The following is a 96,531-nucleotide window of genomic DNA, read 5'->3' on the forward strand; positions in this document are numbered from 1 at the left end:
GATCCGCAAGAATTGGACAATCCGGTCGGTGATCGCCAGCACACTGGTGCACGAGAGACGAAAGAGTTTCTTTCATCGACATGAGTTTAGAGATCTTTTCATCAATCTGGCGCAGGTGCTCCTCTGCGACGGCCTTTACCTGCGCACTTTCTCGATTGTCATCGTTATAGAGCGCCAAAAGCGTACGGCAGTCTTCGATTGTAAATCCCAAGGCTCGCGCTCGTCCGATGAATGCCAGCTTATGAAAATCGATCTCTCTGAAGCTTCGATACCCGTTTGCAGCGCGCAAAGGTGTTACTAGACCGATATCCTCATAGTAGCGAATGGTCTTGGCCGGCACTCCTGACCGCTCGGCAACATCACCAATGTTCATTTCTGCCTCCTCTCACTCGGCCGGGACGGGGGCGAAGTCCTCCACCCGCCCAGACTCTTGGCGCTCGTCCATCGCCGGTCTTACGCGCCGCAGCCGCAAGGCGTTCGTCAAGACAAAGACCGAGCTAAGTGCCATCGCACCGGCAGCGACGACCGGTGACAGCAGCACGGCGAAACTCGGATAAAGCGCTCCGGCGGCCAAGGGTATCAAAGCCACATTGTAACCAAAGGCCCAACCAAGGTTCTGTTTGATGTTTCGCATGGTGTGTCGCGAGATCTCGAAAGCGTTCACAACGCCGCGAAGATCACCGGACATCAATACGACATCTGCGCTTTCGATCGCCACATCCGTGCCAGTGCCGATGGCGATGCCAACATCCGCGTGGGCGAGCGCGGGTGCATCGTTGATGCCATCGCCAACAAAGGCCAATGTGCCCTGCTGGCGCAGATTTTCCAGTGCCGCCACCTTGCCGTCGGGCAAGACCCCCGCGATCACGTGGTCGATACCAGTCTCTTCGGCAATTGCTTCTGCCGTTTCGCGTTTGTCGCCGGTAATCATTGCCACCTTCAAACCCAGACTGTGCAGTGCGGCAATCGCGGCTCGGCTCGAGGGTTTGACCGGATCGGCGACGCCAATCGCAGCCACCGCCTTGCCATTGATTGCGGCGAAGAGTGCGGTGCGACCTTGCCGTGCGAGCATAGTTTCAGCCTCTGCGAGTTCACCAAGATCGATCCCTTCGCGCTGCATCATTCGGTCAGCTCCGACAACAACCTCGGCCCCGTCAACGATGGCGCGCACGCCATACCCTGTAATCGAAGTAAACGCGCTCGGTTCCGACAGTCTGATGTTTTCCGCCTGCGCGCCGCGCACGATAGCTTCGGCGATCGGGTGTTCTGATCTGGCTTCGACCGATGCGACTGCCGCAAGAACGGTGCAGCGCTCGGCTCCTTCCGCCAGCACAAGGTCGGTCAGCGCGGGACGTCCGGCGGTGACGGTGCCGGTCTTGTCCAGAGCGACAACCTTGACGTCCCCCAATGCTTGCAGAGCATCCCCCTTGCGGAACAACACGCCCATTTCAGCAGCGCGACCGGTCCCGACCATGATCGACGTCGGCGTCGCCAGTCCCATCGCGCAGGGACAAGCAATGATGAGAACTGAGACACCCGCGACCAGCGCATAGGTGAGGGCGGGATCAGGGCCGAATATTAGCCAGACAAGGATCGTCAAGGCGGCGAGGGTCATCACAGCGGGGACGAACCAAAGCGTGATCCGATCCACCAACCCTTGAATGGGGAGCTTGGCGCCCTGCGCATCTTCGACCATGCGGATGATTTGGGACAACGTGGTATCCGCACCAACACGCGTTGCTTTATAGGTCAGACTGCCCGCGCCATTGACCGTACCGCCCGTGACAGGATCACCAGCCGACTTGCCGACCGGCACGGGTTCCCCGGTGATCATGCTTTCATCGACATGGCTTTCGCCGTCCACAACCTCACCGTCCACGGCGAGTCGTTCTCCGGGGCGCACAACAATCAGATCTCCGGTGCGCAAGGCATCGATCTCGACCTCGACCGCATCGCCGTCACGCAAAATACGCGCCGTACGAGCCTGTAGGCCGAGCAGCTTCTCGATTGCAGCCCCTGTTCGCCCTTTCGCTCGCGCTTCGAGCCAGCGCCCGATCAGGATCAGGACCACGATGACCGCGGCGGCCTCGAAGTAGACAGCGCGGACGGCCTCGGGCATCAGCGACGGGAAGAACGTTGCGACAACTGAATAAAGATAAGCTGCGCCTGTGCCGACGGCGACCAGACTGTTCATGTCTGGAGCACCTTTCAGCAAGGCCGGAAACCCTTTCAGATAGAACTGTCGGCCGGGCCCAATGAGCACAGCCGTTGTGAGGATGAACTGGATCAACCAGCTGGCCTGCTGTCCTATGGTATTGTTGATCGCCATATGCACGGCCGGGATCAGGTGCCCGCCCATTTCCATCAGGAAAACCGGCAAAGCGAGTGCTGCGGCCAGTGCCACCCGGCGTGCCAACCCGCGCGCTTCCTCTTCTTTTCGCGAAGTGCGATCCTGTGTTGCCGTGGCCTCGGCCACGCTGGCTGGATATCCGGCTTGCTCGGATGCACGGATGAGGGCCACAGGGTCGGTCATGCCCTCAAGATATGTGATGCGCGCATTTTCCGCCGCAAGATTAACGTTGACCTCCAACACGCCGGGAACCAAGGCAAGTGCCTTGTCGACGCGCCCGACACAAGAAGCACATGACATGGACGCGATGTTCAGCGTCACGGATGCCGTTCGCGCTGGATACCCGAGATCTTTCAGGGCTTGGACCGCATCTTGCAGGTGGGGCGAACCATCCACGCTGAAACGCGCCGTCTCGTTCGCGAGGTTCACCGAGACATCGGATATTCCCCTCAACGCGGCTAGGCCCCGATCCACGCGCCCTACGCATGAGGCGCAAGACATTCCTTCAATCGAGAGTGTCACTTTGGATTGATCTGTCATTTCAGTCTCCTGGAATCCCATTTGACACCCCAAATAGGAGTTCCAGTGACTGGAAGGTCAATACCCAATTTGAACTTTCCTGGCTTCGCTTTAAAAATCTACGGAGACCCTTGACCTTCCCCCCACTGGAAGCCCCATCTGCACTGAACAAGCTGTCACAGAGGAGACATCGACATGAAATTCAACGTTCCCGACATGAGTTGTGGTCATTGCACCAGTACGATCGAAAAGGCGATCAAGGCAGCTGACGCAAATGCGAGCGTATCTTGCGACATTCCGGCCCGCACGGTTTCTGTTGAAGGTGCACTGTCAACAGAACGGCTGACGGCCCTGCTTCGTGAAGCTGGGTACGAAAATACCGTGACTGCCTAATCTATGGGTCATCGCACCCGTCGTGACGGGTGCGATGACCTAGCGATTTCTAGCGACGGATTTGCCTGGTTTTCTGAGGTTCCGCAGATCATGAGCGCGAAGGCAACAGGATGAGAGCACTGCCTAGGAGGCAAAGAAGAATGCCTGCAATGTCCCAGCGGTCCGGTCGGCTCCCCTCCACTAGCCACATCCAGATCATGGACGCCGCTATGTAGACGCCCCCGTAAGCTGCATATGCCCGACCGGCCATTTCGCTTTCTGCGCGCGTCAAAAGCCATGCGAAGAGTGCCAAACTTACCAGACCTGGCCCGACCAAAAGCGGCGAACGATCGAGCCGCAACCATGCCCAGAAAGCAAAACATCCAGCGATCTCGGCAAAGGCAGCAATAAGATACCAAAGGTAAGTCATCTTCTCGCCGCCTCTTTCAGTGGTAGGCCGTGCCTAGGTCTTTTGGTCTGTAGGGGCTCCGACTCATTCGCCTGCATCATTGCTCATCGGGCGTGATGTCAGAACCCACCGCAGAGTGCTAGTTTGCCGACGCCCGCACGTTGTCGACCAGTTCCGTGAGCTTATCGCTTTCCACGAAGCCTGGAACCAGATTGTCGCCGATCACAAATGAAGGCGTGCCACTGAAGCCGAGCGACTGCGTCAACCGCATCGAGGTCGCGATATGCTCTTCAATTTCGGGGCGCTCCATGTCAGTTTGAAGGCGTTCGATGTCGAGACCGACCTCTTGTGCTATCCTGAGAACGCTTGCTTCTTCCGCCCGGCCGTTCATACCCATTAGGGCCCAGTGGAATGCCTCATACTTGCCTTGCAGCCGCGATGCGAGTGCAGCTTTGGTTGCAAACACGGATCCGTCCCCGAGAATTGGCCATTCGCGATAGACCAGACGCACATTGGGGTCAGCCTCCAGCAGTGCCAGAACTTCCGGCATAGCGCGGCGACAATATGGGCAGTTGTAATCGAAAAATTCGATAACGGTCACATCCCCATCGGGATTGCCGAGAACCGGTGCATTCGGGTCTTGCTCGAGCAATTGTCGCTGATCGCGCAAGACGGTTGCCTGCGCTTGTGCCTGGGCTTCGGCGTCCTGACGTTGAAGTATTTCGACTGCTTCCATGATGATTTGCGGATTCTCGCGGATAGCCTCATATACAAGTTCCTTGACCCGCGCTTCGTCCAGGTCTGCGGCCTGCACTGCCATTGGAAGTAAGGCAAATGACGATACGAGCATCAAATTTCTGAAAATCATGTCCATTATCCCTCTTGTTCTGCTGCTGTGCGTGCGGCCTGAGCATTGCGCTCTCGCTCTGGCCAGGTCGACTTAATGAAGCCGAGAATGTTCCAAATTTCCTGATCTGTGAGTTTGCCGGCGAAGCCCGGCATGCCACTATCGAAATCTGAGCCCTGTTGTCGCATCAGTTCCGCCCCCCCGAGCTTGGTGTAGGAGAACAAAATCTGGTCACTATGGTGCCAGGTATGACCGTTGCGATCATGCGGCGGCGCGGGCAGGCGGCCATCTGAACCAGGGCTTCGCCAGTCTGGTTGCCCTTCGAGATTGGCGCCATGGCAGGACGCACAGTTTTCAGAATAGAGAGCTTGCCCCAGTTCGATATTGACGTCGTCAAACGGGGAAGAACCCTGGGAGGCATTGCCGCTGAACCACCAGGTTGCACCTAGCCCAATCAGGCCAATGGATGAAATTACCGCCAGGTAAGCTGATCTCATGCGACCTCCAGCCACGTCATCATGCCGGATGCCGCGTGCGAGAGCATGTGACAGTGAAACAGCCACTTTCCCGGATTGTCGGCAACGAAGGCGATCTCGCGAGTCTCGCCACCGAACATCAGCAAGGTATCCCGCAGGGGACCAACTTCACCGCCCTCCAGCACCTCCCGGAAATGCATCCCGTGCAAATGCATGGCGTGGGGGAAGGATGTATCGTTGTAGATCTCCACTCGCGCTGTTTCACCGCGTGACAGGCTAGCCAGTGGCTTCTCGGTCATGCCCACGGTACCATTGAAAGCCCAGAACTGGTTCGCGTCGACCAGTTGGCGGAACGTTTTTCGCTCACCCTCAAGTATGGCTGCGTCAAGGTTGCCCATTGCCCCGCCTTCCATGTTGAGCCTGATGCGTCTCGCCTGCTCCAGTCCCGGCACATCCATATTAGGGTTCGGTGGCAGAACTTGGGGGACATCCCGCACAGCGGAGGCCAAAGTGCCGGTCACGCGAAACTCGGTTTGGGCAAATCCCTGGCCGTCTTCAAGCCGCACCAGATGAGCACTTTCCCCTTCATCCGCAATGACGTCGACAAACAAATCCGCTCGTTGGCCCGGCCCAAGGATGATCGGTTCGCTGATCTCACTCGGCGTCACCAGTGGCATTCCGTCGAACGCCATCACCCACCCCTTTAGACCTGACAGGCCCAAAACAAAGATCCTGGCATTTGCCGCGTTGATCAACCGAAGCCGCATCCGCTCACCCTGGCTCACGTTGAGCGTAGAATTGAAGCTTCCGTTGGTGGCGACAAAGTTGCCACGTCGGCCTGCATGGCTACGATCATGAACGGCTTCAAAATCTGGGTCGAGTTGTGCGGTCTCCGGGTTGAGGAGCCAATCGTCAAGAATAAGGACTTCATCGCGATCAACATCCGGGGCTATCGGTTCTTCGACGATCAACGCTCCGTAGAGCCCACGAGCGACCTGTTCGACGGAGCGATTATGCGCGTGAAACCAAAAAGTTCCTGCATCTGGAACGGCAAAATCGTAGTCGAAGGTTTCGCCTGTGGGGATGGCATCTTGGGTGAGCCCGGCCACGCCGTCCATCGCATTTGATATCCGCACGCCATGCCAGTGCAGGGACGTCGCCTGCGGCAACTTGTTGACGAGCCGACGTTGAAGACGCGCGCCCTGCCGAACACGGATCACGGGGCCAGGAAACTTTCCGTCATAGCCCCAAATCTCCGTCTTGGGGTAGTCCGGAGGGGCGAGTTGTACGGCGCCACTTTGCGCTGTCATCACCTGAAATTCAGGGGTGGCTGCAGATCCGGCCTTGGGGAAGAAGCTCAACGCACTCATTGCCAACCCCGATTGAATGAATGCTCTTCTGGTGTGTGTCATTTCGTTCTCGTTTGTTGTGCGAGCCAGTTTTGGCTCACACATTGTCTCTATTGCAGTCACATGTCTTTATTAGCAGCGGCGCCCTCGCCCTGAGCGACCCGGTCGGCTCGAGGTTCGTCACCATCAAGCAAGTACACGGCCATCGCTTCCAGATCATCGGGGGACAAAAAGCGCGTATTGCCCTGCACGACCTCCACCATGCTGCCGCCGAAAGCGTCGCCTGACGGCGTCACGCCAGTACGCAACGCATAGGCGAGGTTGGAAACGGTCCAGCCGCGTTCCGCCAGAGAGTTCGGCGTGATCGAAGGCGCCTTGCTCCCCCCTGGCAATGCCTCATTTCCAGCAAAAACCGCGTCAAGCAGGCGCCCGCCTCCGATATTGCGTGGCGTGTGGCAAGCACCGCAATGTGCTGCACCTCGAACCAGCTCGCGACCGCGGTTCCATTGTGCGTTTTTCTCGTCAATGGGTTCCGTGGGTGGATCGTAGAGATAGGCCGCCCGCCATAGCTTCAGGCCCCATCTCTGATCGAAAGGAAACTTGACATCATGCTCAAGCGCTGCCTCGGCGACTGGTGGCACGGTCTGGAAAGCTGCCCAAAGGTCGGCAATGTCCTGATCCGTGAAATCCGCATAGAACGGATAGGAAAAAGCGGGATAATACGGCTCTCCGCTAGGACTAATGCCCTGGCGAACCGCCTTGGCGAACTGCTCAACCGTCCACCCCCCGATGCCGTTCTCTTTGTCTGTCGTCAGATTGGGCGGAAAAAACGTGCCAAAATCTGTCGCCAGCCCCGCGCCGCCTGCGAGTGCGGCGCCGCCAGCCTCTGAATTGGTGTGGCATGAAATGCACCCGGATACGCGAGCCAAATAGGCGCCGCGCTGGACATCACCCGTTTGCGTGATCGACGCGGGCACCTTGCCAATCGGCCAGATCACAAGGCCGCCGACCACAAGGGCGCAAAGCGCCCCTGCAGCAAAGACCAGTTTTTTCATCCGGCACATCTTTACTTCGCCTCGTAGCGGAATTTCGCGTGACATGCCGAACATGTCTGGGTCACCATGTTGAATGCCCCATCTGCGGGCATCGAGGCATAGTCCATCATCGGGCTTCCTGACGAAGTTCCCATCATGGACGAAGCTCCCATCATGCTTCCGGGGGATTGCGTGCCCATCATGGAGCCTGCATCCATTCCCGCACCTGACGCCATAAGCCCGTTGTCGGCGGCCTCGGCAAGACCTTCGCTAACCACCTTGAGCTGCTCTGCGAGCGCACTGAATTCTTCCCAATCCGACCAGATCTCGGGCTTTGCTTCCGACGGTTTCCCAGCAGACCCTTCGGGAAACAATTCGGTCATGCCTTCGCTATGTTCGACAAAGACGCGTGCTCCCGCACGAACAGCTTCAGCATCATAGGTGATTTCACCACGCATCATCGGAGCCAGTTCTTTGACCGATTGCCCCATGGCCATCATGCCGTCCATGCGTTCCTTGACGACGCCTTCCGCGCCACCATGTGCAAATGCAGCTGCGGCCATTGTCGTTCCTGCCAAGAGGCCGATCATCAGTTTGCTTTTCATCGTTCCGTATCCTGTATTTCCATGCTTGATAGATTTAATTTGATGAGGCGTGGTTGCCCCTAGGTCAGGATAGGTGTTTGGGAGGCGGGGTGTCCCTTAGGACATTCCGGTTAGAAAAGCTCTGATCTGGATGTTCGCGAGGCAATTGCGACAAGTTGGTCGAAGCTCTCGGAGCTGATAAAATGACAATTACCATATTTTTCGAGCAGTCCGGCCCCGGATCGCAATGCCCGGGGAGAAGATTATCTGCATCTTCCTCATGAGAGGTCTGATGTTTTTGCGCACTTCGTTCGGAAACTTTGGCAGCGACCGTTTCATGGCCAATTGCATCGAGAGATCCCGCCGGGAGAACGACAAATAACGCAATCGAGACCAGCAGGAGAATCTGGATCGCGCTACGGAAGATGTTCAGCCTGACGACCAAAGTCAGTTGATCCCGTTCGCGCGCTGCAGTTCGCGCACGTATCCAGCAATCATCTTCACATCACCTTGGGTGAGGCCTTCAACGGGAGGCATATTGCCAAAATTCCAATGATGAGATTGGACGCCGTTTTGCGCCGCATTCAGGAACGCGGCATCGGAATGGTGGTTCGGCTCGTAGATTTTGTGAACAAGCGGAGGAGCGACCCCATTCTGGCCTGCGGCATTTTCACCATGACAGCTGGCGCATTTTGCCTCGAACGCGCGTTGCCCCATTTGGGCTTGCGGCGAAAACTCAGCGGGAATTATTACATTGGCAATGGGCGCGCCCTGAGGAATGCCGCTCGTGTCCGGCGGAACCATTGAGTGTCCTTGAGCGGTCTGCGCCGGGGCCGGCTGCAACGCTTGCCAACCGACCGCTCCAAGGCCGAGCACGAAGAACCCGCTAACGAACCATCCCCAGAAATTCATAGTGTTTTACTCTCCTGCATGTGATCCGTTCAGATCAACTTAACCTGCGTCCCGACCGGCGTGCGATCGAAGACCTCTTCTATATGTTCGTTGTAAAGGCCGATGCAGCCGTTTGATGATCGACGCCCGATTTTCCGCGTGTCTTGGGTTCCGTGGATCCGGTAGTATTGCCACGACAGATAGAGCGCACGCGTTCCCAGAGGATTGGAGGGATCTCCTCCAGGCACATAGGCTGGCCATTCCGGATTGCGTTCCCGCATTGAAGGGGTCGGCGCCCAACTTGGATTTTCCCGTTTCTCGACAACTTCTGTATACCCGCGCTTCGTCAATTCATCAGTCAAGGGAACAGAGGTCGGGTAAATCCGCATCTCTTCATCCTCTGTCCAGTGTTGGAGCACCTTTGTGACAGTATCCGAAATGATGATGCCCTTCCCGAGACGGTCAAAGTGATCACGCCAATTGTGGAGAACGAACGACGAGATATTGCGTCTTACCACACCAGCCTCTTCCGCCCGAAGAGTGTGGGGGGTCATCAAGAATGCGCCTGAAATTGCAATCAGGCTCCGCCTGTTCAAACTCGGTCTCTCTGCCATTTGTTCGTCCTTGGTTACTCAATTGGACGAGACAGGCATTGCTCAGATGGGGCTGAATCTCAACCGCAACAGGCCGCAAGATTTGTATCGAAGTGTATCCTTGACCTTCCAGCGGGAGATCAAGCTAAACAGGATGCGTTGACCAAAATCAGAGGTGGATTCCATGCAAGAGGATAGCGAGTCAGGTGGCAATCGCCACGGAAAGTTGATGCACTGGGGCATGATGGCTTGCTGTGCTGTCATGCTTCTACCCATCGCAGCTTTCCTGATTGGCGGAGGCACCGTCGCAGGCCTTTGGGCAAACGCTACCGTCTTTGCGCCTCTGGTGCTCTGCGTTGGCGCCCATTTTGTGATGCACAAGATGATGGGGCGTTCATGCCATGGAAGCAAAGAGCACAAGCAGACCGCCCCCCAGCCAGTGCCGATTGAAGATATGACCGACAGCGCCGTCCGGCGGTAAGTCGAAATGAGAACAAGAGCGCGGCTGGCGACTGTCTTCTTGGGAGCGATTTTCGTGAGCGCTTGTTCCGGCGGACCAGTCCTGTGCCCGACAAACCCGCCGCCAACTTTGTCGACAAAGTCACCAGAGCTGGAGCTGCCCAATGGATGTCGTCTGGCAGGGCCTATCTCCAACGGTGTGGGCCAGTTGGATTGTGTAAACGGCCGATCAGGCTTTGTTGCCACTCAAGTTCAAAGCCTGGAGATAGTGCGATGACCATCTGGCGCTCGCCAATCCGTCTTGCTTTCTGCGGTACCCTCGCTGCCGCAATGTTCTGGCTCTTGATCCCCTTTGCTGCAACGGCCGAGGTATCAGTCGCCCACAAGGTCACTGCGGTGGAAGCGCGGCTGATCTCCGCCGAGGATGCCGTTTCCGCCGAAGCTCAAACGCTCTCCGCCGGTCTGGATCTGAACCTTGCTGACGGATGGAAAACCTATTGGCGTTCGCCTGGCGAGGTTGGCATTCCGCCACAGATCGACTGGAGCGGGTCGACGAATGTCGCGGGCGTTGATTTCCTATGGCCTGCGCCCGAGCGGTTCACTGCCTTTGGCATCGAAAACTTCGGCTATCATGATGAGGTTGTCTTTCCACTTCAGATCACCCTGAAGGATCCTGGGGAACCTGTCGAACTCAGAGCAAACGTCAAGCTCTTGACCTGCTCAGCAGTTTGTGTCCCCCAGGATTTTGACTTGGCACTTTCGTTGCCTCAGGGGAACTCAATCGATCAAGTCTCGGCTAATCGTATCGGGGCATTTCTCGCACGCGTTCCGGCGGAAGGAGGAGCGGCAGGCGTGACCGCCGCCACATCCCATATAAACGATGATTTCACCCGCCTAACGATAGAAATAGCTGCCACGACTGCCTTCAAAACCCCGGACGTCTTTCCTGAAATTGGTGATGGCAACACGTTGGGGAAGCCCGACATTCGCCTTGGGGCAAGCGGGCGAACGCTTTGGGCTGAATTCCCAATTCTTGCCTACATGGCAGATACAGACGCGCCGCCACGGGTAACCGTGACGGACGGGCCGGATCACGCCCTCACCGTCACGCCAGATCGGGCAACAACCGCCCCAACTCCCCCTTTCAGTATTGATCGGGTGGTCCCCGGCATTGATCAAGTGATCTGGATCGCCATCATCGCTTTTCTTGGGGGCTTGATCCTGAACGCCATGCCTTGCGTGCTTCCTGTTCTGTCGATCAAGTTATCTTCTGCCCTGAAATCCGAAGGACGCGGCAATGCCCAAGTCAGGGCAGGCTTCTTGGCCGCCGCCGCCGGAGTCATGGTCTTTATGTGGGCACTCGCGGCTGTTCTCTTCGCATTGCAAAAGATTGGCGTTGCCGTCGGTTGGGGGCTCCAGTTCCAGAGCCCAACGTTCCTGGTTCTGATGCTCCTGATCCTTGGTCTGTTCACCGCAAACCTGTTTGGACTGTTCGAATTCTCTTTGCCTGCCGCCCTGACAACGCGGTTGATGAAAGCAGGAGGTACGGCCGGGTATGGAGCGGATTTTGCCACCGGATTTTTCGGGGCGGTCATGGCTACTCCCTGCTCCGCGCCGTTTCTTGGAACAGCTATCGCATTCGCACTTGCGGGGCGGGTGATAGACATCGCTGTCGTTTTCACCTTTCTCGGGTTAGGTCTGGCCAGCCCATATCTGTTGGTGGCCATCGTGCCGAACGTTGTTCGGTTCGTGCCCAAGCCCGGCCGCTGGATGATCGCCTTGAAAGCCGGCCTTGGCATTCTCCTGATGGGTACCGCGGCATGGCTGTTCTATGTCCTGCTCGGCGTTGCTGGATCGCGCGCGGCCCTAACAGTTGCATCTCTCGGTGCGGTTATGCTCTTCATAGCGGCATCGCCCTGGGTGCCAAGATCTCTTCGCTGGCCCTTTGGGCTGGCGCTGGCGGCACTCGCGGTCGCGGCCGCGCCATTCTTGGCAACACCCGCCGCACCCGATGCCCAAGCAGGAAAAATTGCCTGGGTCACATTTGACCGCGGCGATATTGCCCGTCGAGTATCACGCGGAGAGGTCGTTTTTGTCGATGTAACCGCCGATTGGTGTTTGACCTGCAAAGCCAACAAGGCGCTCGTTCTTGAACGCGACCCGGTTCTTTCGGCATTGAACAGCTCTGGTGTCACGCCGATGCTGGCCGACTGGACCCGCCCAGATGACGCGATCACCCGTTTTTTGGAGACCAACAACCGTTACGGCATTCCATTCAACGCGGTTTATGGGCCGTCTGCTCCCGAAGGAATTATCCTATCTGAAATATTGTCGACTCAGGATGTTCTTGCTGCTCTGCACGCGGCGCGTCCGGGGGCCGCTCAAGCAACGCTCATCGAGGACGATGTGAAGGTTTCCAGATTTGGAAACACTTTGGAGCAAAGTGCCGACTGAGTAATTTCGCCTAAGCTGCGCATCAAGGACGCCGAGTCAGGCAGCATTTAACGCCCTGATTTAGATCAACCACACCATCTGGATAGCGTGTTATAATCACCTAGGAAGGACTCAAATCATGCGATCAAGGCCACATATCGATGTCAGAAGAGTGTCGCGTATTCGCGTCAGCTTCGTCCTGATATTGATCGGAGCCTTGTTTTTCGGTCTCATTGCCGATGGTTTGCATGCGCATGAGGGCGAGCCTGCCGGGTTAGAGACGCAGATTGTTCAGGTCACCGACGCAAATTCCTCCGTCCACGTTATTCTGGACGCGGATTGCGGAATTCATCCCGGTTGCGCCGCTGCTCTGATCCCTAACGGGCTTGTCAGCGCAGTAGTTTCGAACCGTAGCACGCGAATGGTAATGTCGTGGCGGCAATCGGCGTCTTTCGCCGATGACGAATTCATACACGTCCCCATTCTCTTCTGAGCATTCCAGTCAGCGAGGTAGCGAAGCGCCTCCCTTTCGGCTTTTACGCCAATCGTGACGCTTAGGTTTTTCGACAGGCTCGTAGTCTGGATGTCCGGATTCTACCTGACCGCGCTCCTCACTTCATTCGCTCCTATCAACCGTGGATCCGCCGGTTTTCTGCCCTCGCCACGGCCACCGCATGATCTCGACCAGATAAAGGTTCCAAAAATGAACATGTCGTCCCGCATCGCCTATACGCTCGCCACTTTGTTCGTGTCAGCACCAGCTTTGGCCGCTCCGCCTACGGTCTTCATTCCAGAGGGCAGCGCCAATTCAGTCCTGATGGTTCAGGCGGAGACTGGAAAAGTCCTGCGTCGGATCAATGATGTCGAGGCGGTCCACGGTCTCGCAGGCGCACCCGGCGTGCCGTATCTGGTCGCCGGCAGCTATTCGGAGATCCCGCGCGAGGATGTCGCGTCGCTAGAAAAGCCCTCCACCGTGTCTGCAGACGATCACGCCGCGCACCACGCACCAAAGGCCGCGCCAATGGGGCCACCGGATGCCGGGATCAGTCTTCTCTCGATTCTGGACGCAAAAAGTGGCGATATCCTCCGCCGGATAGAGGTGCCGGGTGCCGTACATCATACGGCAGTTTCCCCTGATGGACGCTTTGCCGTTGCGACCCATCCGGCAGGTGACGGAATATCGGTGATTGACTTGGCGACTTTCGGCATGACGGCATTTGTCCCGACTGGATCGATGCCGAACTATGCAGCGTTCGGAACTGATCCAAATCTCGTCTACGTCTCCAACACCGGTAACGGAACGATCAGCGAAGTAGATCTGTCGCGGGGTATCGTTCGTCGCAACTTCATTGCAGGTGACACCCCGGAACATATGGCGGTTTCGCCCGAAACTGATCGACTCTTTGTCGCAGACGCGGACGCAGGTCAGGTTCTGGAACTGTCTTTGAGTACCGGTGAAAAGCTGCGGACCTTCGAAATTGGCGGCGAGATTCATGGACTGGGGCTGTCAAATGATGGGGCAACTTTGTTCGTCGCGGGTAGGGGAGAGGACAAACTCGCCTCAGTTGCACTCGCTACCGGGGAAGTGCGCACAGCCACGCTTGCACCAGAACCCTACCACCTGACGGTAATTCCAGGCTCCGACATCCTTTATGTCTCAAGCCGTGCAGAGCCCGTGGTTTGGCTCATCGATACCAGCTCACTGCAAACGCGTGAAACAGTTTCTGTCGAAGGAGAAGGACATCAGATGGTGGCGCTTCCCTGAAGGGCTGCCGATGGGAATGAAAGGCACAGGATCATGGCACAGGACACTCGCCCAACACTTCGTTTTCTGGGAGCCGCCGGAACAGTAACCGGATCGCGCTATCTGATTGAAACCGGGGATCGCCGCATTCTAGTTGATTGTGGCTTGTTTCAAGGCTTCAAATCGCTGCGGGACCGCAACCGCAAGGCGTTTCCGGTACGCCCCACCACCATTGACACCGTACTTCTGACGCACGCGCATCTCGATCATTCAGGCTATCTGCCTGCGCTGATCCGCGGCGGGTATCGAGGGAAGGTGATGTGTACCGAAGCGACGGAGGAACTCTGCGGCCTGATCCTGCCGGACAGCGGCCATATCCAGGAAGAGGAGGCACGTTTTGCCAAAAGGCACCGATACTCCAAGCACAAGAACCCCAAGCCGCTCTACACGTTGAAAGATGCTCAGGCGGCGCTTGAGCATTTGCACAGAGTTCCCTTCAACAGCACAGTCGATGTTGGTGACGGAATATCCGCAGAGTTCATCCCGGCGGGCCATTTGCTCGGTGCGGCGCAGATCCGTATCAGACTGCCAGGAAGGACAATCCACTTCAGTGGCGACCTCGGCCGACAGAACGACGCACTGATGCGACCGCCACAACCGTTCTCAGGTGCGGACGTGTTGGTTTGTGAATCCACCTATGGCAATCGCCATCACGCAGCCATCGACGCGGAGGAAGAGCTTCTGCCAATCCTGAAACGTGTTTTCGGGCGGGGCGGTACGGTTCTCATCCCCTCATTCGCGGTTGGGCGCGCGCAGGGGCTTATGTATCACATTGCACGCCTGCAAAACCGCGGCGAGATCCCATATGTGCCGGTTTATCTCAACTCGCCAATGGCGATCGACGCGACCGAAATCTACCACGGCCATCACGAAGAACATCACGTTGCCTGGGAGGATTGCCTTGCGATGTTCCAGATCGCCAAGCGGGTCACTTCGGTCGAGGAGTCGAAGAAGCTGAACACGCAGCATGGCCCGATGATCATCATTTCGGCGAGCGGCATGTTGACCGGCGGGCGGATCCTGCATCACCTCGCCAGCTTCGGCGGCGACCCGCGCAACGCAATCCTGCTGTCGGGCTTTCAGGCTGGCGGTACCCGCGGGGCGGCACTGGCCGCTGGCGCGGACAGTCTGCGCATGTTCGGTCGAGATTTCCCGATCAGGGCAGAGGTGATCCAGCTCGAAGCCTTTTCCGGACATGCCGATGCCGAAGAGTTGCTGGCCTGGATGCGCGCGTCGGATCGCGCGCCGCGCATGACCTATGTGACTCACGGCGAACCTTCTGCCTCGGACCGGCTGCGCTGGCGGATCGAACATGAACTCGGCTGGCCTGCCCGCGCCCCCGAACACCTCGAAACGATCCGGCTGGACAATCCAAAATGACAGAAATCGACAATACGCTCGCCCTGTCCCGCGCGGGGATCGACACTTACCGGCAACCCGTTGTCTTCATGCGCGAAGACTGCCACGTCTGCCGCGCCGAAGGCTTCGCAGCCCTGACCCGGATCGAGGTCACGCTCGGCGACAGGTCGGTGATTGCCACGCTGAACGTGTTGACCAATGGCGACTGGCTGCCCGACGACACTGCCGCCTTGTCGGAAGAAGCCTGGGCCGCCCTGAAGCCCCAACCGGGGGACCGGGCAAGTTTTACGCACCCGGAGCCACCGGACTCCGTCTCAGCGATCCGCGCCAAGGTCTATGGAGAAACCCTTGAGCAGCAAAGGTTCGACGCAATCATTCGTGACGTCCTCGATCATCGTCTCTCCGATCTCGATCTGGCAGCCTTCATCACCGCCTGCGCGGGCGACCGGCTTTCGATTGCGGAAACCATCGCACTGACCCGATCCATGCAGGCGGCGGGCGAAACGCTGGATTGGGGCGGCGCCGAGATCTACGACAAGCATTGCGTCGGGGGGCTTCCAGGAAACCGCACCACGCCGATCATCGTTTCGATCATCGCGGCGGCGGGGCTGATGATCCCCAAGACCTCTTCTCGCGCGATCACTTCCCCCGCAGGCACGGCCGACACGATGGAGGTCATGGCTCCCGTCTCGCTCGACATCCCCGCGTTGAGACGCGTCGTCGAGGCTGAGGGCGGGTGCATCGTTTGGGGGGGCAACCTCGCTCTCAGCCCTGCGGACGATGTTCTGATCCGGATTGAACGGCCACTCGATTTCGACAGCGACGGACAGCTGGTGGCGAGCGTCTTGTCGAAGAAGGCTGCGGTCGGTGCGAAGCGCGTGCTGATCGATGTGCCCGTCGGACCAACGGCCAAGGTCCGCTCGGCGGAAACCGCCGCTGCGCTGGCAGAGCGGCTCCGCGCCGTTGGCAAGGCCATCGGCCTGACGCTCTCGATCCATCAAAGCGACGGGACTGCACCTGTCGGACGCGGAATTGGACCCGCACTTGAAGCCCAAGATGTCCTTGCCGTGCTACGCCGCAACGAGAACTTCCCTGTCGACCTGCGCGACCGTGCACTCGACATCGCTGGAGCGCTGCTGGACCTTGTCCCCGAGACGGGCGGCGCGGGCGGGCGAAAGGTGGCCGCACAGCTGCTCGACAGCGGCGCTGCCGAGGCGAAGTTCATTGCGATTTGCGATGCACAAGGCGGTTTCACTGAGCCCGGTGAGGCGCGTTATCATGCGGTGATCACCTCCCGCACGGCGGGGCGCCTCATTGCGATTGACAATCGCCGCATCGCGCGCACAGCGAAACTCGCCGGCGCACCGCGGCAGCAGCTCGCAGGGCTGCGCCTTCTGGTCCAGATCGGTGACCATATCGAATTTGGCAAGCCGCTGTTCGAGATCCACGCCGAAACGCTGGGAGAACTGGAATACGCCCGCTCCTATGCCGAGGCGCAATTGGGACTTTGCACAATTGAGGAGGCAAACTGATGACCATTATCGCCCCCTTTCCCGGCATGGAGCCATTGGCGCGCAGAATGGCGGCGACATCCGGTGCCGAAATCCAGCCGGTGGACTTGCACCATTTTCCCGATGGTGAAACCCTCGTGAAGCTCGGCGGCGATCCTGCAGGACGCGAAATCGCCTTCCTCGCCACGTTGCGCGATCCTGATCGGCTGGCGTTGCCTCTGCGTTTCGCAGCTCTGACGGCGCGCGAACTTGGGGCCGCGCGTGTGGGGCTGGTCGCGCCCTATCTTGGCTACATGCGCCAGGACAAGCGGTTTCATCCACGCGAAGCTGTGAGCGCCCCGATCTTCGCGGGATTTCTTGATGAATGTTTCGACTGGGTGATGACCGCTGACCCCCATCTGCATCGCAACCCGAGCCTTTCAGCGCTGTTCCGCATTCCCGCATATCGTGTCGCCACAGCCCCTCTGCTGGCCGACTGGATTGCGGCGAACGTTCCAGAGGCCGTGCTCCTTGGGCCTGACAGCGAAAGCCAGCAATGGGTGGCTGAAGTCGCCAGGCTCGCCGGACGCCCCTACGAAGTGCTGACAAAACATCGCTCCGGGGATCGGCAGGTCGAGATCAGCCTGCCGGGCAGCGCCGTTTTCCGACAGGGGACACCCGTGATCCTCGATGATATCGCCTCGTCCGGACACACGCTGATCCGAACGCTCGAACAACTCGAGCAGGCCGGTGCCCGACCTGCGACTTGCGTAATTATCCACGCGGTTTTCGCACACGGCGCAGAGGAAGCAATCCGCCATGCCGGTGCCGCGCGGATCGTCAGTACCGATACGATTCCACACTCAACGAACGCAGTCTGCGTCGGCGAGCTGTTAGCGACAGAAATGAAAGTTGCTCAATGCGCCACTTGACCTTCCAGTTACTGGAAGAATTAGGTTTGAGGCAATGAGCTAGAAATACGGGAAAGGATCCCCGAATGAACAACCATCACGAACATGCCAACGGATCTGACGATCAAGTTCCTTCTGGCTACGCGGGCACGGTCTTCACTTGCCCGATGCACCCCGAGGTACGCCGCGCCGAACCGGGAGATTGCCCGAAATGCCAGATGCATCTGGTGCCGGAGGGCGAGCCCTCGCAACACCACGCCCATCATCAGCACACGGGCGACGCGGTGGAGCCAAACCACTTGGACTCGGTTCCCAACGACTACACTGGCCCGGTTTATACCTGTCCGATGCACCCTCAGGTGCGCCAGACGCATCCCGGGTCTTGTCCGATCTGCGGTATGGGGCTGGAACTGGAATCGGCCGCCATGGAAGCGGAAGGCCCGAACCCGGAGCTTGTGGATTTCAGCCGTCGTTTCTGGGTGGGGGCCATTTTGACCGTACCGCTCCTTGTGCTGACCATGGGCCCCTATCTTGGCCTGAGCGGGGTGCGCGAGATATTCGGAGAACGCGTCACCCTCTGGGTCGAACTCGCGCTCGGGACACCCGTTGTCTTTTGGTCCGGCTGGCCTTTCCTTGTTCGTGGCTGGAACTCGTTCCGGACAAGGAACCTCAATATGTTCAGTCTCATTGCCATGGGTGTAAGCGCCGCATGGCTGTTCAGCATCATCGCCGTCCTGGCACCGGGCATATTCCCCGATGGGTTCCGGGATGCCGAAGGGCATGTCGGCGTCTATTTCGAGGCGGCGGCTGTGATCGTCACGCTGGTCCTTGTGGGACAGGTGATGGAGCTGCGCGCTCGCGAAGGCACTGGCAAGGCGATCCGTGCTCTTCTGGATATGGCCGCCAAGACGGCACGTATTATCCGCGACGACGGAAGCGAGGAAGAGGTTCCATTGGAACAGGTCCAGGTCGGCGACCGACTACGTGTGCGACCCGGTGACAAGGTGCCGGTCGATGGTATGGTCGTCGAAGGCAGGTCCTCAGTTGACGAAAGCATGATCACGGGCGAGCCGGTACCTGTAGAAAAGGTCGGAGGAGACCCTGTAACGGGCGCCACGATCAACGGAACCGGCAGCCTGATCATGGAGGCGACGCGCGTCGGCGCCGACACGATGCTGAGCCAAATCGTCGAGATGGTGGCCAATGCGCAGCGGTCTCGCGCGCCGATCCAGAAATACGCCGACAAGGTCTCCGGATATTTCGTGCCTGCAGTTATTGGCATCGCCGTGCTGGCCTTCATTGGCTGGGCCATTTGGGGCCCGGTCCCGGCCCTTTCCTATGCTCTTATTGCGGCCGTTGCCGTTCTCATCATCGCTTGTCCCTGTGCCCTCGGCCTTGCGACACCGATGTCTATCATGACGGCGACGGGGCGCGGCGCGCAGGCGGGTGTCCTGATCAGGAATGCAGAGGCACTGGAACGGTTCGAGAAGGTCGATACCCTGATCGTCGACAAGACCGGCACGCTGACGGAAGGCAAGCCGAAACTTGTCGGCGTCTACCCTGAACCGGGTCACGATGAGGTAGAAGTGCTTCGGCTTGCCGCATCGCTGGAACGCGGCTCCGAGCATCCTCTCGCGGAAGCCATCGTACGCGGTGCTGAAGAGCGTGGCGTCGACCTGGCAAAAGCCGACGCCTTCGAGGCGGTCACCGGCAAGGGCGTCAAAGGCACGGTGGACGGGCGGGTAGTGGCGCTCGGCAACGTGAAACTCCTGACTGACCTCGGACTTGATGCAGCAGAGCTTCGGGACAAGGCGGATGCCCGTCGGGATAATGGCGAAACGGTTATGTTTGTCGTCGTCGAGAATGACGTTGCCGGTCTTGTCAGCGTCGCAGACCCGGTAAAGGCGACCACACCGGCCGCCCTGAAGGAACTGCACGCACTTGGGTTCCGTATTATCATGGCGACGGGAGACAATGAGCGTACCGCTAGGGCCGTCGCGTCCAGTCTAGGCATCGACGAGATCCGCGCCGATGTGATGCCGGAAGACAAAGCGAAGATCATCAAGGAACTTCAGGCCAAGGGGCACAAGGTTGCCATGGCCGGCGACGGTGTCAACGATGCACCTGCCCTGGCTCAGGCCGATGTCGGGATTGCCATGGGCACCGGCGCCGATGTGGCCATTGAGAGCGCAGGGTTCACGCTCGTCAAAGGGAACCTCGACGGTATCGTGCGTGCGCGCAAACTCGCCCGCGCGACCATGCGGAACATACGCCAGAACCTGTTCTTTGCTCTGATCTACAACACTGCGGGCGTGCCCGTCGCTGCGGGGATCTTGTTCCCATTCCTCGGGATCTTGATCAGTCCGATGTTTGCGGCCTTTGCCATGAGCGCTTCCTCAATCTCGGTCGTCCTAAACTCCCTTCGGCTACGGCGCGCGCAGATTTGAGGGGAAACAAGAACGATCGCGAGGTCCATCAGACCGTTCAATAAACAGTATTGGGTACAATCCATCGCCGGAGAAGGGGCAACAGCGTTCAGACAATCACCTGCAAACCAAGGAGACCAAAATGACCTACATTTCCAGACAGATGATCTTAGCCATTGCTGTGGTGTGGGCGCTGCCAGTCGGCGCCCAAGACAGCGGGCATATGACAGATAATGGGGCGATGAGTCAGATGATGAGCTCCGGACTGTTCCTGCCAAACATGGATGCAGCCAAGGGGCGTGCGCTGTTCGCCTCGAAAGGCTGTGTCGTTTGTCATTCTATCAACGGGGTCGGAGGCGAGGATGCCCCCGCCCTTGATGCAGCGTATATGGACCTGCCAATGAACCCGTTTGAATTTGCCGCCCGAATGTGGCGCGGCGCGCCGGCGATGGTCGCTGCCCAAGAGGATGAGCTCGGCGGGCAAATTGAATTCACAGGTCAGGAGCTTGCCGATATCATCGCGTTCGTTCACGATTCCGAAGAACAGAAGGCATTCTCTGCCGGCGACATCCCCGAAAAGATTGAAGAAATGATGCACCAAATGGGTGAGGAGGATCACGACTGAAGCGTCAGGGGATATCGCAGTAGAATAAGGCAATGCGTCGAAAGTTTCATTTGCGCCCTAAGATGCCGATCCTATGGCGGACCGCTTCTGCGCCAGCCAAAGTAATCCAAATCCCGCGGCTAACATCGGCAAGGAAAGGACTTGCCCCATCGTAAGCCCCCAGTCACCAAACTGCACAACATACCCAATCGGATTGTTCACGTCTGCGAATTGAGCGTCGGGCTGGCGAAACAACTCTACAAAACTTCTCGCAAAACCATATCCGGCCAGGAAGAGCCCGCAAATTGCCCCTGGTGTCCTAAGCCATCCGCGCCGCCACGCAAGGAATAGGAGAGCGAAGCCAAGCAACAGGCCTTCCAAAAGGGCTTCGTACAGTTGCGAAGGATGCCGTGCGCAAATGTCGGTTATTCCCGGGCATGATTGCGCTGCGTCACCGGGAAATATGACGGCCCAGGGCATGTCCGATGGGCGGCCCCATAGTTCATTGTTTATGAAATTTGCGATCCGGCCCAAGAACAAGCCCGGAGGCGTTGCCAGAGCGAGAAGGTCAGCCATGCTCAGGAGCGGCATACGCTGACGGATGCCATAAACAAGCGCGGCAATGGTTACTCCAGCAAACCCACCATGAAATGACATTCCCCCTTGCCAGACCTTCAGAATTTCTAACGGATTGGCAAGATAGAACCCGCGCTGATAGAACATCACGAACCCTAACCGCCCGCCAACGATCACCCCGATGATAATCCAGGTCAAAAGATCCTCAATTTGGCGCGGTGTTAGCGGGGCGCCCGATGCAGGCCACAGAGCGGCGCGTTTGACCGTGGCAACACAAATTCTCCAGCCGACGAGAAGGCCGATGATATAGGCCAACGCATACCAGCGGAGAGTCAACGTAAACGTGCCGATCTCAACCGAAAATATATCCGGCCCGATATTTGGGAACGGAAGTGCGGACAAAGGCATGGACATTCTTTCTAGTCATTCGGGTGAGGTCGGATCGTGCACATACGCCGTTCGTGCTCTCTCATGGTTTGTTCATCGCGAGTGAAGCTTCCGCGGGCTATTGGCCCGACTGGAGTTCTTCCAAGGACTGCAAAATGACACTTTGGCGCGGGTCTTCGGAGGAAACGGGCACCAATAGCTCTTTGGCTCGACTGTACGCGTTCAAGGCGAGGTCAGTTTCGCCGAGCACCCTGTAGGCCCTGCCAAGACGCATCCATCCATCGATATCGTCTGGTTCAGCCTCAAGGCGTGTTGCCAAACGTTCCACCATGGATCGGATAAATGCATCTCGATCGACATCATCCATCTGGCTGGCCGCTTCGACATCTGCAGCAGTGGGGCCGGGCGAATTGCCTGACATTACTGGAGCATAATCCGACAAACTGATAGGCGCTCGGCCTAGTGCCGCACCTATCCGGTTTGCTTCCGCGACAAATGTTTCCATCCAGGGTGCGAACCCATCCACTTCGTCCAATCGCGTGAGAAGACGATTGTAGGCCTGCTCATTCGCACCCGCTTGCGCAAGCCCGACAGCATCGTAAAAAGTTCCAGCAGGATTGGTCGGATCGAGCTCAAGTGCTCTTGCAATGGCCCGCTTCGCTTGGGGTGTCACGATCCCCTGTTCGGAAACGATGAGAGCTTCCGCATAGATCGAAAACACAGCAGAATCGGCATTCATGGATTGTGTTGCACGCTCGTAGGCCGATGCGGCATCCGAAGCGCGGCCCAATTTCATGAAGGTCTGTCCAAGGAGCATCCAGCCCTCCAAGGCTCCGCCTTCTGAATCCGCCTGCAACCGCTGCAATAGCTTCTGCGCCAACGCTTCGATTTCACGATTTTGCGCGACCTCTGCCTGGCGATCCTCGAAAGCGATGCTGGATAGGTTTGGCGCTCCAGCAAAACTGTAATACCCCGCCGCGAACAGCGGCACAAAGACCGCAGCAGCCATGAGTATGACCCTGCCGCCGCCGCTGGATTCCCCGGTGTTTTTTACTCTCCCCACGGAGAGAACCCGCCGCTTGATTTCCTGTCGCGCCGCATGCGCCTCTGCGACTGAAAGCAGGCCGCGTTCAGCATCCCGATCGACTTCAGACAACTGGTCCTTCAAAACTGCGAGAGTCCTGTCTTCGGCCGGACCTTGCACCAAGGCAGGCTTCCACGCCGAAGCCGCAACAATCCCTGAGGCAGTCAAGGCGAGGACTGCCATTGCAATCCATATCATCGGTGGTCCCCTTCGCTGGATGAAGTGAAAATGCGTGCGACCTCGGCCTCCTCGTCATCGCTCAGGTCTGCGATTTTTTTTCTTTTTCGAGAGCCCATCAGGATGCCGCCACCGATCCCCAGAGCCAAGAGCCCAAGGAGTGGGGGGGTAAACCAGAGAGCGTAGGTCTCGGGTTTAAACGGAGGCTTCAGTAGAACGTAGTCGCCGTATCTCGCTTGGATGAAAGCAATTGCATCTTCGTTCGTGTCACCCGCAACCAACCGTTCCCGGACCAAAAGTCGTAGGTCGCGCGCAACGCCGGCGTTCGAGCTGTCAATATCCTGATTTTGGCAAACTACGCAGCGAAGCTGCCTGGAAACCTCCCGTGCCCGAGCCTCGAGGATTGGATCGGAGAGGATTTCGTCGGGCTCAACAGCCTGCGCAGACATTGGCATGATGAGTGCCAACACAAGGAAGAAACTACGCATGTCAGCTCCTCTCCTCTAACACACCCGCTTGTCGGAGAGCTTGGCGAAAGGCTGATACAGCCTCTTCACCGACGATCGGGCCGACGTATCGGTAGAGCACCGTTCCATCGCCTCCGACAATGAATGTCTCGGGCACACCCGAAATCCCCCACTCGATCCCGGCACGACCTGACAGATCCGAGCCAATACGTTCGTACGGGTTCCCGAGATTTCGAAGCCAATTGACCGCGTCTGCGGGTTGATCCTTGTAGTTGATCCCGAACAAACGCACGCCATCGCGCTCAACCAAAGCGCTCAGAACCGCGTGTTCGGCACGACAGGGAACGCACCAGGAAGCGAAGACATTGACGACGACTGGCGTTGGGTTTCCGAGCAGGTTTTCCCGAGACAGTCCCTGTACATCAAGACCCGGCACCGGCCCGAGATTGAACGAGGGAGCTGGCTGAGAAATGAGAACCGAAGGAATCTCGCTTGGGTCACGATTGGGATTCAGGCCCCACAAGAAAAATCCGCCGACAATCACTGCCAGTACCAAGGGAATAATCGCTACAGCTCGTTTCATTGCTCACTCCGCTACGACCGGTTTCGTGGATCGTGCCTTGGAGCTTTGGGGTGCCCCGACACGGAAGCGGCGATCGGACAAGGACAGACTGCCGCCTATGACAAGCATGGCCGCACCCAACCAAAGCAAGCCGACGAATGGCTCATAGAGAATACGCAGAGTCCAGGCACCGCTCTCTTCGGCTTTGTCCAGAGAGGGTTCCGTGATCGAAGCGTATAGGTCTCCCGCCAGGGTTGACCGTATCGCCGATTCTGTTGTCGTACTTTGTGCGACCGGATAGCTGCGCCGCTCAGGTTTGAGAGCCGTCACGAAAGAGCCGCCCCTTTCGACGCGCAGGGTTCCCTGATCCGCAATATAGTTCGGGCCACGAACGCGCTGCACACCTTCAAATGTGACATCAAATCCCGCAATGTTGACACTCGTGCCGGGCTCTACAAATGCGATCTCTTCAGATTTCCAAACCGAAGAGCCAATCATGCCGATCATCAAGACCGCAACTCCCGCATGAGCGAGCGTCATTCCATGCGCCGCGCGGGGCAAATTGCGGGCACGCCGGATGCTTTCCTGGAGCGGAACCTCGAACAAACGAACCCGCAGCGCCCATTCACGTAAGGAAGCAAAAAACAACCAAAGCGCGATGAGGATCGAAAGATATGCCAACACGGGCCCGCCTTTGGCGAAATACCAAATTGCGAGCGTTGCCAGCACCGCCAGCACCACCACGAAGCGGACACGTTGAAGCACTCCGACCAGATCGGCTCGTTTCCAGGACAAAAACGGCCCGAGACCCATGACAAAAACCAAGGGGAGCATCATTGGTACGAACGCGCCATTGAAGAACGGCGGACCGACGGAAATCTTGTCACCAGAAACGGCTTCGAGAAACAGCGGATAAAGCGTACCGAACAGAACCGTGCCAGTCGCTGTAGCCAGGATCAGGTTGTTTAGCAACAACCCTGCCTCTCGACTAATCGGCTTAAACAACCCGCCACCTTCCATCATTGGCGCCCGCCACGCATAGAGTGCAAGTGAGCCACCAATTGAAATCGCAAGCAGGCCAAGAATGTATAGGCCTCGCTCCGGATCCACGGCAAAAGCATGCACAGAGGTCAGCAAGCCAGACCGAACCACAAATGTGCCGAGGAGTGACAGCGAAAACGTCAAGATCGCGAGCAGGATTGTCCAGCTTTTGAACGCGTCACGCTTTTCAGTGACAATCGCCGAATGGAGAAGTGCTGTCCCGAGAAGCCAGGGCATAAAACTGACATTTTCAACCGGGTCCCAGAACCACCATCCACCCCAACCCAGTTCGTAATATGCCCACCACGATCCGAGAGCTATCCCCGCAGTCAGGCTGATCCACGCGGCCAGTGTCCAGGGTCGAACCCATCTTGCCCAGGCTGTGTCGATCCGTCCCTCGATCAAGGCTGCGGCTGCAAACGAAAAGACGATCGAGAAGCCGACATATCCAAAATACAGCAGCGGCGGGTGCATCGCGAGGCCGATATCCTGGAGCAGAGGATTGAGGTCAGCGCCATCAAGCGGCGGAGGAAAGACGCGCTCGAACGGATTGGATGTAAAGAGAAGGAAGGACAGAAACCCGACGCTGATCCATGCCTGCATTGCCAAAGTTCGCGCTCGAAGTGTTTCCGGTAGGTTTGAGCCGAAAGCAGCAACCGCAGCACCGAAGATGGTCAGAATGAAGACCCAGAGCAGCAACGATCCTTCATGACTTCCCCAAGTCGCCGCGACTTTGAAGATCATTGGTTTCAGCGAATGCGAATTGTTCGCGACGTTCAAAACAGTGAAATCAGAGACAACAAAAGCGCGCATCAAGGCGGCAAAGGCAAGTCCGACGAAGACGACCTGCCCAAAAGCAGTTGACCGGGCTGAACGCATCCAGAGAAGATTGCCCCGGGCCGCGCCGAAAAGAGGAATAGTCGATTGGACGATGGCCAACGCCAATGCGAGGGCCAGCACAAAATGGCCGAGTTCCGGGGTCATAGGAGCCTCATGATCTTTGGCAGTGGGATCGACTGGTGATCAGTTTCTCAGTCGTCTAAAGCGGCCTTGCGCTTGCGATACTCGTCTTCATCAATCTCACCGCGCGCGAAGCGATCCCTGAGAATGTCCTGAGCACTAGACCCGGAAACACGGTCCTTTTCGCTGAACCAGCGAACGGCGAAGAATATCAGCGCAATAATCACGCCCCAGAACACGATCATCATCAGCCCTCCCAGCATTCCAAATCCACCGCCCCACATGTGGCCGTAATAATCTCCGCCTGGGTCCGCCATGGCGGCCGTCGCGAACAGCGTGAATGCTGCGGTTGTGTTGGTAAGTCTAAGCATGTCGGTTTCCTTTTCTGTCATTTCATGTTTCAGCAACTGGCAATCGAATTGTCGCGATAAGCCCGCCGTCCGGGTGGTTCGCCAGACTGATCTCCCCACCCTGCGCGCGAAGAATGGACCTTGCGATCGACAGGCCCAGCCCATGCCCGCCGGTTTCCAGAGATCGGCTTTCTTCAAGCCTGAAGAATGGGTCAAATACGCGTTCCAATTCTGCGGTTGGAATCCCCGGCCCTCTGTCAGTGACGGAAATTTCTATTTCCCCATCGGCTGATATCCAGCCCAGCGTTGCGGACCCGCCGTAGCGCACCGCGTTCTCGATCACGTTTCGCAATGCCCGTCGAATGGCATTGGGGCGCAATCGAACCGTGACTTCGGGGCCGTCAGAGAGCACAAACGGTACGACCATATCCCCCCGCAGAGCTTCTAGGAACGATTGCAGGTCAACATCCTGCATTGGTTCGTTCCCTGAGAGACCTTTCGCGAAGGTAAGGGTTGCTTCCACCATCGACTGCATTTCTTCGACGGTTGCGACGAGACTCTCTCGGGTTTCGTCTTCCTCTACCATTTCTGAATGTACTCTCATTGCGGTAAGCGGAGATCGAAGATCATGTCCAAGGGCCGCCAGAACCCTCGTTCGGTCGGCAACGAACCGTGTCAGCCTGTCCTGCATGCGGTTGAAACCAGCGGTCAGCTCCCGAACCTCCTGGGGTCCCCGTTCTGGCAACGCGTCTATGTCTTCTCCACGCCCCAATCGTTCCGACGCCCCGGCCAATCGCCGCAGAGGGCCCAGCAGTCCGGTCATGACAAACCAGCTCACTGCGACCAACAGGGCCATTGCCGTCAGACCAAATGTCAGCATGGAATAAAGCGGCCACTGGATCGGCGGACGCTCAAAGCGCGTACTTACGTTCAACCACTGGCCACCGGCGATCGAAATTGAAAGGTTCATCTCGATAGCGGACAGTTCACCTCGCATCATGGCCAAGTGCATCTCGGTCATTTCGTGCGACAGGTTCGGTAGCGGCAGGATCGCGCCTTGGATCTGGTGAAGCTCTACACGAATGTCGCGACTGTAGCTGTCGTTCAGGAGTGCGCGGACGCGGGTTTCAACCAACCCGCCATCCGAATGGTCGCTATGTTGCACAAGCGGCTTCGTCCCGAGGTCAAAGCGAACAAGGGGCGAGTTCGCCGCGCGGATAATTGATGGGCGCAGGTCAGCGGGTGCCTCTTCAATCAAGCGCGCAACATTTGCCGCTCGTCCAGCTGCCTCAAACCCAAGAGCAGCCCGTATGGCGAGGCTTCGTTCATCGGCGAAGAGCCACAGGCTGACAAACTGTGCGATCCCCAACGCGATAATGATGAGAAGAACGAGTTGGATCCGGAGAGATCGTAGGAGCCGCCAGATCATTCGGACACCTCGACGTCGACCGACAGGCAGTAGCCGCCGCTTCTGATCGTCTTGATAATACGTGGACGGAGAATGTCGGGCTCGAGCTTTCGCCGAAGGCGCGAAATCTGGTTGTCAATTTTCCTGTCCAACGGACCAGCGGAAATGCCCTGAGAAAGATCTAGCAACTGATCGCGGCTCAACACCATCCGAGGGCGCTCCAGAAGGACCGTCAGCAGTTTGAATTCTGCGACCGTAAGAGCGGTCTCTTGTCCCGCGTCGTCGAGAAGCACCTGCCGGTCTACATCCAAGGTAAGGTGTGCAAAGCGGACTTTGCGGCCGCTCAGAGATCCGGTGAAGGCTTCTTTGTGCTCGCTTCTTCGCAGGACGGCTTTGATCCTCGCAAGGAGTTCGCGTGGATTAAACGGCTTGGGAAGATAATCGTCCGCACCGATCTCCAAACCGACAATACGGTCCGCATCTTCACCGAGCGCGGTCAACATGATGATCGGCAGTCGCCCTTCGCTTGACAGACGTTGGCAAACGGAAAGGCCATCCTCGCCAGGCATCATGATATCCAGGACCAGTAGGTCGAAGCTTCCGACAGCCAGCTTCGCGTCCATCTCCGCCGCATCCTTGGCAGCGGTTGCTCGCATGCCATTCTTTTCCAGATAGCGGGTTACACTTTTCCGGATCTGTTCATGGTCATCCACGACGAGAATATGTGGCGCGTGTTGCATGGGGCCCTTCTAAAGCATTGGAAATCAGACGGTCAGGTTCCTTTTTGTCGCCAATTGTATCAGCCCCTGTCCATTGCGACAGACGGATACAAATCCACGGGTGTACGTCCTTACATTCAAATGTTTGATGCCAAGTTGTATGAGGTCAAAAGAAGGAAAGGCTTCAAAATGTCCTACTCAACAAAAATTTCTACCGGTCTTCTGGTTGCCGTTCTCACAGCAGGTGCTGCGCTCGCCGATGACAGCCATCACCAAGCTGCGGGCGCTGAAAGCGTCTCTCCCAATGTACTTGCTCAACCGATGGCAGGGACGGGCGGGCCCGGAATGCTGATGGGTGGCGGCATGATGGATCCCAGTCAGATGGCCGAGCATCTTCAGATGATGCACGGCATGATGCGCATGATGATGCAAATGCATTCGGGCATGATGAGCGGAAACGGCAGCATCATGGGACCAAGCACAACCGGTCAAGGTATGTTCCCGATGATGGGGGGCAACATGATGTCAATGTTCGATATGGATGGAAACGGCGCAGTGTCTCCCGAAGAGGCGCATGAGGGCCTTCAGTCGATGCTGTCGGACTATGACGCCGACGGTAACGGCACGCTCTCGATTGACGAATTCGCGTCGCTTCACGCCAAGGCGATGCGCGAGACCATGGTCGATCGTTTCCAGATGCTCGATGCTGATGGCGACGGCCAGATTTCTCAAGGCGAAATAGTCGCCCCTGCCGACAACATGGCACAGGGTATGACAGCAAATCCCGGAATGATGACGGACCAAGACAACTGAACCCCGTCGTTCAGAATTTCCCCATTCAGGCAAGCCCGTCAACGGTTCGGCGCTTTGGGTTTGCCTGAACAAGATCGAGAGGGCTCAAAATGAGTTATACCTACAACAGACATCTGCCCAATACGGCGATTGATGATGCGGAGATGCGCCTGCGCGAAGCCCTGAAAGAAAAGGGATTTGGTGTACTGACCGAAATCGACGTCCAGGCAACAATGAAGAAAAAGATTGACCGCGACATGGATGGATACCGCATTCTGGGTGCGTGCAACCCTCATATGGCATGGGAGGCCATTGGGCTGGAGCCCCGTATAGGATCGATGCTGCCTTGCAACGTGATCTTGCGGACGGTCGAAAACGGCACTGAAATCAGCGCTGTTGATCCTGTGGCTTCGATGGCCGCTGTCGAGAATGAGAAGCTGCACGAAGTCGCCGCGCAGGTGCGCGATATGCTGCGATCTGCGGTTGACAACGCATAAACTAAACTGAGGAGGCAGACCATGCTGAGCCGCCGTCAAACTTTTGGCCTGTTCGCATCGAGCACCTTGCTTGCCTATTCGCCAGCTTGGGCTGACAACCATGACGTATGGGCGCTCGATACTCTCCATGATGCGCTGAAAAGCGATTTGGCAAGGCTTGTGGACATTCGCAGACCCGAGGAATGGCAAGATACCGGCGTCGCGGAGGGGGCGTGGCCAATCGACATGACCCATCCGCGGTTCGGGGAGCGCCTCTTCGCCGCCCGCGATCTTGCTGCGGGACGCCCGGTCGCCCTGATTTGTCGGACCGGCCATCGCTCAGGTCTCGTAATGAGCAAGTTGCGTGAAGCGAAAGCTGCCGGCTTTGTTGACGCCGTAGGCGGGATGCTTGGCGCCCCGGGGAGATCCGGCTGGATCGAGCAAGGTCTGCCGACAGTAACAAGAGAAGCCGCACTGGCCGCCCTCCCAAGTGAGCTAGCGTGAGACACAAGCTATACCATGACCAATCGTAGAGCCTTCATCGCCGGCTTGGCTGGCCTGCCGTTTGCCACAGGTCCGCTGGCGGCCATCGCACAGGAGAGTGTCAGGGCGTTGGCTATGCCACCATTGCTCGACGCAACCCGCGATCGGCATTTCCGTCTGACTGCCCAAAAGGGCAAGACCGATTTTACAGGACTGGGCGGCGGCGAAACCTGGGGGTTCAACCAATCCTTTTTGGGGCCTACACTACGTCTTCCCGCAGGAGCTTCGACGCAAGCACAGATCGACAATACGCTGTCAGAGAAAATCTCGGTGCACTGGCACGGTATGCTGATACCCGGCGAAGTTGACGGCGGCCCACACCAGACGATTGAACCGGGCACGACTTGGTCTCCCGAACTGGATCTGACACAACCACCCGCTACTCTTTGGTACCACTCGCACGTTCATGGCGACACCGGACGACAAGTTCAAAGGGGATTGGCCGGTGTGATCCACGTTGATGACGGTCGGGACGATGCTCGGGGTCTCCCGATCTCATACGGCGTCGATGATTTGACATTGGTTCTGCAAGACCGCCGGTTCGACCGGCAGGGCCGCATCGATTATGGCCTGTCTATGCCAGATCAGATGATGGGTTTCATGGGAAATGTCATTCTTGTTAACGGTCAGCTAGGCACCCAGGCTGTCGTCCCTCGCGGTATTGTCCGTTTGCGCTTGCTCAACGGCTCGAACGCGAGGATTTATCCCCTATCGTTTTCTGACCGTCGCGAGATGCACCTCATCGCGACGGACAGTGGCTATCTTAATCAACCTGTCGCAATTGAGTCCCTCGTGATCGCTCCCGGCGAACGATACGAAGTCCTCGTCGATTTTTCGGGAGGAGAGGCTGGCACGCTGGTATCCTCTGCAAATCCCAATCAGATGATGGGTGGGATGATGGGCGGCGCGAGCACTGCTGGGGGGAGCTTCGTAGTTCTACCCTTTGGTGTGGATGTGAGACTTCCTGCCCGCATTCTGGAAATACCCGCCGACTTGGGCGGCGTCCTGCCTGACAGTGAGGCCCGATCAGTCAATACACGTCAGATCACACTCGATATGCCAATGGGGATGGGCATGATGATGCGTAGGTCGAATGATCGGTTTGCGATCAATGGGCAGTCCTTCGACATGGGGAGGATAGACTTGTCTCTTTCGAAGGGGGCGACCGAGATTTGGCAAGTCTCCTCAAACATGATGATGCACCCGTTTCATGTTCATGGCGTGAGGTTTCAGGTGCTCGCCGAAAACGGAAAGAAACCAAGCATACAAAATTCTGGCTGGAAGGATACCGTGCTCGTAAATGGCCGTGTCGATATCCTGGTCAGCTTTGAGCAGACGGCAGATCGCGCCAATCCCTTCATGTATCACTGTCACATCCTTGAACACGAAGATGGAGGAATGATGGCGCAGTTCACGGTCACATGATCGTGCAAGCATGGGGATATGGTCGCCTGATTGGTTGTTTGGCGATAGCAACTGTTCTGTCTCTTGCAGTTTTCGGCCTTTTTTCGGGCACGGTTTCTCTGAGCAATCTTGGGGTCGCCTTTTCACAGGCTGAAGTGCAGCGCCATATTGAAAATGCCGGAGCCGTTGGCCCCCTCGCGGTTATTGCACTCATGGCCCTCGCGATTGTCGCAAGCCCCATACCGAGCGCACCAATCGCACTAGCCGCCGGGGCTGCATTTGGCCACTATCTCGGAGCCGCCTACGTAGCCATAGGCTCGGAGCTCGGTGCTACAATCGCATTTGTCATCGCGCGAAAACTCGGTCGAAGCACAGTTCGGCGTTTTTTGGGTAAATATTCAGAGTTCGGGCTGTTGGGGTCGCAAAAGGCTCTGATGTTATCAGTGTTTGCGTCCCGCCTGCTTCCATTCGTTTCTTTCGATGCAATCAGCTATGTTGCGGGCTTGAGCCAACTTCATCTATGGCGCTTCATGCTGGCAACTTTTGCCGGGATTTTGCCGGCGAGTTTTGTTCTTGCCCATTTTGGAGCTGTGGCCATGTCAGGGGATTGGGGAACGGCTGAATGGATCACGATAGGACTTGGGGTTGTGACAGCACTGCCTTTTGTCTTTTTGACCCTCAAAAATAGAAAGCAGATCGACGATGAATAGCGACTATAAAGCGGGCAGCATTTCTCTTTGGGATGCCGTCGCCATGGGGACTGGTGTCATGATTGGCGCCGGAATTCTGGCACTCACAGGCCAAATTGCGGAACTGGCCGGCCCTACCTTTCCACTTGTGTTCATCGTTGGAGCCATCGTTACAGCCTTCAGCGCTTACACTTACATAAGAATGTCCAATGCCTACCCGTCAGCTGGCGGAATTGGAATGATCCTGCAAAAGGCCTATGGACCAACCGCCGTAGCCGCTGCAGCGGCTTTGCTTATGGCTCTGTCAATGGTCATTAACGAAAGCCTAGTCGCACGGACCTTCGCAAACTATTTGCTCCGTGGACTGGGCATTGCACCAGATGGCTTACTGGTTCCGGCAATAGGCGTTGCTCTCATTATCGCAGCCTATGTCGTCAACATCTCGGGCAACCGCTCTGTAGGCTGGATTTCCCAATTGCTCGCCGTACTGAAAGTTGGCGGTATCACTCTGTTTGGGATCTCTGCGCTTTGGGCCGGCGGGTTTACTTTTGGCACAACAGGAGATGGAACAGCTTCACAGGGTCTCAGTGGATTTGTTGGTGCCACAGCGTTGGCAATTCTGGCATTCAAAGGGTTCACGACAATCACCAACAGCGGCGCCGAGATAGTGGACCCACACCGCAACATCGGACGCGCGATCATCATTTCATTGGCGGTCTGCGTAGTGGTGTATCTCTTGGTAGCATTTGCGGTGGGAAGCAGCTTGCCGCTTGGCAAGATCGTCGAAGCAAAAGACTATGCGCTCGCGGAAGCGGCAGCACCGTCCCTTGGGGAAACGGGCTTCTATCTGACCGTCGCGCTCGCTTTGATCGCAACTGCATCAGGCGTGATTGCCAGCATCTTTGCGGTATCTCGTATGTTGGCAATGCTGACAGAGATGAAATTGATCCCGCACAGTCATTTTGGGATGTCAGGCGGAGTCCGCGACCATACACTGATCTACACAGTAGTGATTGCGAGCCTGCTGACCATTCTCTTCGACGTTAGCCGAATAGCTTCTATGGGGGCCTTCTTTTACCTTGTAATGGATATGGTTATTCACTGGGGAGTGTACCGAAACCTTAGGGCCGAGCTTTCTGCGCATGGATGGATCATGTTGACTGCAATCGGTCTCGACGCGATCGTGCTTGTCGTATTCGCTTCACTAAAGTGGCAGAGCGATCCAATGATTGTAGTGGTCGCATTCGCGATCATGGCTTGTGTATTGATCTTTGAGCATTGGTTTCTTCAGCGCACAAAAACCGAGCCACATCAACATGATCACAATGGGAATTGAGTGCTCGCGTGATGACCAGGTATCGAAGCAGTAATTCTTAGCGCTTCCAACATTCAAATTGGTCGGGTTTGAGCGATTTTGAGATCCACTTTGCCGATGTGTAGGACTACTTCCGTTGCCTCAATGCCGGGCGCCAACGCGCGTTTCACGAGGTCAGTGAAGACTATGGAAGACTGGTCGAGCCATTGAAATGAGGAAACGCAAGAGCTTAACCGCCGTCGAGACCCTCGTAGTAGACGAGCGCGGGCATGTTGCGGCGCTGGTGCACGATGCGCAGGATGACTGCCGCCCCATCCGCGGCATCTAGCCGCTTGTAGAAGATCACGTGACGTTGGCAGTTGACGGACCGCATCCCCGGAACGAAGAGACTCCTGTCCCGACCCCGGTCGGGATCCCCGGTGATCTGCTCGAAGGCGTTAACCAACTGGCGGTAATAGACGAGCCATTGATCCCTACCCCAAGTTTCGACGGTGTAGGCACGGATCTCTTCAAGGTCGGCCCTGGCCCGACCGGAAAGCCGAATAGTCATGTGGGTCAGCGATCAAACGCATCCGGTTCGAAGGCATGAGCATCGAACTCGGCGAAATCCCCATTTTCGGCCAGGGAGGCTGCTTCCTCTAGGTCGGCCTTGAGGGAATAGAACTGCCGGGCGCCATCCTTCTCCATCAGCATCCTTACGCCGGCGCGCACGACTTCGCTCAGATTGGCGTAGGCGCCGGACTCGATCTGCGCCTGCACATATTTCTGCATCGGTTCGGTCAGGTGGACGTTTGGCATCAGACTCTCCTATCCATGCTCAATCGTATCAGATACTGACATAGATATTCAAGCTCATGCTCGATCCCAACTTGGGCCCCAAATCGGCTCGCTGGCTGCTCCCGCCCTTCTGATCCCGGATTCCATGCGGAGAGCCGGGCCCGGCAGTTTCCCGATACAGCCCTTCCCGAGGCCACGAGCGCTGCGCCACGCGGTTTGGAGGGCTCATTCGATCTGTCCTTCCGTGACCACTTTCGCGGCCACATTGGAACACCCAATTTCCCCTTTGTAACAGACGTTTGTTTAGCAGCTAACGTGAAAGGGGTCCGCAATTTTGGCCACTTTCAAGACGCAGAAGCAGCCAGAACCGGCGTCAGATCTTGGAAGCGGTCAAGCGACACAAGCGAACAGTCGCAAGCAACCATCAATCAAATCTTCTTGCTATCATTAATGTTGTTTCGTATCGCTGCACCATTATAGATGGAGTCGGCATCATGAAGCACGTGATCCACAGCGTGGCAACAGCCACGGCACTAACCATATCCGGACTAATGGCCTCGTCAGGTCCGGCTCAAGCCTATCAGGTCGACTGTGCAATCCTCCTCTGCCTTGCGGGCGGCTGGCCTGCCTCCGCGCCCTGCGCGCATGCCAGAGCGGTCTTCATTCGGCGGATCACACCATGGCCGATCGAGCCGCCCTTACAAATCTGGCGGTGTCCGATGGGTGTGTCGTTCAACGATCCCAGCCCGATGTCGCCTATGGAACGCCTTAATGACACCACGTTCCGCGATCCGCCCGAACCGCAGGAATCGACTCCGATACCCCTTGTTCACGTCCAAGCAGATGAGCAAGCTGACATCGACATCTCAGGCGACGCCTTTGATTTCGTGCGCAGCATACGGGTCTATCACATCCAGTACCGCCAGCACGAAAACCGAGATGGCGACTGCAATCGCAGCGACTCCACGCGGTTGGGGTCCTACGGCGTGCAAGGCGGTTACCGATGGACAAGATCCAACGTGGGCCAGGTGCCGGCCGCATCCGGCCTGAGGATCCCGAATGGATGTGGCAGCTACTTCTACCGCTCCGTCTTCGTCGACTGGCGTGATCACGCCGGGAACTATGGTTCTGAAGAAGTTCGCTACTGACAAAATCTGCGCGCGGTCTTGCCGCGCGCGTCCTCACAACCCCGCACGGGAGGCTGTGCAAAACCCCCGAAAAGGAGACGACGCCAGACCGTGAAGCCTGACGCCGTGCAAGAAAACTCCGTGAACAAGAGTTTCCTAGCGCACGGCTAAGACACCTGCAACCAGCAAAGTTGTTTTGCTGGCAAGAATGTTGTTGTCTCACGACATGGCGTCGGATCTCCAAGGAGACCTCGACCATGGAACCTACGACCGGCCTGATCCTACGACGGATCACGCAGACAAATCTCTCTGTTGCAGCGCACAAGCTTGCCACCCTTATCCTCGATGCCATCGCCTGGAAGGATGGCTACAACGGTTTGTCGCGCGGAACGGCAGCCTTCACCCTCTCTGCCCTAGCGGAGAAGATGGGTGTCTCAAGACAATATCTTTCGGTTCTTTTGAACGAACTTGAGACGTCGGAGTTGCAGCTCGAGCGGGCGAAGCCGAATGGCAAGTTCGCGCCCTGGATCTTTCGGTTTTCCGCCTTCGACGAAGAGAGTGAAACCCATGATCTCGTGTCAGGTGAAGGCGACACATCACTATCTAGAGATAATAATAACAAAACTATCTTCTCAGGACTGATCGACATCACAGCGAGTTCGAATGTTTTTCAGACCAGTTGGGCAGAGCTCATCAAAGCAGCGAAGGCCACGTTGCCCTGCTGGAACGTCGACACCCAGGTCATTTGGGACCGCTTCCTCGCCTTCAATCGGTCCCGAGGCAACGGCAGGGTGCCGGCCGGCTTCCTGCTTGGCTTCATGCGCCGATGGCGGAATTCGCCGGGGACTCGGCCTCGTCCCGAGGTGAAACCATCGCAGAAGCGGGTAGCAGACCCCAAAGAGCGCGAATTGCTGAGACAGATGCAAGCCGCCCCGACTGCGAACCGCCAGTTCCACGCGTCCGACCTGTGTCGTTTGATCGGTCACGCTGCCTACGAAGCGCGCGTACTGGATGTAATCCGCAAGTTTGGGTGCCAGAGGTTTTCAGCAACCTTGGCGGTGCACGGACGAGCGGTGTTAGCAGGGGAAATTTCCAGGTAGGTTCGCTTGCCAAGCTTTGGAGCCGAGAAACACGGCGCGATTCAATATCCGATAGTGAAGTTTATGTTAACCAACTGGCGCCCTGAGCCGCTAAAACATTACGATTTGATAATGCCCCGGCAAGGGCAGTGCCACCGTACCAAAGTTACTCCTTTGCGAAAGGAGCGACCATGTTCAGAACTTTCGGATTGCTCTTGGGTCTCGCAACTGCTGTAGTTCTTTTGTTTATGGTTTCGAACAGATGCTGTCTTCTGCGAAGGCATCTGATTGAAAGCTACTCTACCTTTCACTTGCCCAGGCGATTGCCGCCTTCATTTCCGCCGGGTCGAACTAACGGAGTTCTGCCGTGGTCAGCACGTCGGCGAACCTGGTTCCCCACTCCAACAAAGCCCCTTCGCCCACCACAGCGACGCGGCGGAAGTCATTCCTATGGGCTGTGTCGATTTTCAGATCTTCGAGCAGAGCGGACGGCCCATCGTAGCCTTCGAACCTCGTGAGATCGAGAACCAGGCCGGGCTTACTTGTCTCTTGCAGGCGCTCATGAAGCAGGGCGTGCATCCGTTTCAGGTCGCTTTCGCTGAGCTTGCCCTCGCAGGCGAGGCCAATCGTGTCGTCATGAGCTGTCAGTGTCTCGGTGAACATGGTTTTCCTCCTCTTTTTCCGGTTTGCCGTGACCGTAAAGGTCAGCGTTTTCGTGTGCGCGGTCTTCGTGCTCAAATTCCAGACTCGAATGACCGATGCTGAAATCGTCCTTCAGCCGGTCCTTGATCGCGGCCTTGATCTTTTCGATTTGACCCCAGCCGTCCGCTGTCAGCACGACGTGGCAGTCCAGAGCCGCCTCGTGCTCCTGCATCTGCCACAGATGCACGTGATGAACGTCCGCGACACCATCCACACCCCGCATCGCCTGAACGACGGTTTCATTATCGATGTCCGGTGGACTGCCGAGCATCAGCGTCCGAATCGGACCGCCGATCTCGGTAAATGCGAGGTAGAGGATGTAGAGAGCGATGCCGATGGTGATCGCCGGGTCGACCCACCGCATGTTGTAGAGGAGGATGAGCGAGCCGCCGATGATGACCGCCACGGAGGCCAAAGCGTCCGATAGGTTGTGCAGGAAGAGCGCACGGATGTTCACGCTGCCTTTCTGCATCGAATAGGTGAGCAGCGCCGTCAACGTGTCGACGACCAGTGCCACACCGCCCAGGATCACCACCGTCCAGCCCTGTACCTCTGGTGGGTCGATCATGCGCATGCCACCCTCGTAGATCAGGTAGAAGCCGATCAGGATAAGTGTCGTGTAGTTGATGAGCGCTGCGACGATTTCTACCCGCCCATAGCCGAAGGTCATGCGCTTGTCCGCCGGGCGGCGAGCGATCTTACGCGCGAAGAAGGCGATCACCAGCGACGCCATGTCCGAGAAATTGTGGAGGGCATCCGCGATCAGCGCGAGGCTGCCGGAAAGGATCCCGCCGACGATCTGCGCGACCGTCAGGAGGCCGTTGGCCCAGATGGCGATGGAGACGCGACGATCACCGGATTGAGGATCGATGTGGGCGTGGCCGTGATCATGCGGCACGGTTCGTCTCCTCATGGCGGCGGTTCGGCCGATCGAATCCGGGGACCGGCGGCAAGATTCCGCGGCGGATGCGGCGAACCCTGGCATTCATCCAGTGACGGATGACGTGGCGATAGAGCAAGTCGCGCACAAATCCGAAGTTCTGGCGGTGATTGACCCATCCGTCGCCCAAGTCCACCTCTACCCAGGAGTGGAGGATTTCGGACGGCGCGAGGGGATAGACGAGTTCCGGAACGACGCCTCTCTGAAGCGCCTTGTGGATTGTGAACCCGTGCAGTCGGCAGCGAACTCCCACGCCACGCAGCAGGGCCATGAGGAGCGTGCCCTTGGTGTTGCACTGCCCGTGGCCATCTGCGAGGACCTCGGACGCCGGAATGTCGTCGGCGCGGTTGTAGCCGAAGGTAATCTCGTTCCTGACGAAATCGTAGATGGCCCCAATTCGGTCGTCGCTGGGAAGGTCTGCCCAGCCGCGCTCCTCGATCAGTTTTGCAATTGAGGTCGCGTCAAAATCCAGCAGCCGGGTTTTGGCCAAATGAGGGTCGGCGGGGTTCACGGGATACCTCCTCGAATCGTTCACGAGAATATGTAGTTGCTACAGTCACTGTAGCTTCAAGCCCCGATTTCAGGCCGAGTCCTTGGTTACCTGATCGTCATTGTGCACCGCCTTGTGGTGTTCACCATGCGCGTCTCTCAGGATTCCGACGCCACCCCAGGCCGCGATGCCGGCGACAATCACGCCCACGACAAGGTCCGGCCAATTCGTTCCGAGCCAGGCTACGAGCCCGCCTGCGACGACGATTCCGAGATTGGCCGCGAAGTCGTTCCAGCTGAACGTATTCGCCGCTCGGATGTTTACGTCTGGATCGCGAAGCCGTGCCAGCAGCCAGACGCAAAGTGCGTTGATGGCCGCCGCTACCAGCGCCATGACAATCATGATCGTGCCAAGAGGATCCGATCCGCCGACGTAGCGGCGCCACGCGTCATACAGGATTCCAAGGGCGAAGAGGATCAGCAGGCCGCCCGAAACGTTCGCCGCTCCGCGCTTCCACTTGGCGGAGCGGGACAGCGCGAAGAGGCTGATCGCGTAGACGAAACTGTCCGACAGATTGTCGAGGCCATTGGCGATAAGCGCGCTTGACTCGCCGAATGCGCCCGAGGCGAAGAAAGCGACTGCCAGCCCGATGTTGAGACCCAGCACGATCCAGAGTGTGCGTCTTTCCGTTGCGTTTCTCTGCTCCGCCATGCCGGGTATCCAAATTAGTGAATTGCCAATGAGTAACTAACACCGGGCTTTTTGCGTTCCGATCAAAGGTCGTCGAAATTGCTCAGGCGCCGATCTCTTCATGGTCGGTCAGGCATTCGGAATGGTCGCGCAGTACCTCGAGCACACGGCAATCAGAAGTCTGTCCGCCGCTGCACTCATGCACCATCCGCTTCAATTCCGTCCGCAGCGCCTCGAGCCGCGCCAATCGTTGCTCGACCTGTTTGAGTTGCCGACGGGCTATTGCATCCGCCTCAGCGCAGGACTTTCCCGGATGATCGCTGAGATCGAGGAGCTCACGGATCGCGTCCAACGAGAACCCCAGTTGCCGTGCGTGCCGGACGAATGACAAGCGGTCGAGTTCGGCGTCGCCATAGCGTCGTTGGCCCCCCTCGGTCCTGCCGGGCTCAGGCATAAGTCCGATCTGCTCGTAATACCGGATGGTCTGCACCTTTGTTCCGGTCTTCTTCGCCAGCGTCCCAATCGTCAGCATTTCCGCTCCCCACATTACCTACAGTGGGTGTAGCTTTATGCGGTGCGCATCACAAGCTTCACCCGAGTTTCACAGATCGGTGATTGTTGGCCGATCGATGACAATCACGCTTGAACCTACAGTAGCTAGAGGATGTAAACGCACACAAAATATAGAATCAGGTTCGGGCGGAGCGGCGTGAGGCTTTCAGGTCTTCAGAAGGTATTGTGGGTGTTGGCGGGCGCGGCGGCGTTCGTTTTCATCTGGCTGTTGCTATGGTCCGACTACCGTGCCGATCTTGCCCGCACCGAGAGTGAACCACCGTTTCTTGCTGATTTCGAACTGACCGATCATCGCGGCATGGTCCAAACGGACGAAGATTTCGCAGGGCGCTGGATGCTGGTCTTCTTTGGCTTCACCAATTGCCCCGACGTCTGTCCGACAACACTGTCCGAAGTCGCGGCCGTGATGGAGGGCCTGGGCGATGAGGCAGCAATGGTTCAGCCGATTTTCATAACGATTGATCCGGAGCGGGATACGCCGACTGCACTTGCCGAGTATGTGCCCCTGTTCGACGCAGGGATCATCGGGCTGACCGGTACACCGGAGCAGATCGCCGCGACATCCGAAACCTTTCCGATATTCTTTGAGCGGATCGAGCAGGCGACTGCGCCGGGCGGATACACGATGGGTCACACGTCGCATCTTTTCCTTTTCGACACGCAAGCAGGCTTCGCGGACTCCTGGCCCTACGGCACGCCCGCCGAAGAGATCCTCGCCGATCTGAGACAGAGGATCTGATCGTCATGACCCGACTTTCCGGAGAGACGGCCCTTGGCCTGGCCTGGATCATCGCGCTCACCGCGTCGCTTGCCGTGCTCTTCATCGGCGAGGTTCTGGGGCAGACACCTTGCGTGCTCTGCTGGTTCCAGCGTGCCTTCATGTTCCCCTTGGCCATCATCCTCGGGCTTGGGCTGTGGTGGCAGGATCGGCGCGTGGGTCGCTACGGGATCGCGCTGGCTTTGGGCGGTGCCGCCGTCGCGCTTTGGCACTTGGGCCTCTATGTCGGCGTTATCCCCGAGCGTATCCAGCCCTGCACGGCGACCGGCCCATCCTGTACCGACGACAATCAACTGGTCTTCGGCATTCCGATTCCTTTGATGGCGCTCGTCGCCTTCGCGATGATCGGTCTGCTGTCGGCTCTCTCACTGAAGGAAACACAAAAATGAAACGACGCGGCCTCATCCTGTCCGTTCTCGCGCTCGGGGTCGCCGGTTTCGGCGGTGCCGCCTGGTATGCCACCCGCCCCGACCCGATTGCCGCGTCCGATCCCATCGACCCTGAAATGGCCGACGCGCTGATCCGACCCTATTCCCCGATCCTCGGGCCCGAGGATGCGCCCGTAACCATCGTTGAATTCTTCGACCCGGCCTGCGAGGCATGCCGCGCTTTCTATCCGGTCGTCGAGGATATCATGGCGGAGCACGGAGACGCGGTGCGCGTTGTAATCCGCTATACGCCTTTTCACGGCGAGGCGTCGGTAGAAGCGATCCGTGTGCTCGAGGCGGCGCGCATGCAGGACGTGTTTGAACCTGTGCTCGAGGCAGTCTTGCGAGAGCAGCCCAGATGGGCGTCTCACGGGACCCCGGCACCCGGATTGATCCTTGAGATTGCAGCAAGCGGAGGTCTGGATGTCGAAGCTGCCCGGACACAGATGCTGGCCCCCGGTGTTGTGGCGGTGCTCAACCAGGACCGCGCCGATGTCGAGACAGTCGGGGTCCGCCAAACGCCCACGTTCTTCGTGAACGGCAAGCCTCTCGATCCGTTCGGTGAGGCCGAATTGCAGAGGCTGGTGGCAGTGGAAGTTGCGGCAAGCCAAAGCTGATTTGCGGAGGCAGGAGAAACGAGTGGTGAAGAAGTTGAGATATACCAATGCATTGGCCGTGCTTTTGACGGTTGCAGGGCTGTCGGCCCCCGCACTGGCCGGTTCGGAGGATGTCGTGGTCGAGAATGCGTGGTCCCGCGCCTCGATCAGCGTCAACAGGCCAGGTGCCGCCTATATGACCGTGCGCAACACGGGTGAAGACGCCGTTACGCTGACCGGACTTGCGACACCGCTGGCAATGATGCCCGAGATCCATGAGTCGAAAACCAACTCCGATGGCGTCAGTTCCATGGCGCCTGCAGGCGAGATCACGATTGAGCCCGGCCAAAGCGTGGCATTGGAGCCGGGCGGGTTGCACGCCATGCTCATGAAGCTGCAAGAGCCGATGACCGAAGGCGAGAATTTCCCGCTGACACTGACCTTCTCGGATGGCGGCAAGGTGACGGTCGAGGTCCCAATCCTCGGAATCGCCGCGCGTGGACCGGAGGGCTGATGCAACGTCGGCAGCTCCTTCTATACGGCGCAGCCGGTGCCGGCGTTCTTGGCCTGACGCTCTTCGTGGGCTGGTGGCGGGTGGACGGGCCCGGTGCGCCTGAACCAAAAGGGCAGCGGCCCCTGCCCCTATCGGCGATGGAGTTCCGGCTGACCGACCACGAGGAAAATGAGGTAGGGCCTGGCAACCTGATCGGTCGTCCCACAATGGTGTTTTTCGGGTTCACCTACTGCCCGGACGTCTGCCCGACGACCCTATCGGATATTTCCGGCTGGCTTGAGGAACTGGGCGACGAAGCATCAGAGATGAACGTGGTCTTCATCACGGTCGACCCGGAGCGGGACACGGTCGAGGCCATGGCCGAATATGTCGGCTATTTTCATCCGGTCATTCGTGGCTGGACGGGGCCGGAAGACCAAATTGCCCGCGCTGCAGAAGGGTTTCGTGCCTCATTTGAGCGCGTCCCGACTGAGGGCGGCGGCTATACGATGAACCATACGGCAAGCGTATTCCTGTTCGATGCCGAGGGTGAGCTCGTCACCATGATCGACTATCACGAGCAAAGAGAATTCGCGGTGCCGAAGATCCAGCGCGCACTGACAGAAGACGTAGAGGGGGCAACATGAAGATAAGAACTGTCTTGGCGGCCGTTGCGGTCGCAGGCGCATTTTCGGTGACCGCCATCGCCATCTCTGGCGTTCTGTCCAAAGAACCGGTGCCCCCTGCGATTGCTGAAGCGACCCTCTGGACTCCCAATCCGCTTGCGCCGCCTCGGATTACCGAAACCAATTCGGTCCGCCCTACACTCGCCCAGGCGGATATCGCATTCGAGTTCAGACCCCGGCCGCTCCTGACCGTTTCCCCCGCTGATACCTCCTTGCCATCTATCGAGCCCCCGCTGGTCACCTGGTCGCGGGAGATTGCGTCCGGCGAGACGCTTGATGCGGTCCTTTCCGATGCGGGGCTGGATGCTTCGGATCGCGCCGAAATCGCCTTGGCGATTGGCACGGAATACGATCTGCGCCGTCTGCGTCCGGGTCACATCATTACGGTGGTTTCCACAACGGACGACAACCCGCGTCGTGTAGAGCTCGCCGTCGAAGACGGTGTCCGGATAGAGGCGGTCTTCGGCGAACAGCTTGCCGCCCGCGTGTTGGACCCGGATCCCGAATTGGTGACTTTCGCCGGCGAGGCGGTGATCGAGAGCTCGATTTTCGCCGCCCTGAACACGGCAGACATCCCCGCCCGTTTTGCGGTGGACCTGGCGCAGATGCTGGGCGGCACCGTGGATTTCCGTCGTGATCTTGCGGGTGGCGAGACGATGCGCCTCCTTTGGCGCGAGGCCCGAGACGGGAACAAGAGGATTGGTCAGCCCGAGCTTGCCTTTGCCGCACTGGATATCGATGGCTCGGTCTATGAAATCGTCTGGCCGAACGACGGCAGCGGCCAAGCGACGATCTATGTCGACGGAGAAGTCCTGCGCGTGTTTGCGCAACCGGTCGAAGGTGCACGGCTGAGTTCTGTGTTCGGGCGCCGCACCCATCCGGTCTACGGCAATGTACGGATGCACACAGGAGTCGACTTCGCGGCGGCGCGCGGCACGCCGGTACAGGCGACGGCGCCGGGCCGCGTTAGCTTCATCGGCCGACGCGGTGGGTATGGCCGGGTCGTCGAGATCGCTCATGGCTCCGACACCCTGACGCGCTATGCGCATCTGAGCGCCGTACCGGACGGGCTCACACAAGGGCAACGCGTGATGGCCGGAGATATGATCGGGCGGGTCGGTGCGACGGGTACCGCGACAGGCCCCAACCTACATTACGAAGTGCTGGTGGACGGTCGCCCAACCGACCCTCTCTCTGACGACCGATTGGCAGAGGCGGCCGAGCGTGAAGCGGACGACACGGCCGCGCTTGAGCGACTGCGTGAGGCGCGTTCACTTCTTGCTGAGAGGCTCGCCAGCGAATTTGCACAGACGACAACCGAAAGGCTTTGATCCATGAAACGATTTACTCCCGCTCTTGCCATCGCATTTGCCTTGCTTCCTGCGGCGCAGGCCGTCGCAGAGGCGATTCAGATCGACGTCCGGAAGACAAACGGCTGCGGCTGTTGCCTGTCCTGGATGAAGCACCTCGAGGAGAATGGCTTCGCGCCGATGGGCGAGGACATGTTCGGAGGATCTCTTGTGCGCTTCAAACTCGACAATGGCGTGCCGCAGCGCATGGTCTCCTGCCATACGGCTTTGGTCGACGGCTATGTGATCGAGGGCCACGTGCCGGCGGCTGACATCCAACGCCTGCTGGAGGACCGGCCAGACGCGGTAGGCCTGGCGGTGCCGGGAATGCCCTACGGGTCGCCCGGCATGGGACCGGAGGACGACCGGGAGGCTTACGATGTCTTCCTGATCCACGAAGACGGATCGACCGAGGTCTACACCAGCTACTCGGCTCCTGACTGAACTCGCGGCAGAACCTTAACAATTGGAACCCCTCTCCCCCATAGCGCTTGGCTTTCTTGGAAGCCTGGCCGCCGGATCGCTGACCGCGGTCGGGGCGGTCCCCGTTCTTTTTGGGCGCATCCCGTCCCGGGCCACGCGCGATCTGCTGCTTGGCTTCGCGGCGGGTGTCATGCTCGCGGCTTCGTTCTTCTCGCTGATCATCCCGGCTCTCGACGCAGCTGAAGGACAGTTCGACAACGGTGCTCTCCCGGCGGCCATCGTATGTGTTGCGATCCTGCTTGGCATGGGCGCGATCGCTCTGATGAACGAACGGCTACCGCATGAACATTTCAAGACGGGGCGGGAAGGTCCCGACGCCGCATCGCTGCGGCGCGTCTGGCTTTTCATCATCGCGATCACTATCCACAATTTTCCCGAAGGGCTTGCCGTCGGCGTCGGGTTCGGGGCTGACGGTTTGTCGGGCGGGTTGCCACTTGCGATCGGTATTGGATTACAGAATGCCCCCGAAGGTCTGGCGGTGGCGGTTTCGTTGCTCGGCGAGGGCTATTCCAGGCTTCGCGCCTGGGGCATCGCCGCTCTGACCGGTCTCGTCGAGCCCGTCGGTGGACTTCTCGGCGCAGGGATTATCAGTCTTTCGCAACCGCTGCTGCCCTGGGGTCTCGCCTTCGCAGCAGGTGCGATGCTCTACGTCATCAGCCACGAGATCATTCCGGAAACCCACCGATCCGGCCATCAGAACAGGGCGACGCTCGGCCTCGCCGTTGGTCTTGTGATCATGTTGTTCCTCGACGTCTGGCTGGGATAAGCTGATGAGAACTTGCCTCTTCGTCGGTCTGCTTGCTGCGCTGATCGCCTTTCTTGTCGATCAGGCAACGAAGGCAATCGTTGTGTCCAATGCGACTGTTCTTAGTTCCGGCGTATCGGTCTTTCCCGGCTTCAATCTCATCTACCTGCGCAATGACGGAGTGACCTTCGGGCTTCTCGGCGGCGCGCCGTGGTGGAGCCTTGTCTTACTGGCGCTTGGCATCTGCGTCTGGCTGGCGTTCATGCTGGTCCGTACCAGCAGCCGGGTCGAGGCCATTGCCTATGGTGCGATCATCGGCGGTGCACTCGGCAATATTCTGGACCGCCTGCGCTATCGTGCGGTGACGGATTTCCTCGATTTCTACATCGGGACGGCGCACTGGCCTGCCTTCAACATGGCCGATGTTTTTGTGGTTGGCGGCGTGATGCTGCTGCTCATTGCGCCGTGGGTTGGCGCTCGACTTCAGACCGATTCATGAAGCCGGGATTGCCGCAGTTCGTTAGTGAGGACCTGAACCTGTTCCAGCGCATGGGTCTTGCCCTTGCTGCCGGCGGATTGACGGTTTTGACTCTTCCGCCGTTTTCTTGGCTCATCGCGGTCCCTGTCGCCTTCTCCGTGCTCTTTATCGTTCTCCGGAACATCTCAACCTCGCGCGCTTTCCTTGTCGGTTGGGCTTTCGGACTGGGCCAATTCGGGATTGGAATTTCCTGGATCGCCGAGAGCTTTTACGTCGATGCCGAACGTTTCGGCGCACTGGCGATTCCGGCGGTCGCGGGTCTGTCCGCCGGACTTGCCATCTTCCCGGGCATGACGGCGATGCTTTTTGCCGCCATCATGCAGCGCCGAGCTGTCGGCGGCATTGCGGCGGGCCTGCTGTTTGCAACCTGCTGGGTGGCCACGGAATGGCTGCGGGGTCATGTCCTGACAGGGTTTCCCTGGAACCTTGCCGCTTATGCCCTTGTCGACTATGCCGCCCTGCGCCAACCCGCCGCCTGGGTCGGAAGCTACGGTTTGGGCTTTCTCACGGTCTTCATCGGCATATTGCCAGGTGTGTTGACTGTGGCGGCGCCAAAGAGACGCGCGCCTGTTCTCGTGCTCTTCGCCGTTGCTGTGGCGGGTTTCTGGGTTGGCGGTGCGCTTCGGTCAGGGCAGGACGTGCCGCCGACAGACGTTGCTTTGCGCATCGTCCAAGGCAATGTGCCACAAGTCGAGAAGTGGGTACCGGGCAGCCGCCAGCGAACCTTGGAAAAATACCTGGGCTTGTCCGCGCAACCCGGACGTTTCGATTTGCTGCTTTGGCCGGAAACGGCCTTCCCCGGCTTTCTGGACGAAGATGCTGCGGCACGCGCGCGGATATCTGCAGCTTTGCCAGACGGCAGGATCCTACTGACAGGTGCGCCTGACCGAGTGGAGGGCGATGGGGGAACCAGATATTTCAACACGGTTCAGGCCTATGACGGCAGCGGCGAGGTTCTGACGGGGTATGCAAAACATCATCTTGTTCCGTTCGGGGAATATGTGCCCCTGAAAGGCTGGCTGCCCATCGAGCGGCTGACCGAAGGGTTGGGCGATTTCACGCCGGGACCAGGGCCGCGCACGCTGGCGATCCCTGGCGCGCCTCTGGTCGCGGTGGCGATCTGTTACGAGATCATCTTTCCGGGCCACGTGGTCGATGACCTTTTCCGCCCCGACTGGATATTCAACGCCACAAATGATGCCTGGTTCGGAACCAGCATCGGACCCGAGCAGCACCTCGCCTCCGCGCGGATGCGCGCGGTCGAGGAGGGACTTCCCGTGGTCCGGGCGGCCAACACTGGGATATCCGCGATCATCGACGCCAATGGAAATGTCGTCGCGCGTCTTGATACCGGGGAAACAGGCACCATTGATGCCGGCCTGCCGGGCGCGCGTACTCCAACGCCCTATGCGCGGTTCGGCGACTGGACCTTGTTGGTTCTTGTTTTTGGGTGCTGGGTCTTCGGCTGGCTGGCCAGTTTGCTCGGACGAGATCCCGATGCGCGGCATTTTGGAACGGAGGTATCCTGATGCTTGTGATCGTGAGCGCTATCGGAGGCGCGATCTGGGGTGGCTATCTGGCACGACGGAGGAGGGGGAATCACCTGGATATCCTCCAATATGCGGTAGCGTCTGCGATCGCCTTCGGACTTGTCGCCCTGTTTGCAACCATCGTGCTGTCGCGGGTTCTCGGCTAGCGAGCTTCGAAATTGCGCAAACGTGTCAGCGGCTTGAAGACCTGATAGCTCGAGGTCCCGATAGAGAATCGCGCGAATGTGCATCTAGGCGAGCTCATTTCTGATTGAGCCGTCGCTCGAACGCCTCCAATGTCGTCCCGCTGACGTGATGCTCGATCCCTTCCGCATCGCGTTCCGCGGTCTCTTCGTCGATTCCCAGGCTCAGAAGAAAGGCGACGACGACCCTGTGGCGGCGTCGACAGATCTCCGCGAGGTCCTGCCCGGCATCGGTGAGGAATATCGCGCGGTATGGCTCCCGCCGGACCAGACCAGCAGCCTTGAGCCGCGAGATGTTCTTGGTCACGGTCGGCGGCTTCACGCCAAGCCGCTCGGCGATCTCGACCGGTCTGGCCTCCCCGCGCGTCTCGATCAGTTCCGCGATCAGTTCGACGTAATCCTCCGCCATCTCGCTTTCATGTGCCTGACGCACGGTCGCAAAGCCATCGGCCTGCGCCTCGGGAGCCCGGTCGACCGCTTCGAATGGCTCACGCCCTTGTGATTGTAGCTTTGTCATACTCGGGACTTTGCAGCGAAACAGCGGGATTGACAACTTGTTTGCTTCGGGTAGATAAGTTAGCCATGTCTAACTTTTTACTTTGGAGGCCGTGGTGATGCGAAATATTATGAGAGTGCTGCTCGCCACACTCGCAAGTGCGCTCCTCCTGTCCGGACCTGTCGCCGCGACGCCGGCCAAGGAGGCGCCTTGGCTTCCCGAGGCAGCGGCCTACCGTCTGACGCTCTTTCTTGGAAATCTCGAGCCTCTGCCCTGGGACGACATCGAGACCGCCTGGACGGAACCCTACCGGGGTTCGGAATTCTCTGTCGGGGCGCTGGCGTGGCTGGACCGCAAAAGCGATATCGAGCTACCGAAACCGCCGGATCAATGACCGTGCGCCAGTGCTCCTTTCGCCATCTGCTCGCCCACCGGTTCTCCGCCTGAAGGCCCGGCCTCAACCTGATGGCCGTTCAGGAGCCGAAGTGCGTTGGCGACCACCAGCAGAGACACGCCTACATCCGCAGCAATGGCGCCCCACATTGAGGCCATACCGAACGCGGTCAGCCCGACGAACAGCGCCTTGGTCGCCAGCGATATGCCGATATTCTGGTGGATGATCGTCATGGCACGGCGCGAATGGCCGATAAGCCAGGGTACCTTGCCGATGTCGTCGGTCATCAGCGCGATGTCGGCCGTCTCGATCGCGGCATCCGATCCGACAGCGCCCATGGCGATGGCATAATGCGCCCGCGCCATGGCCGGTGCGTCATTCACACCGTCGCCGATCATCGCCACCATGTCGTGGCTTTCGACGAGTTCCTCAATGGCCGTCACCTTGTCTTCTGGCAAAAGTTCGGCGCGCACCTCGTCGATGCCGACTTCGGCTGCCACCGCGCGCGCGGTGCGTTCGTTGTCGCCCGTCAACATCACGATGGTCTTCACACCCTGCGCATGCAGACGCGCAACGATCCCCTTTGCATCTGGGCGGATGCGGTCGCGAAGCTCCAGTACGCCGGTCACGCCGGTCTCGTCACCCACGGCAACGAGGGTGCTCCCTGCCCCTTCGATCCGATCCCGCAGATCCGCCGGAATGGCATTGCCGAACCCCTTCTCTTCGGCGAAGCGATCCGAGCCGAGCCAGATAGCGCGCCCGTCGGCGCGTCCTTCCAGACCGCGCCCGGGCACGGTACGGGTGTCCTCTGCGGCAGACACGGAAACACCATCGGCTTCGGCGCGCGAGAGGATGGCGCGTGCCAGCGGGTGTGAAGACCGCGCCTCCAGGCTTGCTGCCAGCGCCATGAGATCGCGTGCGGAAACGCCGACCAGTGGGTGAACCGCCGCCACCTCAGGCTCGCCCATGGTGATCGTCCCGGTCTTGTCCATCGCCAGTGCCGTGGTCCGCCCCGGCGCCTCGACATAGGCGCCGCCCTTGATGAGCACCCCCGCCCGTGCCGACGCGGTCAGCGCTGCCACGATGGAGACCGGCGTAGAAATGACCAGCGCGCAAGGACATGCGATGACCAGAAGGACCAGAGCATTGTAGAACCAGTAGTCCCAGGCGCCGCCGAGCAGCAGTGGCGGCACCAGCGCGATGGCGATCGCCAAAGCCATCACGATGGGTGTGTAGATGCGCGCGAACTTGGCCACCCACTGTTCGACCGGCGCGCGGCGGGCATGGGCATCGCCCACCATGCGAATGATTTTCGCGAGCACCGTGTCCGAGGCGGCCTTCGTCGCCCGCACCGTCAGTGTGCCCTCGCCGTTGATCGTGCCGGCATAGACCTCGTCGCCTGGTTCCTTGGGCACTAGCGCGCTTTCCCCAGTAATTGGGGCCTGATCGACGGCCCCTGCCCCGTCCACGACCTCACCGTCGAGGGGGATCCGGTCGCCGCCGCGCACGATAAACCTTGCATTGACTGCCACGGCCGCGGCCGGAACGTCGGATTCAGATCCGTCGTCGTAAAGAACCCGCGCCGTTGGCGGCGCCAGATCGAGGAGCGCGGAAACCGCATTACGCGCCCGCCCCACGCTCCAGCTCTCAAGATAAAGCGAAAGCGAGAAGAAGAAGGCGACCGTCGCGGCCTCAAAAAACTCGCCGAGGCCGATGGCGCCCGCGACGGCCACCACCATGAGCAGGTTCATGTCGGGGCTAAGCCTCCGCGCCGAAGACCAGGCCTTGGGCGCGACAAGCCAGACGCCAAAAAGAATCGCGACGGCGAAGATCCCTGCTTCCACCATAGGCATAGGCACCTCGCCATGGCCCGCAAAGAGCCCGAGCGCGCCGCCCATGCCGGTCTCGACAATGTGAAAAAGGAATCCCGCCGCCCAGAAGCCGCCGCTCAACGAGGTAAAGCGCTTCTGACGTGCCAGATGCGCCGCCTGGTCCTCTGCTGCGTTGTCGGCATCCCATGGCTTGGCGCTCATGCCGGTCGTTGCGACCAACTGCGTGACTTCGTCGTCTGGTATCCTCTCGGCGCTATCGAGGATGGTCATTCGCCCGTTGATCACGTCGAATGCCAGGTGTTCGGTTCCGCCCACTTTCGGCCCGACAACCCGGTTCAGGATCGCCACCTCTTCGGCGCAATCGAGCCCGGAGACCTGAAAGCTCCTTCCGCCAGACGGCGCTGGCGCCGTGGACGCGACGTCCTTGCTGGCGTCGCAACAGGAGTTGCCTCTTGGGTCAGAATGCTCTTGATCACCCGGATGGCCGTGATCGTTGCGGTTGCCGTCGGAAGACATGGATTGACCTCAGGATTCATTGATTCCACATTGACATAGCCCCTACAGTAACTAGAGCTTCAAGGGCAACAAGTGGATATTCGTCCAGCAAGAAAGGCGCCCTGCGGAGGCTTGAAGCTAGCCGCCCCCTTGAAACGACGCGGTTGGAGCAACGCTTGCCGGTACGAAGCGATCAGAATGAGTGAGGTAGACATGCAGAAACGAAACGCGCCGATTATCGCAGCGACATTGGTGCTTGCTGGCTGCGCGGTGCCAACGCTGGACGACGGCGGCGCTCGCAACGAAGTGGGAAGTGTTCCCGAGGCCGTCATTGCCCTTGCTGCGCCTGGTCAGGATCTCACCACGGCGCGGCTTCGTCCCGAGGATGGCTGTTATTGGTATGAACACAGCGGTCCGGTGGAAAACACCTTGGTTCCGCTACGCTCGGCAGGTGGCAACCCCATCTGCACTTCGCGCCAGTCCTGATCAGCCCATAGATGCGTCAAGCCCACGCGTAACACATGATGCGCCAGTCAACTTCTCGGGGTGACGCTGTCTTCCGCCGAGTACAGGAATGCCGTCGAGCCAATCTCGACGTTGGGATAGAGATCATTGATGTGTGCCATGACCATTCGGACGCAGCCGGAACTCGCACGGCCGCCAATGCTTCTTGGATACGGTGTCCCGTGAATCCTTAGATAGGTGTCTCGGTCGCCGACGAAGAGATAGAGGGCTCGCGATCCGAGCGCGTTTTCAGGTCCGGGTTCCATACCGTCAGCGATATCGGCGTAGAGCTCTGGGTCGCGGTCGATCATGTTTTGTGTCGGCTGCCAATGCGGCCACCTGACCTTGCGCTTGATCGTATAGGTGCCCGGTTCGTAAAGTTTACCGCGCGCGATCGCCACGCCATAGCGCATCGCCGTGCCGCCTTCTTCGATGTGGTAGAGATAGCGCGCAACAGCATCGACATGGATATCACCGGGTACAAGTCCGTCCTTCGCGAGGACCCGCTGTGGCAGGAAGCGAGGGTGAAGGCCCCAAGGGTTGGACGTGGCCGGGTCGTAGCCGGGAGGTGTAACCTGTGCGTCCCAAGCTGCCTTCTGCGCATCGGTAGGCCACGTGTCTGCAAGGAGCGGGCTGGATATCGATGCCGAAAACAGCGCGGTGGTCGTCTGGATGAAATGTCGTCTTGTCAGCATATAGATTGCTCCGTTCACGCATTGGACGGCAAACCGAACCTTACCCCGAACGCAGTGTTGTTCGCCCGGGAAGGAGTGAGGCGTTATTGGCAACTTGCTCCATGGTGCCGTTCTTTGTCGGTGGCTTAACTCCTAAAGCTACTAGAGGTTCAAGAAAATTTTCTGTTATCAATAGACGCTGCTACTAATGGAGCTATCCGATCCGTCCCAGAACCGGAAATACGTCGAGCATCCAGTATGACAGCGCGCTCAACTGCCCTGTCATCATCGCCAGCCCCATCAAGATCATCACTATGCCCGCAAGCTGGTGGAGGCGGCGGCCAACCCGGCCGATGGCCCGCAACCGTCCCGCGATCTGGTCGGTGAATCCGGCCACGATCAGAAACGGTATTCCAAGGCCGGCGGAATAGACGGCAAGCAGCATGATACCTTCGCCCATCGTGGCACTCGCCGCACTGGCTGTCAGGATCGCGCCGAGGATCGGGCCGATGCACGGAGTCCAGCCGAAACCGAAGGCAAGACCGAGGACATAGGACGCAGCGGGTTGGCCCCCGGGGATGTTGAGATTGAATCGGAAGTCGCGTTCCATGACCGAAACACGCGCGGCTCCTATCATGAAGAGCCCGAAGAAAATGATGATGCCGCCCCCAACGAGGTTGAGTTCATACCGCCACCGAAGCAGGGCCTGACCCATTGCAGTCGCGGATGCGCCAAGTCCCATGAAGATGGTGGAGAAGCCGAGGACAAAACACAGGCTCAGCCAGACCGCGCGCGACGGCGAAGCGCCGACCACCCCGCCCTCAGCGGCTGTGCGCCCGGTTACGTAGGAGACATAACCTGGCACAAGAGGTAGCACGCAGGGGGACAGAAATGATATCGTGCCGGCTAGGAGGGCGGCGGTGAGGGCGCGCGCCAAGTGATGTCTTCGTCGACCCAGATCAGCAGGGACCCCCGCTTGCGCAGCGATGCGTTGTAGCTGGACCAGTTGGTCGTACGATAGCGGGCGGGAGATGGGTTGCTCATGGAATGCGGCTAACAGCATGGGTTCGCGAAGGGAATCCTGAGGCGTCAGACTTGTGCAACAACGCCCCGTATCATCGACCTAGTGGTGCCCACATGGCAGGCTATTTCAATGGATAGATTTTTCTCTATCAGTATGCCCGCGGCTCAGTTTGTTAGAAATGTCCTGCTGTTCAGCTTCGCTGCATTACTGCCGGTCCTGTTGTTCTACGTCTTACTGGCTCCGGGCTTTGCTCCGGCTCTTGCTGCCGGCGGACCGGCACTCATGCGCTTACTAAGGCAGGTTGCGACCAACGGTTTGCCCGTGGTTTTTGCCGTCAACTATGTCAGTTTTTTCCTTTTCGCTATGACAAAGCAACCAAAGGCGGGCTCAAGAGACACGGCGTTTTTCGTGCTGGTCGATGTCTTGCTCAGAGCCCTTCTCTTTCCAGGTCTCCACGTGCTGATATACGTTCTATCTGCCGACTGGTTCGGGTCATTCGGCGGCAATCGTTCAACCGCTTTGGCGGTTGTATCCCCGACTCTTGCGCGTTCGGCGTTTTTCGAGAACATCTCCGGCGTTTACCTCTATGCGACTATGATAAGCGCGTTGCCGCTCTACGTCTCGGCTTTCGGGCGGTCGGAATTTCTTGGACCGGTTGTACGTCGCTTGCCCATGAACACGGGCGCGATGCTGCTTGCCCTGGCTGCGTTTGCCTTGTCGGTCGGGCTGATCACGATCGGCGCACAAGGCATCGCATCTCTTCAGGCCAGGTGATGGTAGGCTAATCACCGTGGGCGTGGGCGGGGGCGGGGGCGACTTGCGGTGCCACCCATTGCGACAAGTAAACGCGCTCGAAGGCGAACACAGCGATCATCCCGACAGCGGCGTAGAGAACGATCATCGGGTCGCTTTGAAGCTTCATCACGGTGAAAGCTGCCAGTACTATCGCATCGAGCGCCAGGGCAGTCAAAAGCACGATACCGAAGGCGCCGACGTCTGCTCGACGATAGCGGAACACGCCCCAATGTATGATCATGTCCATGACGAGGTAAAAGAAAGCACCGAGGGATGCGATCCGGCCTAAATCAAAGAGCACGGCCAACGTCGCGGCGATGACGACAGTATAGACCAGGGTGTGGCGTTGGATGGGACCTGGCATACCGAAGTGGCTGTGCGGGATCATTTCCATGTCGGTCAGCATCGCCAGCATACGCGACACCGCGAAGACGCTGGCCAGAACGCCGGACGCCGTTGCGACAGCGGCCAGGATCACCGTGAGTATGAAGCCGGTTTGTCCAAGGGCGGGCTGCGCCGCTTGTGCCAGCGAATAGTCACGCGCTGAGATGATCTCCTCGATCGTGAGACTCGAACCGACCCCGTAGGCGACCAACAGGTAGACGACGACGCAGATTCCGATAGAGAACATGATCGCTCGGCCAACATTGCGATTTGGTTCAGTGATCTCGGCTCCGCTGTTGGTGATCGTGGTGAATCCCTTGAACGCAAGGATGGCCAGCGCCGTAGAGGCGATGAACCCCGTGAGCCCGTAGGATTGTGAGGTCTCGGACGCCGCGGCGAACGCAAAACCACTGGACCACAGGGCCGCGATGCCAAACAGAGCTATGCCTCCGATCTTGATCGCGGCCATGATCAACGAGAACAGCCCGACCGAGCGGTTTCCGGCCATGTTCACCAAAAAGGCGAAAACGATCACGGCCACAGCCAGAGCGGGGACCAATGGGCCACCTTCGATATCGAAAGGGCGCAGGACATAGGTGGCGAAGGTTCGCGCGACGAGGCTTTCCGCGATCACCATGCTGAGCGCCATCAGCAGTGCGGCCCCGCCCGCGATGGCTCCGGGGCCATAGCATTTCTGCAGGATCATGGCGATGCCACCCGAGGACGGCCATTTGTTCGACATCCTGATGTAGCTGTAGGCGCTGAAGCTTGTGACGACCGCGCCGGCGATGAATGCAAGCGGGAAAAGCGGGCCGGCGAGCTGCGCGATTTGCCCCGTCAACGCAAAGATTCCAGCGCCGATCATCACGCCTGTCCCCATCGCAACGGCTCCGCCCAGACTGATGGAATTTTCGCGGTACGTTTCTTTTTCGCTCTGCATAAATGGCCCCCTTTTAATTTTGGTTCATCCGAACGCTGTTGCGCGCTTCTAGATACGAACGCCGCGAAGGCGCAGCGAATTGAGCACCACCGAGATTGACGACGCGCTCATGGCGAAGGCAGCAAACATCGGACTGATGAGGATGCCAAAGAAGGGAAACAGAACTCCCGCCGCGACCGGCACGCCGGAGGCGTTGTAGATCAGCGCGAAGAACAGGTTCTGGCGGATGTTGCGCATCGTGGCCCGGGCGAGCCGCCGCGCACGCACGATACCATCAAGGTTGCCCTTGACCAGCGTGACGCCCGCGCTTTCGATGGCCACATCGGCGCCGGTGCCCATGGCGATGCCGACATCGGCCTGCGCGAGCGCGGGGGCGTCGTTGACGCCATCCCCGGCCATGGCGACCTTGTGGCCCGCCTCTTGCAACTCAAGGATGATCCGCGCCTTGTCCTCCGGCAGCACGTCGGCCCGGATCTCATCGATTCCGAGCCGCGTGCCGATGGCCTTGGCCGTGCGTTCGTTGTCGCCGGTCGCCATGATGACGCGGAACCCCAGTTCATGCAGATCCTCGATGGCTTCTGGCGTGGTCTCCTTCACTGGGTCGGCGACAGCAACTAGACCGGCGATCTCGCCATCCAGCACAACGAACATGACCGTCTCGCCTTCGTCGCGGCGGGCATTGGCCTTGGCGGTCAACGCGCCCGCCTCGAGCCCCAATTCGCGGATCATCGCCAAATTGCCGAGCGCGACCGCTTTGCCGTCAACGACCCCCTTGACGCCCTTGCCAGTGACCGCCTCGAAGTCCCGTGCCTCGTCCATTTTGACATCTCGCTCCTCCGCACCCCTGACGATCGCTTCGGCCAAGGGGTGCTCCGATCCGCGCTCAAGCGATGCGGCGAGACGCAAGACCTCGGCTTCGTCGTGGCCGGGTTGCGGGAGTACGTCGACAAGCCGCGGCTTGCCTTCGGTCAACGTGCCGGTCTTGTCGACGATCAGGGTATCGACTTTCTCGAACCGCTCCAGCGCCTCGGCGTTCTTGATCAGCACCCCTGCCTGAGCGCCCCGTCCTGTCGCTGTCATGATCGACATCGGTGTCGCCAGGCCAAGCGCACAAGGACAGGCGATGATCAGAACCGCCACCGCCGAAATCAATGCGTAGGAAAGCGCAGGCGCGGGCCCCCAGATCGCCCAGGCGATGAAGGACAGGACCGCGATACCGATGACGGCCGGAACGAAATATCCCGCCACCTTGTCGGCGTATTTCTGGATCGGGGCGCGCGAGCGCTGCGCGTTCGACACCATCTCGACAATTTGAGCCAGCATCGTGTCGGACCCGACACGCGTCGCCTCCATCACCAGACTGCCGGTGCCATTGATCGTCGCGCCGGTCAGCGGGTCGCCCTCGGTCTTCTCGACCGGCACGGGTTCACCGGAGATCATGCTTTCGTCGACCGAGGACCGGCCGTCCAGAACCACGCCATCGACCGGCACCTTGTCACCGGGCCGCACGCGCAGCCGGTCCCCGACTTGCACGTCCTCCAGCGGGATTTCCTCCTCGGATCCGTCGTCCCGGATGACCCGCGCGGTCTTTGCCGCCATGTCGAGAAGCGCGCGGATCGCCTTGCCGGTCCCCTCGCGGGCGCGTAGTTCCATCACCTGGCCGAGCAGCACCAGCGTCACGATCACCGCCGCCGCCTCGAAATAGACGCCGACATGGCCTTCGGAGTCTCGGAACCCATCAGGGAATATGTCCGGTGCGAGAACGGCAACGACGCTGAAGAGCCAGGCGGCAAGAACGCCCATGCCGATCAGGGAGAACATGTTGAGGTTCAATGTGCGGAACGAAATCCATCCGCGTTCCAGAAACGGCCAGCCGCACCACAAGACCACTGGCGTTGCCAGGATCAATTCGATCCATTGTGTGGTGCTTTCGCCAAAAAAAGTCCGGACTGCGGGGAAACCGACGAATGGCCCCATCGTGAGGGCAAGGAGCGGGATCGTCAGGACTGTGCCGACCCAGAACCGCCGTGTGAAATCCACCAGTTCGGGATTTGGACCTTCATCGCCCGGCACACCGGATTCCAGTTCCAATCCCATACCACAGATCGGACACGCGCCCGGATCAGGCTGCCGCACCTGAGGGTGCATCGGGCAGGTGAAAATGGGACCATCATGTCCTGTAGGAACCAGATCATATCGGCCATCGGCCGGCGTGGCACCCGCGTGGTGTTCGTGATGATCATGTGCTGAATGGACCTCGAGCTCCGATTCCGGCACGAGGTGCATCCCGCATTTCGGACAATTGCCGGGCTCGTCCTGCCGCACCTCAGGGTGCATGGGGCAAACGAATACCGAAGAAGCTGCTGTGGTTTCAGAACTGTCGGGAGTGCTCATTTTGCGGTCCTTTCCGAGAATGCTTCTCTTGCCTAGGGCTTCCATCCGCGGGAGGGTCAAGAGAGATCAGTACGGCGATTACATTGCGGCTCTGCGGGGTGGCGCTGTCCGGCCCCGTTCCCGCCGGGCGAACACGATCAACGCCAGCCCGACCAGCGCCATTGGCATGGAGAGCAACTGGCCCATGGTCAAACCCCACTCACCAAAATGAAGCGCATGGCCGATCGGGTTGTCCGCCGTCACAAATTGTTGGTCCGGTTGCCGGAACATCTCGACGAAACTTCGGGCAAGACCATAGCCGGTCAGAAACACGCCAGCCAAGGCACCGGGCATTTTCAGCCAGCCCCGGCCCCAAGCGAGATAAATGAGCAGTATTCCAAGAATGAGCCCCTCCAATACCGCCTCGTACAGCTGGGACGGGTGTCGGGCGCAGAGGCCGCTAACCCCTGGGCAGGCCTGCGCGACTTCGCCGGGAAAGATCACCGCCCAGGGAACGTCCGTTGGACGCCCCCACAACTCATTGTTGGTGAAGTTCGCCAGCCTTCCAAGAAACAAGCCTGGTGGTGTTGCCAAAGCCAGCAAGTCGCCAGTGCTGAGCAATGACGCGTTCTGTCTAAGGCAGAACAGCAAGGCCGCGATGACAACTCCCGCGAACCCCCCGTGGAAAGACATGCCGCCTTGCCAGACCATCAGAATTTCCAAGGGATTGGCGAGATAATATGCGGGCTGGTAGAACAGTACAAAGCCCAGGCGACCACCAGCAATCACGCCGATGATGATCCACGTCAGAAGATCTTCGATCTGCGTTCGGTCAAGCGGCGGTCCAGCTGACGTCCAGAGCGCGGGACGGCTTATGGCACTCGAACAAATGCGCCAGCCAATCAGGATACCGAAGATATAGGCTAGCGCGTACCAGCGGAGTGCGAATGTGACCCCCCCGATGTCGAAGGAGAAGAGGTCGGTTCCAATATCCGGAAATGGCAATCCCGCTGGCAGCACTGGGTGAGTTCCTCATCAGGAATTTACGTGGGGATTAGATGGCATTGATCGAGCACCGCTAAAGGCGCTCGATCTGCGACAGGGCATCCAACGCCCATCCCGCCATCACGCGGTGTCGAGGGCGTCCCGAAGGAGATCGCGGACTTCGCCGGCGACCGCGTCCAGGTCTTGGTTCTGCACCGCCTGCATCGAAGCGACAGGATCGACCGCGCTGACCTCGGTGTCGCCGTCCAGTTGCCGCAGGATAACATTGCAGGGAAGCATCGCACCGATGCGAGGCTCGATCTCGATGGCTTTGTGCGCCATGCCCGGATTACAGGCCCCCAAGATGCGGTAAGGCGGCATGTCCGCATCAAGTTTCTTTTTCATCGTCGCTTTGACGTCAATCTCAGTCAGAACGCCGAAGCCCTTGTCTGCCAAAGCATCCCGAACACGCATCTCTGCGTCATCGATTTTGGTGTCTTTCAGGACGCGATCATAGGTATAGGCCATGGGAATTTTCCTTTCCGTGTCTCTATTTGTTGGCATACCGAGGCTAAACGGTTCAGGTCGCGGTTCGGTTCAATGTCCCGACCGCGAATGGTTTTGGGGTTGTGAGGACGGGTGCCGGAAAAAAACCGGCACCCATTGGCTCAGTTGTCCTGCATCATGGAGCCGTTGCCCATGCCCTGACCGTTGCCAGGCCGCGCAGGCGCATCTGCCATATTCGACCGCATCATCTGCATCCGCTCCATCCTATCGGCAGGAGCGGCCATCTCTTCCGGCGTCACCGCGCCGTCGCCATCGGCATCGAGGTGTTGGAAGCGATCCACCATCATTTCGCGGATCATCGCGCTGTGGAGAGCTTCAAACTCGGTAATCGAGAGGCTTCCATCCCCGTCGCTGTCAAACTCGGAAAGCTTGGCCTGCAGCTGCGTGCGCATTTCTTCCGGCGTCGTTGTGCCGTCTCCATCAGTGTCGAACATTTGCATCATGCCGCCAGCCATGCCTGGGCTCATCATACCACTGCCCATGCCTGCGCCCATCATGTTTCCGTGCATGCGCTTCATCATGTCCATCATTCCGCCCATGTTCCCCATCATACCGGGACCACCGTTCTGCATCATGCCTGGTCCGCTCTGGGCGCCAAATTGTCCCCCACGCCCGTGGTTGGCGTCCGCGAATGCGGCACCGCCAAGGGCGGTTGCAGCCAGGGTCATTGCAGCGAGTAAAGTGTTGCGTTTCATTTCGATCACCTCGTGTCAGTGTTGCGATACCCAGCATATGGGGGGCACCTGCAGATGCGGAATGCCACGCGAGCCGGTGTTTTGTATCGCGAGGTCACAAAGGCGGGGTCTGTTACAAATTGCGACAAATCAATTCGGGGCGAACGCTCCTCTTCATCTGAAACATGCGATATCCAGAAAAAAAGGTGTCGAGGATCCGTATACCAACCGAAACCGAACCCATGTTTCGGTAGAGGTGAAATCCGGAAGAGTTGATGTCGAGATTGCTAGAGGCCCTGAATATCCCGAAAATTCAATCATTCAACCCATGGCAGGAGGCTGCAGGGTGCTCTTTTTGAACCGCATTTTCTCAGTTCTAACCTTGGTAATTTTGGCGGGGTGCGGTGCAGGAAACGACATGCGCCCGGATGCTTCAGCCGAAGTCATCAGTAGCGCATCCTACCGTCACGATGGACCGGCCGCGCTGACGTTGTACACCATGATCAACAACAGGTCCGGGGCGGGTGCGCATAGCAGCGTCATGATTAATGGGTCGCAGCGTGTTATCTTCGATCCGGCAGGAACGGTCCGGCTGAGCGCTGTACCGGAACGGGGAGATGTGCTTTATGGCATTACTCCACAAGTGGCCGATTTTTATGCGCGGGCTCATGCTCGCGAGACCTACCATGTCGTCATACAAGAGATCGATGTGTCTCCCGAAGTCGCGGAGCAGGCTTTGCGCCTTGCAATTGCCAGCGGCCCAGCCGCTTCCGGTTTTTGTAGTGCCAGTACCTCCGCGGTACTCAGACAATTACCAGGATTTGAATCCATCGGACGCACATTTTTTCCAAAGCGCCTGATGGCGGATTTTGGCAAGTTGCCGGGCGTGCGAACCACAAAGCTGTTCGAGAACGATGAGGACGACAAATCCGTAGCGATCGCACAGTTCGAAAGTTCACTTGCGACACAGCCGTGAGTGTTCGTCCAACAATTCATTGGAAGATGTCCCTGCACGACGCAGTCCTCGGCGTGTGAGCCAAAGATGCAATAGGTTAGCTTCGAGCGGTAACGCTGTCTTCGGCCGAGTAAAGGAACGCCGTCGATCCGACAGCGACATTCGGATAGAGATCATTGATGTGGGCCATCACCATGCGCACGCATCCCGAACTGGCCCGGCCGCCAATGCTGCGAGGGCTCGGCGTTCCGTGAATTCGAAGGTACGTATCCCGATCTCCGACGAATAGATACAAAGCCCTGCTGCCCAAGGCATTGTTGGGGCCGGGCTCCATACCGTCGGCAAACCGCTCGTAAGCCTCCGGATCGCGTTCGATCATTGACTGCGTTGGCGTCCAGTGCGGCCATTCGACCTTTCGGCGGATCGTATAGGTGCCGGGTTCATAGAGATCGCCCTTGGCAATCGCCACCCCGTATCGCATCGCGGTGCCACCTTCCTCGATATGGTACAGATAGCGCGCGATCGCATCGACGTGAATGTCACCCGGGCGCAAACCGTCATTCGCCAAAACGCGTTGCGGCAGCAGCCTGGGATGCAGCCCCCATGGGTTGGTTGTTGCCGGGTCATAGTTGGCGGGCGTGATCTGCGCATCCCAAGCTGCTTTTTCGGCTGTTGACGGCCAGGTCTTAGCGAATGCTGGCGAACTCAGAGACGCTGAAAACAGCGAGCCGGAAAGTGCAAGGAAGTGTCGTCTTGTAACCATGAAGCGAAGCCCTTTGTTTGTTTTCGATGAATGCGGGACGATTCAAGAAACGTCCGCGACCCCATGCCACCGAACCTTTTGATGTCTTGCGATCGCGACCAACCAGAGGCAAGCAAGGACACCGCTTAGGATCGCGTTCCAACTGGCCATGGACAACGTCAGAAATTCCCAGACAACCTCACTGCACAGAACAAGATTGGACGTATTTGAACTGGCAGAGGGCAGCAATTCCGATACCGACATTTGGGAAACATCGAGGCCGGATCCCGTGCAAGAAGTCGGTCCCTCCCACCAGCCGCGCTCGACACCGGTATGAAACACTCCCAACGCGGATGTGCTGAGTACCGACAGGGCACCGATTATCAGGATTGGCAAAATCGGCAGAGCAAAGAGCAACAGAGCGCCCATTCCAATGGCGATTGCGTGTGGGTAGCGTTGCCAGATGCACATTGCGCACGGCGCGTACCCAAGAGCCTGGAAAACGAAGGCCCCCAACAGCAAGGCGGCTGATCCTGCCGCCGCAGTCATGCCGAGAGATTTTGGTGTCAGGGTCAATGAACGCTCCCATTGGCAGTCGATGGACCTGTTTCTCGCTTGTCAGGTTACGTAGACGGCGAAAGGCCTGTTATCATTCAGAGATTTGTAACGGTATGTATCCGTCTCGACCCTCAGCCGACTCTGATCCACGTTGCCATACCGTCGGCTTGGTGGCTCAACATGTGGCAATGCAGCATCCACGATCCCGGATTGTCCAGGACGACGAGAATATCCCGCGTCTCGCCGGTATCCAGATAGGTCGAGTCCCGGTATGGACCGGCTTCACCCGCCGCATCGAGTTCCCAGAAATGGTGGCCATGCAGATGCATGACGTGTGGGAACCCGGTTTCGTTGCGGATCGAAATGCGCGCGGTCGTCCCCTGCGCGGCGGATAGGAAAGGCCTTCGAGGCAGGCCGGATACGTCATTGAGCGCCCATGTCCCTGTGCCGTTGTGGGACGCGCTTCCCGCACCTCCCTGGAGCACCAGCTCCGCGGTTTGGCCGGGGTCTTTCGGGGCGGGCATTCGGTTGGCGGGCAATGCGGTGATGGGCGCTTTCGCGGGCTCACGGGAACCGGAAACAGCGATTTCGCCAAGGCTCAACGTCTGTTCTCCAAAGCTGTCGTCGAATCTAATAGGCCCGGTCGCATCACCAATCACATCGCATCTTTGCCCCGGAGCGAGAAGGATCGGTTCGAGCGTCCGAGGATGCGCCAGAGGCATGCCATCCAGTGCAACGATCTTGCCTATCAAACCATCCAGGCCGACACGGTACACCCTGTCGATAGAGGGATTTATGAGACGCAGTCGCAGACGGTCGCCTCGTTTCACAGTCTTGCCGGTTCCATTGAAAACAAGTGCCGTGACCGTATTGCCGATACGGCCCTCGGTTGCGAAGTGGGCCGGGTTGAACGCTTCGTCGTACTGCCCGGACTGATCTAGCAAGACATCGAAGAACTGAACAACGATGTCATGGTCGACAGCCGGCGCATTTTGCTCCTCGACGATGAAGGCGCCGAAAAGACCGCGGCTGACCTGATCGTAAGACAGGTAATGCGAGTGATACCAATACGTGCCGGCATCCGGGACGCCGAATTGATAACGATACGAGTCGCCCGGAATGACCACATCCTGAGTGAGGACGTTGACACCATCCATCCGATTTGGAACCCGCAACCCATGCCAGTGAACGAGAGCGCCCTCCTCCAATCGGTTATCGAGGGTAATGCGGGCGGTTTGTCCTTGTCGCATTCTGACTTCTGGGCCCGGCAGACCACCGTTGAAGCCCAACATCGACACGTCGTACCCAGCAAGGTGCGCCTTGATCGATTGGGGCGCGAGGATCAACTCGTGTGTCGCTGCTGGCAAGCGGGTACCAGCCAGCGCAACGGTCATCCCGCCAAGGAAAGACCTCCGGCTCAAAGACAATTCCGTCACCTCATGAATGATAGACTGGCTTTCGCCAACTGCCGCACTTGTGCCATTTCCGGAAGAGGAACTTCAAGGCGACAGAACACTCCTCACGCCGTTGTCACTTTGGGATACAGGAAGACGCGGGCGCCGATTTCAACGCGTTCGTACAGATCCTTCACATGTTCATTCGTCAACCGCGCGCATCCATTCGACACGGCAGACCCAATTGTCTCCGGGGCGTTCGTTCCATGAATGCGAAGATAGGTATCGCGTCCCTCGGCATCGTAGAGATAGAGCGCGCGGGCCCCGAGCGGGTTGTTTGGCCCGCCTTTCAGTCCATCCTTGTACTTTGCGTATTTGCGTGGCTCGCGCCGGATCATGGCGTTCGTTGGCCGCCACCATGGCCATTTGGCCTTGCGCGCTACCGTGAACTCTCCGGGTTCGTACAAACCTTTGCGCCCTACCCCGACCCCGTAGCGGATCGCCATCCCGTCCTCGAGCATGAAATAAAGGAAAAAATCGTCGGGAACGACGTGGACATCGCCTTTAACCCAGTCACCACGACGGGTGTTTACCAATTGTGGTTCGAACCGTTCGGGCAATTTGACTTTGTGGGCCCAGGCAGTTGTGGGCAGAAAGCAACCCATCGCTCCGGCACAAATCAATTCTCGTCTCGTGAAATTCTGCATGGCGCGATCTCCTCGGACCCATGAAAATTCAGTGCGCGTCAGGGGCAAAGAAAAGAAGCCGTGAACCGGGGCAAACGACGCGCCTTTGTTGCCTTGAAACTACGAAAATTCGTGCTTTTGGAACTCTCCAGCGCTGGAATGTTGTTGTTTTACAGAGAACTGCAAGGAGGTGACTGGAAATGCACTACTCACGATTCTTTATGATGATCGGAACATCGACCGTGGTCATGTTCGTTCTGATGTACCTGAACACCTATCTTTGGGGCCATATCTTCTTTTCGGAGACACGCCTTTACATGGCCATCCTGATGGGGGCGACCATGGCCGTGATCATGTTGGCGTACATGTTGTCCATGTATCAGAACACCAAAGCCAACATCGCGATTTTCGTTGGCGCAATAGTCCTTTTCGCGGCGAGCCTCTGGCTGGTTCGCGGGCAATTCACGGTACAGGACAGGTCCTACATGCGCGCCATGATCCCGCACCACTCGATCGCCATCATGACGTCGACTCGTGCCGAGATCACCGACCCGCGCGTCCGGGGGCTCGCAGACGACATTATCTATGCGCAGGACAAGGAAATCGCCGAAATGCGCTACCTTATTGCTGACATTGGAGCAAACGGCGAAGCATCGGCCACGCGAAGCGAAACGCCGGCGCAGGTTGTGGATGCGCAACAGGCGCTTCAAACGGAGGTCGTGTCGAAGGTCGATCCTGAGTTTCTGACGGAAGACGAAATCGCTGCGGTGTTCCCGAATGGCGGAAATTGCCGCTTTGCTTACACCTCGGACAGTCCGGCTGTACTGGTGACTGGTGAAACCGGCGAAGGGTCTGCCGCCGCAATGAAGATCAGCGGTGATCTGGTGCGCCTGAATGCGCAGGGCGAAAATGCATTTTCTGAAGGCCCGCTGTCGGCCGAGATCGCAGAGACGAACGGTGACCTGACCGATCTGATCGTCAGCGCGGGAACCGACTACGAAGCCGGGTTCCGTGGTCAACTTACGTGCAGCGGATAAGGAGGAAAGGACATGCCCCGCGACACAGACAGTAAATCCGCGCAGCTTTATCGCATGGTCATGCCGGGCCATGTCTGCCCCTACGGTCTGAAATCGAAAGACCTGCTGGAGCGGCAAGGCTTCGAGGTGGAAGACCATCCGCTTGACACCCGTGAAGACACCGATGCTTTCATGGAGAAGCACGGGGTCGAGACGACGCCGCAGACTTTCATCGGGGACGAACGGATCGGCGGTTACGATGATCTCAGGGTGTTTTTCGACATTGACCCACCCGAGGAAGAGCAAAGCGACACGACCTACCAGCCGGTCATCGCGATCTTTTCCGTTGCCGCGCTGTTGGCATTGGGCCTGTCTTGGCACCAGTACGGGTCGGTCCTTACCTTGCGGGGGTTCGAATGGTTCATTTCGCTGTCCATGACCATTCTCGCGATCCAGAAATTGCAGGATGTCGAAGGGTTTTCGACGATGTTCCTCAACTACGATCTGCTGGCGCGCAAATGGGTGCGATACGGCAAGGTCTACCCGTTCGGCGAAGCGTTGGCAGGTGTCCTGATGACTGCCGGCGCGCTGCTGTGGCTCTCGGCGCCTGTCGCCCTGTTTATCGGCACGGTCGGCGCTGTCAGCGTGTTCAAGGCTGTTTATATCGACAAGAGAGAGCTGAAATGCGCCTGCGTCGGCGGTGACAGTTCCGTCCCGCTGGGGTTCATTTCGCTGACGGAAAACCTGATGATGATCTTCATGGGTATCTGGATGCCGGTCCGCGCGATCTGGTTCTGAGGTACAGCCCCTTCTTGCCTGTCACTTGGCCAACCGCTCCGGCGACAGATCCTCGATGATGGGGCAGTCGGGCCGGTGATCCCCGGCACATTTTTCCACCAGTTCGGCGAGCGTCGCGCGCATGGATTGCAGTTTCGCGATCTTTTCCTCGATCTGGCGCAGATGGTCTTCCGCAACCGCCTTCACTTGCATGCTTTCGCGGTTTTCATCCTCGTAGAGCGACAGGAGCGTCCTGCAATCTTCGATGGTGAACCCCAAGGCCCGTGCGCGACCCAGAAACGCCAGCTTGTGAATGTGGCTCTCGGTGAACGCGCGGTAGCCGTTCTCGCTACGGTTCGGGCGGATCAGCCCGATGTCCTCGTAGTAGCGGATTGTTTTTGGGGGCACACCCGATTGTCGGGCAACGTCTCCGATGTTCATGTCGAACCTCCGTTATTCTGCTGGAGCAGGAGTGGCGGCTGCCAGCTCTGCCGGGATTGCGCGCTGCTCGTCCATCGCAGGCGCGATGCGCCGCAGCCGCAGGGCATTGGTCAGGACAAACACCGAGGACAACGCCATCGCACCCGCCGCAAGGATTGGTGACAGGAGCAACCCAAAGGCGGGATAAAGCACCCCGGCAGCGACCGGAATAAGTGCCACGTTGTAGGCAAAGGCCCAGAACAGGTTCTGCCGGATGTTGCGCATGGTCCGCCGCGATACTTCGAAGGCGTTCACCACGCCGCGCAAATCGCCCGACATCAGGACGACATCCGCAGATTCGATGGCCACATCGGTGCCGGTTCCAATGGCGATGCCCACATCGGCATGCGCCAGCGCCGGGGCGTCGTTGATCCCGTCGCCGACAAAGGCGATGCGCTTGTTCCCTTGGCGCAAACTGTCGAGCGCCGCAACCTTGCCGTCCGGCAGGACGCCGGCGATGACGTGGTCGATACCGGTTTCGCGGGCGATGGCTTCGGCGGTTTCGCGTTTGTCGCCGGTGATCATCGCAACCGCAAGACCCTTTTCGTGCAGCGCTGCGATGGCTGCGCGGCTTGCCGGTTTGACCGGATCGGCCACGCCGATCACGGCGGCGACACGCCCATCTATGGCAGCGTAAAGCGCCGTGCGACCCTTGCTTGCGATCTTCGTTTCCTCTGGAGCCAATGCCGAGACGTCAATGCCTTCGCGCGCCATGTAGCGGTCGGCCCCAACCAACACCTCCACGTCTTCGACCACGGCGCGCACGCCGTAACCTGTGACCGATTGAAAGCCTTCGGCCGCCACAAGAGGTGCGCCCTCGGCCCGCGCGGCCCGCACGATGGCGTCCGCGATAGGATGCTCGGAGAGCGACTCCACGGCAGCGATCTTCGAGAGCGTTGTTGGGCGATCGAACCCTTCCGCCAGCACAAGGTCAGTCAGTGCGGGTCGCCCCTCGGTCACCGTGCCTGTTTTGTCGAGGGCGACCACATCAACGGAATCAAGTTGCTGCAAGGCGTCACCTTTACGGAACAGGACACCCATTTCCGCAGCACGTCCCGTCCCGACCATGATCGAGGTCGGCGTCGCAAGCCCCATCGCGCAGGGGCACGCGATGATGAGCACCGACACACCGGCGACCAGCGCCATCGTCAGGGCCGGATCAGGCCCGAAAAACAGCCAGACCAGCACGGTCGCCGCCGCGATCGCCATCACGGCAGGCACGAACCACAAGGTGATCCGGTCGACCAATCCCTGGATCGGCAGTTTGGCGCCCTGGGCCTCTTCGACCATGCGAATAATCTGCGCCAGGGTCGTGTCGGCGCCGACCCGCGTGGCGAGGAACTGCAGGCTTCCGGCGCCGTTGACCGTCCCGCCGGTCACCGTATCTCCGGCACCTTTTTCAGCGGGGATCGGCTCGCCTGTCAGCATGCTTTCGTCGACGCGGCTGGTCCCCTCGATGACCTCGCCATCGACCGCGATGCGTTCACCAGGGCGCACGATGACGATGTCACCCTGAACCAGCGCATCGATCTCGATCTCGACGCTTTCTCCGTCCCGCATCACGCGTGCAGTCCGCGCCTGAAGCCCTAATAGCTTCTGGATGGCCGCGCCCGTTCTCCCCTTGGCGCGCGCTTCAAGAAACCGCCCCAGAAGGATCAGAACGACGATGACCGCTGCCGCCTCGAAATAGACGGTGCGCAGCGTGTCAGGCAGGACCGACGGTACGAATGTCGCAACCACGGAATAAAGGTAAGCCGCCCCGGTGCCGACCGCGACGAGGCTGTTCATGTCGGGGGCACCCCGGAACAAGGCCGGGAAACCCTTGGTGTAAAACGTCCGGCCCGGGCCGAAGAGAACGATTGTCGTCAGCACGAACTGAAGAAGCCAACTCGTCTGCTGGCCAATCGTGGTCTCGATCAGCATATGAACGGCCGGAATGACGTGGCCACCCATTTCGATCAGGAAGACCGGCAAGGCGAGGATGGCCGCAAAGGTGACCCGTTTGGCAAGCGCCTGAGCCTCTTCCTCCTTGCGCGCAACTCTGTCGTCACCGGCCTGGGCCGTTGCCACGGTTGCTGGATACCCTGCCGCGCCGCTTGATTCGATCAGATCGGATGTCGTGACAAGACCTTCGACGTAAACGACCGTCGCCGTCTCTGAGGCGAGGTTGACGTTCACCTCGACCACCCCGGGCACCGCGGCAAGCGCCTTATCGACCCGCCCGACGCAAGAGGCACAGGACATCGCTGCAATCGTGAGTTCGGCCCTGGCCTTCCGCGCGGGGTAGCCCAGCTCGCGAAGGGATTCGATGATGTCGGGAATGCGCTTGAGCGCGTCCACGCTCATGCGAGCAGTTTCCGAGGCAAGGTTCACCGACACATCCTCTACGCCGTCGATTGCATTCAATGCGCGATCGACCCTGCCAACGCAGGACGCGCATGACATGCCTTCGATCGGCAGGCTGATCTGTTTGGGTTCGGGCATATGTGTCACCTGTTTTTCCATTCGAAGTGGAATATGAGGCTTCCAGTTACTGGAGGGTCAATGGGAGGGCGCCAAATAAATTTCTTCACTTGACCTTCCAGCGGGGGGAAGCCCCATGTCACCGATAGAAATCAGATCAAGGAGTGGTTCCGATGAAGTTCAGCGTTCCGGACATGAGCTGTGGGCATTGCACCGCAGCAATCGAAAGCGCGGTGAAGAGCGCAGATCCGAATGCAGGCGTAGAATGTGACCTTTCTGCCCGACAGGTGCATGTCGACAGCGTGTTACCAGCCGATCAGGTCCAAGCGATCATTCGGGATGCGGGCTACAACGTGGAACCTGCGGCCGCTTGATGCAGTGCCTGGACCACCCAAGGGTGGTCCGGGCACAGAATTTCAGTCTTCGACTTTGCGGGCTTCCTCGACCAAGTCGGCAAGCTGCGCCTTTTCGACGAAGCCCGGGACCAGCGCATCCCCGATCACGAAAGACGGCGTGCCGTTAAAGCCCAGAGCTTGGGTCAGTTGCATGGAGGTCGCAATGTGCTCTTCGACCTCGGGGGCCTCCATGTCCTTGCGCAACTGCGCGATATCCAGGCCGATCTCCTCGGCCACGCGCAGCACGGAGGCCTCTTCCGCGCGGCCTTCCAGCCCCATCATTGCCCAGTGAAACTCTTCGTATTTGTCCTGCTTGCGCGCTGCCAAGGCCGCTTTCGCGGCAAACACCGATCCGTCTCCGAGAATGGGCCATTCACGATAGACGAGGCGAATGTTGGGATCGTCTTCGATCAAAGCCCGCACCTCGGGTTTGACCCGCCGACAATAGGGACAGTTGTAGTCGAAAAATTCCACAACAGTGACGTCCCCTTCCAGGTTGCCGAGAACCGGCGCATTCGGATCGTTCTCGATCAGATCGCGCTGGTCATTCAGAACTTGGGCCTGACTGAGCTCCTGCGCTTGCGCCTGCCTTTGTTCGAGGATCGCCACGGCCTCCATGACAATCTCCGGGTTCTCGCGGATTGCCTCGAGCACAAGTTCCTTGACCCGGGACTCTGACAGTTCGTCCGCGAGTGCCGGTATCGGAAGCAAGGCAGCTATCGCGACCGTCGTGAAGGCTTGTCTGAAACGCATTTTAGTTCTCTCCCCGTTGTTCGTCGGCTTCTGTCCGCGCGGCCTGGACTTCGCGGATGCGGTCTGGCCAGGTGGACCGGATGAAGGCCAGGATGTTGTGAATTTGCTGGTCGGTCAGCACGTCTGCGAAACCGGGCATGCCACTGTCGAATTCGACGCCCTGACGCGCCAGAAGCGCCGCACCCCCCAGTTTTGTGTAATCGAAGAGCAGGCTGTCAGGATGATGCCAGGTGTGACCCGTCTCATCATGTGGTGGTGCTGGCAGGCGCCCATCCGCGCCGGGCGTTCGCCATTCCGGCTGGCCTTCCAGACCCGCGCCATGACAAGACGCACAGTTTTCTGCGTAGAGCAACGCGCCTTCTTCGATGTCGTAGCTCTCCGCCCTGGACGCGCTGCCGACATCCGAGGATGCACTGGTCGAGAGCCAATACGTGAAGGCGGCTGCTGCGACAGTGATCGGAAGGGACCAAACGAGATATCTCATGTGACCCGTATCCAGGTTGTCATGCCAGATGCGGCGTGGCTGAGCATGTGGCAATGGAACAGCCACTTGCCGGGATTGTCTGCCGTAAAGGCGATCTCCCGGGACTCGTTGCCGGCCAACAGGATCGTGTCCCGCATCGGCCCGAACGCGCCGTCGGGGCGCAGCTCGCGGAAATGCATCCCGTGCAGGTGCATCGCATGTGGGAAAACGGTCTGGTTCTCGATCTTCAGGCGCACCGGCTCGTTCAGGGATAGATCGGCCAGTGGCGTGTAGGTCATTTCGGCGACATCATTCAGGGCCCAGAATTTGCCCGCTTGGGCAAGCTGACGGAATCCAAGACGTTCCCCGCCAAGCAATGCGGACTGCATTCGCCCCATTGCCCCGCCGGACATGACCAGTCGCAAATCACGCGCATCGGCAAGGTCCGGGGCGTGTGCCGCGGGGTTCGGCGGCAACGGCAGTGGCTTGCCTCTTGGTACTGAACTGGCTGTGCCGTTGACCAGAAAACTCACCAACGGGGTCAATTGATCATCATCGCCGATGCGAAGCAATTGGGCGGTGCCGCCTTCGTCTTCGGTCACATCCACAATTAAGTCGACGCGCTGTGCCGGGCCGAGGATCAACTCGCCGTCAACCGACTGGGGTTGGCCGGTTGGCATTCCATCCACGGCCACCGTCCAGCCACTGAATCCAGAGAGCCTCAGCGGGAAAATTCGAGCGCTTGCTGCGTTGATGATCCGCAAGCGAATGCGCTCGTTGCGCTGCGCGGGCAAGGTCAGGTCATAGCGCCCGTTGGTCGTGATAAAGTTGCCGGTACGTCCACCGTGGCTCATCATCATGGGCTGTTCGAAATTGTCGAACAGCTGCCCGCTCTCAGGGTCGAGCAACCAGTCCTCCAGAACGATGACTTCCTCGCGGTCGATGTCCGGTCCATCGACCTCTTCGACGATCAAGGCACCGCGCAGACCACGCGCGACTTGCTCGTATGAGCGATTATGCGCGTGATACCAATAGGTGCCCGCGTCCGGTACGACGAAGTCGTAGTCAAAGGTTCCACCCGGCGCTACGGCCTCTTGGGTCAGCCCTGAAACGCCATCCATCGCGTTGTCGATCCGGATTCCGTGCCAGTGAACCGAACTGGGATCGGGTACCTCGTTGCGAAACCTGCGACGCACCCGATCGCCTTGTGTGACCCTGATTTCCGGGGCCGGAACGAGGCCGTCATAGCCCCAGATCTCTGTTTCCGGGTAGGTGTCCGGAAGAAGCTGTCGACGTGCAACCTTGGCAATCAGGTCCTCGAACGGGGTCGCGGCAAAAGCCGACTGCGGGATGGCCGCCGCGCAGGCCGCCAGTGTTGCATGGCGCAAGAAATCCCGACGTGTTTGTCTCATTTCGATCCTCGAGAAAGCGGGGGCGTGTTGCCCCCGCGTGGTGTTAGTTCGACGCGGGGTTCTCCGCCTCGACCGTGTCCTTGTTCAGCAGGAAAAGCGCCATCGCTTCGCGATCGGCAGGTGTCAGAAACCGAGTTCCCTCGCGAACCACTTCCGCCATGCTGCCGCCGAAAGCATCGCCCGAAGGGGTGATGCCGGTCTGGAGCGCATAAGCGAGGTTTGAAACCGTCCAGTCATTTTTGACCAGGTCTTTTGGCCGTATCGCGGGGGCCTTGCTGCCACCGGGAAGCTGGGCGTTGCCTGCAAAGGAAGCACCGATATCGCGGCCTCCCGCAAGATTGCGCGGCGTATGGCAGGCTCCGCAATGTGCCGCACCGCGCACCAATTCCCGTCCTCGATTCCATGCGTCGCTTCGCCCTTCAATCGGTTCGGTATCCGGATCGTAGAAGAACGCCGCTCGCCAGAGCTTCAGCCCCCATCGTTGGTCGAATGGGAAGCTGACATCATTTTCTGGTGCAGGCTCGTCCACGGGCGGCACGGTTTGAAACGCCGCCCAGAGGTCAGCGATATCCTGATCAGAAAAATCCGCATAGAAGGTGTACGGGAAAGACGGATAGTACGGCGTTCCATCGGGGCCGATGCCTTGCCGCACGGCTTTTGCGAACTGTTCTGCCGTCCATTCGCCCATGCCATGTTCCGGGTCTGTCGTCAGGTTGGGCGGGTAGAACGTTCCGAACGGGGTTTCGAGCGGCGCCCCTCCGGCAAGTGGTGCGCCGCCCGCTTCAAAATTGGTATGACAGGCAATGCACCCACTGGCGCGCGCCAGATATGCGCCCCGGTCGACATTGCCCTCTATTGCAATCGGAGTCACTGCACTGCCGACAGGCCATGCAATCACGACGCCGAGGCTGGCCGCGCCCAGCACGGCGGCCCCGCTGACGAGTGTCAAGAACCGGCGCATGGTCAGTCTTCTTCCGCCCGGAAGCGTTCATGGCATGCGGAACAGACCTGGGTCGTCATCGCGAATGCTGCGTCGGCGGGCATTTCGGCAATGGCGGCCGCATCCATCATGTCGCCTCGGCCCATCATCGTGCTCCCGCCCATCATGGTTGTATCGCCTCCCATCATTGACCCGCCGCCCATCATCGAGGCGCCATCCATGGAGGTATTGCCGCTCATGCCGCCCAATCCATTGTCGGCTGCGCGTTCCAGGCCCTCAGAGTATTCTTCCAGCTGACTTGCCAATGCCGCGAAGCGCTCCCAGTCGGTCCACACCTCGTCCTTGGCTTCCGAGGGCATGCCCCCTGTGCCCTCTGGGAACAGCTTTGTCATGCTCTCACCGGCGTGCTGCTGGAACAGGCGCGCGGCATCGCGCACTGTTTCTGCGTCATAGGCCGTTTCGCCCCGCATCATCGGGGCCACGGTCTTGACCGCCTTCCCCATTGCAAGCATGGCATCCATGCGCTCTTTCACGATGCCGGTGGCACCGCTATGCGCGAATGCCGTGACCGCAGTACCTGCAATCAACACTGCCGCTACGATAGTCGTCTTTTTCATGTCTTCGATCCTTCTTTGGGTCTGCTTTTCGAGCGATGTGAAATCAGACCCACCGTCGGGGCGGTGGAGGATCGCTGATCGGGCGCAATTCGGTTCGTTGGATCGCGCCGTCTTGCATGACGGCTTTCAGAAAAGAAGGCTCGTACGCCATGTTCGGCTGAAGCAATAACGCTGCCGGGACAGAACAATCGAGGCCTGGATGGCAGTGGCCAGAGGCCTCGGTCGATGGCCCTGCGTCTTCGTGACCATGGTATTCCTGCCCCAACGACGTTTCACCATGATATACCGGCGCCTCTGGCACCCCGAGTACTACAAGGAAAAGGCCGAAAACGGCCGACAGAATCCATCGGTTCGTCTTCGACCAACGCATCAGTTGATCCCGTTGGCCCGCTGCAATTCGCGGACATAGGCGGCCACCATCTTGACGTCTCCTTGGGTCAATCCCTCGATCTTAGGCATATTACCGAAATTCCAGTGATGTGCACGGACGCCGTTTTGAGCTGCCAGAACAAAAGCCATGTCCGAATGGTGGCTCGGTTCGTAGATCTTGTGCACGAGAGGCGGCGCAACACCGTTGCGACCGGCGGCATTTTCGCCGTGACACTCGGAACATTTTGCCTCGAATATGTTCTTCCCAAGCGCCGCCTGCTGCGAGAGTGCGTCAGGCAGCTGGACCTGGACGATCGGATCGCCTTCGGCAATCTCGCTTGTGTCAGGTGGCGTCATGGAGTGGCCAACCGCTAAATCTTCGGCTCCAACGAACTGCCAAACGGCAAAACCCCCGCCGATAACAAAAACGGCACCAATCAGCGCAGTTAATTTGTCCATGCCTGTATCTTCCGCCTTGCCCGTTGGGTCAGATGAGTTTGACTTGAGTGCCGACAGGCGCTCGCTCGTAGACTTCCTCGATCTGTTCGTTGAACAAACCGATGCAGCCGTTTGACGACCGGCGGCCGATCTTGCGCGTGTCCTGTGTCCCGTGAATACGGTAGTACTGCCACGACAGGTACAGTGCGCGAGTACCCAAGGGGTTGTCCGGATCACCCCCCCTCGATACGTGCCGGCCATTCCGGATTGCGTTCCCGCATGGAGGGCGTCGGCGCCCAACTGGGGTTTTTGCGTTTTTCCACCACTTCAGTGTAACCGCGTTTGGTGAGTTCGTCGGTCAGCGGAACGGATGTCGGGTAAATCCGCATCTCGCCGTCCGCTGTCCAGTGCTGTAGCGCCATCGTCACGGTGTCTGAGATGATGATCCCTTTGCCGAGCGTGTCGAAATGGTCTTGCCAGTCATGAACTCGGAAAGAAGAAATGTTGCGGCGAATGGTTTCGGCTCGAACCACGCTTGGTGCAACCAAAGCGACAGCCGCATACCCCAACAGGCTTCGTCGATTGATCTTGTTGTTTCGCGATGTCGTCATGACACACTCCTAGCCTACGGTTTGTACATGTCTTTTACGGGAGACCCGGCATCAGGCAACCTGACAAGGCCGCGAGAAGTGTATCCATTTGTATCCTTGACCTTACCCTGCTGGAGGGTCGCAAATGACGCCAGGAACGAGACAAAGAGGGTGTCATGGACGACGAAAATCCCAAGAATAAGCCGATTACAGACAAGCTCATGCATTACGGAATGATGGCGTGTTGCATTGTGATGCTGTTGCCCGTGATCGGTTTTTTTCTCGCTGGCGGAACGCTTGCGGGTATGTGGGGCAATGCATCGGCTTTCGCCCCGCTCCTGTTGTGCGTTGGAGCGCATCTTGTGATGCATAGATTCATGGGGAAATCGTGCCATTCCGACAAGGCAAACGATACTATCGAGGAAGCGCCCGAGCCCATAAGTTCCGTGATTCCTAGCGTCGCCCGCAACAGGCAGTGATGTGCGAGGGAAAGCAAAGGTATTCGTATTGCTGTTGATGGTTACATTACTTGGAGGTTGCGCGGGAAGCCTTGCAGACTGCCTAGATCTGAAGGCTATCGTGTCCACGAAGCAAGCGTCAGACCTTCTGCCGGATGGGTGTCGAACCCTTTCATCTTCTGCGACTGGCGTTGCGCGAATTGTCTGTGCGGACGGTCGTCAGGGTTTTGCCACAGGTGGACTTTGACGCAATTTCCGCCGTCCTGGCGAAATCTGCGGAAAATATGGGAAGGAAGCAGGTATCTTGATCGATTGCCTTTTGATCCTGCGACGGGTTTTGCTTATTCCCTTCGTGCTCCTGGCCGTTGTCTCTGGAAGTGTCGCGGCAGCAACCTCTGCTGAATACCAGAGCGCGCCACTCACCGCGCATCTCATTAGTGTACAGGACGGCGTTCCCGAGAACACACAGACTCTGTCAGCCGGGCTTCACCTTCAACTGAACGAAAACTGGAAGACCTATTGGCGGTCGGCGGGCGAGGTGGGAATACCGCCTTCGGTCGAATGGAGCGGTTCCGAAAACGTCGCAGATGTCGAATTCATGTGGCCCGCCCCGACGCGCTTCACCGCCTTCGGCATCGAAAATTTTGGTTATGCGGGTGAAGTCGTCTTTCCGCTGCGCATAACGCTCAAAGATCCCGGCGCACCTGTGACTCTTTCCGCGCAGGTCAAACTGCTGGTGTGCTCCAATGTCTGTGTCCCGGAAGAGTTTGACCTGTCACTTCGCCTCGGACGGGGCAACGTCATCGACAGCACTTCGGCTGGGCTGATCGGTACGTTTTCCGAGCGCGTCCCCGAAGGGGCCAAGACGAGCGGCGTCAGCGAGGCAAATGCCTTCATCGACGAAGACCTCACGGAGTTGATCGTCAGCCTTCGCGTCGATGAACCACTCCAGTCGCCGGATGTGTTTCCCGAACTGGGTATGGGTGTTGCGCTTGGCAAACCCGATATCCGTTTGGGAGAAGAGGATCGTTTGCTTTGGGCGCGCTTGCCGATCCTCTCGTCGAATACGGATGTGACAGTGGCTCCGTCGATTACCGTCACCGACGGCGAGAACCGGGCCTTCACGATCATCGCGGATCGCGTGGCGCAAGGAATAGCACCACCCTTTGAACTGGCCGCCACGACACCGGACATGATGGAACTGATCTGGATTGCCGCGATCGCGCTGCTGGGCGGATTGATCCTGAATGTGATGCCCTGCGTGCTGCCGGTGCTGTCCATCAAGGTGTCGTCTGTGCTCAAACACACCGATCACGACACAACCCGTGTCCGGTTCGGTTTCGTCGCTGCCAGCGCCGGCATCATGACGTTCATGTGGGGTCTGGCGCTCGTCCTCTGGGCGCTCCAGACGGCAGGCCTCAGCGTCGGGTGGGGTTTGCAGTTTCAAAGCCCGCTGTTTCTTGCGGCGATGATCGCTGTCCTGCTCGTCTTTTCGGCAAATCTGTTCGGAGCGTTCGAGTTCGCCCTTCCACACGGCATGCAGACGCGGCTTGCAGGGGCCGGAGGACGCAACGGGTATTCCGCCGACTTTTTCACTGGCATGTTCGGTGCCGTCATGGCGACGCCTTGTTCGGCACCGTTCCTCGGCACCGCGGTGGCCTTTGCTTTGGCCGGGCGTGGCGTGGACATCCTCATCGTCTTTACGAGCCTCGGGCTCGGCCTCGCCCTGCCCTATCTCGTCATCGCCGCGTTCCCGCGTCTGGTCGCATTCATGCCCAAGCCTGGTCGATGGATGCTGATCATCAAAAGCGTCATGGGGGTTTTGTTGCTTGCAACCGCCGTGTGGCTGTTCTGGGTGCTCGACGGTGTCGCCGGGCTTGCGTCTGTCATCGCGGTCGCGGCGTTGTCCGGTCTCGCCGTTCTGATACTATCTCTCCCGAATGTGCAGTCCCAATTCAGGTGGTCTATTGCCATAGCCAGCCTTGTCCTGGCCATTGCCGCAGGTCCTCTCTTGCAGCAATCAGCACCTGCGCGTTCGACGCCGCAGTTGGCAATGGCTTGGATCGCATTTGATCGTTCGGAAATAGCGAAACGCGTGTCCGCAGGAGAGGTCGTTTTTGTCGATGTGACCGCTGACTGGTGTCTGACTTGCAAAGCGAACAAGACACTTATCATCGATCGGGAGCCAGTCCGGAGCGCGCTTGAAGCGCCTGGAGTCACGGCGATGCAGGCAGATTGGACACGCCCGGACACGCGCATTTCCCGCTACCTTGAGAGTTTCGGCAGATACGGCATCCCCTTCAATGCCGTCTACGGACCATCGGCACCGAACGGCATTGTGCTGTCCGAATTGCTAAAAACCGAGGACGTGATGAACGCCTTGGCGCAAGCCAGTGGTCGGGATGTTTCCGCAAAGGTTGCCGGACAGGAGTGACCTGCTCGACCGGGACACCGAGCAGTAGTCAGCCGCCGAGCCGCTCAAGCGCGGCACGGACCGCCGCACGCCGAGGATCACTGGCGGGCTGCTGCTCCAACAGCGCTTCAGCCTTGCGGTAGGCCTCAACGGCGCGATCGGGCTCCTGAAGGACGGTATAGGCATTTGCCAGCCGCATCCAACCATCCAGATCGTCCGGTTCATCCTCAAGACGCTCGGCCAGCCGCGAGACCATCGATCGGATGAACTCCGCGCGATCCGCGTCATTCATCTCCGACGCCGCCGCGACATCTGCGGCACTCGGGCCTGGTTGCGACGTCGGCCCGCTGGGTAGATTGACGACCGGAAGGTCAGCTGCCGCTGCAATCCGGTTGATCTGCGCTGCATAGGTCTCCATCCAGGGAACGTAAGCCTCTTCCTGATTCAGTCGTGAAACAAGCAGATCGTAGGCCTTACGCGTCTCTTCTTGCTGAAAGTAATACAGAGACTCGAAGTAGGTTGCCGCAGGATTGGATGGGTCAAGGTCCAAAGCGCGATCAATGGCCAATTTCGCCCGTGGAATAACAACGCCGTCATTGGCAACCGCGACAGCCTCTGCCAGCATGGAGAATGTCGCGGAGGTGGCATCCTCCCGTTCGGCAACGACTTCGAAGGCTTCGACGGCATCGGCTGCTCTGCCCATGCGCTGATAGGTCTGGCCCAACAGCATCCACCCTTCGCTAGGGCCGCCGGTCGGATCGGATACAAGCCTTTCGCGAAGTTGTATTGCCAGCGCCGTCACTTCATCAGTCTGTGCCCGCTCCTCTGCACGGGCAGCGAAGGCCATTGAAGGAACCTCCGGCGATCCCATCGTCAGATAGTAGCCCGCGGCAATAACCGGCGCGAGGACCGCCGCGACAACGAGAGTGACTCTGCCACCATTACGGGATGATCCGGCTTTTTCTTCCGAATTGCGGGTCGTCGCGAGGATCCGTTTCTTGATCTCGAGTCTGGCCGCTTGAGCTTCCTGTTCAGAAATCAAACCGCGGTCCATGTCTCGTTGGATTTCCCGCATCTGATCGGCGAGGATCGCCGGTACCGCATCCCCTCTGGTGAGAGTGTTCGATTTGGACAGCAGCAGCGGGTAGAGGACAATTCCGATTGCGACCAGCGTCAAAAGAACGAAAATACCCCAGATCATGACGCATCCCTCGCTTCGTTTTGCCTGAGAATTTCGGACACGGTGTTCTCATCCTCCGAGCCCAAGTCTTCAAATGCCTCTTGCTTTCGCCGACTCATCAGTAGCCCGCCACCAACGAAAACCCCGATCAGAACGAAAGCGATCGGAGCGAACCAAAGCGCGTAGGTCGCAGGCTCCAGAGGCGGTTTCAGCAGCACGTAATCCCCGTACCGCGCCCGTATGTATTCGATCACCTCCGCGTCGCTGTCTCCAACGACCAGGCGCTCGCGTACGAGCAGACGCAAGTCCCGCGCCACACCCGCGTTCGAACTGTCGATGTCCTGGTTCTGACAGACGACGCATCGTAGATCCTTGGAAATCTCCCGCGCACGCTGTTCCAATACCGGGTCGGTCAGCATTTCGTCTGGTTCGACCGCATTGGCGGCAAAGGGAAAGAGCCCGATGCAAAACGCGAAAATCAACTGTCTCATGATGCTGCTCCCTTTGGCAGTGCGCCTGCCTGCTTCAGGGCTTGCGTGAACCGTTCGACGGCGTCCGGACCCACGACCGGCCCGACATAGCGAAACAGAACAGTACCATCGCCATCGACGATGAAGGTTTCCGGCACGCCTGAAAGGCCCCATTCGATCCCTGTCCGGCCTGAAAGGTCGGACCCGATCCGTTCGTAGGGATTGCCGAGGTCATTGAGCCACTTCACGGCATCTTCTGGTTTGTCTTTGTAGTTGATGCCGAACAACCGCATGCCCTCGCGTTCGACAAAGCGTGTCAACACGGCATGTTCCGCGCGGCAGGGCACGCACCAGGACGCAAAGACATTGACCACGACCGGTCGTTCGTTGCCTACAAGATCGCTTCGGGCCAGGCCGGGTGTCTCCAACCCCGGCACGGGATCGAGGTCGAACGCCGGGGCCGGTTGCGAGATCAGGACGGAAGGGATCTCGTTGGGATCCCGGTCGGGATTGAGCCCCCAGAGAAAAAAACCCCCGAATATGACCGCCGCAATAAACGGCAGCCCGGCAATGAGACGTTTCATCTTCTCTCCTACTCGGCAGGAACAGCATCGCTGGCTGGCTGTTTGGCGCGGCGCGGCGCCCCGACCCTCAAACGGCGATCCGACAAGGACAAACAGCCACCGATCACCAGCAGGATCGAGCCGATCCAGATCAGGTTGACGAGCGGTTCATAGAGGATCCGAAGGGTCCATGCTCCGGCGTTGTTCACTTGATCGGAGGCTGGCGTTGCAATCGACGTATAGAGATCACCCGCCAATGTAGAGCGGATGGCCGACTCCGTCGTCTGGCTTTCCGCGACCGGGTAATACCGGCGTTCTGGGAAAAGCGTCGTGACCAGCTCGCCATCCCGACGGACCACAAGGGTGCCGCGATCCGCGATGTAGTTCGGCCCTTGAACCTGTGTGGCCCCTTCGAAGGTGATGTCGAACCCCGCGATCGTGACTTCGGTCCCGGGGGCGGCAAAGACGATCTCCTCACTCTTCCATCCGGTCGAGCCGATCATCCCCATCATCAACACAGCGACGCCGGCATGGGCGAGTGTCATACCGTGAGAGGCGCGTGGCAGATTGCGCGCGCGTCTCGCGCTCTCTGCAAGGGGAACCTCGAACAGGCGGATGCGTAGCGCCCATTCCCGTAGGGTTGCAAAAAGCAGCCACGCTGCGCCAAGGATGGCAAGATAGGCCATGATCGGCCCACCGTTCAGAAGATACCATGCGGCCAAAGCTGCGATGAACGCCAGAACGACCACGAACCGAATGCGATCGAGCAACCCGGCGATATCAGCCCGCTTCCACGACAGGAATGGACCAAGACCCATGAACACGACCAGCGCCAGCATCATCGGAATGAAAGCCGCATTGAAGAAAGGTGGACCCACCGAGATCTTGTCCCCCGTGATAGCCTCGAGGATCAGCGGATAAAGCGTCCCGAACAGGACCGTTCCCGTAGCGGCGGCCAGAATGAGGTTGTTCACGAGCAGCCCGGCCTCGCGGCTGATCGGGCGAAACAGACCACCCGGCTCCATTTCGGGCGCCCGCCAGGCGTAGAGCGCCAGCGACCCACCGATGGACACGGCCAGCAGACCCAGAATGTAAAGCCCGCGCTCTGGATCGACGGCGAAGGCATGCACGGATGTAAGCAGGCCTGACCGGACGATGAACGTCCCGAGCAGCGAAAGCGAGAAAGTCAGGATGGCAAGTAGGATGGTCCAGCTTTTGAACGCGTCGCGCTTTTCGGTGACGATGGCGGAATGCAGCAGCGCCGTGCCCAGAAGCCAGGGCATGAAGCTCACGTTCTCGACCGGGTCCCAGAACCACCAGCCGCCCCAGCCCAGTTCATAATAGGCCCACCACGATCCAAGAGCGATACCTGCCGTAAGGCTGACCCACGCGGCCAATGTCCACGGGCGGACCCATCTGGCCCAGGCCGGATCGACGCGCCCTTCCAGAAGAGCCGCAACGGCAAAGGAAAACACGATGGAGAAGCCGACATACCCGAAATACAAGAGCGGCGGGTGCATGGCGAGACCCATGTCCTGAAGCAACGGGTTGAGGTCATTGCCGTCGAGCGGCGGCGGAAACACCCGCTCGAAGGGGTTCGACGTCAGCAGCAGGAAGGACAGGAAGCCGACGCTGATCCACGCCTGCACCGACAAGGTGCGCGCCTTGGTCTCGGCGGGGATGTTCGATCCGAACCAGGCGACGCCCGCGCCGAACACCGCGAGTATCAGGATCCAGAGCAGCAGCGAACCCTCATGGCTGCCCCAGGTCCCGGCCACCTTGTAGAGCATTGGCTTGAGCGAATGGGAGTTCTCGACGACGTTCCTGACGGTAAAATCGCTGACGATGAAAGCCTGCATCAGCGCTGCGAAGGCGATGGCCACAAACAGCACTTGTCCTATTGCCGTCGCCTGGGCGGATTTCATCCAGACGGCATTTCTACGCGACGCACCTGCAATCGGTAGAACACTCTGAACAAGCGCAAGCGCCAGTGCGAGGGCCAGTGCGAAGTGACCAATTTCCGGGACCATGGCGTTCTTTCCTATTCAGCGTCGGTGGGCGTCGCGTCGGACGGCTTTGGCGTCCGCGGCGGGGTCTATTCGTCGAGCGTTGCTTTGCGGCGACGGAACTCTTCTTCGTCGATTTCCCCATTTGCAAAGCGGCGCCTGAGCGCTTCCTGCGCGTCCGAGTCCGGGGGACGGGTGCCATTGTCCCGCAGCCTGAACACCAGAAACACCACCAATGCGATCAGCGCACCCCAGAAGGCGAGCATCATGAAGCCGCCCATAAAGCCATAGCCACTGCCCCACATGTGCCCCGTCCAGGAGCCTGGTCCATCAGCCTGCGCCATGCTGGCGGGCAAGCTGGCCAGCAACGGCAGGATCAACGCGTTCAGTTTCATCTGTTTCTCCTTCGATCAGTTCGGTTTCATCCAACGGGATGGTGACAACAGCGCGCAAACCCGCGCTGTTCTGATTGACCAGCTGGATATCGCCGCCATGGGATTGGACGATTGTCCTCGCGATTGAGAGCCCAAGCCCATAACCGCCCGTTTCCAGAGACCTCGATTGCTCGAGGCGATAGAACGGATCGAAGACCTTTTCCAACTGGTCGACGGGAATGCCGGGCCCATTGTCATCGATGTTGAGTACGAGGTTCGAACCGTGGGTCGCCCAGCTGACTTTTGCGGCACCACCGTAGCGAACGGCGTTCTCAAGCAAGTTCCTCAGTGCCCTTCGGAACGCGTTGGGTCGAAGCCGCACGGCAACATCATCACTCGGGGCAAAGGTGCAGTGTGCCGCCATATCGCTGCACAAGCTGTCCAGAAAATTGCGCAGATCGACCACTTCGGCACCTTCGGATCCGGTAAGGCCGCGTGCAAAGGTGAGCGTCGCTTCGACCATACTCTGCATCTCTTCGACCGATGCGATGAGGCTGTCCCGCGTCTCTTCTTCGTCAACCAGCTCCGCGCGGACACGCATGGCAGTCAACGGCGAGCGTAAATCGTGGCCAAGGGCTGCGAGCATACGTGTACGATCACTGACAAACCGGGTCAGCCGTCGTTGCATGCGGTTGAATGCGACGGTCAGATCTCTGACCTCGGTCGGCCCTGTGACCGCCAATTCGCCCACATCTTCGCCCCGGCCAAGATGGTCCGCGGCCTTCGACAGGTGCCGCAAAGGACGCGTCAGGCGCGTCATTACAAACCAGAAGATCGCCACCAGAAGCAGTCCGGCGGAAATCCCGAAGGTCAGCATCGAATAGAAAGGCCATTGGATCGGCGGTCGCTCGAACCGCGTTCCGACATTCAGCCAACGCGCTCCCTTGATGGCGATGGACAGGTTCATTTCAACCGCTGTCAACTCTCCGCGCATCATCGCGAGATGCATTTCTGTCATCTCGTCCGAGAGATTGGGAAGAGGCCGCAACTCGCCCTCGACCTCGTGCAATTCAACGCGAATATCCCGGCTGTAGCTGTCATCCATCAGGGCGCGTATGCGCGCTTCCACGATGCCGCCGTCCGAATGACCGGTGTGATCCACGATCGGAGCGTCCGACAGATCGAACCGGATCAGAGGCGAATTTGCCGCGCGAAGGATCGAGTCCTGCAGATCCAGCGGGGCCTCTTCGATCAACCGCGCGACATTCGCTGCGCGACCCGCGGCCTCGAATCCTAAAGCTGCACGGATCGCAAGGCTGCGCTCGTCGGCGAACAGGAACAGGCTGATCACCTGGGCCACGACAAGTGCCGCGACCACAAGCAGGATCAATTGGCCGCTCAGAGATCTCATCGCACGGCGCATCACGGCGCATCCTCGACATCGGCAGCCAGACAGTATCCGCCGTTCCGCACCGTTTTGATGACACTGGGCCTAAGTACATCCGGCTCGATTTTGCGGCGGAGACGGCTGATCTGATTGTCGATGGTGCGATCCATCGGGCCTGCCGTCCGACCAGCGGTCAGGTCAAGCAACTGGTCACGGCTGAGCACCATCCTCGCGCGTTCCAGCAGGACCGCCAGCAATTTGAACTCGGAGGTCGTCAATGGGGTCTCGGTGGTGGACTCGTCAATCAGCACCTGCCGGTCGGTATCCAGTATCCAGTGCGCAAAAGAGACTTTCCTCCCAGCGAGGCTTCCGGCCACAGGTTCGTCGCGGTTGCTTCTCCGAAGAACCGACTTGATGCGGGCGAGCAGTTCTCGTGGATTGAACGGCTTGGGGAGATAATCGTCCGCACCGATTTCCAGACCCACGATCCGATCCGTTTCCTCACCAAGCGCCGTCAGCATGATGATCGGAAGATCACCCTCTGGCGCAAGTCTGCGGCAAACCGACAAACCGTCCTCGCCCGGCATCATGACATCGAGCACGAGGAGGTCGAAGTGACCAGTGGCCAGCTTGGCATCCATCTCCACGGCATCCCTGGCGACGGTCGTGCGCATTCCGTTCTTCTCCAGGAAGCGCGCGACGCTTTCGCGTATCTGAGCGTGGTCGTCCACGATAAGGATATGAGGTGGCGGTCCCATGGCGTCCTTCCTAGATCATCGTTGCATTCTGTTTCATGGGCAGAATTGTAGCCGTTTGTATCAGGTCAGTCCCTTGCTACAGATGGATACAAATCTGTGCCTGCACCGTGTCGTGCTCCCGGGTAGCGTCGCGCGTATGTTATGTGACCTTTGGGATCGCAACCGATCAAAGGATGAGGTTTTCGAATATGGCTCTTGATTTGAACCGGCGCCGTTTCGTTCTGGGTGCTCATATGACGGTGCTGACCGTCGCGGCGTCACCGCTGTTGGCGCAGAGCCGATCTGTCTGGTCGGCAGAGAATGCCTTTGACGCGCTTCTATCGGATACGGCGCGGATCATCGATGTCAGAACGCACAAAGAGTGGCAAGAAACCGGCGTAGGTGCTGGTGTATGGCCGATAAGCATGCACGCGTCCGGTTTTCCGGACCGATTGTTCAGGGCCAAGGAACTGAGCGGTGATCGCACTGTTGGACTGATCTGCGCCACTGGCGGACGCTCCGCATCGCTGCTTCGAGCGTTGAGACAAGCTGGTTATTCGGGCTACGCCGATATCTCGGAAGGGATGTTGGGATCAGGCGAAGGGCCTGGCTGGATCGCATCGAACTTGCCGACCGTTCCGGTGGATGTCGCCCTGAACGGGTTGCCCCCCGCGTTGGCCTGACCAGTGAAGAATCAATTGGTCCCGTTGTGCTAAAAGCCTGATGTATGGTCAAATTGACCTGTTTGAACAGGAAGACGGGTTTGGGTGTATGACCGAGTTGATGGCTATGTTTGTCGGAATATGCGCGGCGATCGTGATGGGAATTGTCCATCATTATGCGTTGTCGGGCATTCTGAAGTTTTCCCCGCAGCGGTCGGATGGCTCCGGCTTTCGGATCATCCTGACGTTTTCCACGTTGCTGTTGCTGCATGTCTTGGAACTTGTGACGCTCGCCGTGTTCAACACGATGGTGGTGGCAAGCGTTCTGCCGCAATCGTTCAGCAACAGCCCTCCGATGTTTCAGGATGTTCTCTATGTTACGGGCATCTCGTTCTCGACCCTTGGCTATTCGTCCATAGAGGTGGTCGGACCCTTTCGACTATTGCTGATGCTGCAATCGCTTTTGGGCTTCATGTTGCTGACCTGGTCAGCGACGTTTCTTTACTCAGCCTGCCAGCAAGTCTGGCAGAAGGCGAAAGATGACTGAAAATCGCCACGCGCGTCGGACATGAGCTTGGCGTCAGCGTCAAATACGTCCTGATATCGGTCCTTTGACCTCACCGTGGAACGGTTGAGTGAGCGCTGCGTTGCGCGCGTGGATGAATAGCCCTTGACCTTCCAGTTGCTGGAATCCCTAGGTACAAAGCCATGGCACAGATTTTCGAAAAGACAGGCGATCACGTATCGCACCATCGACACGGGGATATCTTGAAATCTCCCGTATGGGTTGGCGTGTTGCTTGTCGTTCTCACATTGCCGGCTCACCTTTTTTTGGATGAGCAAAGCTCGATAGCTCTTGCTTCGATCACGCTTGCTTTGATTGGCGGTGCCTATATCGGCTTTGGCGCTGCGGACGGCAGAGCGCGCGTGTTCTGGGCAGAGCTCGCGGTCGCCCTTTTGTTCGGCTTAGCAGCGTTCCTGGGGCTGATATGGCAGTGGGCCTTCCTCCCCTTGGGCTTGGCCCTTCACGCCCTTTGGGACATGTCACACCACAATTCTTATCGTCTCGCCCGGATTCCGAACTGGTATATTCCATTCTGCGTGGCCTTTGACCTTTTGGCAGCGACGTTCTTCGTTCTGCTCTATGCCGTGTTTTGATCCATGATGATGCGCATCCTTCTTATGGCGGTGTTCCTGATGGGAGTCGTCGCATTGGCCTTCCCGGACGTCCTTGGCGTTGACATTCGCCTGCCGGATCGCGCGGAAATTGACCGCTGGATCGAGGCGGCAGGTCTTGCCGGACCAATTGTCATCGTGGCGCTCATGACAATCGCTATTGTCGCAAGCCCCCTGCCCTCGGCGCCAATCGCACTCGCCGCCGGAGCGGCTTATGGACACACGTACGGGACGCTCTTCGTCGTTCTAGGTGCGGAACTCGGTGCGCTTGCCGCCTTTGGTCTGGCCCGCGGCTTGGGTCGTCCCTTCGTTGAGCGTCATCTCGGTCAGAAGATTAACGCAGGCCTGTTCGGGTCCCAGAACACTCTGACCTTCCTGGTCTTCGGCAGTCGCCTGCTGCCGTTTCTGTCCTTCGATATGATCAGTTACGCCGCAGGTCTGAGCAAGCTGCATCTTTGGAGGTTCGCGCTGGCCACGATGGCCGGGATTATTCCAGCGAGTTTCTTGCTCGCTCACATGGGCAGCCAGGCGATGAACGGCGATGCCCGCACTGCCACATGGACCGCACTTGCGCTGGGTGGCTTTACCGGCCTGTCGGTTCTCTTCGCCGCGACGCGAAAGACCGGTACGAAACGGAAGGAGAGCTGATATGGCCAGTCATTCCCACGCCGGGCATATGCCGAGTTCCGGCAAGGCCCTTGTGATTTCGGCCTGGCTCACCGGCGTCTACTTCGTGATTGAACTGGCCGTCGGGCTCTGGACTGGCTCGATTGCCGTCCTGTCGGATGCGTTTCACACCCTGTCGGCGGTTGGCGGCGTTCTGGTGGCCATCATCGCGCAGCGCATTGCGCGCCGCCCGGCGGATTCGGCGCGGAGTTTCGGCTGGTACCGCGCCGAGATCATCGGGGCACTGGTGAATGGCGGCTTTCTTCTCGGTATGGCGCTTCTGGTGATCTGGATGGGCGCGATGCGGCTCGGGAATCCGATTCACCTGGTGTCGCGTTGCCCTTTAATCGGCTCTGCCTCAATCTGTGTGGTGGAACGGTAGCATTCTCGCCCGCAACAATTCTGGACCGGCTCGGCCGTACATGGCGCGTTTGAGGGTCTTCAGGCGATTGATCTGACCTTCTGCTTGGCCGTTGCTCCAGGGCATCTCGATGGCGTTTTTGACGGCTTCGTAGTCCCGGTTCACTGTGCGGGCAAAGCGCACGATGGGCGCCAGGTCGGTTTCGATCGCGTCGTCGATCCATGCAGGGAGCGGGTCTGCCACGCGGCCGCGCAGGATACCATTGAACCGCATGGCGAGGCTGCGCATCGATACGAAGGCGGGAGAGCGGGTCTTGAGCGCATCGACTTTACGCGCCTGATCCGAGGTGAGCTTGCCGCGCGGTTTGATGCACAGCGCGGCCGCGATGACCGGGGAGATCGCGTGCCCCGTTTCCGGGTCCCGAACCGGCTCCAGGATCTTGTGTTCTACCTTGGGATCGCTCGCTTGCTGTTCGGCTCTGCGCCAACCCGCCAGCAGCCGCTGCAAATGCGACTGGCTCCCCTCGTAACCACGCTCTTGGATCAGACTGAAAAGGGCGCTGCCAGTTCGAATGCCCTCCTTCCAGCTTTGGCTCAGGAACTCTTCAAAATACCATGGCGAACTCGGCTTCAAAGCGGCCCGCCTGCGGTCCGGTGGTGTTTCGAACTGCAGCCATTTCGCGATGCTGCGACGCGGAAACCCTGTTCGCCGCCCGATCTCGCTGCAGGAAAGTCCCTGATTTCGGAGCGCATGGATGGTGGTGAAAATCTCTTCCCGGGACGTCCTGTGCGCAAGGCGGGACTTCAGAAGGCTTCCGGCTGCGGTGATGTTGTCGGCGTCGGACAGCAGCGCCCTGCCGGTGGCACGGCCGTGAAGGTTCATCTGTTCCTCAATGGCCTGCCGCAGGTTTTGCACGATATGGAACCGGTCGGCGACCTGCTTTGCCTGCGGTGCCCCTTGCCGGGCAGCCTTGGCGTAGAGACCGCACCGATCTCTGCTGATCACTTCCACCTCGGGGTGTCGCTTTAGTCAGTTGGTGCAGGTGACGACATCTCGATCCTCGAGGATGTCGATGACCACGCGACGCTCCAGATCCACGATGATCGTGCCGTAGGTTTGCGATTTCCGCCAGCTCCAATCGTCGATCCCGATGATTGTCGGCGCCTCGGTGGTGCCTTGAGCACACCTTTTCAGCTGCCTGAGCACCGTGTCATCGCTGACCCCAAGGCCCAAACGATGCAACAACCGCTCCGCAGGCCGTCCGCCTGTCGCATGCCCAAGATGGCCGACAATCTCCCCTACACGCGAAGTACGACGTGCAAATGGACGCGCAATCGAGCTGATCTGGTCCGAGAAAGTCCGGCGCGGGCAAGCAGGCGCCAAACATCGCCAACGGCAAACTGCGAGATCAACCGTTACCGCGTCTCCATGCGCGGGATAATCCTGCAGCCACCGACGCCGCCAGCCATGACGTCGGCGTGAATGCAATCCACAGTCTGGGCAAATGCCGTTGGGTGCCAAGACGCCAGATACAATCCACCCGCCGGATTCACTTCGTTCAACGCTTTGAACTGCAACATCGCTGCCCGGCGACCAGTGCTTCTTCGAACTCACAACTATCCCTCCTGAATTTTCCAGTTTCAGGATAGTTGCGCCACACAAAGTGAGGCAGAGCCCAATTAAGGGCTACGCGACGCGATCAACGCACCGGGAAGTGTCGACAGAAGATCGGTCCTTTCCTTCAGCACCATGGCATTACCCCGCGCAGCAGCTGAGTTTGGCCACATCCTTGTCGAAAGTCTGGGCCGCAAGTTTCAGCCCTTCAACCGTGGTCAGATATGGGAAAATCGTTTCGCCGAGGGCCTTGGAGGTCATGCCGAACTTGAGCGCCATTGCCAGCGTCTGGATCGTGTCCGAGCCTTCGGGCGCCACGATCTGGCCGCCCAGCAGGCGGTCGGTCTTGGCGTCGGCCACCAGCTTGATCACGCCGCGGGTGTTGCGGGCCGCGGCGGCGCGCGGGACGTTGTCGAGCGTGATCACGCTGATCTTGACCTCGTGCCCCGCCGCCTTGGCCCCAGCCTCTGAAACGCCGACACCGGCCACTTGCGGGTCGGTGAACACGACCCATGGCATCGCCGCATTCTCATAGCGCATTGGCTCCAGTCCAAGGGCATTGTTGATTGCCACCTTGGCACCGTAGGCGGCCATGTAGACGAACTGGTCACGGTCGGTGACATCGCCCGCCGCCCAGACGCCGGCCCGCGTCGTGGCCATGTCAGGACCGACCTTGATCGAGCCGCGCGCGTCGGTCTCTATCCCGAGGTCTTCCAACCCGAGGTTCTCGGAATTGGCCACCCGTCCGGTGGTCACAACCAGCCGTTCGGCGGACAAAACCTCGGTCTTTCCATCGCGTTCGACAGTCAGAATGACGCCGCCCGCAGCTTTCGCGGCCGAGACGTAAGCAAGACCGGTCTCGACCGCGATGCCTTCGGTCTTCAGCGCTTGCGTCAGCGCCTGGGCCACCTCCGGCTCGGCGCCGGGCAGAAGGCGCGAGCGGGTCACAAGCGTGACTTTCACCCCCAGCCTTGAGGCCATCTGCGCCAACTCGCAGCCGATATAGCCGCCGCCCAGCACAATGATGCTTTCGGGTCGGTCGGGCAGGGTCAGCAGACCGGTGGAATCGAGGGTCTCCACGGTGTCGATGCCTTTGATGGCAGGTTGATGGGGGCGCGAGCCGGTGGCGATCAGGATGCGCGGGGCGGATATCACCCGCCCGCCGACAGCGACGCCACCCTCGACCAATCGCGCCGGGCCGTCCTCGATATAGGTGACGTTCTCATAGGCGGGCAGCAGGTCGATATATTTCTTGTGCCGCATCTCCGCGACCAGATCGGTCGTGCCTTTCACAACGGCTGGCCAATCCACCGCATGTTCGCAGGACGCAATGCCCGGGAACCGGGCAGCGGACGCGCCACCATGGGCCGCCTCTGCGGCGCGGATCATCGCCTTGGACGGAACGCAGCCGACGTTCACGCAGGTGCCGCCGATGGTGCCGTGCCCGACAAGCGCCACCCGCTTTCCGGCTTCAGCTGCAGTGATCGAAGCCGAGAACCCGGCAGAGCCCGCACCGACGACGATCAGGTCATAACTGTCGGCGCCGACATCCTTCGAAGAGCAGCAATCATGTTCCTTGACGGTTTGATCCATTTTCATTTCCTTTACTTGAACCGGGCGCCACCATCTTGGCGGCGGTCAAATTTCAATTCACACCATCGACCCGATGTCGGAGGCGTAACTGGGATAAGCGAAAATCATCGCCTTGATCTGATTTGCGGTCTGCCCGGCACCCATGGCCATGGCGAAAAGATTGATCTGCTCCTCGGCTCCTGGTCCGATCAGGTGCGCGCCGAGTATTTGCCCGCTGCCCCGTTCGACAAGAACCTTGAATCCGGTGTGTTTCGCGCCGACGCGCAGCGACGAATACCAGCCCTCCGTCTTCTCGAAATGCACATCGAACTTCAGCCCCTGCTCCCTGGCCGCCGCTTCCGACAAGCCCACGGTAGCAACCATGGGCAGGGTGAAGACCACTGACGGGATCGGCGGATACTTGATCTCCCGCGCGTCCTTGCCGCCCAGAATGTTCTTCCCCGCGATGCGTCCCTCTGCCGCCGAGACCGGGGTCAGATTCAACCCGCTATCAGCGCAGTCGCCGGCCGCGAAAATGGCCGGGTTGGTGGCGCGCATCGCGTCGCTCACCTTGATGCCACGGCGTGAGTATTCGACTCCAGCGGCCTCGAGGTTCAGCCCGTCTATGTTGGGCACGCGGCCGGTGCCATGCACCACCAGATCGCAAGTGATCGTTTCGGTGCCGTCGTGACGTTCCACGGTGACCACGACTTCGTCGCCCTGTTTCTCGATCTTCGCCACCTTCGCTTTGGTGCGCAGATCGACGCCCAGCTCTGCGGTCGCCTCGACCAGCATCGCGACCAGATCGGGATCAAAGTTGCCCAGGGGGCGGTCCATCATCTCCAGCACGGTCACCTCGCGCGCGCCCGCGCGCTTGGCCACATGGGCGAATTCCATCGCGATGAACCCGCCGCCGACAAAGGCGATGCGGTCGGGACGCTCGGGCAGTTCCAGGAAATCGGTCGAGGTGGCGAGATACTCCTCGCCCGGGATGTTCAGCGTCATCGGTCGGGCACCGGTGGCGATGTGGAAATGCTTCGCCCTCAGGGTCTCGCCGTTCAACTCGATCGCATCGGGGCCGGTAAACCGTACCTCTCCGTGCAAGACGTCGATCCCGGCCTTTTCCAGCCCGGCCTCGATGCGCGGTGGCATCGCGTCGGTGAAGCTGCGCTTGAAGGCGATCATGTCGGACCAGTTGACCGAAGGCTGCGCCTCCAGCCCCTTGCCCTTCATGTTTTCCGCCCACTCGACGCCCTCGGTGACGGCGATCAGCATCTTCTTGGGATCGCAACCGCGCAGGGCGCAGGTGCCGCCATGGGGCTCGCTGTCGATGCTGGCGACGCTCCAGCCGGCATTCGCCGCCATCCGGGCGACGCCATTGCCACCGGTTCCACCGCCGATCACGATAAGGTCGTAGCTCTTCGTCATAAGGTTTTTCTCTTCAATGCTTTGTCTGAGGCGCTATTTGGATGGATGTCAGCCCAGTTTCCCTCAGGACGCCGAGCCGCGCGCGTTCTTGCGCCAGAGCGCGTAAATGGTCAGCAGGATAAAGATGCCCAGTGCCGGAAACAGCACGAGGTCGAGATATCCGACGACGGCGGCCAGGCCGACCGCGCCGAAGAGGATCACCAAAATGGGCGTAAAGCAGCAGAGCGCCACAATGATGGTGCCGATGATGCCCACTTTCAAAAGGCCGTTCGAAGATGTGTCGTCTGAAGGCATCGTAATTTGTTTCCTCATGTCTGGTGCATCAATTGCGTGGTGCCACCGGATCCGGGATCGACCCGAACAGCCCAAAGACCTGTGCCGGTGCGTTGCTCTACTCGGCCGCGAAATCGGCCGGGCGGTGGATACTCTCACCGGCGGCCCGGGTTTTGGTGCAAGTCTCATCCGGTGCGCCATCGACACCTGCTGATCCCCTGCGCCTGATCTCGCGAACAACCAGCGCCGCGCCAATTGCCGCGACGACAGCGGCTATTCCGCCGAGCCCCATCAACCACCCGCCAATCCCGCCGAGAATGGTGGCTAGGATGACGCCACCGCCGCCGCAGCAGATCACCATGATCGGCGCGGCAATGATGAAGGCCAGAAGCCCGCCCAAATGTTTGTCATCCATGGCCATACCCGTCCTTCCGTGCTCAGGACTCCCCCGCCTGGAGCACCTCGGCCGGATAGCCATTGGCCAGAACCGCCTCGATGATCATGTCTGGGTTGGCCGCCTGATCGTCGAAGGCCACGACGTAAGTGCCCGTGCCAAACTCCTCGCCTTCCTGGAAGTCGACGATTTCGACCGTGGGCACGCCGCGCATCGCCGCCGCGACGGTGAACGAGCAGGTCGGGCATGTCAGTTCGGCGACACCGACATTGATGCGCTGTTCTTCGGCACTGGCGGGCATTGCGGCCAGAATGCCGAGAGTTGCGAGTGCGAGAGAGAGATGTTTCATCGGTTACGCCTTTCAGTAGGACAGGATGTAGGGGGTCAGGTAGGGGAAGATCATCGCCACGGCGACGATCCCGCTGGCAATCCAGAGAATGGACCGCATGAGTGTTCGGTTCATCGGTCGCGCGCAGGTGCCATCAACGCAGGCTTCGGCCGGGATCGGGCTATACGCCTTGTAAAAGCCGTATCCGATGAAAGCGGCACTCAGTGCGAAGGTGATCCACTTATATTGATAGAACGCGCCCAACTGGGCGATGAACACGCCGGTGACGCCGAAGCTCACCAGCACCAGCGGCAGGATGCAACAGGAGGTCATGGCCAGCGCGCCGAGTACGCCGAGCCCGGTTGTCGCCCATGCCTTTTTGTCAGCTGCCGGGGTTTCGCCCATTGCCGACTGGCGGCCGGCGGATGTGGTTTCAGTCATGGTTCGAATCATCCTTGCCTCAGTGATGATCTCAATCTAGGGTCTGTAGCTGGTACAGGCTCAAGGGGGTTTGGTGTGAATAATCATCACAGATCGGTGAAGGTCCTCAGGCGCGGAGATCTGGCCAAGCTGACCGGCTGCAATCTCGAAACTATTCGCTACTACGAGAACATCGGCGTCATGCCCGAGCCGCCGCGCTCCAGCAAAAATTATCGCGTCTACGATGACAGACATGTCGCGCGTCTGCGCTTCATCATGCGCGCGCGCGAGTTGGGGTTCACGCTCGACGAGGTTCGCGATCTGCTCGCATTGGTCGATGGCGGGGCCCAGACCTGCGGCGAGGTGCAGGGTCTGGCAAATGCGCATCTCGCTTCAGTCCGCGCCAAGATCGCGGATCTCAAGCGCATTGAGCACGTCCTGTCGTCCACCGTGGCGCAATGTAGCGGAGACGATGTGCCCGAATGCCCCGTCATAGATGCGCTGAGGGAGGAGGCCTAAAAGGTTTCTTGAGGAAATCCGCGGCAATCAAACCGGACAGTCCTTGGCTTCCGCGCTAGGAACACCGTGACCAATATCGCGGGCAGCGAAGAAACCGCGCTCTGAGGTGCCCCTAGTTTCCTAGACATCCGCTTCCACGAATCAGGCCGTAGCCGGCCAAGCTGATCAACTCGGACAGGTGCAGGCACAGAGTTACCGCAAGATTTATCGCTCGATCCGGCACCGCGGCTTCGAGGTGCTCGCGCCTCTCCTGAAGGTCGCGTATTTTACTGGAAACTGAATGGCTGAAATCCCGCTTGGGCATGTTCTTGTTCTCATTTAGGCAAATTCTAATTTGCTGTCCGCCACATTCGAAACTTTCCCTGCCCTGTTACCTCACGGACCAATCCCCTTTCTTCCATCCAGGTCAGGTTCCGCTGGACCGCCGCTCGGCTAGTGCCGGTCAGGGCCTCGGCCATCGGTGCGGAGAGGAGCGGCCATTCGGTCAGCACGGCACGCAAAGCCGGTGGAGTTTTGCCTGAGAGCGAGCTCATCTCTGCTTCTGTCCTCGCTGACCATGTCTCGATATAGTCCAAGTGCCGCATCGCGGTCAGGCAGGCAGTCTCCATCCCATCCAGCCAGCGAGCAAGACGCTCCGGTGGTAAGCCCGACGCGCGCAACCCCCCTGCCCCACCCATAGCTAGTGGTGCAAAGTTCGCTCCCTTTCCGTCGCTGGCCGTGATCCTTGCCGCGGTAACGGCTGCTTCGATCTGGTCGCCTTGTTGCCCGAGACCCGCCAAGCTCCAGAGGTGAAACCCCATGCAAGCCCGCGTGATCGGGTGTAGATGAACAGCTGATTTCATCACCTCCAGCCATCCGCCCGCGCGCTCCTCTAGCCGCTCGGTGGCATCCTCGATGTTCTCGGGATCGCGGCGGTCCAGAAAGGCCGCCAGATCGACCATTGGACCCGGACCACCCATCAGGCGGCGAACAGCCCAGCCAACTCTTGCCAAGGCATTCGGGTCATCCTGTGCGCCAGACAATCGCATTGATATCCAAAGAGCGAGGCGGTCAGAACTCACCCGATCCCCTGCAAGCCAGCTGAGGTCTGCCGCCTCGATCAGTGCCAGTCTGTGTCGCCAGCCATCCGGGCCACGCAGCAAGCGGTCATCCAGCGCACCCAGGCGTCCAGCCACCTTTGCCAGCCGCGCAGCCTGAGCCGCTTCCGCCTTTGCCCAGTCGTCGATGACAGCAATGTCGGACGGTTCTGCCCGTGGCCCGGGCGGCAAATCATCCGGTTCTTCTTCGAGCGGCCCCGGCAGGAACCAGAGGTCGTCCTCGTGAGCCCCCACATCCCCCTCGGTGGTGATGAGGGGGTCGTCAAAATCATCAGGAAAAGTAGATGCTTGCGGCTTCATATGTGCAAAATATCTATATTATGCACATTACCCAAGCGATTTTGTGGCAGTTGCCCGCGCTCTTTATATAGTACGGACGCGCGACTGTCGGCGGAACCTCTCAGATCGCGCTCAGTGCAAGAAAACCAAGGGATTGTGCACCAGCACGACAAGAGATCACTTGCTTGCATTCGTTTTCAAACGGTCGTTTATTGGCCATATATAAAATTGCAAACGGCTCTTTTCCATGCCCCTGATAGGCTATGCGCGCGTCTCCACCGAGGATCAGACCCCCCTGCCCCAGTCTGAGGCACTGCAGTCTGCGGGATGCGCCGAGATCTTTGAAGAGCACGCCTCGGGCGGCAATCGCGCGCGGCCCGTGCTTGCACGTGTGCTGGAGCGGATTGGCAAGGGCGACACGCTGGTCGTCGTGCGGATCGACCGGCTTGCGCGGTCTTTGTCGCACCTACTTGAGGTGATCGAAAGACTGGAGGGCAAGGGGGCGTTCTTCCGCTCGCTCCAGGACCCGATCGACACTGCCTCGCCCCAGGGCAAGTTCACGTTGCAGGTTCTGGGCGCTGCGGCTGAGTTCGAACGCGCTCTGATCCGCGAGCGTACCAAAGCCGGACTTGCCTCGGCACGCTCAAAGGGCCGCGTCGGCGGCAACCCAGGTCTTCGCGCCAAGGACCCTGAAGCGCTGCGCAAGGTACGGCTGGCGCGGCAGGATGGCTACATGGAGCGCCTCAACGAGACCGCGCAGGATTGGGTGCCCCATGTGCGCCGCCTGCGCCCCGATATGGCTTGGGAAGACGTGCTGCGGATCATCAATGGCCCCCTGCCCCATGATCGGCGCTGGACGCAAAGCCGCCTGCTCCGCGCCGTGAAGGCATACGTGGCGGACGGA

At 59.1% G+C, this 96,531-nt stretch carries 106 protein-coding genes and 3 pseudogenes; 44 read left to right on the plus strand and 65 right to left on the minus strand.

Annotation, left to right across the window (positions count from 1 at the left end):
• Together cueR (M4578_RS11720) and M4578_RS11725 are read right to left on the minus strand one after the other, a co-directional pair.
• The coding region (cueR, locus tag M4578_RS11720) for a Cu(I)-responsive transcriptional regulator (protein ID WP_258093565.1) at nt 1-373 on the minus strand (373 nt) is incomplete at its 3' end.
• A gap of 12 nt (nt 374-385) precedes the next feature.
• Nucleotides 386-2,890: a heavy metal translocating P-type ATPase gene (locus M4578_RS11725; protein ID WP_040402909.1), complete on the minus strand. Its 2,505-nt coding sequence runs from the start codon at nt 2,888-2,890 to the stop codon at nt 386-388.
• 174 nt (nt 2,891-3,064) lie between these two features.
• Between M4578_RS11725 and M4578_RS11730 the strand changes: the two genes are divergently transcribed.
• Nucleotides 3,065-3,262: a heavy-metal-associated domain-containing protein gene (locus tag M4578_RS11730; RefSeq protein ID WP_009573644.1), complete on the plus strand. Its 198-nt coding sequence runs from the start codon at nt 3,065-3,067 to the stop codon at nt 3,260-3,262.
• 88 nt (nt 3,263-3,350) lie between these two features.
• Here the strand turns inward: M4578_RS11730 and M4578_RS11735 are convergent, their stop codons facing one another.
• From M4578_RS11735 to M4578_RS11770, 8 genes are all read right to left on the minus strand, one after another.
• Nucleotides 3,351-3,671: a YnfA family protein gene (locus tag M4578_RS11735; RefSeq protein ID WP_009573643.1), complete on the minus strand. Its 321-nt coding sequence runs from the start codon at nt 3,669-3,671 to the stop codon at nt 3,351-3,353.
• A 118-nt stretch (nt 3,672-3,789) separates the two neighbouring features.
• Nucleotides 3,790-4,518 carry a DsbA family protein gene (locus M4578_RS11740; RefSeq protein WP_028095397.1) on the minus strand — a complete coding sequence of 243 codons (729 nt, stop codon included), beginning with the start codon at nt 4,516-4,518 and terminating at the stop codon, nt 3,790-3,792.
• 5 nt (nt 4,519-4,523) lie between these two features.
• A complete protein-coding gene (locus M4578_RS11745) occupies nt 4,524-4,994 on the minus strand; it encodes a c-type cytochrome (RefSeq protein ID WP_009573641.1) in 471 nt (156 codons plus the stop codon).
• Nucleotides 4,991-6,385, minus strand: coding sequence for a multicopper oxidase family protein (locus M4578_RS11750; protein ID WP_028095398.1), 1,395 nt, complete (start codon nt 6,383-6,385; stop codon nt 4,991-4,993). Before M4578_RS11750 ends, M4578_RS11745 begins: the two co-directional genes overlap by 4 nt.
• A 56-nt stretch (nt 6,386-6,441) precedes the next feature.
• Entirely contained in the window at nt 6,442-7,377 is a 936-nt protein-coding gene (locus tag M4578_RS11755; protein ID WP_009573639.1) for a c-type cytochrome, read from the minus strand.
• 11 nt (nt 7,378-7,388) lie between these two features.
• Entirely contained in the window at nt 7,389-7,961 is a 573-nt protein-coding gene (locus tag M4578_RS11760) for a c-type cytochrome (RefSeq protein WP_258093566.1), read from the minus strand.
• 426 nt (nt 7,962-8,387) lie between these two features.
• Nucleotides 8,388-8,852, minus strand: coding sequence for a c-type cytochrome (locus M4578_RS11765; protein ID WP_066707486.1), 465 nt, complete (start codon nt 8,850-8,852; stop codon nt 8,388-8,390).
• Nucleotides 8,853-8,881: 29 nt separating this feature from the next.
• A complete protein-coding gene (locus M4578_RS11770) occupies nt 8,882-9,445 on the minus strand; it encodes a L,D-transpeptidase (protein ID WP_066707488.1) in 564 nt (187 codons plus the stop codon).
• A 241-nt stretch (nt 9,446-9,686) separates the two neighbouring features.
• Between M4578_RS11770 and M4578_RS11775 the strand changes: the two genes are divergently transcribed.
• The 8 genes from M4578_RS11775 to M4578_RS11810 all read left to right on the plus strand — a co-directional run bounded on the left by M4578_RS11775 (nt 9,687) and on the right by M4578_RS11810 (nt 20,931).
• Nucleotides 9,687-9,905: a DUF2933 domain-containing protein gene (locus tag M4578_RS11775; RefSeq protein WP_258093609.1), complete on the plus strand. Its 219-nt coding sequence runs from the start codon at nt 9,687-9,689 to the stop codon at nt 9,903-9,905.
• A 251-nt stretch (nt 9,906-10,156) separates the two neighbouring features.
• Nucleotides 10,157-12,337 (plus strand): protein-disulfide reductase DsbD family protein, encoded by a 2,181-nt coding sequence (locus M4578_RS11780; RefSeq protein ID WP_009573630.1) that lies wholly within the window; start codon nt 10,157-10,159, stop codon nt 12,335-12,337.
• Between the two features lie 562 nt (nt 12,338-12,899).
• Nucleotides 12,900-14,081, plus strand: coding sequence for a YncE family protein (locus M4578_RS11785; protein WP_229861855.1), 1,182 nt, complete (start codon nt 12,900-12,902; stop codon nt 14,079-14,081).
• A gap of 33 nt (nt 14,082-14,114) precedes the next feature.
• Nucleotides 14,115-15,500 carry an MBL fold metallo-hydrolase RNA specificity domain-containing protein gene (locus M4578_RS11790; protein WP_009573627.1) on the plus strand — a complete coding sequence of 462 codons (1,386 nt, stop codon included), beginning with the start codon at nt 14,115-14,117 and terminating at the stop codon, nt 15,498-15,500.
• Nucleotides 15,497-17,011: a thymidine phosphorylase family protein gene (locus M4578_RS11795; RefSeq protein WP_009573626.1), complete on the plus strand. Its 1,515-nt coding sequence runs from the start codon at nt 15,497-15,499 to the stop codon at nt 17,009-17,011. Before M4578_RS11790 ends, M4578_RS11795 begins: the two co-directional genes overlap by 4 nt.
• The gene (locus M4578_RS11800) at nt 17,011-17,901 is read left to right on the plus strand and encodes a ribose-phosphate diphosphokinase (RefSeq protein ID WP_009573625.1); all 891 of its coding nucleotides are present in this window, start codon (nt 17,011-17,013) and stop codon (nt 17,899-17,901) included. The genes M4578_RS11795 and M4578_RS11800 overlap by 1 nt, the downstream gene beginning before the upstream one ends.
• A gap of 65 nt (nt 17,902-17,966) precedes the next feature.
• Nucleotides 17,967-20,327, plus strand: coding sequence for a copper-transporting P-type ATPase (locus M4578_RS11805; protein WP_009573624.1), 2,361 nt, complete (start codon nt 17,967-17,969; stop codon nt 20,325-20,327).
• Nucleotides 20,328-20,448: 121 nt separating this feature from the next.
• A complete protein-coding gene (locus M4578_RS11810; RefSeq protein ID WP_009573623.1) occupies nt 20,449-20,931 on the plus strand; it encodes a c-type cytochrome in 483 nt (160 codons plus the stop codon).
• Between the two features lie 57 nt (nt 20,932-20,988).
• On the opposite strand, the gene lgt (M4578_RS11815) is transcribed toward M4578_RS11810, so the two are convergent.
• From lgt (M4578_RS11815) to M4578_RS11850, 8 genes are all read right to left on the minus strand, one after another.
• Nucleotides 20,989-21,894: a prolipoprotein diacylglyceryl transferase gene (gene lgt, locus M4578_RS11815; RefSeq protein ID WP_028095401.1), complete on the minus strand. Its 906-nt coding sequence runs from the start codon at nt 21,892-21,894 to the stop codon at nt 20,989-20,991.
• A 97-nt stretch (nt 21,895-21,991) separates the two neighbouring features.
• Nucleotides 21,992-23,155 (minus strand): c-type cytochrome biogenesis protein CcmI, encoded by a 1,164-nt coding sequence (gene ccmI, locus M4578_RS11820; protein WP_038068299.1) that lies wholly within the window; start codon nt 23,153-23,155, stop codon nt 21,992-21,994.
• On the minus strand, nt 23,152-23,622 hold the full coding sequence (locus tag M4578_RS11825) for a cytochrome c-type biogenesis protein (RefSeq protein WP_028095417.1): 471 nt from the start codon (nt 23,620-23,622) through the stop codon (nt 23,152-23,154). Before M4578_RS11825 ends, ccmI (M4578_RS11820) begins: the two co-directional genes overlap by 4 nt.
• A gap of 1 nt (nt 23,623) precedes the next feature.
• Nucleotides 23,624-24,184, minus strand: coding sequence for a DsbE family thiol:disulfide interchange protein (locus M4578_RS11830; RefSeq protein WP_038068298.1), 561 nt, complete (start codon nt 24,182-24,184; stop codon nt 23,624-23,626).
• Nucleotides 24,185-24,187: 3 nt separating this feature from the next.
• Entirely contained in the window at nt 24,188-26,188 is a 2,001-nt protein-coding gene (locus tag M4578_RS11835) for a heme lyase CcmF/NrfE family subunit (RefSeq protein ID WP_258093567.1), read from the minus strand.
• Between the two features lie 47 nt (nt 26,189-26,235).
• Complete coding sequence (locus tag M4578_RS11840) at nt 26,236-26,535, minus strand: SHOCT domain-containing protein (RefSeq protein ID WP_198431755.1); 300 nt, start codon at nt 26,533-26,535, stop codon at nt 26,236-26,238.
• 22 nt (nt 26,536-26,557) lie between these two features.
• A complete protein-coding gene (locus M4578_RS11845) occupies nt 26,558-27,943 on the minus strand; it encodes an ATP-binding protein (RefSeq protein ID WP_028095414.1) in 1,386 nt (461 codons plus the stop codon).
• A complete protein-coding gene (locus M4578_RS11850; RefSeq protein WP_009573615.1) occupies nt 27,940-28,662 on the minus strand; it encodes a response regulator in 723 nt (240 codons plus the stop codon). The genes M4578_RS11845 and M4578_RS11850 overlap by 4 nt, the downstream gene beginning before the upstream one ends.
• Between M4578_RS11850 and M4578_RS11855 the strand changes: the two genes are divergently transcribed.
• From M4578_RS11855 to M4578_RS11880, 6 genes are all read left to right on the plus strand, one after another.
• A complete protein-coding gene (locus M4578_RS11855; protein WP_229861857.1) occupies nt 28,624-29,454 on the plus strand; it encodes an EF-hand domain-containing protein in 831 nt (276 codons plus the stop codon). The genes M4578_RS11850 and M4578_RS11855 overlap by 39 nt on opposite strands.
• Nucleotides 29,455-29,543: 89 nt before the next feature.
• A complete protein-coding gene (locus M4578_RS11860; protein WP_009573613.1) occupies nt 29,544-29,930 on the plus strand; it encodes a DUF302 domain-containing protein in 387 nt (128 codons plus the stop codon).
• A gap of 21 nt (nt 29,931-29,951) precedes the next feature.
• Nucleotides 29,952-30,413, plus strand: a complete 462-nt coding sequence (locus M4578_RS11865) for a rhodanese-like domain-containing protein (protein ID WP_035367136.1) — start codon at nt 29,952-29,954, stop codon at nt 30,411-30,413.
• Between the two features lie 15 nt (nt 30,414-30,428).
• On the plus strand, nt 30,429-31,877 hold the full coding sequence (locus M4578_RS11870) for a multicopper oxidase family protein (RefSeq protein ID WP_028095412.1): 1,449 nt from the start codon (nt 30,429-30,431) through the stop codon (nt 31,875-31,877).
• Nucleotides 31,874-32,566 (plus strand): TVP38/TMEM64 family protein, encoded by a 693-nt coding sequence (locus tag M4578_RS11875; protein ID WP_028095411.1) that lies wholly within the window; start codon nt 31,874-31,876, stop codon nt 32,564-32,566. The genes M4578_RS11870 and M4578_RS11875 overlap by 4 nt, the downstream gene beginning before the upstream one ends.
• Nucleotides 32,559-33,881, plus strand: coding sequence for an APC family permease (locus tag M4578_RS11880; RefSeq protein WP_028095410.1), 1,323 nt, complete (start codon nt 32,559-32,561; stop codon nt 33,879-33,881). Before M4578_RS11875 ends, M4578_RS11880 begins: the two co-directional genes overlap by 8 nt.
• Nucleotides 33,882-34,089: 208 nt before the next feature.
• On the opposite strand, the gene M4578_RS11885 is transcribed toward M4578_RS11880, so the two are convergent.
• A complete protein-coding gene (locus M4578_RS11885; protein WP_028095409.1) occupies nt 34,090-34,410 on the minus strand; it encodes a type II toxin-antitoxin system RelE/ParE family toxin in 321 nt (106 codons plus the stop codon).
• Between the two features lie 5 nt (nt 34,411-34,415).
• On the minus strand, nt 34,416-34,658 hold the full coding sequence (locus M4578_RS11890) for a type II toxin-antitoxin system ParD family antitoxin (protein WP_028095408.1): 243 nt from the start codon (nt 34,656-34,658) through the stop codon (nt 34,416-34,418).
• Nucleotides 34,659-35,131: 473 nt separating this feature from the next.
• Here M4578_RS11890 and M4578_RS11895 point away from each other — a divergent pair, with 473 nt between their 5' ends.
• Together M4578_RS11895 and M4578_RS11900 are read left to right on the plus strand one after the other, a co-directional pair.
• On the plus strand, nt 35,132-35,785 hold the full coding sequence (locus tag M4578_RS11895; RefSeq protein ID WP_258093568.1) for a hypothetical protein: 654 nt from the start codon (nt 35,132-35,134) through the stop codon (nt 35,783-35,785).
• 236 nt (nt 35,786-36,021) lie between these two features.
• Complete coding sequence (locus M4578_RS11900; protein ID WP_258093569.1) at nt 36,022-36,864, plus strand: hypothetical protein; 843 nt, start codon at nt 36,022-36,024, stop codon at nt 36,862-36,864.
• Between the two features lie 330 nt (nt 36,865-37,194).
• Here the strand turns inward: M4578_RS11900 and M4578_RS11905 are convergent, their stop codons facing one another.
• From M4578_RS11905 to M4578_RS11925, 5 genes are all read right to left on the minus strand, one after another.
• Nucleotides 37,195-37,506 (minus strand): SpoIIAA family protein, encoded by a 312-nt coding sequence (locus M4578_RS11905; protein WP_007803481.1) that lies wholly within the window; start codon nt 37,504-37,506, stop codon nt 37,195-37,197.
• Nucleotides 37,478-38,443 carry a cation diffusion facilitator family transporter gene (locus M4578_RS11910; protein ID WP_007803480.1) on the minus strand — a complete coding sequence of 322 codons (966 nt, stop codon included), beginning with the start codon at nt 38,441-38,443 and terminating at the stop codon, nt 37,478-37,480. The genes M4578_RS11905 and M4578_RS11910 overlap by 29 nt, the downstream gene beginning before the upstream one ends.
• A complete protein-coding gene (locus M4578_RS11915) occupies nt 38,433-38,996 on the minus strand; it encodes a transglutaminase-like domain-containing protein (RefSeq protein ID WP_127657309.1) in 564 nt (187 codons plus the stop codon). The genes M4578_RS11910 and M4578_RS11915 overlap by 11 nt, the downstream gene beginning before the upstream one ends.
• 69 nt (nt 38,997-39,065) lie before the next feature.
• Nucleotides 39,066-39,686 carry a cation efflux transmembrane domain-containing protein gene (locus M4578_RS11920; protein ID WP_008327361.1) on the minus strand — a complete coding sequence of 207 codons (621 nt, stop codon included), beginning with the start codon at nt 39,684-39,686 and terminating at the stop codon, nt 39,066-39,068.
• Between the two features lie 82 nt (nt 39,687-39,768).
• Nucleotides 39,769-40,197 carry a MerR family transcriptional regulator gene (locus M4578_RS11925; protein ID WP_007803476.1) on the minus strand — a complete coding sequence of 143 codons (429 nt, stop codon included), beginning with the start codon at nt 40,195-40,197 and terminating at the stop codon, nt 39,769-39,771.
• Between the two features lie 213 nt (nt 40,198-40,410).
• On the opposite strand from M4578_RS11925, the gene M4578_RS11930 reads away from it, so the two are divergent.
• From M4578_RS11930 to M4578_RS11980, 11 genes are read left to right on the plus strand one after another with little or no spacing between them, the layout of a single operon-like run.
• Nucleotides 40,411-40,977: an SCO family protein gene (locus tag M4578_RS11930; protein ID WP_007803475.1), complete on the plus strand. Its 567-nt coding sequence runs from the start codon at nt 40,411-40,413 to the stop codon at nt 40,975-40,977.
• A gap of 5 nt (nt 40,978-40,982) precedes the next feature.
• Nucleotides 40,983-41,405: a disulfide bond formation protein B gene (locus M4578_RS11935; protein ID WP_007803474.1), complete on the plus strand. Its 423-nt coding sequence runs from the start codon at nt 40,983-40,985 to the stop codon at nt 41,403-41,405.
• Nucleotides 41,402-42,061 carry a DsbA family protein gene (locus M4578_RS11940; protein WP_007803472.1) on the plus strand — a complete coding sequence of 220 codons (660 nt, stop codon included), beginning with the start codon at nt 41,402-41,404 and terminating at the stop codon, nt 42,059-42,061. Before M4578_RS11935 ends, M4578_RS11940 begins: the two co-directional genes overlap by 4 nt.
• Before the next feature lie 22 nt (nt 42,062-42,083).
• Nucleotides 42,084-42,554, plus strand: a complete 471-nt coding sequence (locus M4578_RS11945; protein WP_420854809.1) for a copper chaperone PCu(A)C — start codon at nt 42,084-42,086, stop codon at nt 42,552-42,554.
• Nucleotides 42,554-43,180 carry an SCO family protein gene (locus M4578_RS11950; protein WP_007803468.1) on the plus strand — a complete coding sequence of 209 codons (627 nt, stop codon included), beginning with the start codon at nt 42,554-42,556 and terminating at the stop codon, nt 43,178-43,180. The genes M4578_RS11945 and M4578_RS11950 overlap by 1 nt, the downstream gene beginning before the upstream one ends.
• On the plus strand, nt 43,177-44,550 hold the full coding sequence (locus M4578_RS11955; protein WP_007803467.1) for a M23 family metallopeptidase: 1,374 nt from the start codon (nt 43,177-43,179) through the stop codon (nt 44,548-44,550). Before M4578_RS11950 ends, M4578_RS11955 begins: the two co-directional genes overlap by 4 nt.
• A 3-nt stretch (nt 44,551-44,553) precedes the next feature.
• A complete protein-coding gene (locus M4578_RS11960) occupies nt 44,554-45,012 on the plus strand; it encodes a DUF411 domain-containing protein (protein WP_007803465.1) in 459 nt (152 codons plus the stop codon).
• 22 nt (nt 45,013-45,034) lie between these two features.
• Nucleotides 45,035-45,817 carry a ZIP family metal transporter gene (locus tag M4578_RS11965; RefSeq protein WP_007803463.1) on the plus strand — a complete coding sequence of 261 codons (783 nt, stop codon included), beginning with the start codon at nt 45,035-45,037 and terminating at the stop codon, nt 45,815-45,817.
• Nucleotides 45,818-45,821: 4 nt separating this feature from the next.
• Nucleotides 45,822-46,295, plus strand: coding sequence for a signal peptidase II (lspA, locus tag M4578_RS11970; RefSeq protein ID WP_007803461.1), 474 nt, complete (start codon nt 45,822-45,824; stop codon nt 46,293-46,295).
• The gene (lnt, locus tag M4578_RS11975; RefSeq protein ID WP_258093571.1) at nt 46,292-47,863 is read left to right on the plus strand and encodes an apolipoprotein N-acyltransferase; all 1,572 of its coding nucleotides are present in this window, start codon (nt 46,292-46,294) and stop codon (nt 47,861-47,863) included. The genes lspA and lnt overlap by 4 nt, the downstream gene beginning before the upstream one ends.
• Nucleotides 47,863-48,030, plus strand: coding sequence for a hypothetical protein (locus tag M4578_RS11980; RefSeq protein WP_007803456.1), 168 nt, complete (start codon nt 47,863-47,865; stop codon nt 48,028-48,030). The genes lnt and M4578_RS11980 overlap by 1 nt, the downstream gene beginning before the upstream one ends.
• A gap of 94 nt (nt 48,031-48,124) precedes the next feature.
• Here M4578_RS11980 and mntR read toward each other — a convergent pair whose 3' ends face one another.
• Nucleotides 48,125-48,583, minus strand: a complete 459-nt coding sequence (gene mntR, locus M4578_RS11985; protein ID WP_008327326.1) for a manganese-binding transcriptional regulator MntR — start codon at nt 48,581-48,583, stop codon at nt 48,125-48,127.
• A gap of 97 nt (nt 48,584-48,680) precedes the next feature.
• Here mntR and M4578_RS11990 point away from each other — a divergent pair, with 97 nt between their 5' ends.
• Complete coding sequence (locus tag M4578_RS11990) at nt 48,681-48,956, plus strand: hypothetical protein (protein ID WP_012187175.1); 276 nt, start codon at nt 48,681-48,683, stop codon at nt 48,954-48,956.
• Here M4578_RS11990 and M4578_RS11995 read toward each other — a convergent pair.
• On the minus strand, nt 48,950-51,304 hold the full coding sequence (locus tag M4578_RS11995) for a heavy metal translocating P-type ATPase (protein WP_207287124.1): 2,355 nt from the start codon (nt 51,302-51,304) through the stop codon (nt 48,950-48,952). The genes M4578_RS11990 and M4578_RS11995 overlap by 7 nt on opposite strands.
• Nucleotides 51,305-51,481: 177 nt before the next feature.
• On the opposite strand from M4578_RS11995, the gene M4578_RS12000 reads away from it, so the two are divergent.
• A complete protein-coding gene (locus M4578_RS12000) occupies nt 51,482-51,769 on the plus strand; it encodes a hypothetical protein (protein ID WP_369817429.1) in 288 nt (95 codons plus the stop codon).
• 47 nt (nt 51,770-51,816) lie between these two features.
• Here the strand turns inward: M4578_RS12000 and M4578_RS12005 are convergent, their stop codons facing one another.
• The 3 genes and pseudogenes from M4578_RS12005 to M4578_RS12015 all read right to left on the minus strand — a co-directional run.
• Nucleotides 51,817-52,482: a L,D-transpeptidase gene (locus M4578_RS12005; protein ID WP_007803448.1), complete on the minus strand. Its 666-nt coding sequence runs from the start codon at nt 52,480-52,482 to the stop codon at nt 51,817-51,819.
• Between the two features lie 193 nt (nt 52,483-52,675).
• Nucleotides 52,676-53,398, minus strand: coding sequence for a cytochrome c biogenesis CcdA family protein (locus tag M4578_RS12010; RefSeq protein WP_007803446.1), 723 nt, complete (start codon nt 53,396-53,398; stop codon nt 52,676-52,678).
• Nucleotides 53,386-53,505: pseudogene (locus tag M4578_RS12015) on the minus strand (IS5/IS1182 family transposase); the annotation flags it as partial. The gene M4578_RS12010 and the pseudogene M4578_RS12015, both read right to left, overlap by 13 nt.
• A 109-nt stretch (nt 53,506-53,614) precedes the next feature.
• Between M4578_RS12015 and M4578_RS12020 the strand changes: the two are divergent.
• A complete protein-coding gene (locus M4578_RS12020; protein WP_258093572.1) occupies nt 53,615-54,259 on the plus strand; it encodes a hypothetical protein in 645 nt (214 codons plus the stop codon).
• 7 nt (nt 54,260-54,266) lie between these two features.
• On the opposite strand, the gene M4578_RS12025 is transcribed toward M4578_RS12020, so the two are convergent.
• From M4578_RS12025 to M4578_RS12045, 5 genes are all read right to left on the minus strand, one after another.
• The gene (locus M4578_RS12025) at nt 54,267-55,604 is read right to left on the minus strand and encodes an APC family permease (RefSeq protein ID WP_007803442.1); all 1,338 of its coding nucleotides are present in this window, start codon (nt 55,602-55,604) and stop codon (nt 54,267-54,269) included.
• 48 nt (nt 55,605-55,652) lie between these two features.
• The gene (locus tag M4578_RS12030) at nt 55,653-57,998 is read right to left on the minus strand and encodes a copper-transporting P-type ATPase (RefSeq protein WP_258093573.1); all 2,346 of its coding nucleotides are present in this window, start codon (nt 57,996-57,998) and stop codon (nt 55,653-55,655) included.
• A 78-nt stretch (nt 57,999-58,076) separates the two neighbouring features.
• Complete coding sequence (gene lgt, locus M4578_RS12035) at nt 58,077-58,997, minus strand: prolipoprotein diacylglyceryl transferase (RefSeq protein ID WP_007803438.1); 921 nt, start codon at nt 58,995-58,997, stop codon at nt 58,077-58,079.
• A gap of 105 nt (nt 58,998-59,102) precedes the next feature.
• Complete coding sequence (locus tag M4578_RS12040; RefSeq protein ID WP_007803435.1) at nt 59,103-59,489, minus strand: DUF302 domain-containing protein; 387 nt, start codon at nt 59,487-59,489, stop codon at nt 59,103-59,105.
• A 140-nt stretch (nt 59,490-59,629) separates the two neighbouring features.
• A complete protein-coding gene (locus M4578_RS12045; RefSeq protein ID WP_258093574.1) occupies nt 59,630-60,223 on the minus strand; it encodes an EF-hand domain-containing protein in 594 nt (197 codons plus the stop codon).
• Between the two features lie 397 nt (nt 60,224-60,620).
• Between M4578_RS12045 and M4578_RS12050 the strand changes: the two genes are divergently transcribed.
• Nucleotides 60,621-61,178, plus strand: a complete 558-nt coding sequence (locus tag M4578_RS12050; RefSeq protein ID WP_012187179.1) for a hypothetical protein — start codon at nt 60,621-60,623, stop codon at nt 61,176-61,178.
• A 76-nt stretch (nt 61,179-61,254) separates the two neighbouring features.
• On the opposite strand, the gene M4578_RS12055 is transcribed toward M4578_RS12050, so the two are convergent.
• The 4 genes from M4578_RS12055 to M4578_RS12070 form a co-directional block, all read right to left on the minus strand.
• The gene (locus tag M4578_RS12055; RefSeq protein ID WP_012187180.1) at nt 61,255-61,920 is read right to left on the minus strand and encodes a L,D-transpeptidase; all 666 of its coding nucleotides are present in this window, start codon (nt 61,918-61,920) and stop codon (nt 61,255-61,257) included.
• A 42-nt stretch (nt 61,921-61,962) separates the two neighbouring features.
• Nucleotides 61,963-62,475, minus strand: a complete 513-nt coding sequence (locus M4578_RS12060) for a disulfide bond formation protein B (RefSeq protein ID WP_012187181.1) — start codon at nt 62,473-62,475, stop codon at nt 61,963-61,965.
• Nucleotides 62,476-62,588: 113 nt separating this feature from the next.
• Entirely contained in the window at nt 62,589-63,851 is a 1,263-nt protein-coding gene (locus M4578_RS12065) for a multicopper oxidase family protein (RefSeq protein ID WP_007803424.1), read from the minus strand.
• Nucleotides 63,852-63,976: 125 nt separating this feature from the next.
• Nucleotides 63,977-64,558 carry a L,D-transpeptidase gene (locus M4578_RS12070; protein WP_012187183.1) on the minus strand — a complete coding sequence of 194 codons (582 nt, stop codon included), beginning with the start codon at nt 64,556-64,558 and terminating at the stop codon, nt 63,977-63,979.
• Between the two features lie 179 nt (nt 64,559-64,737).
• On the opposite strand from M4578_RS12070, the gene M4578_RS12075 reads away from it, so the two are divergent.
• Together M4578_RS12075 and M4578_RS12080 are read left to right on the plus strand one after the other, a co-directional pair.
• Nucleotides 64,738-65,574, plus strand: coding sequence for a DUF305 domain-containing protein (locus M4578_RS12075; RefSeq protein WP_012187184.1), 837 nt, complete (start codon nt 64,738-64,740; stop codon nt 65,572-65,574).
• 12 nt (nt 65,575-65,586) lie between these two features.
• Nucleotides 65,587-66,351, plus strand: a complete 765-nt coding sequence (locus M4578_RS12080; RefSeq protein ID WP_012187037.1) for a MauE/DoxX family redox-associated membrane protein — start codon at nt 65,587-65,589, stop codon at nt 66,349-66,351.
• Between the two features lie 21 nt (nt 66,352-66,372).
• Here M4578_RS12080 and cueR (M4578_RS12085) read toward each other — a convergent pair whose 3' ends face one another.
• Entirely contained in the window at nt 66,373-66,771 is a 399-nt protein-coding gene (gene cueR, locus M4578_RS12085) for a Cu(I)-responsive transcriptional regulator (protein WP_007803416.1), read from the minus strand.
• A 12-nt stretch (nt 66,772-66,783) separates the two neighbouring features.
• Nucleotides 66,784-69,294: a heavy metal translocating P-type ATPase gene (locus M4578_RS12090; protein WP_258093575.1), complete on the minus strand. Its 2,511-nt coding sequence runs from the start codon at nt 69,292-69,294 to the stop codon at nt 66,784-66,786.
• A 152-nt stretch (nt 69,295-69,446) separates the two neighbouring features.
• Between M4578_RS12090 and M4578_RS12095 the strand changes: the two genes are divergently transcribed.
• Entirely contained in the window at nt 69,447-69,647 is a 201-nt protein-coding gene (locus M4578_RS12095) for a heavy-metal-associated domain-containing protein (protein ID WP_007803412.1), read from the plus strand.
• Nucleotides 69,648-69,689: 42 nt separating this feature from the next.
• Here the strand turns inward: M4578_RS12095 and M4578_RS12100 are convergent, their stop codons facing one another.
• The 7 genes and pseudogenes from M4578_RS12100 to M4578_RS12130 all read right to left on the minus strand — a co-directional run bounded on the left by M4578_RS12100 (nt 69,690) and on the right by M4578_RS12130 (nt 75,271).
• On the minus strand, nt 69,690-70,421 hold the full coding sequence (locus M4578_RS12100) for a DsbA family protein (protein WP_009807488.1): 732 nt from the start codon (nt 70,419-70,421) through the stop codon (nt 69,690-69,692).
• 1 nt (nt 70,422) lies between these two features.
• A complete protein-coding gene (locus M4578_RS12105) occupies nt 70,423-70,905 on the minus strand; it encodes a c-type cytochrome (RefSeq protein WP_007803408.1) in 483 nt (160 codons plus the stop codon).
• A complete protein-coding gene (locus M4578_RS12110; protein WP_007803406.1) occupies nt 70,902-72,296 on the minus strand; it encodes a multicopper oxidase family protein in 1,395 nt (464 codons plus the stop codon). Before M4578_RS12110 ends, M4578_RS12105 begins: the two co-directional genes overlap by 4 nt.
• 43 nt (nt 72,297-72,339) lie before the next feature.
• Complete coding sequence (locus M4578_RS12115; protein ID WP_007803405.1) at nt 72,340-73,257, minus strand: c-type cytochrome; 918 nt, start codon at nt 73,255-73,257, stop codon at nt 72,340-72,342.
• Between the two features lie 2 nt (nt 73,258-73,259).
• Nucleotides 73,260-73,853, minus strand: coding sequence for a c-type cytochrome (locus M4578_RS12120; protein WP_007803403.1), 594 nt, complete (start codon nt 73,851-73,853; stop codon nt 73,260-73,262).
• Between the two features lie 369 nt (nt 73,854-74,222).
• Nucleotides 74,223-74,681 (minus strand): c-type cytochrome, encoded by a 459-nt coding sequence (locus M4578_RS12125; RefSeq protein ID WP_007803401.1) that lies wholly within the window; start codon nt 74,679-74,681, stop codon nt 74,223-74,225.
• 28 nt (nt 74,682-74,709) lie between these two features.
• A pseudogene (locus M4578_RS12130) lies at nt 74,710-75,271 on the minus strand (L,D-transpeptidase).
• 155 nt (nt 75,272-75,426) lie between these two features.
• On the opposite strand from M4578_RS12130, the gene M4578_RS12135 reads away from it, so the two are divergent.
• Both M4578_RS12135 and M4578_RS12140 read left to right on the plus strand, forming a co-directional pair.
• On the plus strand, nt 75,427-75,729 hold the full coding sequence (locus M4578_RS12135) for a DUF2933 domain-containing protein (RefSeq protein WP_007803398.1): 303 nt from the start codon (nt 75,427-75,429) through the stop codon (nt 75,727-75,729).
• Nucleotides 75,730-76,012: 283 nt separating this feature from the next.
• Complete coding sequence (locus M4578_RS12140) at nt 76,013-78,142, plus strand: protein-disulfide reductase DsbD family protein (protein WP_009807485.1); 2,130 nt, start codon at nt 76,013-76,015, stop codon at nt 78,140-78,142.
• A gap of 28 nt (nt 78,143-78,170) precedes the next feature.
• Here M4578_RS12140 and ccmI (M4578_RS12145) read toward each other — a convergent pair whose 3' ends face one another.
• The 7 genes from ccmI (M4578_RS12145) to M4578_RS12175 all read right to left on the minus strand — a co-directional run bounded on the left by ccmI (M4578_RS12145) (nt 78,171) and on the right by M4578_RS12175 (nt 84,859).
• Nucleotides 78,171-79,322 carry a c-type cytochrome biogenesis protein CcmI gene (ccmI, locus tag M4578_RS12145; RefSeq protein WP_008327282.1) on the minus strand — a complete coding sequence of 384 codons (1,152 nt, stop codon included), beginning with the start codon at nt 79,320-79,322 and terminating at the stop codon, nt 78,171-78,173.
• Complete coding sequence (locus tag M4578_RS12150; RefSeq protein WP_127657317.1) at nt 79,319-79,792, minus strand: cytochrome c-type biogenesis protein; 474 nt, start codon at nt 79,790-79,792, stop codon at nt 79,319-79,321. The genes ccmI (M4578_RS12145) and M4578_RS12150 overlap by 4 nt, the downstream gene beginning before the upstream one ends.
• Nucleotides 79,789-80,355 carry a DsbE family thiol:disulfide interchange protein gene (locus M4578_RS12155; protein WP_007803389.1) on the minus strand — a complete coding sequence of 189 codons (567 nt, stop codon included), beginning with the start codon at nt 80,353-80,355 and terminating at the stop codon, nt 79,789-79,791. The genes M4578_RS12150 and M4578_RS12155 overlap by 4 nt, the downstream gene beginning before the upstream one ends.
• 8 nt (nt 80,356-80,363) lie before the next feature.
• The gene (locus M4578_RS12160; protein WP_040884124.1) at nt 80,364-82,364 is read right to left on the minus strand and encodes a heme lyase CcmF/NrfE family subunit; all 2,001 of its coding nucleotides are present in this window, start codon (nt 82,362-82,364) and stop codon (nt 80,364-80,366) included.
• Between the two features lie 65 nt (nt 82,365-82,429).
• Nucleotides 82,430-82,735 (minus strand): SHOCT domain-containing protein, encoded by a 306-nt coding sequence (locus M4578_RS12165; RefSeq protein WP_222481198.1) that lies wholly within the window; start codon nt 82,733-82,735, stop codon nt 82,430-82,432.
• Nucleotides 82,671-84,137, minus strand: coding sequence for an ATP-binding protein (locus tag M4578_RS12170; protein WP_009807480.1), 1,467 nt, complete (start codon nt 84,135-84,137; stop codon nt 82,671-82,673). Before M4578_RS12170 ends, M4578_RS12165 begins: the two co-directional genes overlap by 65 nt.
• Nucleotides 84,137-84,859, minus strand: a complete 723-nt coding sequence (locus tag M4578_RS12175; protein ID WP_258093576.1) for a response regulator — start codon at nt 84,857-84,859, stop codon at nt 84,137-84,139. The genes M4578_RS12170 and M4578_RS12175 overlap by 1 nt, the downstream gene beginning before the upstream one ends.
• Before the next feature lie 188 nt (nt 84,860-85,047).
• Between M4578_RS12175 and M4578_RS12180 the strand changes: the two genes are divergently transcribed.
• The 5 genes from M4578_RS12180 to M4578_RS12200 all read left to right on the plus strand — a co-directional run bounded on the left by M4578_RS12180 (nt 85,048) and on the right by M4578_RS12200 (nt 87,724).
• On the plus strand, nt 85,048-85,521 hold the full coding sequence (locus tag M4578_RS12180) for a rhodanese-like domain-containing protein (RefSeq protein ID WP_008327269.1): 474 nt from the start codon (nt 85,048-85,050) through the stop codon (nt 85,519-85,521).
• Nucleotides 85,522-85,609: 88 nt separating this feature from the next.
• On the plus strand, nt 85,610-86,047 hold the full coding sequence (locus M4578_RS12185; RefSeq protein ID WP_222481193.1) for an ion channel: 438 nt from the start codon (nt 85,610-85,612) through the stop codon (nt 86,045-86,047).
• Between the two features lie 161 nt (nt 86,048-86,208).
• Complete coding sequence (locus M4578_RS12190; protein WP_008327267.1) at nt 86,209-86,658, plus strand: DUF6010 family protein; 450 nt, start codon at nt 86,209-86,211, stop codon at nt 86,656-86,658.
• Nucleotides 86,659-86,661: 3 nt separating this feature from the next.
• Entirely contained in the window at nt 86,662-87,324 is a 663-nt protein-coding gene (locus M4578_RS12195) for a TVP38/TMEM64 family protein (RefSeq protein WP_008327266.1), read from the plus strand.
• 1 nt (nt 87,325) lies between these two features.
• Nucleotides 87,326-87,724, plus strand: a complete 399-nt coding sequence (locus M4578_RS12200) for a cation diffusion facilitator family transporter (protein WP_425463158.1) — start codon at nt 87,326-87,328, stop codon at nt 87,722-87,724.
• Here the strand turns inward: M4578_RS12200 and M4578_RS12205 are convergent.
• The 9 genes and pseudogenes from M4578_RS12205 to M4578_RS12235 all read right to left on the minus strand — a co-directional run bounded on the left by M4578_RS12205 (nt 87,701) and on the right by M4578_RS12235 (nt 93,753).
• Nucleotides 87,701-88,714: a transposase gene (locus M4578_RS12205; protein ID WP_420854810.1), complete on the minus strand. Its 1,014-nt coding sequence runs from the start codon at nt 88,712-88,714 to the stop codon at nt 87,701-87,703. The two genes, M4578_RS12200 and M4578_RS12205, sit on opposite strands and share 24 nt — an antisense overlap.
• A gap of 18 nt (nt 88,715-88,732) precedes the next feature.
• Nucleotides 88,733-88,909: a hypothetical protein gene (locus tag M4578_RS25790; RefSeq protein WP_420854811.1), complete on the minus strand. Its 177-nt coding sequence runs from the start codon at nt 88,907-88,909 to the stop codon at nt 88,733-88,735.
• A gap of 234 nt (nt 88,910-89,143) precedes the next feature.
• Nucleotides 89,144-89,317 (minus strand): annotated as a pseudogene (locus M4578_RS25795) (hypothetical protein); the annotation flags it as partial.
• Nucleotides 89,318-89,458: 141 nt separating this feature from the next.
• Nucleotides 89,459-90,910 (minus strand): mercury(II) reductase, encoded by a 1,452-nt coding sequence (gene merA, locus M4578_RS12210; RefSeq protein ID WP_009807474.1) that lies wholly within the window; start codon nt 90,908-90,910, stop codon nt 89,459-89,461.
• Between the two features lie 57 nt (nt 90,911-90,967).
• Nucleotides 90,968-92,317, minus strand: coding sequence for a dihydrolipoyl dehydrogenase family protein (locus tag M4578_RS12215; RefSeq protein WP_008335974.1), 1,350 nt, complete (start codon nt 92,315-92,317; stop codon nt 90,968-90,970).
• A 63-nt stretch (nt 92,318-92,380) separates the two neighbouring features.
• Nucleotides 92,381-92,611 carry a mercury resistance system transport protein MerF gene (gene merF, locus M4578_RS12220; protein WP_050759304.1) on the minus strand — a complete coding sequence of 77 codons (231 nt, stop codon included), beginning with the start codon at nt 92,609-92,611 and terminating at the stop codon, nt 92,381-92,383.
• Between the two features lie 97 nt (nt 92,612-92,708).
• Nucleotides 92,709-93,011: a hypothetical protein gene (locus tag M4578_RS12225; protein WP_008335977.1), complete on the minus strand. Its 303-nt coding sequence runs from the start codon at nt 93,009-93,011 to the stop codon at nt 92,709-92,711.
• 16 nt (nt 93,012-93,027) lie between these two features.
• Nucleotides 93,028-93,333 (minus strand): heavy-metal-associated domain-containing protein, encoded by a 306-nt coding sequence (locus tag M4578_RS12230; RefSeq protein WP_009807473.1) that lies wholly within the window; start codon nt 93,331-93,333, stop codon nt 93,028-93,030.
• Nucleotides 93,334-93,345: 12 nt separating this feature from the next.
• Nucleotides 93,346-93,753 carry a mercuric transporter MerT family protein gene (locus M4578_RS12235; RefSeq protein ID WP_176244179.1) on the minus strand — a complete coding sequence of 136 codons (408 nt, stop codon included), beginning with the start codon at nt 93,751-93,753 and terminating at the stop codon, nt 93,346-93,348.
• A gap of 96 nt (nt 93,754-93,849) precedes the next feature.
• Between M4578_RS12235 and M4578_RS12240 the strand changes: the two genes are divergently transcribed.
• On the plus strand, nt 93,850-94,251 hold the full coding sequence (locus M4578_RS12240; protein WP_008335980.1) for a MerR family transcriptional regulator: 402 nt from the start codon (nt 93,850-93,852) through the stop codon (nt 94,249-94,251).
• 329 nt (nt 94,252-94,580) lie between these two features.
• Here the strand turns inward: M4578_RS12240 and M4578_RS12245 are convergent, their stop codons facing one another.
• The gene (locus M4578_RS12245) at nt 94,581-95,648 is read right to left on the minus strand and encodes a hypothetical protein (RefSeq protein WP_008335981.1); all 1,068 of its coding nucleotides are present in this window, start codon (nt 95,646-95,648) and stop codon (nt 94,581-94,583) included.
• A gap of 226 nt (nt 95,649-95,874) precedes the next feature.
• Here M4578_RS12245 and M4578_RS12250 point away from each other — a divergent pair.
• A partial coding sequence (locus M4578_RS12250) for a recombinase family protein (RefSeq protein ID WP_258093577.1) occupies nt 95,875-96,531 on the plus strand: 657 nt, incomplete at its 3' end.

It is taken from the genome of Salipiger pentaromativorans (genome assembly GCF_024721115.1).
In the GTDB taxonomy this organism is placed as follows: domain Bacteria; phylum Pseudomonadota; class Alphaproteobacteria; order Rhodobacterales; family Rhodobacteraceae; genus Salipiger; species Salipiger pentaromativorans.

Bases quoted from the DNA above. Each gene is read 5' to 3' on its own strand.
- M4578_RS11760 (WP_258093566.1), bottom strand. From the start codon at position 7,961: ATGAAAAGCAAACTGATGATCGGCCTCTTGGCAGGAACGACAATGGCC.
- M4578_RS11780 (WP_009573630.1), top strand. From the start codon at position 10,157: ATGACCATCTGGCGCTCGCCAATCCGTCTTGCTTTCTGCGGTACCCTC.
- M4578_RS12050 (WP_012187179.1), top strand. From the start codon at position 60,621: ATGCGCCCGGATGCTTCAGCCGAAGTCATCAGTAGCGCATCCTACCGT.
- lnt (WP_258093571.1), top strand. From the start codon at position 46,292: ATGAAGCCGGGATTGCCGCAGTTCGTTAGTGAGGACCTGAACCTGTTC.
- M4578_RS12090 (WP_258093575.1), bottom strand. From the start codon at position 69,294: ATGCCCGAACCCAAACAGATCAGCCTGCCGATCGAAGGCATGTCATGC.
- M4578_RS11770 (WP_066707488.1), bottom strand. From the start codon at position 9,445: ATGGCAGAGAGACCGAGTTTGAACAGGCGGAGCCTGATTGCAATTTCA.
- M4578_RS12045 (WP_258093574.1), bottom strand. From the start codon at position 60,223: ATGAAACGCAACACTTTACTCGCTGCAATGACCCTGGCTGCAACCGCC.
- M4578_RS12115 (WP_007803405.1), bottom strand. From the start codon at position 73,257: ATGCGCCGGTTCTTGACACTCGTCAGCGGGGCCGCCGTGCTGGGCGCG.
- M4578_RS11795 (WP_009573626.1), top strand. From the start codon at position 15,497: ATGACAGAAATCGACAATACGCTCGCCCTGTCCCGCGCGGGGATCGAC.
- M4578_RS11800 (WP_009573625.1), top strand. From the start codon at position 17,011: ATGACCATTATCGCCCCCTTTCCCGGCATGGAGCCATTGGCGCGCAGA.
- M4578_RS12000 (WP_369817429.1), top strand. From the start codon at position 51,482: ATGAGTGAGGTAGACATGCAGAAACGAAACGCGCCGATTATCGCAGCG.
- M4578_RS11980 (WP_007803456.1), top strand. From the start codon at position 47,863: ATGCTTGTGATCGTGAGCGCTATCGGAGGCGCGATCTGGGGTGGCTAT.
- M4578_RS12025 (WP_007803442.1), bottom strand. From the start codon at position 55,604: ATGCAGAGCGAAAAAGAAACGTACCGCGAAAATTCCATCAGTCTGGGC.
- M4578_RS12135 (WP_007803398.1), top strand. From the start codon at position 75,427: ATGGACGACGAAAATCCCAAGAATAAGCCGATTACAGACAAGCTCATG.
- M4578_RS11725 (WP_040402909.1), bottom strand. From the start codon at position 2,890: ATGACAGATCAATCCAAAGTGACACTCTCGATTGAAGGAATGTCTTGC.
- M4578_RS12200 (WP_425463158.1), top strand. From the start codon at position 87,326: ATGGCCAGTCATTCCCACGCCGGGCATATGCCGAGTTCCGGCAAGGCC.
- M4578_RS12095 (WP_007803412.1), top strand. From the start codon at position 69,447: ATGAAGTTCAGCGTTCCGGACATGAGCTGTGGGCATTGCACCGCAGCA.
- M4578_RS11775 (WP_258093609.1), top strand. From the start codon at position 9,687: ATGCTTCTACCCATCGCAGCTTTCCTGATTGGCGGAGGCACCGTCGCA.
- M4578_RS12105 (WP_007803408.1), bottom strand. From the start codon at position 70,905: ATGAGATATCTCGTTTGGTCCCTTCCGATCACTGTCGCAGCAGCCGCC.
- M4578_RS11745 (WP_009573641.1), bottom strand. From the start codon at position 4,994: ATGAGATCAGCTTACCTGGCGGTAATTTCATCCATTGGCCTGATTGGG.
- lgt (WP_028095401.1), bottom strand. From the start codon at position 21,894: ATGCCTTTGTCCGCACTTCCGTTCCCAAATATCGGGCCGGATATATTT.
- M4578_RS12195 (WP_008327266.1), top strand. From the start codon at position 86,662: ATGATGATGCGCATCCTTCTTATGGCGGTGTTCCTGATGGGAGTCGTC.
- M4578_RS11870 (WP_028095412.1), top strand. From the start codon at position 30,429: ATGACCAATCGTAGAGCCTTCATCGCCGGCTTGGCTGGCCTGCCGTTT.
- M4578_RS12170 (WP_009807480.1), bottom strand. From the start codon at position 84,137: ATGCGCCGTGCGATGAGATCTCTGAGCGGCCAATTGATCCTGCTTGTG.
- M4578_RS12070 (WP_012187183.1), bottom strand. From the start codon at position 64,558: ATGCAGAATTTCACGAGACGAGAATTGATTTGTGCCGGAGCGATGGGT.
- merA (WP_009807474.1), bottom strand. From the start codon at position 90,910: ATGGATCAAACCGTCAAGGAACATGATTGCTGCTCTTCGAAGGATGTC.
- M4578_RS11735 (WP_009573643.1), bottom strand. From the start codon at position 3,671: ATGACTTACCTTTGGTATCTTATTGCTGCCTTTGCCGAGATCGCTGGA.
- M4578_RS11900 (WP_258093569.1), top strand. From the start codon at position 36,022: ATGGAACCTACGACCGGCCTGATCCTACGACGGATCACGCAGACAAAT.
- M4578_RS11785 (WP_229861855.1), top strand. From the start codon at position 12,900: ATGTCCGGATTCTACCTGACCGCGCTCCTCACTTCATTCGCTCCTATC.
- M4578_RS11955 (WP_007803467.1), top strand. From the start codon at position 43,177: ATGAAGATAAGAACTGTCTTGGCGGCCGTTGCGGTCGCAGGCGCATTT.
- M4578_RS11880 (WP_028095410.1), top strand. From the start codon at position 32,559: ATGAATAGCGACTATAAAGCGGGCAGCATTTCTCTTTGGGATGCCGTC.
- M4578_RS12075 (WP_012187184.1), top strand. From the start codon at position 64,738: ATGCACTACTCACGATTCTTTATGATGATCGGAACATCGACCGTGGTC.
- M4578_RS11740 (WP_028095397.1), bottom strand. From the start codon at position 4,518: ATGATTTTCAGAAATTTGATGCTCGTATCGTCATTTGCCTTACTTCCA.
- M4578_RS11730 (WP_009573644.1), top strand. From the start codon at position 3,065: ATGAAATTCAACGTTCCCGACATGAGTTGTGGTCATTGCACCAGTACG.
- M4578_RS11890 (WP_028095408.1), bottom strand. From the start codon at position 34,658: ATGCCAAACGTCCACCTGACCGAACCGATGCAGAAATATGTGCAGGCG.
- M4578_RS12245 (WP_008335981.1), bottom strand. From the start codon at position 95,648: ATGAAGCCGCAAGCATCTACTTTTCCTGATGATTTTGACGACCCCCTC.
- M4578_RS11805 (WP_009573624.1), top strand. From the start codon at position 17,967: ATGAACAACCATCACGAACATGCCAACGGATCTGACGATCAAGTTCCT.
- M4578_RS11905 (WP_007803481.1), bottom strand. From the start codon at position 37,506: ATGTTCACCGAGACACTGACAGCTCATGACGACACGATTGGCCTCGCC.
- M4578_RS12100 (WP_009807488.1), bottom strand. From the start codon at position 70,421: ATGCGTTTCAGACAAGCCTTCACGACGGTCGCGATAGCTGCCTTGCTT.
- M4578_RS12110 (WP_007803406.1), bottom strand. From the start codon at position 72,296: ATGAGACAAACACGTCGGGATTTCTTGCGCCATGCAACACTGGCGGCC.
- lspA (WP_007803461.1), top strand. From the start codon at position 45,822: ATGAGAACTTGCCTCTTCGTCGGTCTGCTTGCTGCGCTGATCGCCTTT.
- M4578_RS12155 (WP_007803389.1), bottom strand. From the start codon at position 80,355: ATGAAACGTCTCATTGCCGGGCTGCCGTTTATTGCGGCGGTCATATTC.
- M4578_RS11995 (WP_207287124.1), bottom strand. From the start codon at position 51,304: ATGTCTTCCGACGGCAACCGCAACGATCACGGCCATCCGGGTGATCAA.
- M4578_RS12020 (WP_258093572.1), top strand. From the start codon at position 53,615: ATGGATAGATTTTTCTCTATCAGTATGCCCGCGGCTCAGTTTGTTAGA.
- M4578_RS11845 (WP_028095414.1), bottom strand. From the start codon at position 27,943: ATGATCTGGCGGCTCCTACGATCTCTCCGGATCCAACTCGTTCTTCTC.
- M4578_RS11860 (WP_009573613.1), top strand. From the start codon at position 29,544: ATGAGTTATACCTACAACAGACATCTGCCCAATACGGCGATTGATGAT.
- M4578_RS12215 (WP_008335974.1), bottom strand. From the start codon at position 92,317: ATGACGAAGAGCTACGACCTTATCGTGATCGGCGGTGGAACCGGTGGC.
- M4578_RS11810 (WP_009573623.1), top strand. From the start codon at position 20,449: ATGACCTACATTTCCAGACAGATGATCTTAGCCATTGCTGTGGTGTGG.
- M4578_RS11935 (WP_007803474.1), top strand. From the start codon at position 40,983: ATGACCCGACTTTCCGGAGAGACGGCCCTTGGCCTGGCCTGGATCATC.
- M4578_RS11885 (WP_028095409.1), bottom strand. From the start codon at position 34,410: ATGACTATTCGGCTTTCCGGTCGGGCCAGGGCCGACCTTGAAGAGATC.
- M4578_RS12005 (WP_007803448.1), bottom strand. From the start codon at position 52,482: ATGCTGACAAGACGACATTTCATCCAGACGACCACCGCGCTGTTTTCG.
- M4578_RS12235 (WP_176244179.1), bottom strand. From the start codon at position 93,753: ATGACTGAAACCACATCCGCCGGCCGCCAGTCGGCAATGGGCGAAACC.
- M4578_RS11850 (WP_009573615.1), bottom strand. From the start codon at position 28,662: ATGCAACACGCGCCACATATTCTCGTCGTGGATGACCATGAACAGATC.
- cueR (WP_007803416.1), bottom strand. From the start codon at position 66,771: ATGAACATCGGAGACGTTGCCCGACAATCGGGTGTGCCCCCAAAAACA.
- M4578_RS12185 (WP_222481193.1), top strand. From the start codon at position 85,610: ATGACCGAGTTGATGGCTATGTTTGTCGGAATATGCGCGGCGATCGTG.
- M4578_RS11750 (WP_028095398.1), bottom strand. From the start codon at position 6,385: ATGACACACACCAGAAGAGCATTCATTCAATCGGGGTTGGCAATGAGT.
- M4578_RS11765 (WP_066707486.1), bottom strand. From the start codon at position 8,852: ATGAATTTCTGGGGATGGTTCGTTAGCGGGTTCTTCGTGCTCGGCCTT.
- M4578_RS11920 (WP_008327361.1), bottom strand. From the start codon at position 39,686: ATGGCGGAGCAGAGAAACGCAACGGAAAGACGCACACTCTGGATCGTG.
- M4578_RS11830 (WP_038068298.1), bottom strand. From the start codon at position 24,184: ATGAAACGAGCTGTAGCGATTATTCCCTTGGTACTGGCAGTGATTGTC.
- M4578_RS11960 (WP_007803465.1), top strand. From the start codon at position 44,554: ATGAAACGATTTACTCCCGCTCTTGCCATCGCATTTGCCTTGCTTCCT.
- M4578_RS12165 (WP_222481198.1), bottom strand. From the start codon at position 82,735: ATGAAACTGAACGCGTTGATCCTGCCGTTGCTGGCCAGCTTGCCCGCC.
- M4578_RS11940 (WP_007803472.1), top strand. From the start codon at position 41,402: ATGAAACGACGCGGCCTCATCCTGTCCGTTCTCGCGCTCGGGGTCGCC.
- M4578_RS11825 (WP_028095417.1), bottom strand. From the start codon at position 23,622: ATGCGTAGTTTCTTCCTTGTGTTGGCACTCATCATGCCAATGTCTGCG.
- ccmI (WP_038068299.1), bottom strand. From the start codon at position 23,155: ATGATATGGATTGCAATGGCAGTCCTCGCCTTGACTGCCTCAGGGATT.
- M4578_RS11950 (WP_007803468.1), top strand. From the start codon at position 42,554: ATGCAACGTCGGCAGCTCCTTCTATACGGCGCAGCCGGTGCCGGCGTT.
- M4578_RS11895 (WP_258093568.1), top strand. From the start codon at position 35,132: ATGAAGCACGTGATCCACAGCGTGGCAACAGCCACGGCACTAACCATA.
- M4578_RS12065 (WP_007803424.1), bottom strand. From the start codon at position 63,851: ATGACCGTTGCGCTGGCTGGTACCCGCTTGCCAGCAGCGACACACGAG.
- merF (WP_050759304.1), bottom strand. From the start codon at position 92,611: ATGCCTTCAGACGACACATCTTCGAACGGCCTTTTGAAAGTGGGCATC.
- mntR (WP_008327326.1), bottom strand. From the start codon at position 48,583: ATGACAAAGCTACAATCACAAGGGCGTGAGCCATTCGAAGCGGTCGAC.
- M4578_RS11855 (WP_229861857.1), top strand. From the start codon at position 28,624: ATGGTCATCCACGACGAGAATATGTGGCGCGTGTTGCATGGGGCCCTT.
- M4578_RS12225 (WP_008335977.1), bottom strand. From the start codon at position 93,011: ATGGCCATGGATGACAAACATTTGGGCGGGCTTCTGGCCTTCATCATT.
- M4578_RS11835 (WP_258093567.1), bottom strand. From the start codon at position 26,188: ATGACCCCGGAACTCGGCCATTTTGTGCTGGCCCTCGCATTGGCGTTG.
- M4578_RS11925 (WP_007803476.1), bottom strand. From the start codon at position 40,197: ATGCTGACGATTGGGACGCTGGCGAAGAAGACCGGAACAAAGGTGCAG.
- M4578_RS12150 (WP_127657317.1), bottom strand. From the start codon at position 79,792: ATGAGACAGTTGATTTTCGCGTTTTGCATCGGGCTCTTTCCCTTTGCC.
- M4578_RS12175 (WP_258093576.1), bottom strand. From the start codon at position 84,859: ATGGGACCGCCACCTCATATCCTTATCGTGGACGACCACGCTCAGATA.
- M4578_RS12030 (WP_258093573.1), bottom strand. From the start codon at position 57,998: ATGAGCACTCCCGACAGTTCTGAAACCACAGCAGCTTCTTCGGTATTC.
- M4578_RS12180 (WP_008327269.1), top strand. From the start codon at position 85,048: ATGGCTCTTGATTTGAACCGGCGCCGTTTCGTTCTGGGTGCTCATATG.
- ccmI (WP_008327282.1), bottom strand. From the start codon at position 79,322: ATGATCTGGGGTATTTTCGTTCTTTTGACGCTGGTCGCAATCGGAATT.
- M4578_RS12190 (WP_008327267.1), top strand. From the start codon at position 86,209: ATGGCACAGATTTTCGAAAAGACAGGCGATCACGTATCGCACCATCGA.
- M4578_RS12055 (WP_012187180.1), bottom strand. From the start codon at position 61,920: ATGGTTACAAGACGACACTTCCTTGCACTTTCCGGCTCGCTGTTTTCA.
- M4578_RS12230 (WP_009807473.1), bottom strand. From the start codon at position 93,333: ATGAAACATCTCTCTCTCGCACTCGCAACTCTCGGCATTCTGGCCGCA.
- M4578_RS11865 (WP_035367136.1), top strand. From the start codon at position 29,952: ATGCTGAGCCGCCGTCAAACTTTTGGCCTGTTCGCATCGAGCACCTTG.
- M4578_RS11990 (WP_012187175.1), top strand. From the start codon at position 48,681: ATGCGAAATATTATGAGAGTGCTGCTCGCCACACTCGCAAGTGCGCTC.
- M4578_RS12040 (WP_007803435.1), bottom strand. From the start codon at position 59,489: ATGGCCTATACCTATGATCGCGTCCTGAAAGACACCAAAATCGATGAC.
- M4578_RS11790 (WP_009573627.1), top strand. From the start codon at position 14,115: ATGGCACAGGACACTCGCCCAACACTTCGTTTTCTGGGAGCCGCCGGA.
- M4578_RS12160 (WP_040884124.1), bottom strand. From the start codon at position 82,364: ATGGTCCCGGAAATTGGTCACTTCGCACTGGCCCTCGCACTGGCGCTT.
- M4578_RS11755 (WP_009573639.1), bottom strand. From the start codon at position 7,377: ATGAAAAAACTGGTCTTTGCTGCAGGGGCGCTTTGCGCCCTTGTGGTC.
- M4578_RS11840 (WP_198431755.1), bottom strand. From the start codon at position 26,535: ATGCTTAGACTTACCAACACAACCGCAGCATTCACGCTGTTCGCGACG.
- M4578_RS12125 (WP_007803401.1), bottom strand. From the start codon at position 74,681: ATGGACAAATTAACTGCGCTGATTGGTGCCGTTTTTGTTATCGGCGGG.
- M4578_RS12120 (WP_007803403.1), bottom strand. From the start codon at position 73,853: ATGAAAAAGACGACTATCGTAGCGGCAGTGTTGATTGCAGGTACTGCG.
- M4578_RS11875 (WP_028095411.1), top strand. From the start codon at position 31,874: ATGATCGTGCAAGCATGGGGATATGGTCGCCTGATTGGTTGTTTGGCG.
- M4578_RS12080 (WP_012187037.1), top strand. From the start codon at position 65,587: ATGCCCCGCGACACAGACAGTAAATCCGCGCAGCTTTATCGCATGGTC.